Origin of the sequence: Enterobacter sp. 302C9 (genome assembly GCF_034106085.1) — a bacterium.
GTDB classification, from domain to species: domain Bacteria; phylum Pseudomonadota; class Gammaproteobacteria; order Enterobacterales; family Enterobacteriaceae; genus Enterobacter; species Enterobacter asburiae_B.
The window spans coordinates 1-113,996 of sequence record NZ_JAWNBW010000006.1 but is presented as its reverse complement, the minus strand read 5'-3'; the positions used below and the strand labels follow the sequence as shown (position 1 = coordinate 113,996).

The following is a 113,996-nucleotide window of genomic DNA, read 5'->3' as shown; positions in this document are numbered from 1 at the left end:
GATGTAGACCTTTGCGCCCTGTGCCGCCAGCTCCTGCGCCGTGGCAAGACCAATGCCGGTGCTGCCGCCGGTGACCAGTGCGATTTTTCCTGAGAGAGTCGTGTTCATGTCATTTACCTTTTGTTGGGTTTGCGTTGGACAAACTTTAGCCCTTGCGGCATTAGTGAAAAACGGGCAAAAATGAAAATGACTATTCACAAACAGAAATAATCCGAGGTCATCATGGACCAGCTCATGGCGATGCGCGCCTTTACGCGGGTCGTGGAGTCCGGCAGTTTTACCCGCGCGGCGGACTCGCTGAATATGCCGATCGCCACGCTGAGCAAGCTGGTTAAATCGCTAGAGTCGCACCTGGAGATACGCCTTCTGCACCGCACCACTCGCCGGGTGGTCGCGACGCCTGAAGGGATGGAATACTATGAAAAAGCGCTCAGGGTGCTGATTGATATCGAAGATATCGACACCTCGTTTCGCGTTTCCCGCGCGACGCCAAAAGGGCATTTGCGGGTTGACGTGGGCGGCTCCACCGCCCGGGACGTGCTCATCCCCCTGCTGCCGGACTTTATGCGGCGCTACCCGGAGATCCGCATCGACCTAGGCGTGGCCGACCGGCCGGTCGATCTCATCAGCGGTAACGTAGACTGCGTGATCCGCGGCGGGCCGCTGGACGATTCAACTCTCATCGCCCGTCATCTCGGTAACGCCGAAATGGTCACCTGCGCGACGCCGGGTTACCTGAAAAATCACGGCGTCCCGGCCTATCCGCAGGAGCTGCGCAACGGCCACAAGCTGATTAGCTATCTCTCGCCCGTCACCGGACGGCCCTTTCCGTTTCGCTTCCGGCAGAACGGCGAGGCGCTGGAAATCACCATTCCGCACTATCTTGGCGTCAATGAAAGTAATGCCCATCTGGCGGCTGCCGCGGCGGGGCTGGGGATCGTTCAAACCTTTGAGTATTCGGCAAAGGCGTATTTGCAGGCGGGAACGCTGGCGGCGATCCTGGGCGACTGGCGCCCTGCCGCCTATCCGTTTCATGTGGTTTACCCGCAGAACCGGCATTTGACGCACAGGCTGAAGGTTTTTATCGCCTGGCTGGCGGAGGTATTCCCCGCCGCGCTGAAGGGGTAGCCGGGCGCGAACCCGGCTGGGGCTTAGTTAAGCTTATAGTCCAGCGTAATCTCAGCTTTCAGGAGCTGCGAGACCGGACAGCCCGCTTTTGCTTTCTGAATAATGCCGTCGAACTGCTGCGGGGCGATGCCGGGAACGGTCACCTTGCTTTTCAGGGCAACCTTAGTGATGGCAAAGCCGCCGTCGGTTTTATCCAGAGAGACGTCCGCGGTGGTATCAATGGAATCGGCGGTATAGCCCGCTTCGCCGAGCATCAGCGACAGCGCCATCGAGAAGCAGGCCGCATGTGCCGCGCCAATCAGCTCTTCGGGGTTGGTCCCCTTTTCGCCCTCAAAGCGGGTATTGAAACCATAAGGCTGCTGATTGAGAACGCCGCTCTCGGTGGAAACCGTTCCTTTTCCGCGCTTAATGTCGCCAGACCAGTGTGCCGAACCGTGCTTATGAATAGTCATTCTTGCTCTCCTTTTGGCTTACAAAGGGTTAAGTATAGACTACGCATCTGACCCACCCTGGAACACAGACAATTCCAGGACTTTCACCTGCTGTACCGACAAAAAGGATAATGATATGGCGCTAAAAATCAGGATGGCCGTTGCCGTCACCACGCTGGCTCTGTCGCTCTCTTCACTGGCGAAAACGCCGGAGAACTTTATCTATACCAGCTCGGGCGATCTCGACGCGGCGTTCCCGCTTGTTGCGCGAAGCGATATCGGCGGCGTGCAGATCGTTTACAACTGGCGCCTGCTGGAACCCGAGAAGGACAGCTATGACTTCTCGCGGATTGAACAGGATCTGGCGCGCGTTAAGGCCGCCGGAAAAAAACTCTTTATTCAAATCCAGGATCGTTTCTTTGAGCCGGACGCCCGCTACGTGCCGGACTATCTCATGCGCGACACACAATACGGTGGCGGGATTGCGCCGCAGTTCGATAACCCCGGCGAAGGCAAGCCGGTCGGTTCAGGATGGGTGGCGCGTCAGTGGGATCCTTCCGTGCGCCAGCGCTACCAGGCACTGCTGGCCGCCCTCGCGAAACGCTTTGATGGCAAGGTGTATGGGGTAAACCTGCCCGAAACCGCCATTGATCTCGACGAAAAAAATCCGCCCGCCGGATTTACCTGCGACAGCTATTTCGCGGGTGAAATGGAAAACCTGGCCTTTGCGCGAAAGGCTTTTCAGAAATCTCACGTGGTGCAGTACGTGAACTTCTGGCCGTGCGAATGGGATAATGACCACAACTACATGGGGCGTCTGTTTGCGTATGCCAGCGCTAACAATATCGGCCTGGGTGGGCCGGACATTGTTCCCAACCGCAAGGCCCACATGAAGAACGCCTATCCCTTCTTCCATAAAAATAAACAGACGCTGCCGCTCATCGCCATGGCGGTTCAGGAGCCGACCCTGACCTATAAGGATCCTCAGACCGGAAAACCGTTCACCAAAGCGGAATTTGTCCGCTTCGGCGAAAGTTATCTCGGTGCCGATATTATTTTCTGGAGCACGACGTCTCCCTGGCTAAAGGCGAAGTAATCCTTTCTTATGCCAGGTAGCGCGACAGTTCGTCAAGGAACACGCGCAGCGCGGCAGGCTGGTATTCCCGGGACTGATAAATGCCATGGATGGCAAGCGGTTTCGGCTCAAGCGCCTCCAGTACCGGCACCAGCAATCCCTGGTCCAGCGCGGCAGACGCTTCGCGCTCCGGCAGCATGGCGATACCGCAGTGCTTAATCGCTGCGTCCATCAACAGCGAAGAGATGCTGGCGCTCAGGTTGCCGCTGACGGCCACGCTCAGGCTTTCCCCTTCCGGCGTCAGAAAGTGCCAGGACTGCCCGGCAAAAAAGCTGTAGTGCAGACAGTTGTGCTGCGCTAATTCTTCAGGGCTGACGGGGATACCGTGCTGTGCCAGGTACTCCGGCGAGGCGCAAAGCACCGAGCGACACTCCCCCAGCCGGCGGGCAATCATGCCGGGTTCGGGGTTGTCGGTAATGCGCACGGCGACATCAATGCGCTCTCCCACCAGGCTGACCGGGTGGTTATTCACGTCCAGCTCGATGCGCAGCTGCGGGTAGCGCGAGAGCAGCTCAGGCAGGACCGGCGCAATCAGGTGCATGGCGGTAAAATGGGCGCAGGCCACCCGCAGCGTGCCGGACGGCAGATCTTTCTCCGACTGGCCCTCGATTTCCTGCGAAATCTGCGAGAGCGTCCGCGTTTTTTGCAGCACCTTTTCCCCTGCCGCGGTCAGCGTCAGCTTGCGCGTGGAGCGGTTTACCAGGCGCGTTCCCGCCCACTTCTCCATTTGTTCAAGGTAGCGGCTCACCATCGGTCGGGAAATGCCCAACGCGCGGGCCGCCGCGCTCAAACTGCCCAGCTCGCATATCCGGTTGTAAACCTGAGCGGCGATAACGCGATCCATATAAGCTCCATTTGCTCGATTTATGAAACTAAGCATGTCTTGTTTCAGGAATTCTGGCAAATGAGAATATCCGTACAATAGACACATTCCTGAACAACAGAGACAACAGCATGAAATTCACTCACCTTGCCCTGCTTTCCACCCTTTTCACTTCTGCGGTTTTTGCCGCGCCGTTAACCATTGATACCTATAACCCGCAGGAAAAAGGCATTTTCCCGGTCTCCTCCACGCTGGTTTCCGGCCCGAAAGAGGCGGTGCTGTTTGACGCGCAGTTCAGCGTGAAGGATGGCGAAGCGCTGGTAGAGAAAATTCGCCGCAGCGGTAAAACCCTGAACAAGATTGTGATCACCTCCGGCGATCCGGATTTCTATTTTGGCCTGCAGCCGCTGGTCAAAGCCTTCCCGAATGCCAAAGTGGTGGCCACGCAGCATGTGGTTGACCATATTAAAGCCACCAAAGACGCCAAGCTCGCCTTCTGGGGCCCGCAGATGAAGGACGGCGCGCCAACGGAGCTGGTCGTCCCGCAGGTGCTTGCCTCCACCACGTTCATGGTTGACGGGGAAAAGGTCGATATCGAGCAGCCAGACAGCTACGCGGCCTATGTGTGGATCCCGTCAGCAAAAACGATCCTCGGCGGCACCGGGGTAGCCTGGGGTATTCACGTCTGGACAGCAGACACCCAGACGCCGGAAAGCCGCAAGCAGTGGCAGGAAACGCTGGAGAATATGGCCGCGCACAAACCTGAGCGCGTGATCCCGGGCCACTATCTGGGCACCCCACCAGCGGGCACTGGCGCGATTGAGTTTACCCGCGACTATCTGCAGCGCTTTGAAAAGGCTTTAGCCGCACATAAAGATTCCGCAGGCGTTATCAGCACCCTGAAAAAACAGTATCCGGGCCTGGCGGATGAAAGCTCGCTGGAATTAAGCTCCAAAGTGAATACTGGCGAAATGAAGTGGTAATTTAAAAACGGCTCCTGCTATATTTCCGCGATAGCAGGAGCTCCACCAAAATATCCCCGCCGTTACCCGTCGATATAGCCACACCCTTTAAAAGCTCATAAAAGCATGCACTTATGTCATTTTTATTTCTAAGATGAATCTGAACCACAACCGGGAAAATATTTGCCATTCTATTTATGAATTAAATTTTTTGCGAGCCGTACCATTAAACAGACAACGACACGGAGGCAGCATGTTTACTTATTACCCGGCTAATACCGCAGCAGCACAACCTGAACTCGTTAACGCGATTGCGCAGGGTCTTCACGCCGAGCACGGTGCTGTGACTGAAGATGACATTTTGATGGAACTGACCAAATGGGTGGAATCCACGGATAATGACATCCTCAGTGACATCTACCAGCAGACCATTAACTACGTCGTTAGCGGGCAAAACGCACCCTTGTAAAAACCTGCTAAGCTGGATCTGCAACCTAAGGGGTTACATTTCGTTTGCGTAAGCAAACTGGTCCTTAAAACTATCAACAGGATTGAGGAGTTAACATGAAATCGAACCGTCAGGCACGCCATATTCTGGGACTGAATTACAAGCTTTCAAATCAGCGTAAAGTGGTGATTGAAGGCGACCACGAAACGCAGGTCACTCACGCCACCGGCAGAAAACGCCACGCCGGCAAGTAAGTTCCAGACTGAGATCCAGAACACCATCGGTAATCCCGATGGTGTTTTTGTTTATGTGTTGCGGTAATTAATATTTAGCTCCTTTATAATACCGCCTGACCGCACCCCATCGCACAGGCCAGAAAGATGACAAACAGCAGTGTCAGGGACGGATCTTCATAAAAAGAGTGAGTGACATGGACAACAAACTGAAAAAACATCGTTCCTTATACATCCCATACGCCGGACCGGTTTTACTCGAATTCCCCCTGCTCAACAAAGGCAGCGCCTTCAGCATGGAAGAGCGCAGCAGCTTTAATCTGCTGGGTTTACTGCCCGAAGTGGTTGAAACCATTGAAGAACAGGCGGAGCGCGCGTGGATCCAGTATCAGGGTTTCAAAACCGAAATCGACAAGCACATCTACCTGCGCAACATTCAGGACACCAATGAAACCCTCTTCTATCGCCTGGTGCAGAACCATCTCGAAGAGATGATGCCGGTGATCTACACCCCTACGGTGGGTGCGGCCTGCGAGCGTTTCTCAGAGATCTACCGTCGTTCACGCGGGGTATTCATCTCCTATCAGAACCGTCACAACATGGACGATATTCTGCAGAACGTGCCAAACCACAATATCAAAGTGATTGTGGTGACCGACGGCGAACGTATTCTCGGCCTCGGCGACCAGGGCATTGGCGGGATGGGGATCCCAATCGGTAAACTCTCTCTCTACACCGCCTGCGGCGGCATCAGCCCGGCGTATACCCTGCCGGTGGTGCTGGACGTCGGGACCAATAACCAGCAGTTGCTCAACGATCCGCTCTATATGGGCTGGCGCCATCCGCGCATTACCGACGACGAGTACTATCAGTTTGTCGACGATTTCATTCAGGCCGTGAAGCACCGCTGGCCGGACGTTCTGCTGCAGTTTGAAGACTTCGCGCAGAAAAACGCGATGCCGCTGCTGAACCGCTATCGCGATGAGATCTGCTCCTTTAACGACGACATCCAGGGTACCGCGGCCGTGACCGTGGGTACGCTTATCGCTGCCAGCCGCGCAGCCGGCAGCCAGCTGAGCTACCAGAAAATCGTCTTCCTGGGCGCAGGCTCTGCGGGCTGTGGTATCGCCGAGCAGATCATCGCCCAGACGCAGCGCGAAGGCTTAAGCGAAGAGCTGGCCCGCTCCCGCGTCTTTATGGTTGACCGTTTCGGCCTGCTGACCGACGCTATGCCGAACCTGCTGCCGTTCCAGAACAAGCTGGTGCAGAAGCGCGATAACCTGAAAAACTGGGATACCGACAACGAAGTCCTTTCCCTGCTGGACGTGGTGCGCAACGTGAAGCCGGATATTCTGATCGGCGTTTCCGGGCAAACCGGTCTCTTCACCGAAGAGATCATTCGCGAGATGCACAAGCACTGCGAGCGCCCTATCGTGATGCCGCTTTCCAACCCGACCTCCCGCGTGGAAGCCACCCCGCAGGACATCATCGCCTGGACCGAAGGTAACGCGCTGGTCGCGACCGGCAGCCCGTTCGACCCGGTGGTGTGGAAGGATAAAACCTATCCGATCGCCCAGTGCAACAACTCTTACATCTTCCCGGGCATTGGGCTGGGCGTGATCGCCTCCGGCGCGTCCCGCATTACCGATGAGATGCTGATGTCGGCGAGCGAAACCCTCGCGGGCTACTCGCCGCTGGTCAACAACGGTGAAGGGCTGGTGCTGCCGGAGCTGAAAGACATTCACAAGGTGTCGCGCGCTATCGCGTTTGCGGTAGGTAAAATGGCGCAGCAGCAGGGCGTGGCGGTGAAAACCTCTGCCGACGCGCTGCAGCAGGCCATCGACGACAACTTCTGGAAACCTGAATACCGCAGCTATCGTCGTACCTCGATTTAATCCGCTCCGACCGGTCCCTCTCCCTTCGGGAGAGGGACTTTCAATAAATTCATTAACCAGTAGCGATTCAGATTCTCGAAGCGAAATGATTAACTTGCAGCCACGCCCTGGTCCGGCTGTAAATCGCCGAGGCGTTTCCTGCAGGCCGGGGCGAGGCGCAGGGATGCGCCGAGAGGGCGGGCTTTACAGGGATGTTACCTCCGCCCATCCCCGATAAGCCGGAAGGAATAAGCCGAGGGCACCGCGAAGCGGCGATTTACCGCCGGGAGCCCGGGTCGCCAGGGTGGTGGCGACTGAGCCACCCTGGCACGTTCACAGGTCATGTCGTTACAGAGTAGCAAGGAACATAAAGTGAACGGAATGACCACGACAGCCGTATGTTCCCCTCACCCTAACCCTCTCCCAAAGGGAGAGGGAATTAGATTCGCCCCCCACTAGCCAAACTCCTTTTCCCCCGCTACACTCCCTTCATCCATTAACCTACTGAATATATAAGGAGGCCAATTATGCTGTACTGTGAAATTTTCAATGTTTCACATACATTTGGTGATCGCACCAGCTCAAGCGTTATCGGTATCGTGCTGCGATAACTTCTGCTTGAGCGAAGACACCAACCCCTGAAATCCCTTCTCTCGGGCTTACTGAGTTATCGTCAGCGATGTTTGACGAGGCATAAACATGCCTGTAACTCTTGGGTAAGCAACAATGAGCACTTTACTCACTGCACAATCTTTACGCGTTGATACGGCGTTTGGCACGCTCTTCGACTCACTCTCCTTTACGCTGAAAAAAGGCGACCGCATTGGCCTGCTGGGCGACAACGGCTGCGGCAAAAGCACGCTGCTGAAGGTGCTGGACGGCACTGACTCCCCCGCCGCCGGAACGGTAGCGCTGGCCGGGCACTGCCTGATGGCGCGCGTGGAACAACATCTTCCGGACGCCATTTTCCCGCTGACCATGCTGGATGCCGTACTCGCACAGCTGCCTTTAGCCGAGCGCGATAGCCTGCGCTGGAAAGCCGAAACGCTGCTGGCAGGCATGGGCTTCACGCCGCAGGATATGGCGCTGCAATCCGCCACGCTGAGCGGCGGGCAGCACACGCGCCTGCTGCTGGCGCGAGCCCTGATTCACGAGCCGGATCTGCTCCTGCTCGATGAACCCAGCAACCACCTTGATTTGCCGACCATGCTCTGGCTGGAACACTTTCTGCAGAACTGGTCAGGCAGCTTCGTGCTGGTCTCGCACGACCGACAGCTGCTGGATGCCGTCACTAACGGCAGCTGGATCCTGCGCGATAAAACGCTGCACTACTTCGCCCTTCCCTGCACGGCCGCCCGCAAGGCGCTTGAAGCAAAGGATGAAAGCGACGCGCAGCGCCACAAGGCGGAGCAAAAGGAGATCGACCGCGTGACCGCCAGCGCGAAGCGGCTGGCGACCTGGGGCAAGGTTTACGACAACGAAGATCTTGCCCGCAAAGCCAAACAGATGGAAAAACAGGTCGAACGGCTGAAGGAGAGCCAGACGGCGCTCACGGCAGGCAGCCCGTGGACGTTAACCCTGCGCGGCGACGCGCTGCGGGCCGACCGTTTGCTGGAAATGGAGAATCTCGACGTGCCTCCTGCACCTGGCCTGCCGGCGTTATTCAGCATCGAAATGGCGCGGCTAAAAAGCGGCGATCGCGTGGCGATTGTCGGTCGTAACGGCTGCGGCAAATCGTCGCTGATGAGGCTTATCTGGCAACAGTTTGCCGATGAGTCCGCAGACAGCGGGTTGAAAATCCATCCGCGCGTGTCGCCAGGCTATTACGACCAGACGCTTCACCAGCTTGCGGACAACGCCACGCTGCTCGACGCGCTGGAGCCTTTCGCGCCGGATCCGCAGAACCGCAAAATGGCGCTGATAAGCGCGGGTTTCCCGTGGGCGCGTCACGGGCAAACGGTCAGCACGCTCAGCGGCGGCGAGCGCTCGCGCCTGCTGTTCGTTGGCCTGACGCTTGCCCGCTACAGCCTGCTGATGCTGGATGAGCCGACCAACCACCTCGACATGGAAGGCAAAGAGGCGCTGGCGCAAACCCTTCAGCAGTTTGAAGGCGGCGTTCTGCTGGTCAGCCACGACCGTCAGTTAATTAGCCAAAGCTGCAACCGTTTCTGGCTGATTGAAGAGGGAAAGCTGAGCGAGTGGCACGATGCAGAAGCGGTGTTTGAGCGCCTGCGTGAAAGCGCGGGGCTGGCGACATCCACCGCGCCCGCCATCGACGCGGCGAGGGTTCAACCCTCGCCGTATGACGATCTGCTCGAACGGCTGGTCGCGCTGGAAACGCTGCTGGAAGACGATCTGGCGCGTAAGCCGAAGCATCAAAAGCCGCAGCTGCAGGCGCAATGGCGTAAAGAGATTGAGGAGATAGAGGCACAGCTGTAAGTCTGCGCCCGGCGAGTCTCTCGTCGGGCCAGTATTTTCCCCCTAAATTATTAGAGGAACGCCGTATTCTTATTCTGAAAATGGATTAAATAATGACATTATGTTGCCGTTGCCTTGCATTACAGCGCCAAACCACTAATCCTTGAGGGGTATTACACCTGCTATGCAGATACTCATCATGAACAAGGAGATACACATGAAGGCTGCTGTTGTCACTCAGGATCATCAGGTCAATATCACCGAAAAAACCTTACGCCCGCTAAAGCACGGGGAGGCCCTGCTGAAGATGGAATGCTGTGGCGTATGCCATACCGATCTCCACGTGAAGAACGGTGATTTTGGCGATAAAACCGGGGTTATCCTGGGCCACGAAGGGATTGGTATCGTAAAAGAAGTCGGCCCCGGCGTGAAGTCGCTGAAAGTCGGCGACCGCGCAAGCGTGGCCTGGTTTTTTGAAGGCTGTGGCCACTGCGAATACTGTAATACCGGCAACGAAACCCTGTGCCGCGACGTGAAAAATGCCGGTTACTCCGTTGACGGCGGCATGGCGGAAGAGTGCATCGTCACCGCGGATTACGCGGTAAAAGTGCCGGACGGTCTGGAATCCGCTGCGGCCAGCAGCATCACCTGTGCCGGCGTTACTACCTACAAAGCGGTGAAGGTGTCCGAAATCAAACCAGGCCAGTGGATTGCGATTTACGGTCTGGGCGGGCTGGGCAACCTTGCGCTGCAGTACGCCAAAAACGTCTTTAACGCCAAAGTCATCGCTCTCGACGTTAACGATGAACAGCTGAAGCTGGCGGCCAGCATGGGCGCAGATTTAACCATCAACTCACGCAGCGAAGACGCCGCGAAAATTGTGCAGGAGAAAACCGGCGGCGCGCATGCCGCAGTCGTTACTGCCGTCGCAAAAGCGGCCTTTAACTCCGCCGTTGACGCCGTGCGTGCCGGTGGCCGCGTGGTCGCCGTTGGCCTGCCGCCGGAAGCGATGAGCCTCGACATTCCGCGTCTGGTGCTGGACGGCATCCAGGTGGTGGGTTCCCTGGTCGGCACCCGTCAGGATCTGCAGGAAGCCTTCCAGTTCGCCGCTGAAGGTAAGGTGGTGCCGAAAGTCACGATGCGTCCAATCGAGGACATCAACGCCATCTTTAAAGAGATGGAACAGGGCCAGATCCGCGGCCGTATGGTGATCGACCTACGTTCATAATCGTTCATCTTTCATTACCGCTCCTCGCTGGGGCGGTTTTTTTATAGCCATTTTCCGGCAATCCTTATCTTAATTCCTTTGTTCCCTTGTTTTCCCCCGCGCCCGATGATGAATCCGACGCTAACAAGAAGATAACAAAGGAATTCACCATGCAAACCCCATTTCGTCTGCCGCTGCTGACGGCGCTGATTCTGGCGACAACCGCAGCCTGGGCCGCAGATGCGCCCGTCAAAGGCGGCACGCTGATTTATCTGGAGCAACAGGCGCACACCAATCTCTATCCGCCTGCCGGTGGCTTTTACCCGAACGGCGGCATTCTGAATCAAATCACCGACAAACTGACGTGGCAGAACCCAAAAACGCTGCAGGTGGAACCCTGGGTGGCCGAAAGCTGGACCACCAACGCCGATAAAACCGAATACACCTTTAAGCTTCGTCCCGGCATCACCTTCTCCGACGGCACGCCGCTGGACGCCAACGCCGTGGCGAAAAACTTTGATACCTACGGTTTAGGCAATAAGGCGCAGCGCCTGCCGGTGTCAGAAGTGATCAATAACTACGATCGCAGCGAAGTCATCGACCCGCTGACCGTGAAGTTCTACTTCAAAAAACCGTCGCCGGGGTTCCTGCAGGGCACCGCCACCATTGGCTCGGGTCTGGTCTCGCTCAGCACGCTGAAGCGCAACTTCGAAGAGCTGGGAGATGCCCGCCACATCATTGGTTCCGGCCCGTTTGTGGTGAAGGACGAGAAGCTGGGTCGTGAAGTGACGCTCGAAGCGCGCAAAGACTACCAGTGGGGGCCGAAAAATCTGGCGCAGCAGGGGCCAGCCAATCTCGACGGCATCAAGTTTATCGTGACCCAGGAAGACAGCGTGCGCGTGGGCGCCCTGCTGGCCGGTCAGGCCGACTTTATTCGCCAGGTACAGGCGTATGACGAAAAGCAGGCGACCGATCAGGGCTATAAGATCTACGCCGCCCCGACGCGCGGGGTGAACGACAGCATCAGCTTCCGCCCGGATAACCCGCTGGTTTCCGATATTCGCGTTCGCCAGGCGCTGCTGCATGCCACCAATGCAAAACAGGTGGTCGAGACCCTCTTCTCGGCCAACTATCCGCAGGCGAAATCCGTGATTGCCGGTTCCGCCGCAGGCTTTGTCGATCTCAGCGACAAATTGACCTTTGACCCGGCAAAAGCCAACCAGCTGCTGGACGACGCGGGCTGGAAAGCAGGCGGCGACGGGATCCGCGCCAAAGACGGCCAACGTCTGGCGCTGACGGTGTATGAATCCCTGCCGCAGCCGCAAAACAAAGAGGTGCTGCAGCTGGTTGCCCAGCAGTGGCGCCAGGTGGGCGTGGCGCTGAGCGTCAAAGCCGGAGACGCAGGCAGCCGCACGCTGGATAACCTTGACCCGCTGAAAACCCCGTTAACCGTCTCCGAAGTGGGCCGCGCCGATCCGGACGTGGTGAAAAGCATGTTCTACCCGGCTAACCGCGACGCGCTGCTGCAAAAAGGCGGATCCAGCGACAAGGTCAAAAACTTCCGTGACGACAGGCTGAATGCGCTGCTGGTGAACATTTCGGCTGAGGTCGACCCGCAAAAACGCCTGCAGCTGACGGGAGACGCCCAGCGCTACCTGCTGGATAACGCCTACGTCATTCCGATTTTCGAGGAGCCGCAGGTCTTCGCCGGTGCGCCGTGGCTGAAAGGCGTCAATTTTGAAGCGGTAGGCCGCCCGTCGTTCTACGGCGCGTGGATTGAGAAACACTGAGGAGCTGACGATGCGCCACGCACTTCTTCAACGCTTTGGGCACGGGCTGCTGGTACTGTGGGCCGCCTTTACCCTCTCGTTCGTGTTGCTCCAGGTGCTGCCGGGCGACGCGGTGCTGATTAAATTTCAGAACCCGGACCTGGGCTTAAGCCCGGCGCAAATCGAGGAGATGCGCGTGGCCTACGGCGCGGACAGCCCGCTGTGGCAACAATACGGCCACACGCTGCTGGCAATGCTGCGCGGGGATTTCGGCTATTCGCTACAGGCAGGCGTGCCGGTCAGCGAGCTGATTGCCAGCAATCTGCCGGATACCCTGAGCCTCGCCCTGCCCGCGTTTGTACTCGCGGTCCTGCTGGCCTTTGCGCTGGCCTTTGCATCCCGTCTCCCGGGTCTGCGCTGGCTGAGCAATACCCTTCAGTCTCTGCCGGTCCTGTTTATCTCCTTACCCACGTTCTGGCTGGGGATTGCCCTCATCCAGCTTTTTTCTTTTCAGCTGCGGCTGATCCCGGTGATTAACCCGACGCCGCTGCAGGGGCTGATCCTGCCGATTGTGACCGTCGCGATCCCGATTTCCGCCCCGCTGGCGCAAATTCTGATGCGCAGTCTGGACCAGGTGGCGACGCAGCCGTTTGTCGCCGTCGCCCGTGCCAAAGGGCTGAGTGAAACCGCCGTCCTGTGGCGTCACGTGGCCGGCAACGCCCTGCTGCCGGTCCTGAACATTGCCGGGCTGCTGCTGGGCGAGCTGATTGCCGGGGCGCTGATCACCGAAACCGTTTTTGGCCGCAGCGGGCTCGGACAGCTGACCCAGCAGGCGGTGAATAACCAGGATATCGCCGTACTTCAGGCGGTAGTGATGATTTCCGCCCTCGGTTTTGTCCTGATCAATCTGCTGGTGGATCTGCTGATGCCGCTGCTGGATCCCCGTCTGCAAACCGTTACCGGAGGTGCATCATGAGTCTGGTCGATTACGCGGCGGCCGCGCGAAAACGCGTTCCTGCCTGGCAGGGAGTGGAATGGCAACCGGGACTGTGGCTGGCATGGGGGGTGATTATTCTCGCCGCTTTTGCCGCCGTAGCGCCCGGCCTGTTAACCCACTACAGCCCGATTGAGGGCATCGCCGGGGCACAGCGCCTGGCACCGCAGGCGGGACACTGGCTCGGCACCGATCAGCTTGGCCGCGATGTTTACACGCGTATCGTATATGGCGCCTCCCATTCCCTGAGCGCGGCGCTGGCCGCCGTGACGATGGGGCTGGTGGTCGGCACCGGCTTAGGGGTGATCGCCGGGGCGTTCGCCGGGCGCGTCGAGTCTCTGCTGATGCGCTTCGTCGACGTGTTGCTCTCCATCCCGTCTCTGCTGCTCTCGCTGACGGTGATTATTCTGCTCGGATTTGGCACCGTTAACGCCGCGATTGCCGTCGGCGTTGCCTCCATTGCCAGCTTCGCCCGCCTCGCGCGCGGTGAAGTCGTGCGTATCCGGCATACGGATTACGTCGAGGCGGCGTTTGGCAGCGGCGGGACGTTTTTCGCCGTGCTGTGGCGACACATCCTGCCCAACGCGTTAACCGCCGTCCTCGCCTTTGCCACGCTGCAGTTTGGTCAGGCCATCCTGGCGCTCTCCACGCTGAGCTTTCTCGGCTACGGCACCCCGCCGCCGGTGCCGGAATGGGGCTTACTGATTGCCGAAGGCCGTAACTATCTCTCTACCGCCTGGTGGCTCACCACCTTCCCCGGCGTCGTCGTCATCGCCGTGGTGCTGGCCACCAACCGTATCAGCCAACAGTTCAGCGGAGGTCGCTAATGACCGTTCTCTCAGTGGAAAATTTGACGATTAGCTACCGTACCGCGCGCCAGTGGCGAGAGGTGGTGCATAACGTCAGCTTCACGCTCGGACGAGGGGAAATGCTGGCGTTCGTCGGCGAATCCGGATCCGGCAAGACGACCACGGCGCAGGCGATCATTGGCCTGCTGGCCGATAACGCCCGGCGCGATGCGGGAAAAATATCGCTCAACGGCGAGGAGATTAGCCGATGGTCCGCGAAGCGTCTCGACACCCTTCGCGGCGCGAGAATTAGCCTGGTGCCTCAGGATCCGGGCAATTCGCTCAACCCGGTGAAAACCATCGGGGCGCAGGTCGGAGAGATCGTTCAGCTCCACCAGAAGGTGACCCGCGCCGAGCGCGACGAGCAGGTGCTCGCCCTGCTGACAAAGGTCGGCCTGAGCCACCCCGAACAGCGCATGACGCAGTATCCCCATCAGCTCTCCGGCGGGATGAAACAGCGCGTGCTGATTGCCATCGCGATAGCGCTGCGCCCGGACGTGATCGTTGCCGATGAGCCCACCAGCGCGCTGGATGTGACGGTGCAAAAACGTATTCTCGATCTGCTGGATATCCTGCGCCGGGAGTCGGGTACCGCCGTTCTGTTTGTCACCCACGATCTGGCGCTGGCCGCACAGCGCGCGGACAGGCTGCTGGTGTTTCGCGATGGCGAGGTTCAGGAACAGGGGAACACCGGCGATATCGTCCGCACGCCGCAGCACGCCTATACCCGCCAGCTGTTGAGCGATCTCCAGGGACAGCGCCTGACCATCGCCCCGGTGGCCGGTCGGCCGCTCGCGTCCCCGGCCATTCGCGCCCGCGCCATCAGCAAGCAATTCTCCCTGGGCAAAGGTCATCAGCTTCAGGCGCTGGATCGGGTAACGTTTGACGTCAGGCGCGGCAGCACGCATGCGCTGGTCGGTGAATCCGGCTCCGGGAAAACCACCCTCGCCCGTATTTTGCTGGGTTTTGAACAGGCCGACAGCGGACAGGTCATCATTGATGATATTGATGCCACCGCGCTCAGCCGCGAGGCCCGCCGTCAGCTGCGCCAGAAGATCCAGTTCGTCTACCAGAACCCGTTTGCCTCTCTCGACCCGCGACAGACGCTGTTCGAGATCATCGAGGAGCCCCTGAAGAACTTTTCTCGACTCAGTAAGGCGCAGCGAAAGCTCCGGGTGGAGACGGTGGCGCAGCGGGTTGCCCTGCCCGTCGAATTCCTGACCCGCACCGCCCGGGAGCTTTCAGGCGGACAGCGCCAGCGCGTTGCCATTGCCCGGGCGCTGATCCTGGAGCCGACCATTCTGGTGCTGGACGAAGCCACCTCCGCGCTGGACGTCACCGTGCAGGCGCAGATCCTGGCTCTGCTTCAGCAGCTGCAGCAGCAGCTGGGATTGACCTACCTCTTTATCACGCACGATCTGTCAACCGTCCGCCGGATCGCCCACAGCGTCACGGTGCTGCGCGGCGGTCAGGTGGTCGAACAGGGCGACGTCGGAACCTTATTCGCGTCGCCGCAGAACGACTATACCCGCGAGCTGATTGACGCCATTCCCCATTTTTCACCCGCTACGGAGGAGTTCGCATGACGCGAAAACGCCTGGGATTTTTCACCCGCCTGCTTGACGACGCTGCGCCGAAGGAGCGCTATCGTCTGGCAACTGAACAGATCCGCCACGCCGAACGCCACGGTTTTGACAGCGCCTGGATTGCCCAGCACCACTTCCACGAAAGTGAAGGCGGCCTGCCGTCGCCGCTGCTGTTTCTGGCGCACGTAGCCGCGCATACCGAAACCATCCGGCTGGGCACGGCCATCATCACCCTGCCGATGGAAAACCCGCTGCGCGTCGCGGAAGATGCCGCCGTGCTCGATTTACTCGCCGATGGTCGTCTTGAGGTCGGTTTTGGTTCGGGCGGCACACCGACCTCATTTCTGCCGTTCGGCCTGACGTTCGAGGAGCGCGGCGCGGCCTTTGCTGACCATTTGCATGTGATCCAAAGCGCCTGGCGCGGGGATTCGCTTACCCATCCGGATAACCACCTTTACCCGCCTGCGCCACAGCTGGCCGACCGTATCTGGATTGCCACCTTCTCTGTTGACGGAGCCGTTCGCGCCGCCCGGGCCGGACACGGTTTAATGCTCTCCCGCACGCAGCCGCGCCCGGCAGACCGGCTGGATTTAACGCTCGACGAGATCCAGAACCCGATTGTGGATGCCTACCTTGAGGCGCTGCCTGCGGGCATCGCACCGCGCATTCTGGCCTCCCGTACGGCGTTCGTCGCCGACAGCGACGACTATGCGCTCAGGGTCGCGACGCCGGGCCTCACGAAACAGGCCCAGCAGCATCGCGCTGCCGGGCACGTGGTTAAAGGTGACAACGTCACTGATTATCGCCGCCAGTTTGACGCGCATATTGGTTCGCCCGACACGGTGCTGCATTCGCTGAATGCTGATTCCATTCTCAGGCGCGCCACGGATATCTCATTCCAGGTCCATTCGGTCGAACCCTCGCATCGCGACACGCTGCGGTCCATCGAACTGATCGCCGAACGTATTGCCCCCCACATCTTTTGAGGAGACACCTATGTCGTTAAGTCAGGACATTCTCGCCGAGCTGGCGGAAATTAAACCCGGTTCCCCTCTGGCAGAGGCGCGCGCCACGCGTGATGCCGCCACGCGCCACGCGCAGGGCAGCTACGAAATCCTGTTTAGCCAGCAGGATGCTGATTTTGCACTCGACGAGCGCTTCGCCGTGGCGGCAAAAGTCGCCAGGTGGCACAGCGCGGAGGCGCTGGCAGCACACTATGCGGGGTTTGGCCTGGCCGACCCCACCTCAGAACGCCTGACCCCGGCGCTGAATTTCGCGCGGCTGCTGACGTTCTCCCCCGTCGAAGCGACGCCCGCAGCGTTAAAGGCGCTGACCCAGGCGGGATGGAGCAAGGAAGGCATTGTTACCCTGGCGCAGCTTATTGCGTTTGTGAGCTTCCAGAGCCGACTCATCACCGGGCTGCGGCTGCTGAATGACAGGCCCGTCGCCAAAAGCGATGCGCCGGTGGCGGCAGGCATCTGGCACACGACCGCAACAACGGTCACCGGAAAGGCGGCCCCCGTCGCGTTCACCCAGCAGGAGCTGGGATGGGAACCGTGGATAGCGGCCAAACCGCTGGCGGATTTCAGTGACGATGAGGTTGCCATTCTGGCGAAATTTGGCCATACCGATTCCGATTACTTCCGCCTGCTCGGGCGCAACCTGCCGGTGCTGGAACAGCGCACGTTAACGGATAAAGGCATTTTTTATACCTCGGGGGGATTGCCGCGCGCCGAGCGCGAGCTGGCCGCAACGGTCGCCAGTAAAATCAACGGCTGCATTTACTGCGCATCTGTCCATGCGCGTAAAGCCAGCCAGCTGTCAAAGGATGACGCGGCGGTAGAAGCCCTGCTGGCCGTGCGGCCGGGGCGGTCCCTGAGCGAGGGGCAATCCGCACGCTGGCAGGCGGAAATCGATTTTGCGGCGGCGCTGTCGGTCACGCCGCCTGCCGCCACGCCGCTGCACCTTGCCGCGCTGGAAAAAGAGGGGCTGGATACCTTAGCGCAGCTCGATCTGGTGCAATCCGCCGCGTTCTTCGCCTGGGCCAACCGCCTGATGCTAACCCTGGGTGAGCCCTGGCTTGCCTGAAGCCTGTCAGGCTAGCGCGCGAGCGTTAGCCTGAGCCCGTCTGGCCCGCAGGTGGCCGTAGATCAGCAGTGCACTCATGGCCGAGAAAGAAAGTATTGCCGCCGGCAGCGTGACGTAACGCCAGCTAAAGCCGAGGACGATCGTCATCCCGCCAAAGTACGCGCCAATCGCACTGCCGAGATTAAACGCCATCTGTCCCCCTGCCGCCCCCAGCATCTCACCGCCCTTCGCATTTTGCAGAAGCAGAATTTGTAGCGGCGCAGAGAGCGCGAACAGCCCGGCACAGCAGATAAAGCCCATGATCAGCGAGGCCGTTTTCAGTTCACCAAAGGCGAAAAGCAGCAGCAGCGAGGCGACAATCACCATGTCGGTGGTGGCCGCAATGCGCAGCGGGCTAAAACGCCCCGAGAGCTTACCGCTCAACAGATTGCCCAACACCATGCCAAGCCCCATCAGCATCATGATGGCCGTCATCATCCCTTCTGAATAACCGGAGACGTTGACCATAAAAGGCTTAACGAAGCTGAACCACGCGAACACCCCGGCGTTGCCAAACATGGTGGCGGCAAAGATCAGCCAGGGTTCTGGTTTTTTCAGAAAGTGGAACTGCTCGGTTAATTTGATTTCTGATGTGTCGCGGATGTCCGGCACCCAGAGCAGAACCGAAAGGATCACCAGCGCATCGAACACGGCAATCAGAAAAAAGGTATAACGCCAGCTGAACTGGTGCCCGAGCCAGGTCCCCAGCGGAACGCCCATCAGGTTGGCCACGGTCATACCGGCGATCATCCCAGCCACCGCGACCGTCACCTTACCCGGAGGCGCAATTTTAGACAGGATAATCGCCCCGACGCCAAAAATAGCCCCGTGCGGAAAGCCGGAAATCAGCCGCCCCACCGCCAGCCAGAAATAGGACGTGGAAAACGTGAACAGGGCATTGCCGACAGCGGACATCGCCACCAGAAACAGCAGCGTGGTCTTTAACGAAAACTTGCCTGAGAACAGCGCCACAATCGGGGCGCCAATCACCACGCCGAACGCATAAAACGAGATCATATTCCCGGCGGAGGGAATCGAAATACCGGTGTCATGTGCCAGCTCGGTTAACACGCCCATAATGCCAAATTCGGCCATTCCCAGGCCAAATGTGCCAAGCGCCAACGAAAAAATTGTCTTTTTCATACTTCAACCACTGGTTAATCACACGCGACGGACATTATTGAATAATCTTGTATGGTGAGCCAGTTCAAATCCGTTGGCTGGCAGGTTAATCCATTAATTCAGGTGGATTACACTTCATAGTGCGGCCTCGCTTTTTTCCGCGCCGGACAATCTGAGGATGACCATCATGGGAAGCAAAAAGAAAACCAGTGTCGCTGTTGATGTCGTAAAGAATGCTCCGTTAAAGACCAAAGAGTACGAACAAGAGCTACGTCGCCTCCACGTTGAACTGGTTAAGCTCCAGCAGTGGGTCGTCGCCAAAGGGCTAAAAGTGTGTATTGTTTTTGAAGGACGCGACGGAGCGGGTAAAGGCGGCACCATTAAAGCGATCACCGAACGCGTCAGCCCTCGCGTGTTTCGCGTTGTTGCCCTCCCTGCACCCACCGAGAAAGAGAAAACCCAGCTCTATTTTCAGCGTTATGTTCCCCATCTGCCTGCCGCCGGGGAGATCGTCATTTTCGACCGCAGCTGGTACAACCGCGCGGGTGTCGAGCGGGTAATGGGATTCTGCACCCCCGAGCAGGTTGAGAAGTTTCTTGATGGTGCGCCGGTGATGGAAAAAGCGATGGTGGATGCCGGGATTATCCTGCTGAAATACTGGCTGGAGGTCACGCCTAAAGAGCAGGAGCGCCGCCTGCGCGACCGTATTAACGATGGTCGTAAAATCTGGAAGCTATCGCCGATGGATATTAAATCCTTTAACCTGTGGGACGAGTATACCCTCGCGCGCGACGCCATGTTTGAAGCGACAGATACCGCCTGGGCGCCGTGGTTTGTAGCGCGTTCAGAAGATAAAAAACGCGTGCGCCTGAATATTATTTCGCACCTGCTCACCCAAATTCCCTATAAAGAAATTCACGTCGAAAAGGTGGATTTACCGAAACGTAAAATCGGCAAAGTCAAACCCACAAAATATCCGTTCCGGTATGTGGAGGAGCGGTTCTGAAATTACTGGATTACGCCTCGCAGAATGTAGATTACCAGGGGATACGGTATTGTTTTTTGTTGGCTGCGGTTGATAATGACCGCACCAACAAAGGAGATACTGATGACATACCCAGCAGAGCACACCCCCACCCAACGCATAAAATCGGCAAAACCGTCGAGCAACACCGCACCAGACTCCGCTGACCCGCGTCAGCCATCAGAAGCGGATCGTTCATTTATTCGCTCTATGAATGAGTTTGTCGAAAAAAATGGAACCATTACTGATGATGAGTTTTTCAGGGTGCTTTAATGCTGAGACAATTTAATGTTTTCCGAAATACATCTGCGGCCACCCGGGATAAGCTTCCCTATTATATGCTCATTCAGGATGATTGTTATGATGATCTTGCCACGCGCGTCATTGTGCCGCTCGCGAGAAATAATAAATTACCGTTATGGCAGAGCCATCTGGCTCCAGGCGTAAATATCGATTTTGAAACATTTCTGATTTATTCTCCAATGATAACCAGCCTTAACAATAACAAAATAAATCCTAAAGACTTTGTTTGTAACTTACGCAACGCACGTCATGACGTTATAGCGGCAGTTGATCGTTTATTGACTAATACATGACGCCAGCCGGTCAGGCATTTGCCCTGTCTGCGCAAACTCAGCGCCGCCGGGCAAAGCCGACGGCGCAGGTCTTACTTCATTCCTTCCGTGCTTTCCCGTTTCGCTTCCAGTCGTTCCACTTCACGATACCAGCGCGGGTGGTGTTTCTGCGCCCAGCGGCGGCTCACCTTCCCTTCAATCATCCCTTTAATCGATCCCTTTACCCAGAACGCCATATACATATGGATCAGGATGGCGTGGATCAGAATGATGGCCGAGGTGGCGTGGATCAGCAGCGCGTAGCGAATCACCTGAATCGGAAAATAGTGCGCAAAATACGGACGCCAGATAATCACGCCGGTCACCAGCAGCACAAAAATCATGCTCATGATGGTCCAGAACATCATCTTCTGCCCGGCGTTGTATTTTCCCACCTTCGCGACCTTATGCTCGTTGCCCTTCAGGACTTCGACGATCCCTTTCACCCACGGGATATCCTGCTTGTCCGGGATGTTGTGGTGGACAAAGCGCACGAACATAAACATCAGCACCACGAAAATCAGCACGCCAAAGAACGGATGCAGAATGCGCCCCATCTGCGGCGTGCCGAAGGTTTCGGTCAGCCACTGCAGCGTCGGGAAGAAGAACGAAATCCCCGATACCGCCACCAGGAAGAAGCAAATCACGACCGTCCAGTGACAGGCGCGGTCAACAAACTTCGTGCGCACGATCGTTTTCGACTTACTCATGATGCTCCTCCTCGTCCTCATCCACCTCTTTGTTTGGCCCGATCCCGATGTAGTGATAAATCAGCCCGGCAAAGGTGGCGATAAAGCCCGCCGCCGAGAGCGGCTTAAGCGCCCCTTTCCACAGGTTGATGGAGGTATCGATCGCCGGATCCTTCGGCAGGTTGTGGTACAGCTCCGGCTGGTCGTTATGGTGCAGCACATACATCACGTGCGTACCGCCCACGCCCTGCGGGTTATAAATGCCCGCATTCTCGTAGCCGCGCGCTTTCAGCTTGTCCACGCGTTGTTGCGCCACGTCCAGCATCTCTTTTTTGGTGCCGAAGTGGATCGCCCCGGTCGGACAGGTTTTCACGCACGCAGGCTCCTGCCCGACGCTGACGCGGTCCACGCACAGGGTGCATTTATATACCCGGTTATCCTCTTTATTGAGGCGCGGGATATTAAACGGACAGCCCGCGATGCAGTATCCGCAGCCGATACAGTTGTCCTGCTGGAAGTCGACGATCCCGTTGGCGTACTGGATAATCGCGCCGGCAGACGGGCACGCCTTCAGGCAGCCCGGATCTTCACAGTGCATACAGCCGTCTTTACGGATGAGCCATTCCAGCCTGCCGTTCTGCTCGGTTTCGCTAAAGCGCATCACCGTCCAGGATTTGGCGCTCAGATCCGCCGGATTGTCGTAGACCCCCACGCAGTGCCCCACCTCGTCGCGGATATCGTTCCACTCCGAGCAGGCCACCTGGCAGGCCTTACAGCCCACGCAGGAGGAGACGTCGATAAGCTTGGCGACCTCTGCCTTGTAGTCCCGCGCGCGGGGCGCGGGGGTAATCGGGTTGGTCGCGGAGCGTTTGATAACGTCTTGTGTTTCCATCGCCATTTAATCGCTCCTTACGCTTTCTCGATGTTGACCAGAAACGCCTTGTACTCCGGCGTTTGCGAGTTGGAATCGCCGACGTTTGGCGTCAGGGTATTGGCGATGTAGCCTTTCTGCGCCACGCCCTCAAAGCCCCAGTGCAGTGGGATCCCGACGGTTTCCACCTGCTGGCCGTGCACGTTCAGGCATTGAAGACGACGGGTCACCACCGCCACCGCGCGAATAAAGCCGCGCTTACTGCTTACCTTCACGCGGTCGCCGTTGGCGATGCCTTTCGCCTTCGCCAGCGTCTCGCTGATCTCCACAAACTGTTCCGGCTGCGCGATGGCGTTAAGCCGCGCGTGCTTGGTCCAGGTGTGGAAATGCTCGGTCAGGCGATAGGTCGTCCCTACGTACGGGAACTTGTCCTTTTTGCCTAAGCGCAGGACGTCGTCTTCGTAGATACGCACCACCGGGCTGGAGACCACGTTCGGATGCAGCGGGTTGGTGCCGAGCGGCGTTTCCATCGGCTCGTAGTGTTCCGGGAACGGCCCTTCCGCCAGCTTGTTGAGGGCAAACAGGCGTCCCAGCCCTTCCGGCTGCATGATGAATGGCCCGGTGTTGCTGCCCGGCGCGGCGGTGTTGTAGTCCGGGATATCGTTCCCTGCCCACTTCGCCCCGTTCCACTGGATCAGCATGCGTTTCGGATCCCACGGCTTGCCGTTTAAGTCTGCAGACGCGCGGTTGTACAGCACGCGACGGTTCAGCGGCCACGCCCATGCCCAGCCCAGCGTATTGCCCAGCCCGGACGGGTCGGCGTTGTCGCGGTTGGCCATCTGGTTGCCCTGCTCCGTCCAGCTGCCGGTGTAGATCCAGCAGGACGACGCCGTCGTGCCGTCATCACGCAGCAGCGCGAAGCTGTTCAGCAGCTGGCCTTTCTTCGCCACCAGGTTGCCGCTGGCGTCATAGAGATCCGCCAGCGCCACGCCGTTGTTCTCTTTGGCGACTTCCTCTGACTCAGGATGGTCAGGCTGCTTGTAGCTCCAGCCCATCTTCAGCAGCGGCTCAGCGCCCTTGCCGCCTTCGGTGCGGTACATTTCGCGCAGGCGATGGTAAATCCCGGCCAGGATTTCGCCGTCGTTACGCGCTTCGCCCGGCGCATCCTGGCCTTTCCAGTGCCACTGCAGCCAGCGGCCGGAGTTGGCAATCGAACCGTCCTCTTCCGCAAAGCAGGTGGACGGCAGGCGGAACACTTCTGTCTGAATCGACGCCGGATCGACATCGTTCGATTCCCCGTGGTTCTGCCAGAAGGTGGACGTTTCGGTCACCAGCGGATCGATAACCACCATGTACTTCAGCTTGCTCAGGCTGCGAACGACTTTGTTCTTGTCCGGGAAGGAGGCCACCGGGTTAAAGCCCTGGCAGATATAGCCCGTGACGTCGCCCTTATCCATCATGTTGAAGTACTTGATGACGTCGTACGCCTGGTCCCACTTCGGCAGCCACTCAAAGCCCCAGTCGTTCTCCTTCTGCGCCGCGTCGCCGTAGAAGGATTTCATCAGGCTGACGTAGAACTTCGGATAGTTGCTCCAGTAGTTCACCTGGTCCGGCAGCGTCGCTTTCGGCGTATTGGCCTCAAGATACGTTTGCAGGTCGGCCTGCTTTTCCGACGGCAGCGTCAGGTAGCCCGGCAGGCTGGTGGAGAGCAGACCGAGGTCGGTCAGCCCCTGAATGTTGGAGTGACCGCGCAGCGCGTTTACGCCGCCTCCCGCCATGCCCATGTTGCCGAGCAGCAGCTGGATCATCGCCATGGTGCGGATGTTCTGCGCGCCAACGGTGTGCTGCGTCCAGCCCAGCGCGTACAGGAACGTGGTGGTTCTGTCGGCGGCGCTGGTGGAGGCCAGTACTTCACACACCTTCAGGAAGTCCGCTTTCGGCGTGCCGCAGATGTTTTCCACCACCTCCGGCGTATAGCGGGAAACGTGCTGTTTCAGCAGGTTCCACACGCAGCGCGGGTGCGCCAGGGTTTCATCACGCAGCGCGTAGCCGTTTTCATCGAACTGATAGTTCCAGGACGTTTTATCGTACTGGCGTTTTTCGGCGTCATAGCCGCTAAACAGCCCGTCATCGAAGGCAAAATCATCCCGCACCAGCAGGTTCGCGTTGGTGTAGTGCTTAACGTATTCCGCGTTAATTTTGTTGTTTTCGATCAGGTACAGCAGCACGCCGGACAGGAACGTAATGTCCGTACCGGAGCGGATTGGCGCATAGATATCGGCCACCGATGCCGTACGCGTAAAGCGCGGATCGACGACGATAAGCGTCGCATCGTTGTTGTTTTTCGCTTCCATCGCCCAGCGGAACCCCACCGGATGGGCTTCCGCGGCGTTACCGCCCATCACCACCACGACGTTAGCGTTTTTGATATCAACCCAGTGGTTGGTCATCGCACCGCGACCAAATGTTGGAGCAAGACTTGCTACCGTTGGTCCGTGTCAGACGCGCGCCTGGTTGTCTACCGCCAGCATGCCGAGAGAACGCACAAATTTTTGCGTCAGCATGCCGGTTTCATTACTCGCCGCAGAGGCGCACAGCATCCCGGTGGAAAGCCAGCGGTTAACCGTTACGCCCTGGGCGTTCTTTTCAATAAAGTTGGCGTCGCGGTCGGCTTTCATTAATTTGGCAATACGGGAGAAGGCCTCATCCCAGGAGATACGCTGCCACTTGTCGGAACCCGGCGCGCGGTATTCCGGGTAGCGCAGGCGGTTTTCGCTGTGAACGTAGTCCAGCAGCCCCGCCCCTTTCGGGCAAAGCGCTCCGCGGCTCACCGGATGATCCGGATCCCCTTCAATATGGTAAATCGCTTCTCTGGCGTTCTTCGCGCCATCGCCCAGGCTATACATTAAAAGCCCACAACCTACGGAGCAGTATGTGCAGGTGTTACGGATCTCTTTTGCGCGCAGCAGCTTATAGTTGCGTGCCTGAGCCAGCGCCATTTTGGGAGCAAATCCCAGCATGGCTGCCGTTGTTCCGGCCATACCGCCCGCGCAGATTTTAAAAAATTGTCTGCGGCTGACGTCCATTGTTGTCCTCGTTTTCATATAAGACTTCGCGCCGCAAACTAACAGCAAAGCCCCTGTTTTTTTTGCGTCAAATCAAGGTCATCTGCCTTCACCCCCTTAATAGTCACCCCGGAACCTTTAAATACTCCTTTTTGATTAACGGTTTAAGAGAATAATTGGCGACAGCGTCAGGATGAATGCGATACATTTTTCCTCTGATTTTTATTGCAATGGCGAAGTAATGGACAGAAAGAGAGCAACGCTTATTGGGCTGGCGGCAATACTGCTATGGAGCACCATGGTAGGCCTTATTCGCAGCGTGAGTGAGGGACTGGGCCCGGTAGGCGGTGCGGCGATGATCTACACGCTGAGCGGATTACTGTGTCTGGTGACGGTAGGATTTCCTGATATCAGGCGGTTTTCACCCCGCTATCTTATTGCCGGCAGCGTTTTATTTGTCAGCTACGAAATATGCCTGGCGCTGTCGCTGGGCTATGCCGCAACGCGATCGCAGGCTATTGAAGTGGGCATGGTCAATTACCTTTGGCCGAGCCTGACTATTGTGTTTGCTATCTTGTTCAACGGGCAGAAATCGACCCTGTGGGTGATCCCCGGCTTAGCCATCTCATTGCTGGGCGTATGCTGGGTATTGGGCGGTGAACAGGGTTTACATCTCGATGAAATAACCCGCAACATCGTTTCCAGCCCGCTGAGCTACGCGCTGGCGTTTGCCGGGGCATTTATCTGGGCCGCCTACTGCACGGTCACCAGCAAATTTGCGAAAGGACAAAACGGCATTACCCTGTTTGTTTTGCTGACCGCGCTGAGCCTGTGGGTGAAATATTTCCTGAGCGATCAGCCCGAGATGGTGTTCACGCTTCCGGTGGTCGTGAAACTCGTCATGTGCGGTATCGCGCTTGGGTTTGGATACGCCGCATGGAATATTGGCATCCTTCACGGTAACGTCACGGTACTCGCTGCCGTATCCTATTTTACCCCTGTCCTCTCCGCCGCGCTTGCCGCCGCAGTGCTGAGTTCGCCCCTCTCATTCTCGTTCTGGCAAGGCGCGCTGATGGTCTGCGCCGGGTCGTTGCTCTGCTGGTACGCAACAAGAAAATAATGCTTCTCTAACGGCCGGGCGAATTTTAGCCCGGCAACATAATTAACATAAATTTAAAGTGTGATCGCTCCTCGGAATATTTATCATAATTATCGCATTTCCGTTTAAATTCGGTTTATATTTACCGTCTTCTGTAAACGGCCGAAAAGATAATTGACACAAACTGACAACACCATGAAATTAATTAACTGCGAATATTAACGTCATGGATAGCATTAAATGCAATAATTCATTTCTGACGTGTTCATGGCAATATTCGCAATATACGTCGTGATTTACCCCTAACCTACTGTTCTTAAGTCAAAACAATAATAATAACCCCCTCAAAGCATCGACAATACCGAAATCTAACGCAATAGACTAAAACACGCAGAAATTATAGCGATAGCAATAGTCCCGCAGAATACACAATTATCAATCGTATGAAATTCGGTCGCATTGTTTGAATAATCGCCTTTTTGCACGATCGAGATCACACTAATTGAAATTATCTCTAATATTTTGAAACTTATTATTGAAATAAGACTACGAGATTTTTAAAAATAGCATGCCATTGACGAACAGCCTCGTTTAGAAATCGTTTACAGTGGTTCAGGAAATACTCAAAAAAAATTATAAGGAACATTTAAGATGAAACTTAAATTAGTTGCAGTGGCAGTCACTTCCATGCTGGCAGCAGGCGTTGTTAACGCTGCCGAAATTTACAACAAAGACGGTAACAAGCTGGATCTGTACGGTAAAGTAACAGGTCTGCACTATTTCTCTGATGACGCTGGCGCAGATGGCGATAAAACCTACATGCGTATCGGCTTCAAGGGCGAAACCCAGGTTAACGACCAGCTGTCCGGCTACGGCCAGTGGGAATACCAGATTCAGGGTAACAAAGACGAAGGCGACAACCAGTCCTGGACCCGTGTGGCGTTTGCCGGTCTGAAGTTTGCTGAAGCAGGCTCCTTTGATTACGGTCGTAACTACGGCGTAATTTACGACGTGACCTCCTGGACCGACGTTCTGCCAGAATTCGGCGGCGACACCTACGGTGCCGACAACTTCCTGCAGTCTCGTGCAAACGGCGTTGCGACCTACCGTAACCAGGACTTCTTTGGTCTGGTTGACGGCCTGAACTTTGCTCTGCAGTATCAGGGCAAAAACGGCAGCGTAAGCGGTGAAAACACCAGCGGTCGCAGCCTGCTGAACCAGAACGGCGACGGTTACGGCGCGTCCCTGACTTACGATCTGGGTGAAGGCTTCAGCGTGGGTGGCGCAATGTCCTCTTCACGTCGTACCGCTGACCAGAATGCGGCTGGCGTATACGGTGAAGGCGACCGCGCTGAAGTGTACAGCGGTGGTGTGAAATACGACGCGAACAACATTTACCTTGCTGCACAGTATTCTCAGACCTATAACGCAACCCGCTTCGGTACCTCTAACGGTAATCGCAGCGACATCTACGGTTTTGCAAACAAGGCGCAAAACTTCGAAGTTGTGGCTCAGTATCAGTTCGACTTTGGCCTGCGCCCATCCATTGCTTACCTGCAGTCTAAAGGTAAAGACATCGAGAACTTCGGCGACCAGGATCTGGTTAAATACATCGATGTTGGCACGACCTACTATTTTAACAAAAACATGTCCACCTACGTGGATTACAAAATCAACCTGCTCGACGACAACCAGTTCACTCGCCAGGCAGGCATCGGTACCGACAACATCGTTGCGCTGGGTCTGACCTACCAGTTCTAAATCTTGTCTGTACAAAAGCCAGCTGAATAAGCTGGCTTTTTTTTATCCGTCACTTTTACCCGGCTGACGGCTCCCCGCTCGCCGCCCGACGCAGCCAGTTTTGCAGCAGCTTACCGTCCTCGGTCATCTCCGAATCCGAACGCACGCAGAGGTGATAGTCGCGCCCGTCATCGATGGGTAAGTCAAATATCTTCACCAGCTCGCCGCTCTCAAGATAAGGCGCGATCAGCGGCTCGCGCATCAGCGCGCAGCCCAGCCCGGCCTGCACGCCCGCCAGCGTTAACAGCCCGTCTTCAAACAGGGGGCCGCTGCGTCGAAGAGGACGTTTTACCCCCTGCAGCAGAAACCACTGCGGCCACGTGGTGCGCTCCTCATCATGCAGCAGCGGCATTTGCAGCAGTTGCTCAGGCGTGTCGATATGGCCATGAATGCGCAAAAACGCGCGGCTGCACACCGGCACCATCTGTCCGGAAATCAGCTTTTCGCTCTGATAGCCCGCCCACTGGCCGTTACCAAAACGAATCGACATATCCGACGCATCGCTCAGATAGTTACGATGGTTGGCATACACTACGTTGATCTCGGTCTGCGGATTGGCACGCATAAAATCAGGCAGACGCGGGATAAACCACCCCATGCCAAAAAGCGGGATCAGGCTGATGGTGACCTGACGCGTTTGCGCCTGCCCGGCCAGATGCTCCGTTGCCTGGCGCAGCACGTTAAACGCCGCACGGATCGAACGGTAATATTCCCGTCCGTGCTGGCTCAGCACCAGCCTGCGCCCCTGACGCGCCGTCAGCGGCATTTGCAGATACCCTTCGAGCACCTTGAGCTGATGGCTGACCGCCGACGGTGAGATATCCAGCTCCTGCGCGGCCAGCGTGACGCTGCCCAGCCGGGCGATGGCCTCAAAGGCACGGACAGCCCGAAGCGGCGGATCGTTTGCCAGGCGACTGTCTGCATACGCAGGCAAACCCGCCGATTGTTCTGTTTTATTCATATGTTGATTTCTTTAGGCTTTTCACCAGAGAGCGCGATTACATTATCTTTATATAAATCATTAAGATAAAACAATAGCGGTTTATCATAAGAAATAATATATGTGTATTTTACAATTAAATTCATTTATCGGATGGTAGCCGCAGAAAGAAGACTTTGCGGGAACAGACGTTGGATACACTCATACAACAACTGATCAACGGTGTGATGCTGGGCAGCATTTACGCGCTGATCGCGCTGGGCTATACCATGGTGTATGGCATCTTGCGCATTATTAACTTTGCTCACGGCGATATTCTGATGGTCGGTGCGCTCACCACCCTTTCCGCCATTAACGCCCTGAACGCCACCTTTCCTCACATGCCGCTGCTGTTGCAGCTTGGCGTTGCCCTGGCGATTGCCATGGCCGTTTGCGCCCTGCTGGCAATGGCCGTGGAGCGCTTTGCCTACCGTCGACTGCGCAACGCCCCGCGCCTGGCACCGCTTATCTCGGGTATCGGTGTTTCGGTCCTGCTGCAAACCGTGGCGATGATTATCTGGACGCGCAATCCGCTGATGTTCCCGCAGATCCTGCCCATGGAACCGATCGCCGTGACGTCGGGAAGTGAAATGCATCCCCCTGCGATTGTGACCGTCACCGGCATTGTTACCGTGGCGCTGGCGCTTGCGGTGATGACGGGGCTATGGCTGCTGGTGGAATACACCCGCCTGGGGCGCGGCATGCGCGCCGTGGCGGAAAACCCACGCGTTGCCACGCTGATGGGGGTTAACCCCAATGCCATTATTACCCTGACGTTCGCCATTGGCGGCGTGTTCGCCGCGCTGGCAGGCGTCATGATGGCCAGCAACTACGGCAACGCCAGCTTCTCGATGGGCTTTTTGCCCGGGATAAAAGCCTTTACCGCCGCCGTGCTAGGGGGCATTGGCAACATTCGTGGCGCAATGATTGGCGGGATCCTGCTCGGCATTATCGAAGCGCTGGGCGCAGGTTACCTGGGTGAACTGACCCACGGCGTCTTCGGCAGCAACTATCAGGACGTTTTTGCCTTCATGGTTCTGATTCTGGTGCTGGTCTTCCGTCCGGCAGGCCTGCTGGGCGAGCGCGTAGCGCACAGGGCGTGAGGGAAACAATGACAACGCTTCAACTACAAACCCCGGCGGCGACGCGCAAATTCTGGTCAGGCATGAGCTTGTTCTGCCTCGCGCTGCTGGTTGCGCCCGTGGTGGCCACGCAGCTTGGCGGCAACTACTGGGTGCGCGTTATCGACTTCGCCCTGCTCTACATCATGCTGGCGCTGGGGCTTAACATTGTGGTGGGCTATACCGGCCTGCTGGATATGGGGTTTATCGCCTTTTACGCGGTCGGCGCCTACCTCGCAGCACTGATGGCCTCGCCACACCTGCTTGAGGTTTTCCCGATCCTCAATGTCTGGTTCCCGGACGGGCTGCACACCTCATATCTGCTGATTATTCCGCTGGCGGCGCTCGTCGCTGCGGTCTGCGGCATTTTACTGGGTGCTCCCACGCTGAAGCTGCGCGGGGACTACCTGGCGATAGTGACCCTCGGCTTTGGCGAAATCATCCGCATCCTGATGCGCAACCTCGACCGTCCGGTGAACATCACCAACGGTGCAAAGGGCATTACCGGGGTGGATACGCTGAATCTGTTCGGCCTGAAGTTCAGCGGCGTATACCACTGGTTTGGTTTCAAAGTGCCCGCCCTGTGGCTGTGGTACTACCTGCTGATGCTGGTGATTGTGGCGATTATTTTTGTCTGCCTGCGCCTGCAGCATTCCCGTATTGGCCGCGCCTGGCACGCCATCCGTGAAGATGAGGATGTGGCCCGCGCGATGGGCATCAACGTGCGTAACTATAAGCTGCTGGCCTTTGCGATGGGTGCCTCTTTTGGCGGCGTGGCGGGTGCCCTGTTCGGCGCGTTCCAGGGCTTTGTCTCCCCGGAATCCTTCACGTTACAGGAATCCATTGCCGTACTGGCGATGGTGGTGCTGGGCGGGATGGGACACATTCCGGGCGTGATCCTCGGCGCGATACTGCTTACCGCCCTGCCGGAACTGTTGCGCAGTCAGGCAGCTCCGGTTCAGCAGGCGCTGTTCGGTACGGTACTGATTGACCCGGAAGTGCTGCGTCAGCTGTTCTACGGCCTGGCGCTGGTGCTGGTCATGCTGGTGCGTCCTGCCGGGATCTGGCCGGTACGCCACAAGGAGGTGAATACATGAGTCTGTTAACCGTACGCAACATGTCCAAACGCTTCGGCGGGCTTACCGCCGTGGATGACGTTTCGATCGCCGTGAACAAGGGCGAGATCTACGGCCTGATTGGTCCTAACGGGGCGGGAAAAACCACCTGTTTTAACCTGATCACCGGGCTTTATCCGGCGGACAGCGGTGAATTTTCCATTGCAGATAAGCCCTATTTCCCAAAGCACATTGAGAAAGTCACCGCCGCCGGGATCGCGCGCACCTTCCAGAACGTGCGCCTCTTTAACGACATGTCGGTGCTGGAAAACGTGATGGTGGGCCGCCACGTGCGCACCCGCAACGGCCTGTGGGCCGCGCTGTGCCGTCACAAACGCGCTCGCGAAGAAGAGAAACAGACCCGGGAGCTGGCCTGGCACTGGCTGGAGTACACCGGCATTGCGAAGTTCGCCCACTACCGCGCCTGCGATCTGGCGTATGGCCATCAGCGACGTCTGGAGATTGCCCGCGCGCTGGCAACGGATCCGCTGCTGCTGGCGCTGGACGAACCCGCCGCCGGGATGAACGCTGCTGAAAAAGTGGCGCTCGGCGAGCTGCTTATCCGCCTTCGCGATGACGGCAAAACCCTGCTGATGATTGAACATGACGTCAAGCTGGTGATGGGCATCTGCGATCGCCTGACGGTGCTTGATTACGGCAAAACGCTCGCCAGCGGCACGCCGGAGAGCGTGCGTCGCGACCCGGCGGTGATCGCCGCCTGGCTTGGAGGCAACGCCCATGTCTGAATTACTGAAGGTGGAACGTCTGGACGTGCATTACGGCGGCATTCAGGCCGTACGCGATGTCTCTTTTACCCTGCGCGAGGGCGAACAGGCTACGCTGATCGGCGCTAACGGCGCGGGGAAAAGCTCCACCGTGCGCGCCATTACCGGGCTGGAAAGCTTTAGCGGCCGTATTGAATTCAACGGTAAAGCGGTGCGTAAGCACAGGCCCGAAACCCTGCTCCGTGACGGTCTGGTGATGGTCCCGGAAGGCCGGGGGATCTTCTCCCGAATGACGGTGCTGGAAAACCTGCAGATGGGCGCCTGGCTCAGGCGTGACACTGTCACCGTTAAGCGTGAGATGAACGAGACCTTCGAGCGCTTCCCGCGCCTGGGAGAACGCCAGCATCAGCTCGCTGGCCTGCTGTCCGGCGGTGAGCAACAGCTGCTGGCCCTTAACCGCGCCCTGCTCAGCCGCCCGCGCCTGCTGATCCTCGACGAACCCTCGATGGGCCTCGCCCCGAAGATGGTAGAAAACATTTTTGCCGTCATTGCCGGCCTGCGCGAGCGCGGCGTTGCCCTGCTGCTCATCGAACAAAACGCCCGTCTCGCGCTGGAGGTGACCGACAGCGCGTGGGTGATGGACAGCGGCAGCATTGTTCATCATGGCGAATCGAAAGCGCTGCTCAATGACGACCAGATTGCACAGATTTATTTGGGCGAAATGCCCGTTTAACAACACCAGCCAACATCAGGGAAATACAATGAAAACAGTAAAAATCAGTGCGCTTAGCGCCGCTATCCTCCTCGGCAGCTTTGCCTCGACGGCCGCGTGGGCAGCCGACGGTGAAACCGTGGTTATCGGCCTGGCAGGCCCGCTCACCGGCCCGTCTGCCCGTATCGGTAAGGATCTGGAGAACGGCGCGCAGCTGGCCATTGACGACATTAACAAGCAGCACCCGACCATCGGTGGCAAAGCGGTGACCTTCAAACTGCAGTCCGAAGACGATCAGTCCGACCCGCGCACCGCCGTGGCCGTGGCGCAGCGTCTGGTGGATAGCGGCGTGGCGGGCGTTGTCGGTCACTGGAACACCGGTACCAGCATTCCTGCCGCACGTATCTATCACGATGCGGGCATCGCACAGGTGGCACCGGTCGCGACCGGTCACGCCTATACCAGGCAGGGTTTTGATACCAGCTTCCGCGTGATGGGCCACGACGACGACGGCGGTCAGTTTGCCGGTCAGTACGCGGTCAATACGCTGAAAGCCAAACGCATTGCGGTGATCGACGACCGTACCGCCTTTGGTCAGGGACTGGCGGACCAGTTCATTAAATCCCTTGAAGCGCAGGGCGTGAAGGTTGTCGATCGTCAGTACGTGGATGACAAAACGGTGGACTTCAGCGCCGTGCTGACCGCCATCCGGAGTAAAAACGCCGATCTGATCTTCTTCGGCGGCGTCGACAGCCAGGCCGCACCGCTGGCGCGTCGTATCAAACAGCTGGGCATGAACGCCACCCTGATGGGCGCAGGCGGATTTGTCAGCCAGACCTTCCTGCAGCTGGCGCAGAAAGAAGGCGAAGGCGTGGTGGCGCTGGAGCCGGGTCTGCCCGTTGACCAGATGCCGGGTGGAAAGGCATTCGAACAGGCCTATCAGTCCCGCTACCACACCCATATCGAACTGCACGCCCCGTTCGCCTATGACGCCACCCGCGTGCTGGTTGCGGCGATGGAAAAAGCAGACTCCGTTGAGCCGTCCGACTATCTGCCCGCCCTGCGCGCCATCAGCTACTCCGGCGTCACCGGCCAGATCGCGTTTGATAAAGAAGGTAACCTGAAATCGCCGTCGTTCACCGTTTACAAAGTTGTCGACGGCAAATGGCAGCCGCAGACCGTGCTGGGTGGCGCAAAAGCGAAGTAACGCAGCGAGGGCAATGTGATGAGTGATAATAACGAGCTGGGCATTCTCGCCCGCCGCAAAATTGAAGCAGAAATTATTAAGCCAATTTATGAAATCCTGGTGCGCGAGATAGGGAAATCCCGCGCCCAGGCGGTCATTGGCGAGGCCATTGAGCAGGCCGCGATTGACGCTGGCAAAGCGTTTGCCAGGAAAGAACCCAACGGCGCGGACGTCAAGAGCTTCATCGCCCTGCAGTATCTGTGGGAGAAAGATAACGCCCTGGACGTGAAGGTGATCGACGCCGACGACCAGCAGTACAACTACAACGTAACCCGCTGTCGCTACGCGGAGATGTATCACGAAATGGGGCTGGGCGAGATTGGTCATCTGCTCTCCTGCGCGCGCGATGAAAAATTCATCGTTGGCTATGCGCCTGACGTGAAGCTGACCCGCACGACCACCATCATGCAGGGCGGTTCGTGCTGTGATTTCCGCTACCGCAGCAGTAAGGACAAAACATGATCCGCGTCAACGCCGAACGGCTGTGGTCAACGCTAGAGATGATGGCGCAGATCGGCGGCACGCCCGCCGGCGGCGTGACCCGCCTGGCGCTGAGCGAGGAAGACCGGATTGCCCGTAACCTGCTGCGCGACTGGGCGCTGGACGCGGGTTTCACCTGCGAGGTCGACAGCATGGGCAATATGTTTATCCGTCGCGCGGGGAAAAACCCGCAGCTTGCCCCGGTCATGACGGGTTCACATTTGGATACCCAGCCGCTGGGCGGTAACTACGACGGTGTTTACGGCGTGCTGGCCGGGCTGGAGCTACTGCGCACCCTTAACGATCATAACGTTGAGACCGAGCGTGACGTTGTGCTGGTGAACTGGACTAACGAAGAAGGCGCGCGCTTTGCGCCAGCTATGCTCTCTTCAGGGGTCTGGACGGGACAGTTTAGCGAAGCGTACGCCCATGCCCGCGCGGATAACGATGGCATCACCGTGGGCGAAGCGCTGGATAGCATTGGCTACCGGGGTGAAACCCCTGCCCGCGCGTTTCAGGTTCACGCCTGCTACGAACTGCACATCGAACAGGGCCCGATCCTGGAAGATGAAGCCATTGATATCGGGTTAGTCCGCGCGGCAATGGGCCAGCGCTGGTTTACCCTGACGCTGGACGGATTCGCCGCCCACGCGGGCACGACGCCGATGCACAGCCGCCGCGACGCGCTGACCGCCTTCGCAGAGCTGGCGCTGAAGGTGGAAGAGATTGGCTACCGGCATGCGCCGGACGGACGCGCGACGATCGGTATGGCGAAGGTTACGCCAAACTCGCGCAACGTCGTGCCGTCTCGCGTGGAATGCAGCGTTGAGTTTCGCCATCCTATGCAGCAGGCGCTGGAAGCCATGGAAGCTGCGCTGCATAAGGTGGCTGAAAGCCTCAGCCTGCGCGGCGTCGCGGCTGCCGTTGAGCGTATTTTCGACTACGCGCCCATCGCGTTTGACGCCGAATGCCTGGCGCGTTCGGAGAAGGCCGTGGCGGAACTGGGCTATTCGTCGAAACCGATGGTCTCCGGTGCGGGACATGACGCCTGCTATGTCAGCAAAATGGCGCCCGCCAGCATGATCTTTATCCCCTGCGTGAAAGGCATCAGCCATAACGAAGCGGAAAGGATCCTGCCAGAGTGGGCGGAGAAAGGGGCGAACGTGTTATTGCATAGCGTCCTGTCCGCGTCCCTTGAGAGATAGAACGGTGCGAAAGCAGAGGACCTCTGCTTTCGCCAGAATCTACACGGCAACGCGTCGGCTGATTTCGACAACCCGATCGCTGGGAAGGTGATAGTGGTTGATGACGTGCGTGCAGTTGCGCTTCATGAACGCAAAGATGTGCCGTTGCCAGGCCGCCATCCCTGCCTCACCCTCGCCTGCCACAATGGTTTCATGCCCGACATACCAGGTGGCGTCATCCGTGGCGAAAAGCGCGTTAATCTCGCTGACACCCTGCAGCAAACGCGGGATGTCCGGATGTTCCATAAAGCCATACTGGGCCACGCCGTGCCAGTAGCCCGGCGCGCGCTGCTCTACCCTGATGCGTTGTTCTTCCCCCACGTAGGGCACATTCAGAATATCAATGGTAAGCGACAACACATCCTGCTGGAGCGCCCGGTTTCGCGCGACGTGCCAGCGCATGACCGGCGGGATATTGTTCTGCGTACGGGTCAAAAAGACGGCGGAGCCCGCCACTCTGGGCACCGTTTTTTGCTGAAGCTGGGCAAAGAACGCATCCACGCTGACGCCCTTCTCGCCCACCGATGCGGATACCGCCTTAATGCCGCGGTGCCAGATCAGCATCACCGTACAAATAGCGGCGGCCATCAGCAGCGGAATATAGCCGCCCTCCAGGACCTTAATCAGATTGGCAAACAAGAAGGTGGCATCAATCACCAGAAAACAGAGGGCAATCACCGCGCTGCTGGCGAGGCTCCAGCGCCACACTTCGCGCATTGCCACAAACAGCAGCCCCGTGGTCATCAGCATGGTTAACGACACGGCAATGCCGTACGCGGCGGCGAGCTTATCGGAGGATTTAAAGAACACCACCAGCCCGATGGTCACCCCCATCAGCAGCCAGTTGATTATCCCGATATAAATCTGGCCGTAGCTTTCCGCCGCCGTCTGCTTGATGCGCAATCGGGGTAACCAGCCAAGCTGTATGGCCTGGCGCGTCATGGAAAAAGCGCCGGTAATAATCGCCTGACTGGCGATGATCGTCGCCAGCGCGGCAAGAATGATGAGCGGAACCTGCAGCACCGGCGGACAGAGCGTATAGAAAAGGTTTTGTTTGCTGTCGGCACCGGCCAGAATCAGCGCTGACTGGCCGGCATAGTTGAGCAGCAGCGAAGGAAAGACGATGCCGTACCAGGCAAGCCAGATGGGCTTTTTGCCAAAATGCCCCATGTCTGCATACAGGGCCTCGGCCCCCGTCACGCAGAGAAAAACGCCGCCCAGGACCAGGAAACTGGTGTACCCGTTCGAAAACAAAAACGCGATGCCGTACGCAGGGTTGAGGGCCAGCAATACCGAGGGGTGTTGTACGATCCCCCGCACGCCCAGGGCAGCAATCGCCAAAAACCAAACCGCCATGACCGGGCCAAATATTTTCCCTATTCGCGCAGTGCCAAAAGGCTGAAGAAGAAACAGCCCCAGCAGAACCGCCACCGTCAGGGGTAATATGTACGGCTGAGATTCAGGAATGACCATCTCCAGCCCTTCAAGGGCAGAAAGCACGGAGATAGCCGGGGTTATCGCGCCGTCACCGTAAATTAAAGCGGCGCCGATAAGGGCGGAAAAAATAACCCAGCGCCCGCCTTTGCCTTTCTCCACCAGAAGCGACATTAAGGCCATGATGCCTCCCTCGCCATGATTATCAATTCGCATGGCGAAGGCGGCATATTTTATGGACGTTACCAGGATGAGTGTCCAGGTAATCAGGGAGAGCAGGCCCAGTATGACGCCGGGCGTAGGGTCATGCTCAGAGAGCGACAGCACCGTGCGGAAGGTATAAAGCGGGCTGGTGCCGATATCACCAAAAACTACGCCCAGCGCGCCCCCTGCAAGCAGGGTTAACCGGGAGAGCGGTTGGGACGGTTCACTGCTGTGGCGAGGGCTCATATTTTCCAGCAAGAGTCAGATAATCCTTTAAAAAACATAGCCCATCTGCCCCACCCGTGCCAACCGCGCGCCCTGTATTACTGCGGCTTGACCCTCGCCAGGCTGAACCAGATCCCCACTGCCAGCAACAGCAGCATTCCGCCCGCGCTGCCCAGCGCCACGCTGTGCGAGGTGATAAACGCGCTTTTCGCCGCCTCAATCACCGACTCCGCCAGCGTCGGGGTCAGATCCTGCGCCACCTTCATCGCCTCACCAATGGATGACGAGGCTTTATCTGCGAGCGAGGCGTTCAGCCCCTGCGGCAGGTCAATCGACGCCGAGAAGCTGCGGGTCAACAGCAGACCAAAGATGGCGATCCCCAGCCCGGCGCCCAGTTCATAGGACATGGTTTCAATGGCCCCCGCGGCGGCGGCTTTCTCTTTCGGCGCAGCGGCCATAATCGCCGAGGTCGAGGCCAGCAGCGCGCTGGCGGCGCTAAAGCCGAGCAGAACCATCAGGGCAGAAGCCAGCAGCTGCTGCGTGCTGAAATCAAGCATGGACAGGCCGCTAAAGCTGACGGCGCTGAGCCCCATTCCGCCAGCCGCGACGATGCGTAGCCCTAATCGCCCCACCAGCACGCCCGCGATCGGACCGCTAAACCCGCTCGCCACCATCAGCGGCAGCATGAACATTCCCGCTTCAAACGGCGTAAAGCCATGAACAAACTGCAGCTCCTGGGCCATCAGCAGCTCAAACCCGACCAGGGCAATCATGGCGGTCATCGCCATCACCACGCCGCTCAAAATGATGCGATGGCAGAACAGACGCATGTCGATCATCGGCACGCGGGCGCGGAGCTGAATACGCACGAAGATAAACAGCAGCACCGAGCCGGTAACCAGCGCGGACGCGACCACCCACGGCGACAGTGCGCCTTTGAGGGCTGTTTTTGCGCTGTAGACCAGCAGCAAAATCGCCACAATCAGCATAATGGCATGGCTGATATTCAGCGGCTGCTCCGGGCGTCCCTGCTGAGGAGGCACAAAACGCGCCGCCAGCGAAACCACCACCAGCACGATCGGTACGTTGATTAAAAACACCGAGCCCCAGTAGAAATGCTCGAGCAGCATACCGCCAATCAGCGGGCCAAACGCCGCGCCACCGGACCCCACCGCGGCCCAGACGCCGAGCGCAATATTACGATCCCGCGCGTTGATAAACAGCGTGCGGATCCCAGCCAGCGTAGCCGGAATAATCATCGCCGCGCCGATTGCCAGCGAGGCGCGCGCCGCAATCAGCCACCCTGCTGACGGGGCAAACGCTGCCGCCAGCGACGACAGGCCAAACAGCGTGCTGCCAATCATGAGCAGTCGTTTAAAGCCAATGCGGTCACCCAGGGCGCCCATCGGCAGCACCATTCCCGCCATCACCAGCGAGTAAATATCGATGATCCACAGCAATTCATTGCCGCTGGCGCCCAGCGTCATGCTCAATGTCGGCGCCGCCACGTGCAGCACCGTCGCGTCGATCGCCACCGGGATATACACCAGCACGATAATCACTAACGCTAACCACTGACGAAACATAAATTTCCTTTTCTTTTAAAACATGGACACATGTCCAGGATGCGATCCTACGTAAAGTTGAACACATGTCCAGCTTTTTGTTACACTCGTTTCATTCCCATTGAGAGTGAGTAAACATGCGATATCTGAGCAAGGATGAACGGCGGGAAGCCATCTTACAGGCCGCCATGCGCGTGGCGCTGGCTGAAGGACTGGCGGCAATGACGGTACGCCGTATTGCCGCCGAAGCCGGAGTCGCCACCGGCCAGGTGCATCATCATTTTACGTCCGGCGGCGAGCTAAAATCGCTGGCCTTCGTACGGCTAATTCGAGAGCTGCTGGATGCGGATGTCGCGGGTAAACAGGCCGGCTGGCGGGAGCAGCTTCATGCCATGCTCGGTAGCGATGACGGGAGGTTTGAGCCCTATATTCGCCTGTGGCGTGAAGCGCAGATCCTCGCCAGCCGCGATGCCGACATCAAAGGCGCCTATGTGATGACCATGGAGATGTGGCACCAGGAAACGGTGGCGCTTATCAAAGCGGGAACGGAGGCCGGGGCATTAAATCCGGGCGATCGGGCGGAAAATATTGCCTGGCGCTTGATTGGTCTGGTGTGCGGTCTTGACGGAATGTATATCTTAAACATGCCCGAAATGGACGAAGCCGCCTTTAATAACCATCTTGATAAATTAATCACGCTCGAGTTGTTTAATACGCCGTCTAAGCAGTGATGTTGCCGGGTAGCGGCGACGCCTTACCCGGCCTGCGCATTATTTCCCGGCCTGAGGATGTGTATCAAAGCCCGCCATTACCGCCGTCAGCTCCGCCAGTGAAAATCCGTGTTTTGCATCGTCAACGCCCAGCCCAAAGCGTTCCTGCATCAGCTGGTAAAGCGCCTCAGCATCCGGCAAATGGATCTGCTCTTCTACGTGACCGTTCTGCCAGTGGGTAAAGTTGAAGTTGGTTAGCGTCAGCTTGCCGCCGTCCGGCAGATGGCGACACATCAACAGATGATGACGGAAATGCGACTGCGGCCAGTGCGCCGACCAGAAATTCCCCATCACGTAATCGCTGAAATACTGCGTCGTCAGGTCAAACTGGTACATCGACTGCCAGTGCTCGTGGTGACGGAACTGCAGCACCCAGTCGTTCCCCTCGCTCAGCAGACGATACAGCCCGTGCGGCGTCTCCTGTTCTTCATTAGCGAGCAGTCGAATCGGCGCCGTCAGCGTCTGGCCGCCAAACCCCACATCGGCAATCCAGCGCTCACCGTTAAGCTCAACCAGCAGCAGACGGTGCGTGCGCGGAGGCATTTGCGGCGGATTCGCTAATACCACGCGCCCCAGCACGCTACGCACCGTAAACCCGACTTCACGCAATACGCGCTCGAACAGGCCGTTTTGCTCAAAGCAGTACCCTCCTCGATGTGCGGTGACCAGCTTGTCGACCAGACACCGATCGTCAAGCTGGATTTCGCGCGGTAGAACAACATCAATATTCTCAAAAGGGATCGCACAGTTGTGATGTAAATGCAGCGCGCGCAGGGTATCGATATCCACCCGCGTCGGTTGCACCCAGCCGATGCGGGCAAAATAGGCGGTCAGAAATGGGGACATGCATCAGTTTCCTTTGATTGAGATGTTCTGTTTATAAACTAATTTTACGCACCCACTTTGATTTACGTGCTTTTTCGTCATACTCATCGATATAGATGAGGAGATACTATGAGCCACTTTCGCCCCGTAGAATTACGTCATGCCAGCCGTCTGCTGAACCACGGCCCAACTGTGCTTATCACCAGTCGGGATGAAAGCCTCGACAGACGCAACGTGATGGCCGCCGCATGGTCAATGCCCGTTGAGTTTGAACCGCCGCGCATCGCAATAGTCGTGGATAAAAGTACCTGGTCACGCGAGCTGATTGAGCGCAGCGGGAAGTTTGGCATCGTTATCCCCGGCGTGGCGGCCGCCAACTGGACATACGCGGTCGGTAGCGTCAGCGGGCGCGATGAGGACAAATTTAACTGCTACGGGATCCCGGTCGTGAACGGTCCTGAACTTGGCCTGCCGGTGATTGAGGAAAAATGTCTGGCGTGGATGGAGTGTCGGTTATTACCCGTGACCTCAGCGGCAGAAAAATACGATACCCTGTTTGGTGAAGTGGTTTCAGCGGCAGCCGATGAACGCGCGTTTATCGCCGGGCGCTGGCAGTTTGACGGGGATAAGCTGAATACGCTGCATCATCTTGGTGCCGGGACGTTTGTCGCGAGCGGGAAGATGGTGAAGGCGCTGGATTGATTTACTTAATCATATCTTACTGAATTATAGTAAATTTCTATGGCATTTTATGTTTACCATTGCGTTTTAAAACGGAGGATATTTCCGGAGTTGCTGCATTAGCACTCTCGCGTTAAGGAAATATCAATGACATGGAATAAAGATGGCGCAATCTCGTATGCCAAATCACACGCCCAACCGAAGAGTACGGGTTATTGTGCTCACTACGTCACCGAAGCGATCAGAACGGGTGGAAGATTAAAAATCCCCAATACGCGTCTGGCAAAAGACATGGGGCGAACATTGGTCAATGCTGGATTCCGCCTGGTATACGCGATCAACCTCATGCCGGTGACATAGCCGTTATCCAGAATATTGCGGGCCACGATAGCGGGCACGTTTGCATATACGATGGTCAGCAGTGGATTAGCGATTTTGTACAACGCTCTCTGTATCCAGGACCGGCCTACCGAAACATACAGCCTCATTACGAACTGTTCAGGCATGACTAATGAAAACACTCTTCTATTTACTTTTCGCCCTGTCTCCGTTCGCTGTCGCAGATAACATTTATGCACCGGGCCAGGCGGCGCTTAAATTCAATCAATGGTATATCGCGCAGTTAGATCAGAACAAACCGCCCGTACTCAATCCGGACATTATGAATAATTACGTTGCCGCAGAGACTATCGCAGCAATTAAAGAAATGTACTCTGGCGACAGTAACGAAAAAGACATGCCAGATGCGGATATGTTTATCAAATCACAGGACTGGGATGAAGACTGGGATCAGATAACCGTCTTACATTCTGATTTTGATGCCGTTTGCACAAACGTCTATATCGCGTTTGGGAAGAAACAAGATCACGTTGTAGCAGATTGTCTCGTTCAGGAAAAAGGCGTATGGAAAGTTCGCTCGGCCACGCTGATTAAGTAACAACGTAATATGAAAGGAAACGCCCTCTGTCGCAGAGGAAAAAGCACATGGTAGCCCAACGACTACCATGTGCAGTTAATTAACTCTTCGCACGTCGTGAAATAATCTCATCCGCAACATTCCGCGGGGCTTCCGCAAAATGATGGAACTCCATCGTATACGTCGCGCGTCCCTGGGACATCGAGCGCAATGTCGTGGCATAACCAAACATCTCTGCCAGCGGCACGTCAGCGCGAATAATCTGGCTTCCGTACTGCTCTGCCATCCCCTGCACCATGCCGCGGCGGGAGGAGAGATCGCCCATAATGTTACCGGCGTACTCTTCCGGCGTTTCCACCTCCACGTGCATGATCGGCTCGAGAATCACCGGATCCGCCCTGCGGGCGCCCTCTTTGAAGCCGAGGATCGCCGCCATGCGGAACGCCATCTCAGACGAGTCGACGTCGTGATACGAGCCAAACGTCAGCGTCGCTTTGACATCAACGACCGGATAGCCCGCCAGCACGCCGCTGTTCATCGCTTCCCGCAGCCCTTTCTCAACAGACGGGATATACTCGCGCGGCACCACGCCGCCCTTGGTGGCATCTTCAAATTTAAAGCCACTCCCGGGCTCCAGCGGCTCCAGGCTCAGCACCACATGGCCGTACTGCCCTTTACCGCCGGACTGACGAACAAATTTACCTTCGATATCCTTCACCGTTTTACGCAGGGTTTCACGGTAGGTTACCTGTGGGCGGCCAATGTTCGCCTCAACGCCAAACTCACGCTTCATGCGGTCGACGATGATCTCAAGGTGTAGCTCACCCATCCCGGAGATAATGGTCTGGCCGGACTCTTCGTCAGTATGCAGGCGGAAAGACGGATCTTCCGCCGCCAGACGCTGCAGCGCGATCCCCATTTTCTCCTGATCGCCTTTGGTTTTCGGCTCGATCGCCAGCGAGATAACCGGGTCCGGGAACTCCATGCGTTCAAGCGTGATCACGGCATTCGGATCGGTGAGCGTGTCGCCGGTAGTCACATCCTTCAGCCCAACGCAGGCCGCAATGTCTCCGGCGCGCAGTTCGTCCACCTCGTGGCGATCGTTGGCATGCATCAGCACGATACGCCCGATGCGCTCTTTCTTCTCTTTCACCGGGTTGTACACCGCGTCGCCTTTGCGCAGCACGCCAGAGTACACGCGGATAAAGGTCAGTTGCCCAACGTACGGGTCACTCATCAGCTTGAACGCCAGGGCCGAGAACGGCTCATCATCGCTTGGATGACGCTCCGCGTGCTGCCCTTTTTCATCCACGCCATCAATGGCAGGCACGTCCAGCGGCGATGGCATGAGCTCAATGACCGCATCGAGCATGCGCTGCACGCCTTTATTTTTGAACGCGCTGCCGCACAGCATCGGCTGAATTTCACCCGAGATGGTGCGAATACGCAGCCCTTTGATAATTTCCGCTTCCGTCAGGTCGCCGGTTTCCAGGTATTTGTCCATCAGCTCGTCGCTGGCTTCCGCCGCCGCAGAGACCATTTTTTCCCGCCATTCCTGGGCGGTACTGACCAAATCGTCCGGCACGGGCGCATAGGTAAACACCATGCCCTGCGTCGCGTCGTCCCACAGAATGGTGCGCATCTTGATGAGATCCACCACGCCGGTGAAATGATCTTCTGCACCCACCGGGATGACAATCGGCACCGGATTGGCCTTCAGGCGCTCCTGCATCATCCGTACGACGCGGAAGAAATCGGCACCCGGACGGTCCATTTTGTTGACGAAGGCCAGACGCGGAACGTGATATTTATTGGCCTGACGCCAGACGGTTTCCGACTGCGGCTGCACGCCGCCCACGGAGTCATACACCATCACGGCGCCGTCGAGCACGCGCATGGAACGTTCCACCTCAATGGTGAAATCCACGTGCCCCGGGGTGTCAATGATGTTGATCCGGTGCGGCTCATAGCCTCTGTCCATACCCGGCCAGAAGCAGCTGACGGCCGCGGAGGTAATCGTGATCCCGCGCTCTTGCTCCTGCGCCATCCAGTCAGTGGTTGCCGCGCCATCGTGTACTTCACCCAGCTTGTGGCTCATCCCGGTGTAAAACAGGATGCGCTCAGTGGTGGTGGTTTTACCGGCATCGATATGCGCGGAGATACCGATGTTGCGATAACGTTCGAGAGGGATGGGTCGGGGCATGATATTTCCTTAGTCACTATGACTTGTCTGTGACGACCAGGATGGTCGTGCATTCGTTCGTTTGCTATAATAGTCCTATTGTACGAGTATTATCGAACTATTTTTTAACGGTTGACCTATTGTTGATATAGCTCAATCTGACGCCAAACGCAGGAAAACGATGATCCCAAACCACCCTGAAACTGAACAAATACTGCTGGAAAATGTGCTGTTTGCCCTCGGCAACCCGCTCCGGCTTGCGATCATTCGCCGTCTGGCCGATGGTAGCGAACTCAGCTGTAACGCGCTGCGCCCGGAGGATGTAGTGAAATCGACAATGACCCACCACTGGCGCGTACTGCGCGACAGCGGCGTTATCTGGCAGCGCCCGCAGGGGCGGGAGAACATGATTTCGTTGCGAAGAGAGGATCTGGATGCCCGTTTTCCAGGGCTGATGGAGATACTTTTACAAGCTAAATCATAAGGATATACCTATTATCCCCTGAAAAATGCCCCGTAAAGATGTAAGGGGCATAATGTCAGCAGAGGGGTTTATCTTACGTGCATACGATATTCAATCATTCCACTTTTCTTCGCAATCCAGTCGTACAATCGTTGCCCGCGATAGTTGGCTTCATGCGTATGCCAGTAAAGGTGACTGGCATGATGTTTTCTGGCTTCTCTCTGAACATATTCTATTAACTGTTTGCCAATGTGTTTGCCCCTTACGGCTTCGCAGACGTATAAATCTTCGAGGTAGCAGTAATCGCTCTCAGCCCATGTCGAACGGTGAAAAAGATAATGCGCAAAACCTACTACGTCTCCATTACATCGTGCCACCACGCAGAATAGCGGCTCAACGGGGCTGAAAAATCGTTGCCAGGTTCGTTCAGTAATGGTCCCGGACAGATCGACGTTGTAAAACGCCTGATATTTTCCCCATAGCGGCATCCAGCTTTCAAAATCACGTTCTTTAACTGCCTCAATTATCACGCTCGTATTATTCATATTGCCTCTTTGCTCACCCGTTTATTCGTTTCAGGAAGAGTGTATTCGCTGAATGGCACGTTTTGCCCCGCCAATTCTCGCCATCAAGGCAGACCAATTTTTCATCCTGCTGCGTGCACTATTGCTTTAGAATCAAGAGATACAGAGGGAAAGTGGACAACGTAATGTTTAAGCACGCGCAGCTAGAAACGGTTAAGACATGGATTTCCGACCCCGCTAACGGATCGCTACCGCTTCATGAAAGGATCCAGAGAGCAATACGGACGCTGATTCTGGAAGGAGTGCTATCTCACGGTAAGGCCCTTCCTGCTTCACGCGCGCTGGCGACGTCTCTCGGCGTTTCCCGGGACACCATTGAAGCGGCCTACTCCAGCCTGCATGCCGAAGGTTTTATTGAGAGACAAACAGGCAGAGGGAGCTTCGTCTCTTCCAGCGCGCGTTTTTTAAAACCCCGTCCTCGACAGCATCAGCCAACCGCTGAGATACGAAAAGCAAAACTCAGCGTCCGGGGAAAGACCGTTTATGAAAGCGGCGGGATCCGCGAGTTTTCTTCACCTCGCCCCCTTGCGCCCGGCATTCCTGAAACCCGCATGTTTCCCCTTCCGATCTGGGAGCGTCTTCAGCGACAGGTACTGAAGGAGTTTCAGCACCAGGCGTTAGAGCAAAGTCCACCCCAGGGTATAGAGCGCCTGCGACGGGCAATTGCGGAATATGTCAATCTTGAGCGCGGAACGCGTGCGAGGGCAGAACAGGTTATCGTTCTGACAAGTTCTCAACAGGCGCTTGCACTCTGTTCCCACGTGCTGATGGACGCCGGGGATGGCATTGTCATTGAAGATCCCTCCTATCAAGGGGCACACAAAGCGTTCAACGCTGCAGGGCTTCTCTGTATTCCGGTTCCTCTTGATGAAAAAGGCATCTCGGTTGACGGGCTTAATTCTCTGACCGAGCCTGCCAGGGCGATCTACCTTACGCCTTCTCATCAGTACCCCACCGGGGTGACGCTCTCTCTTGACCGACGACTGGCAGTTGTTAAATGGGCAAACCGTTACGGAGCCTGGATTATTGAGGATGACTATGACAGCGAGTTTCACTACGAAGGTAAGCCTATGGCCAGTCTTCAGGGGCTTGATACGTATAACCGGACAATTTATATCGGCACGTTCACTAAGTCTCTGTTCCCTGGGCTGCGAATTGCCTACATGATCGTTCCCTCAGAATTGACAGAGCCCTTTACCATGGCGAGGACATTAATGGATGGTCACACCGCCTCAATAACCCAGCTGACGCTGGCTAAATTTCTGGAGGGAGGCCATTTTGGCGCCTATGTTCGTAAGATGCGGAGTATTTATGTTGCTCGTCGCGACACGCTGGCAAGCATGATGGACGAATATCTCTCCGAATATGTTACCTGTGAAACGCCTGCGGGGGGAATGCAAATGCCTTGTCACCTGAAGCACGGCATATCCGAGAAAGAAATAGCCACCGCCGCCCGACGCGCGGGTGTTGATATACTTGGTCTTACCAATTTATATGCAGGTCCCCCCGCGTCCACCGGTTTTTTGATGGGATTTGCTGCTTACACGGAAAGGGAAATAGAAGACGCTGTAAAAAAACTGGCCGCAATTTTCCGTCATGTTTGATGCCGTCGACCAGTCAGCGGCGAATACTCATTCCGGGCGAGCAAGGCTATAAACAGGGATCCGCCGGGTTGTTTTGGTGAGCGTATCAAACACCTCGGCGTCGGACGTCGCGATCCTCATCCCCGTTTTGCGTAATCTCTGCACATCGGCCGCGATGCGCTGAATGCCAAACCAGAAAAGCCCGTCGAGTGCCGTCACCGACAGCCCGTTTTCCAGCGCCAGCCTGAGGCGTTCCTTCGGGGCTTTAACCTGCTGGGCAATTTGCCGGTAAGGCAGTTCATTGCATCCTTTCGCGTCACTGCGCTGGATACGCGTTTTCAGCTGATAGGTAAATTCGTCAGGTATTCCGTCGAGATCCCTTTTCAGGCTATAGACGCAGCCAAAGCGCTTGCCGTTAAACAGAACATTTTTCTGACTGAGCTGAAGCTCTTTTCTGACAACGTCTATCAGCTGGGGCGCACGGGTAAGGAGCAGCCTGAAGGGCAGCTCGAAGCTGGTGACGTAATCCACATTAAGCAACGCGAGGCGCAGCCGCTCCTCTGCACCGGACTGTTGCTCACGACACTCCTCCATCACCTCTGCCCACTGGCGCGTCAGGCGCTCCGGCTCGGCGGCTTCGGTAAGGAGATATTTTTCAATCTGATAATCAACTCTTCCGGTCATCGTGTGGTATCCCGTCGCTGTGGGTGCGGTAATTCTATACAGCGCGGTGAGTTTTATAAAGGACTGAACCGCAGCGGCACCCTGAAAATGTCGTTGCGATTCAGCATCCTGACGTTTCGGATCAGTGCGCCATTATCCAGCCCATCAGCAGCGTGGCGAAAATCACCGTCGACGCGCCGCCGATGCGGGTGGCGATCTGCGCGAACGGCATCAGCGACATCCGGTTAGACGCGGACAAAATGGCCACGTCCCCCGTTCCGCCCAGCCCGCTGTGGCAGCAGGTCACAATGGCCGCTTCCACAGGATACATATTCAGACGCGACGCGATAAAGTAGCCGCTCAGCGCCATCGCAATCACAACCGAACCGCATACCACCACGTATCCCACCGAGAAGACCGACACCACGCTTTCAAGCGGCACGTATAACATCCCGAGGCCGATCATCAGCGGCCAGACCAGCGCAGCCGAGACGAATTTATAGCAACTGTGCGCGCCCTGCTCCATTGAGGCCGGGATAACCCTGAAGTATTTACACAGGACGGCAATCAGGATCATCAGCACCGGGCCGGGAATGTGTACCAGTTTTTCAAACAATCCGCCGACGATGAAAAACGCGCACACCATCAGCAATCCACCCCCCATCAGATGAAAATCCGTCTGCTGCGTGCTTTGCGCCCCGGCAAAAAGGCTGGCGTCGTCTTTACTCCGCGTAAGCATGCCATTTCCCGAAAGCGCAGGGCGTTTCGCGCCGAGACGCGCCAGCGAGCCCGCACAAATAATGGCGAAGATATTCCCGACGACCGCAGCGGGTGCCAGCTGCGCAACGTAGACGTCCGGCGTCTGCCCCAGTATTGCCGAATAGGCCAGGGACAGCGGCAAAATCCCCTCGCCAATCCCGCCGCCGATGATGGGCACAATGATGAAGAAGAAGGTGTGGTAAGGCGTATAACCAAACAGTGAGCCCACAATGAGGCCGCTCAGCACGGCCATGCATGTTCCGGCCACCAGAGGAACAAACATGCGCATCATCCCCTGGATCAGCAGCACCCGGTTCATCCCCAGAATGCTGCCGACCACCAGGCAGGCGATGACGAAATAGAGCAGATTCGCCTCTTTCATCAGCAGATGCACGGTATCAAGGGTATGTTTCCCGAATACGCCAAAATAGACCAGCACGGAGGGGACCATCAGGCACAGGATCGCCGGGCCGCCGATATCTTTCAGCACCGGGATTTGACGCCCTACTTTGGCAAACGCGAAGCCGAGGGTCATGATGACCGCGAGTCCACCAATCATATTTTTTGGCAGCAGCCCTGCCCAGGCGGACGTCGCCACAATCGCGGCAATCCCGACGAACAGCATCAACGGGACCGTGCCCACCTCGGTATTGTTGAGCCCAAAGGCAAAACGCGAGGTCGACAGTTCAGAAGTCGGTACAGGATTATCTTTCATATAATCACCTGAATTTGTGTTCGGATAAACAGAGAAAGGAATAACTGAAACTATTCCTGATACGAATAAAAGTTTTTAAATATAAATAAAGACTTAGATGGCCTTTTCTAAAATCAGGCTCAACATGAAATTAGCACGGGCCTGCCGGGAGAAATGTGAACAATTCGGCTCTTTGCTTTTAAATAACTTAATTCAGCATTAAGTAACTAAAGTTATTTATGGCGACCATTGTCGCTTTCTTGCGTCTTATCAATATTTGATGAAAGCATTAGTTATCCAACTAAAGCAATCTTTTTGAAATTAATAAAAGCAGAGAGAGTGTGACCCTTGTCACTCCTGCCCTGCTTTCTAAGCGCTAGATTAGCGCTGCAATAAAACACATAAAATACCCTACAGGAAATACTATGCCTTCATTACTATTACAGTCACTGTTTCCGCTCGTCTTTATAATGTTACTTGGATGGCTAAGTGGAAAGCTGGGATATTCCCGGCGTGAAGATGCAAACGTTATGGCAACCGTGGTGATTCGTTTCGCCCTTCCTTTCCATCTTTTTATAGGCGCATTGCATACCGACCCGAATAAAATTAAGAACCTGACCTTTATGGCCGTTTTAGTTGTCGGTTTAATGGGGTCGTATTTACTGACGCTATTTATTTCACGCTGCGTTTTTCGCCACGATATCAAAACCAGCGCCATTCAGTCTCTGGTTTGCGCCTTTCCCGATATGGCCTACTTTGGCGCACCGGTCCTGGCGGTCTTGATTGGGCCGGAAGGATTTATCGGCGTGCTGATTGGCAATATTATTACCAGCGTTATCATGATCCCTCTGACTATCGTCCTGATTCGTATGGGTGATAAAAACGGTCAAGATGGCCTGGAGGCGCTGCACCCGGGCGCGATGATCGTACAAAACCTCATCAAGGCGGCGCGCAATCCTATCGTCTGGATCCCGGTCTCCGGCGTATTGCTCAGTCTGGCAGGCGTGCAAATTCCTTCTATTCTCAGCATGCCTATTGAGATGGTTGGAAAGGTTTCAGGCGGGCTGTCCCTGTTTGCCCTCGGCCTGTTGTTTTACGGTGAACGTCCAAAACTGAACGTGCAGACGTTTACCAACATCAGTATTAAAAACCTTATTCAGCCGGCAATGATGGCCGCCGCGGGGATCGCCTTTGGCCTGAGCCATACCTTACTGCAGCAGGTCGTCATTATTGGCGCAACGCCTTCCGCGATTGCCGCGGGGATGTTTGCCTTACGCAGCGATACCTATATTGATACCGCATCCTCTTCCATATTAATTGGCACTGCCGTCGGGGTCGTGACCGAAGGCATTATGATCTATTTTATTTCTTAATCTGCTTTATATAAAAAATTCAGGAGTTAACCATGTCCCGGAAAGAAGTTCTGTACACCCCCTATAACGGGGCCGTATTGCTGGAAAACCCGCTGTTAAATAAAGGGCTCGCATTTATTAAAGAAGAGCGTGACAATTTTAATCTGCATGGGTTATTGCCGCACAACGTTGAAACCATTGAAGAACAAACCGAGCGCGCCTGGGTGCAGTTCTGCCATTTTAAAAGCGATATTTCGCGTCATGTTTACCTGCGAAATATTCAGGACACCAATGAAACGCTCTTTTATAACCTCCTGCGTTCGCATCTCAAAGAGACGTTACCGATTATCTATACCCCGACGGTCGGTGAAGCCTGCGAGCATTTCTCCACGATTTATCGACGCGCGCGCGGCCTGTTTATTTCATGGCCGAATCGCCATCGTATTGATGAAATGCTGCAAAGCTTTTCGCGCAACGACGTTCGCGTGATTGTGGTGACGGACGGGGAACGTATTTTAGGGCTTGGCGATCAGGGCATCGGCGGAATGGGTATCCCAATTGGCAAGCTGTCGCTGTATACCGCCTGCGGCGGGATCCATCCGGCCTCTACCCTGCCGATAATGCTGGATGTCGGCACCAATAATCAGCAACACCTCGACGACCCGATGTACATGGGCTGGCGCCACCCGCGCATCAGCGACGACCAGTACGCTGAGTTTATGGATATGTTTGTCAGCACCGTTAAAGCGCGCTGGCCCAATGTGCTCCTGCAATTTGAGGACTTTGCGCAGAAAAACGCCACCAGGCTGCTTCAGCGCTACCGCGACCAGCTGTGCTGCTTCAATGATGATATCCAGGGCACGGCCGCCGTCACCGCCGGTACGCTGATGGCGGCGGCCCATGCTGCGGGCACGCGCATTCGCGACCAGCGCGTGGTCTTCCTGGGCAGCGGCTCTGCCGGATGCGGAATAGCTGAAAAAATTGTGGCGCTGATGGTGGATGACGGCCTGACCGAGCCGGAAGCGCGCAGCCGGATCTTTATGGTCGATCGCTTCGGCCTGCTGACCGACGACATGACCAACCTGCTCGATTTCCAGAAAAACCTGCTTACCGCGCGCGACGCCGTATGCAGCTGGCAGGTTGACGCGAAGAACATTTCCCTGCTGGACGTGGTGAAAAACGCGCATCCCACGGTGATGATCGGCGTTTCGGGCCAGCCGGGGCTGTTCAGCGAAGAGATTGTCAAAGAGATGCATCGCCACTGTCCGCGCCCGATCATCATGCCGCTCTCGAACCCGACCTCACGGGCGGAAGCCCAGCCGCAGGATCTTATCGCCTGGACCCAGGGGGCGGCACTGGTGGCCACCGGCAGCCCGTTCGCCCCGGTATTCTGGGAGAATGAACACTACGAGATCGCCCAGTGTAACAACGCCTATATTTTCCCGGGCCTGGGGCTGGGCGTGCTGGCCTGCAACGCGCGCCGGGTGACGGAAGAGATGCTGATGGCAGCAAGCCGCAGCCTGGCCGCGCAGTCACCGCTGGTCACCACGGAAAAAGGCGGATTGCTGCCGCCGGTAGATCAGATTGAAACGGTTTCACGCCAGATTGCCGTCGCCGTCGCCCGGGCCGCGATTGAACAGGGCGTGGCTCCGGCGATAGATGATGAGACGCTGATGGCGCGTATTGAGAAGACCTGGTGGCAGGCGGACTATGCGCCATACCGCAGGTCTGCGCTGTAAGCCTCGATCCTGCCCTCACTGCACGGTGAGGGCAGAATCGCTGCCTCAGTGCTGGACGCCCGACCGGTCAGAAAGATCGGCGGCAGACAGGATGTCAGCCCTTGGTGCCACGCTCTTGCGGCGGGCATACCGGTCAGGCTGACCTTCAGGACGCGTTTTGAAGCGCCGGTGCAGCCACATATACTGTTCTGGCGCCATCCGTACCGCCTGTTCAATCGCCCTGTTCATCTGCGTCGCAACAGATTCTTTATCGCCCCCCTGCAGCGCCTCGCTGATATCCTCCAGAATAATCAGTTCGTAGCCGGTACCGTCCGCCCGGCGGCGCGGCACAAAGGGAATGACGGCAGGCTTAGCGCTTTTGACCAGCATATAGCTTCCAGCGGTCGTGGCGGCATCCGCAACCGCAAAGAACGGCACAAAGACGCTATTGGTTTTGCCATAGTCATGGTCCGGGGCGTACCACAAAATTTCATTCTGCTTCAGCGAGCGGATCATGCCCTTTAAATCATGACGATCGAGCATGGTTTTATTGGAGCGCAGGCGCCCGCGCGTCTGAAGCCAGTCCAGCAGCGCGTTATTATTCGGACGATACACCCCAATGCCGGGGTTGAGCATGCCAAAGATCCGCGCGCCCAGCTCAAGGGTGAGAAAATGCATGCCAACGAGCACCACGCCATTGCCCTTTGCCCGCGCCTTTTCCATGTGCTCATAACCCGTCACGGTAAAGCATTTCTTCACCCGCCACGCAGGCCAGAACCATGCCATCCCGGTTTCGATTACCCCCATTCCTACCGATTCAAAATTACGCTGCAGCAGTGACTCTCGCTCCGCCTTTTTCATCTCCGGAAAACAGAGTTCCAGGTTGCGGCGGGCAATCTCAACGCGGCGCGGAAGCAGGCGCATCGCCAGCCGTCCAAGGCCGTGGCCGATTCGGAACAGCAGCGGATAAGGGAGCAGCATGATGAGCCACAGCGCGGCGATGCCAGCCCAGCTTAGCCAGTAACGAGGGTGAAGAAAGGCGAGTGAAAAACGGGGTAATTTTGTCATGAGAAAATTATCCTTTAGCGTGTCTGTCCTTAACTGATTCTGTTTGAGATCTTTCCTAAGGATTGATGGGCTGTCAGCCAGAAACGTAAAGTGTAACGGATAAGATAAAACGCATTTTTATCGATTTTTGCGAAAAAGCGGGAAGACGAGGCGGGGAAAAACCGGGGAGAAGAGTTCCCCCCGGCAATTGCGCTTACATTGAATAGCCTGGCTTTTTGATTAATTCGTCCAGCTTCGGTCCTATTTCGGTATCCCAGACCTGCGCTTTCCAGTCCTCCTGGTTCACCTGATTCAACGCAACGGACACCGAGCTGTCTTTGCTGTTGAAATGGCGAATAATGACCTCAGCAATATCCTCGGCCAGTGCGGTTTTTTGTTCGTCGTTCATATCGCGGGGAAAACATTTGATATCTACGTGTGGCATATGCAGGCTTCCAGTTGTGAGTCAGGGCTCCACGTTACCAGATAATACCGTTGGCCTTTAACACCTTGTGCAGTTCCGGCAGCTGACATACGGTATCTGCGATGGCCGTCAGTTTCGGCGTATTGGCCGCAAACCAGTCATGGCGTGGCCCCCAGGTTCGCGCCACCGCGATATAAACATCCAGCAGCGTCAGCCGTTCACCCAGCGCAAACGGGGCGGCCTTGAGCTGAGTTTCGAACCACAAATAGAGAGATTTCCGGTATTCGATGCAGTTTTTCTGCAGCTGTTCAGGCGCATCCGGTGCCCAGCGTTCGGGATAGTCCGCATACGTAAACGTGGGATAGACGTTGGCCACAAACCAGATCAGCAAGCGCTGAAACTGCTGGCGTTCGGCCTGCCCCACGGGCGGCGCGAGATCGGGACATCTGTCGAGCACCATCAGGGCAATCGCCGCCGTTTCGGTCATGATGGCGCCATTTTCCAGCTCCAGCGTGGGTACCTGACACAGCGGGTTGAGCTTTTGCAGCAGCTCACGCTGCGGGCCGGGCTGGTCAAACCCGTCCACGTTGATAAATTGATAGGGGATATCGGCCAGGGTTAGCATCACTTCACCGATCGCCGAGCCCCAGCCGGGTACGCCATAGAGTTTAATCATGTTGCCTCCGCAGGGATGAAAACCCTAAGTGTATACCCGTCATACTTCAAGTTGCAGGTGCGTTGGCTGCACTCACTCACCCCAGTCACGTACTTGTGTACGCTCCCGGGGATTCGTTCCCTTGCCGCCTTCCTGCAACTCGAATTATTTTGGGTATAGAGCACCATTAGTAGGTTATCCCAGGCGGGTTGACCTCCGACTGCGCCACCGCTTCGCCCTGCTCGCCCCAGCGCGCCAGCACCTTCTGGTAATCTCCGCGCTTAATCGCGCCGTCCAGCGCGGCCTGCAGCGCGTACACCAGCTCATTGCCCTTTTTGGTGGTGGTCGCGACATAGGCTTTTTTCGGCCCTAAACCGACCACGCGGGTTTTGCCCGTGAGCGCAGCCTTATAGGCCGATACCGACTGCGGGCCGAAGAACACGTCAGCCCTGCCGGACTGAATATAGAGATTGCCCGAGGCATCGTCGTGGAGATAGACCGGCAGCGCAGGCGCCCTTCCCGCCTTTTTGTTCTCTTCGTTCCAGCCCAGCAGAATGCGCTCCTGATTCGTACCGGAGCCGACGATCACCTTTTTCCCGGCCAGATCTTCCGCGCTTTTGATTGACTGGATCTCGCTGGTGGATTTCACCGAAAACGCCAGCGAATCGACGCGGTAGGTCGCAAAATCAAATTTCTCTTTACGCTGTTCGGTCACCGCAATGTTCACCAGCGCCACGTCGTAGCGCCCGGAGGCGATCCCGAGCGGCCAGTCTTCCCACGCCGTCGGCACCAGCTTCAGCTTTAGCCCCAGGCTGCCCGCCAGCAGGCGGGCGATATCCGGGTCGCTGCCGATGCGCGTGCGGTTATCGCTGGCCAGCAGCGCCAGCGGCGGAGAATTCAGCGCCGAAACGGCGACCGTCAGCGTACCCGGCTCAACGAATTTGTAATTGGCGGGGATCTTCGCCACGGCCTGCCTATCCACCGTCACCGGCAGCGGCTGCTCGTTGGCTTTCAAATCAATGCTGGCGTGGCTCGCCGTTGTGAAGACCAGCCCCGCCAGAAGTCCATATTTCATTGGCACTCCTTACAAGACTTTGGAGAGAAACTGGCGCGTTCGCGCATGTGACGGACGGTTTAATACCTCGTCACTGCTTCCCTGCTCGACAATTTTTCCGTCGACCATAAACACCACCTGATCCGCCACTTCCCGGGCAAAGCCGATCTCGTGGGTCACTACCACCAGCGTGGTGCCGGACCGGGCCAGCTTTTTGATCACGTCTAACACTTCCCCCACCAGCTCCGGATCGAGCGCCGAGGTGGGCTCATCAAACAGCATCACGCGGGGACGCAGCGCCAGCGCGCGGGCAATGGCAATACGCTGCTGCTGCCCGCCGGAGAGATGACGAGACCAGGCATCGGCTTTGTCCCGCAGCCCGACCACGTCCAGCAGGCTGTATGCCCTTTCCACCGCCTCTTTTTTGCTGAGCTTTTTATGCGCGATGGGTGCCTCAATCAGGTTTTCCAGCACCGTGAGGTGCGGAAACAAATTGAAGTTCTGAAACACGTAGCCCACGTTGACGCGCTGCTTGAGGATCTCCTTCTCCTTCAGCTCATACAGCCTGTCGCCCTCACGGCGATAGCCGATGTAGTCTCCGTCGATCTGAATAAAACCTTCATCGACGCGCTCCAGGTGATTAATGGTGCGCAGCAGCGTCGATTTACCGGAGCCGGACGGCCCGAGGATCACCGTCACGGACCCGGGCGGGATCTCAAGCGAAACGTTATCGAGCGCCTTATGGCGACCGAAATACTTGCTGACGCCGGTAATCGAAATATGTCCTTCAGGAGAGGCTTGCATGGACGGGCTCCTGTGCTGGCGTGGTGGTGACAGAACGGGTGCGACGAGCGGCACGGTTCTGGTTAACGGCAGAGCGGCGTTCGCTGCGGGCAAGCGCGCGCTCGACGCCATACTGGATAGCGGACAGGACGGTGGTGATCGCCAGGTACCAGGCGGCACCGACCATCAGCAGCGGGATCACTTCCTGCGTGCGGTTGTAGATCATCTGGATGGTATAGAACAGCTCCGGCATCGCCAGGACGTATACCATCGCCGTACCCTTGGCGAGGCTGATGATTTCATTGAATCCCGACGGCAGGATGGTGCGCAGCGCCTGCGGCAAAATGATGCGCACCGTGCGGCGCCAGGCCGGCAGACCGAGCGCGGCGGCGGCCTCATACTGGCCGTGATCGACCCCGAGGAATCCGCCGCGAACGATCTCGGCGGTATAGGCGCTTTGCACCAGGGTGAGCCCCACCACGGCGGTAGAAAACTGACCCAGCACGTTGATGGTTTCAAAGCTGCCCCAGGTGATGCCGGTGAACGGCACGCCGAGCGAAAGCGTGTCGTAGAGATAGGAGAAGTTGTAGAGAATGATCAGCACCACGATCAGCGGCAGCGACCGAAACAGCCAGATGTAGGCCCACGCCAGGCTGCTCAGCAGCCAGGATGAAGAGAGTCTCGCCAGCGCCAGCATGCCCCCAAGCACCACGCTCAGCGCGGTGCCGATCAGCGTCAGCAGCAGGGTCTGCCCGACACCTTCGAGGATCACCGGGTCAAAGAACCAGCGGGCAAACACCGTCCACTCCCAGCGCGGGTTAAAGGCCACGGACTGAATCACGACCGCCAGGACAAACAGCGCCACCGCGGCGCCGACGGCCCGCAGCGGATAACGCGCCGGGACCACCTTAATGGTTTCAACGTTGCTCATCGTCGTTCCTCATGCGGTTTTACTGAACGCTTCGCGTACCAGCGTTTTGGTGAAGCGCAGCCGACCGTCAAACGGCGGCTGGCTGTACTCTTCCGGATCGCGGTTCAGATCGAACTGCGCCTGATAGCCCTGGCTGAGATAGAGCCGTACCGCTTCCGGCTGGCGAAATCCGGTTGTCAGGTATATTTGGCTGTACCCTGCCAGCACCGCCCTGCGCTCAAGCTCCTGCACCACGCGCCCGGCAAGCCCCTGCTGACGCAGGGTTTTGTCCGTCCAGATGCGTTTGATTTCTGCGGTGCGTTCGTCGAAAGGTTTGTACGCGCCGGTGGCGATAATCTTCCCGTCGCGCTCCAGTACGATAAACAGCCCCTGCGGCGCTAAATACCACTCTGTAAGCTCAACTTCCGCGTCTTTGGAGAAGTAGTCTCCGTAGCGGGCGGCATATTCACCGAAAAGCCCTTCGATAATGGGCTGAAGCTCGGCGTCTTCCGGTGAAACATCACGAAATCGTTCGCTCATCACGCCTCCTTAATCGCCCAGGCCAGCCGGGTTCACTTCTGACTGAGGAATACGCTCAACGCCTTCCCCCCAGCGGTTCAGCACTTTGTCGTAGTCGCCGTTTTTGATCACGCCGTTCAGCGCGGTTTGCACCGGCTCAACCAGCCCGCTGCCTTTCTTCAGCGTAACCGCAATGTGCGCCGCCTTCGGCCAGCCGCCGTCGACGCTACCCACCAGTTTGGTTTTCCCGTTCAGCGCCGCTTTCCAGGCGCCAATCACGTTCGGGCCAAAGTAGGCATCCGCGCGTCCGGACTGCAGGGCCAGCGTTTGTGCCGCATCGTCTTTGGTGTAGATCGGGGTAAAGGGCTTCAGACCTTTCTTGAGGTTTTCGGCATTCCAGGCCAGCAGGATGGCCTCCTGGTTGGTGCCGGAGCCGACGATAATCCGCAGCCCGGCGATGTCTTCCGCCTTCTGCAGCGACTTGATCGGGCTGGTTGATTTCACGTAGAACCCGAGGGAATCTTTGCGGTAGGTGGCGAAATCAAACTTCTCTTTACGCTCTTTGGTGACGGTGATGTTGCTGATGGCCGCGTCATATTTTCCGGAAGCCACGCCCAGCGGCCAGTCTTCCCAGGAGGTTGGCACCACGTTTAGCTCCAGCCCGAGGCTGTCAGCGACCAGACGGGCGACGTCAACCTCGCTTCCCAGCAGCGTTTTGTTGTCGTCGGAAAACACCGTCAGCGGCGGTTGATTGAGGCCCGCCACCGCCACGGTAAATTTCCCCGGCACGGCAAAGCGATAGTCTTTCGGCAGCTGTGCCACCGCCTCGCTGTTTTTGACGGTATTAACCGGCGTTTTATTGGCCTCGATGCTGACGCCGGTGCCGTTAATATTCACATTCTCTGCCCAGACGGCAGGGGTAAAGGCCAGCGCGAGCGCCAGAATAAGCGTTGTTTTCTGCATAGCGGGGTTCTCTTTTATTGTTGTGTGTATTGGTTTTTAGGTTCGTCTAAGCCGAGGCTTTCGCGCAGCGTGGTGCCCGGGTAGTCGGTACGGAACAGGCCGCGCGCCTGTAAAACAGGCACCACCTGGTCAACAAAGCGCGGGAAGGTGTCCGGCGTACCGCCCTGAATGATGAAGCCGTCTGCGGCATAGCCTTCAAACCAGGCCTGCAGACCGTCGGCCACCTCTTCCGGCGTACCGGAAAAGCGCGGTCGCGGCGAGGCGGCTTCCAGCGCCACCTGACGCAGGGTTAAGCTGCGCTCGCGGGCGTTACGCTTGATTTCATCGGTGGTGCTGCGGAAGCTGTTTTTGCCTAAGTCGCCGATATCCGGGAACGGCTCGTCGAGCGGGTACTGGCTGAAATCGTGATGTTCGAAATAGCGTCCGAGGTAGTTGAGAGCATCGTTAATCGACACCAGCGCCGCCGTGGTTTGATACTGGTTTTCCACGTCATCGGCGTCTTTACCCACAATCACGCTGACGCCCTGGAAAATATGTAAATCTGACGCGCGGCGTCCGTTACTTTCCAGCTGCTGCTTCACGTCGCGATAAAACGCTTTTGCCTCATCGAGGGTCTCGTGATGGGTAAAAATGGCGTCGGCATGTTTCGCCGCCAGCTTTTTCCCGTCGTCCGACGCGCCCGCCTGAAAGACAATCGGCCGCCCCTGCGGCGTTCGACCAATATTCAGAGGACCGGCGACCTGGAAGAAATCACCGTGGTGGTCCAGGGTATGCAATTTTGCCGGGTCAAAAAACTGACCGCTCTCTTTGTTGCGCACAAAGGCGTCGCCTTCCCAGGAATCCCACAGCCCTTTCACCACGTCGAGATATTCATCCGCAATGCGATACCGCAGCGCGTGCTCGGGATGTTTTTCACGGGAAAAGTTCTTCGCTGACCCTTCCAGCGGCGAAGTCACCACGTTCCAGCCCGCGCGACCGTTGCTGAGGTGGTCGAGGCTGGCGAACTGGCGCGCCGTGGTGAAGGGCTCGCTGTAGGAGGTGGATAAGGTTCCCACCAGCCCCAGGCGCGAGGTGATGCTGGCGAGAGCGGATAACACCGTCAGCGGTTCAAAGCGATTTAAAAAATGCGGGATCGATTTCTCGTTGATATAGAGACCGTCGGCAACGAATAAAAAATCGAGTTTGCCCTCCTCCGCCTTTAACGCCGTCGCTTTGACGAAATCAAAATTGATGCTTGCATCGGCGACGGCCTCAGGGTGACGCCAGGCGGACATATTTCCGGATGCACCATGCAAAATGGTCCCGAGCCGCAGTTGACGATGTGCAGACATATTCACCTCTTAAGAATTAAACGTGTTGCAGGGCTTTTTCCGCAAGCTGTGCAAAATAGCGGGCAGCGGGCTCAATTAGGGCTTCATCCGGATTGAAGGCCGGATGGTGTAAACCGTACGGGCTGTTGCTGCCGATGCTGACAAACGCCCCCGGGATCTGCTGCAGATAGACCGCGAAATCTTCCCCACCCATATGCAGCTCGGCGTGCCGGGTTTCGTAGCCTGCTTCTCTGGCGACCGAGGTGGCGAAATCGGCCCAGCGCTCGTCGTTCACCAGCGCGGTGGGCCCGGCATACCAGGTGATATCAATCTGCGCGCTAAAGGCGCTGGCAAACCCGGCGGCGATTTCGCCCACGCGGGCTTTCACGTTCTGCTGCACTTCCGTGCGGTGGGTGCGCAGCGTGCCTTCCAGCTCGACGCTTTCCGGCAGCACGTTCCAGGTGTTACCGCCTGCAATGCGCGTCACGCTCAGCACCACCGAATCCAGCGTATTGACGTTGCGGCTGGCGACGCTTTGCAGCGCCGTCACCAGCTGGCTCGCCAGCACGATGGCGTCGTTGCCTTCGTGCGGACGTGCGGCGTGCGCGCCCTTACCGGTAATGCGGACCACAAAGCGATCGACGTTGGCATAAAACGGCCCGCCGCGGGTAGCGAACTCACCGACCGGCAGGCCGGGTTCGTTGTGCATGCCGAAGATGGCGCTGACGTCGCGCAGGGCGCCGGCCCGCACCATGCTCTTCGCACCGCCAAAGTTCTCTTCGGCAGGCTGAAACAGGATCCGCACCCGGCCGTTAAGCGAGGCTTCCCGCTCTTTCAGCTTTAACGCGGCGCCGAGGATCACGCTGGTGTGGATATCGTGTCCGCAGGCATGCATTACGCCTGCACGCTGTGAGCTAAACGGCACGCCGCTGCGCTCTTCAATCGGCAGGGCGTCGATATCCGCGCGCAGCGCAATCAGTTTGTTGCCCGAGCCGATTTCCGCCACCAGCCCGGTCGACAGGTCGTAAGGCTGCGGGGTGATCCCGGCATTCGTCAGCCACTGGCGCAGGCGCGTTGTGGTCTCCACTTCCTGGCCGGAAAGCTCCGGGTTCTGGTGCAGCTCGCGACGCCAGGCAATCAGCTGTTCGCCAAAGCTCATACGGTGACCTCCTTGTTAAGACGCGCCTCGGCAAGCAGGCGCAGCGACGCGACGCGCGTTGCCCCCTCCGCTACCGGCGTGTCGATGATAAATTCGTCAATGCCCCACTTTTCATGCAGGGCGTTAAGCTGTTCGAGCACCGACTCAGCCGTACCCGCCAGCAGCGACTGCGCCCGACGTGCAATGCGCACCGGCTCGCTGCCCGCCTGGCGCGCAAAGGCGTAGGCCTGCTCTTCGCTGGCCACGGTGACACGCTGGCCGTTTGCCAGCTCAACGCCCCACACTTCGACCTTCTGCGCCAGGGCTTCCGCTTCGGCCTGCGTCGGCGCAACAATCGCCTGTACCGCCACAATCACGTCCCGCGCGCTGTGCTTACGCCAGGTCGAAACCACCTCGCGCAGCAGGTCCGGGTCACCGTTCAGATGCGCGGCAAAGACAAAGTGCCAGCCGAGCCCGGCGGCCAGCAGCGCGCTATCGATACTCGCGCCCAGCAGGAAACCCTCAGCAGGCAGCGGCGGCAGCGGCGTGGCGCGAACGGCCTCTTCATGAGACTGATGCTCAGGACGGATCCAGCGATCGAGCTGGGCCAGCTGTTCGGCGAAGCTGCCCTTTTCCTCTTGATTCAGACCCTGCTGCAGCGCGCGGGTTGAGAGCGGCAGCCCGCCGGGGGCTTTTCCGACGCCGAGATCCACGCGGCCGGGCGCCAGCGCGGCCAGCACGTTGAAATTCTCGGCGACTTTATAAGGGCTGTAGTGCTGAAGCATCACGCCGCCGGATCCGACGCGGATGCGCGTGGTTTGCCCGAGGATCCAGGCAATCAGCAGCTCCGGCGAGGGGCTGGCAAGGTGGGGAGTGTTGTGGTGTTCGGCAATCCAGAAGCGGTGATAGCCCAGATTTTCTGCCTGCTGCGCCAGCGCCAGCGTACTCGCCAGTGCATCGGCAGCCGTTTCGTTTTCAGCGATGGGGCTTTTATCCAGAATGCTGATTCGCCATGACATGTTGCGTTCTCGTTTGACTTAACATGTCGACATTATTAAAGGCGCATTTCACCACTGAGAAACAATTAATTTACATTTAGTTTGCCGGAAATCAGATATATAAAACCATGCTAAGAATAAGACTTTAAGTCGGCAATCAGCGTTTTCCCCTGCCCGCGCCGGGTAATGCGGACGAAGCGAATATGTCCATACTGCGGGTTTTGCAGATCGGCTTCATAACGCGTGCGGTTGTTACGCCAGGTTTTCATCGTCCAGATGAGAATGGACTCTCTGCTGAAGAACGCGCGCCGGAAACTCTCTTTGTTCCCGGTGCCGGGCCAGAGCTCGCGCTTATGCCAGGCGCGTTTGACTGCCCTGGTGACCGCCTGCCAGAGGGTGCGGGCAAAGCCATAATCCACCCACACCACAACGTCGACATTACGCCATTTCACCGGCCGCGTGCGGTTATAGTTGCCGTCAAGCACCCAGTCTGGCGAAGCCTGTAGCGCCTGCTCCAGCTTTTCCTGAAACACATCGTCCGGCGTTCCCTGCCAGTCAGGTCGCCAGTAGAGTCTGTCCATCTCGATATAGGGAATAGCCAGTTCGGTCGCAATCTGCTTCGCCAGCGTGCTTTTTCCGCTCCCGCTGGTCCCGATGACGTTAATTTTCACCTCAGCCTCACTGTGTTATCGAAAACTGACCAAATGATAGCGTTTTCATCCTGTTAACGAAACGCTATTTCAGCATGGCAATTTTTCCAGAGAGACGATCTCCCTCTTTCAGTTTGGGTTATGTCATTTATTTGCAGCGACTCCAGAATATGCCCCTGAAAATATTTTCATTTTTATTACATTCGAGAACATTAGCAGATTAAAAATAATGAACAATGGGTATTTCAGGCAGTCATAATTTCAGAGAGAATATGCAGCAGAGCGTTATATAAAAATAAACACATTAGTCTTGCCGGAGCATTTTCCGGGCATTTTTTATTCTTGCACATCATCATGGAGTTACTCATGAGGCGTAACAGTCCCGTTACACAAAACGAGTATTTACTTAACGATGGTTCGACGTTAATGTCGACCACCGATACCAAAAGCCATATTACCTATGCTAATTCCGCTTTTATTGAAGCCAGCGGATATAAAGAAGAACATCTTCTGGGTGAGCCGCATAACCTCATCCGCCATCCCGACATGCCTGCCGAAGCGTTTGGCGACATGTGGTATACCCTGCAGCAGGGTGAGACCTGGACGGGGCTGGTGAAGAACCGTCGTCATAATGGCGACCACTACTGGGTGCGGGCTAACGTGACGCCGGTCTGGCAGGGTGGATCCCTGACGGGCTATATTTCCGTGCGAAATATACCCGCACGGGAAGAGATTGCGGCCAGTGAAAAACTGTATGCAAAAGTGCGTAATAACGAATTAAAACATTACCGCTTTTATAAAGGGTTACTGGTTCGGCGCGGTTTATTTTCGTTTATGTCGCTCTTTAAATGTCTTAGCACCAGTAAACGCATCCATCTGGGTATTGCGACGACGGCGTTACTCTCCTGCCTGGCGGTGTATTTATTCCCTGATAAACTTGTGCAGTCGGGAAGTCTGGCGCTGCTGTTTATTGCCCTGACCTATTATCTTCATGCGCAGATCGCCCGTCCGGTAAAATCTATTGTGCAACAGATGCAGCGCGTGGTTTCAGGACGTAAAACGGACTATTACCATTTTGACAGGATCGACGACATCGGGCTGATGATGCGTCTGGTAAATCAATCAGGCTTGAACCTCAATTCGCTGGTTGACGACGTCGGGGCGCAAATCAGCGGGATTGGCACCATCAGCCAGCAGGTCGCGAAAGAAGGTGCGGCGCTGCAGACGCGTTCAGAAGAGACCGCAGACTTCCTGCAGCAAACCGCGTCGGCGGTGGAAGAGATCGCCAGCGCGGTGGAGCAGACGGCAGAAACCGCGAAAGAAGCCACGGAGATGGCGGATCGCACCCGCGACAGCGCCCACCGCGGTGAAGCGATGATGAAAGAGACCATCGGTATGATGCAATCCGTGTCGCAGGATAACAGCCAGATCGTCGATATTATCAGCGTTATCGATCGTATCGCCTTCCAGACCAACATTCTTGCGCTGAATGCGGCCGTGGAAGCGGCGCGTGCAGGTGAAGCCGGGCGCGGTTTTGCCGTAGTGGCGGCCGAGGTGCGCAACCTTGCGCAGCACTCCGCGACGGCGGCGAAAGAGATCAAAGCGCTGATTGAGAAAAACGTCGCCAGCGTCAACGCAGGCGTGGAGAAGGTAGAACAAACCGAAACGCAGCTGACGGTTATGATCGACAACGTGCTGCGGGTCTCCTCCCTGATTAAGGAGATCGGCCACGCCACGCAGGAGCAAACCCAGGCGCTGACGCTCATCAACGCCTCTATCTCCCGTATCGGCGCAATGACCCACAACAATACGGGGATGGTGGATAACGTCACTCACGCGGCGAATCACCTGACGCAGCGCACCACGCGCCTGCAGCAGGCGATTGCCGTTTTTGGCGGTTAGCCGTTCGGATACTGCTCGTCGGTGACTTTTTCCAGCCATGCAACCGGGCTGCCGTTAACGGATTCGGCGATGGCAATATGCGTCATCGCCGTTTGCGCGCTTGCGCCGTGCCAGTGCTTTACGCCGGGTGGGATCCAGGCGATATCGCCCTGATTCAATATTTCCGCCGCTTTGCCCCACTCCTGTAACCAGCCGCGACCCTGCGTCACAATCAGCGTTTGCCCAAGGGGATGCGTATGCCACGCGGTGCGCGCGCCCGGCTCAAAGGTCACGGTTGCCCCGCCGACGCTGGCAGGTTCGCTCGCCTGAAATGGTGCGTCAATGCGGACGGTGCCGGTGAACCAGGCTTCCGGTCCTTTTGCTGAAGGTAATGATCCGCTGCGGATAATTTTCATCTTATGCTCCTCGTTTACTGTTGCGTTAACAGTAGCGCAAAGCAATCCGGAGCATTAGTGTGCATAATCAGATAGGAAATATGATTGAAATTCATAAATAGAGGCAATCGCGATGCTAAAAGATAATTTCAACGACCTGCTCTCTTTTATGGTGGTCGCCCGCGAGCGCAGCTTTACGCGCGCGGCGGCGCAGCTGGGCGTCTCGCAATCGGCGCTGAGTCATGCCATGCGCAAGCTTGAAGCGCGGCTCGACGTTCGCCTTTTAACCCGCACAACCCGCAGCGTTGTTCCCACCCAGGCGGGTGAGCAGCTCTTTACGCGCTTAAGCCCGCATTTGATGGAGATTGAGCAGGAGCTCACGGCGCTTCGCAGCGCACGCAACAAACCCGCAGGTTCTGTTCGCATCGTCGCCGGCGAGCATGCGATGGACGCCGTGCTCTGGCCGGTACTGAAGGCGTTTATGGTGCAGTATCCTGAGATTAACGTCGAAGTGACGGTAGATAACGGCCTGACGGATATCGTGGATGGCCGTTTCGACGCGGGAGTACGCCTGGGTGAACAGGTGGCAAAAGATATGATTGCGGTACGGATAGCGCCGGATATGCGCATGGCCGTGGTCGGTTCCAGGGATTATCTGGCTCGCTTTGGCGTGCCGCAGACGCCGGAGCAGCTTGCTGAACACCGCTGCATCAACATGCGCCTGCCCACGCGCGGCGGACTGTATCACTGGGAATTTGAACGCGACGGGCGCGAGCTTCGCGTTCGGGTTGAGGGGCAGCTTACGCTGAGCAGCCTGTCGCAGCGCATCGACGCCGCTGAGAATGGCCTCGGATTAGCCTACGTGCCGGAGGCGTCGGTTCTGGGGGCGCTTAATCACGGACGGCTCGTCAGGGTCCTTGAATCGTGGTGCCCTACTTTCGAGGGGTATCACCTTTATTATCCGAGCCGTCGCCAGCACACTACCGCTTTCAGGTTACTGTTAGATGCTCTCCAGCAGTCAAAATCTTGACCACCTGGTAATAATTAAGAAAATCTGATGATTAAATAATCAACCCGCCAAATGTTTTGTCTAAAAACTCATCACGATTCAGCGTGTTGTGATCGCCGTCTGCTCTGACCACACGATTTCCTTCGACGTGCATCACTTTCGGCACGGTTATATTTTGCGTCGCTTATGAATTGCAGGTAGGATGCCTCGCCATGTTTCGCCTTATCCATACGCAGAATGACTGGGAAGGCGACATGTGTTTGCGCAGAAGCAATCGTTTGTATTGCGCTCTGCCAGGCAGGACTATCACGATAATGGTTCAGACAGGCAAACAGGTAACTCAATGAAAACAAGCAATAAAAGCGCAGCCGATCATCATGCTGCTAAACGTCGCTGGTTGAACTCCCACGAAGAGGGCTACCACAAAGCGATGGGCAACCGTCAGGTTCAAATGATCGCCATCGGCGGCGCTATCGGAACGGGGCTGTTTTTAGGTGCGGGTGCGCGTCTGCAAATGGCTGGCCCGGCTCTCGCCCTGGTCTATCTGGTGTGCGGGATCTTCTCTTTCTTCATTCTTCGTGCGCTGGGCGAACTGGTACTGCATCGCCCTTCCAGCGGAAGCTTCGTCTCTTACGCCCGTGAATTCCTCGGTGAAAAAGCGGCCTACGTTGCGGGCTGGATGTACTTCGTCAACTGGGCGATGACCGGTATTGTCGATATCACCGCCGTTGCGCTGTATATGCACTACTGGGGCGCGTTTGGCGATGTGCCGCAGTGGGTCTTTGCGCTTGGCGCGCTGGCGATTGTCGGCACCATGAACATGATCGGCGTGAAGTGGTTCGCGGAGATGGAGTTCTGGTTTGCGCTGGTAAAAGTGCTGGCCATCGTGGTGTTCCTGGTCGTGGGTACCGTCTTCCTCGGCAGCGGCAAGCCGCTGGACGGCAATGCCACCGGCTTCCATCTGATAACCGATAACGGCGGATTCTTCCCGCACGGCCTGCTGCCTGCGCTGGTCCTGGTTCAGGGCGTGGTGTTCGCCTTCGCCTCTATCGAACTGGTGGGCACCGCAGCAGGTGAATGTAAAGATCCGCAGACCATGGTGCCAAAAGCCATTAACAGCGTGATCTGGCGTATCGGTCTGTTCTACGTCGGTTCCGTGGTGCTGCTGGTTCTGCTGCTCCCGTGGACTGCCTATCAGGCAGGTCAGAGTCCGTTTGTGACCTTCTTCTCTAAGCTGGGCGTGCCTTACGTTGGCAGCATCATGAACATCGTGGTCCTGACCGCGGCGCTCTCCAGCCTGAACTCCGGTCTTTACTCTACCGGTCGTATCCTGCGCTCCATGTCGATGGGCGGTTCTGCGCCGAAGTTCATGTCGAAGATGAGCAAGCAGCAGGTTCCCTATGCGGGGATTCTGGCAACGCTGGTGGTTTACGTTTTTGGCGTGTTCCTGAACTATCTGGTGCCGTCCCGCGTATTTGAGATCGTTCTGAACGTGGCTGCACTGGGGATTATCGCCTCCTGGGCCTTCATCGTGGTCTGCCAGATGCGTCTGCGCAAAGCGATCAAAGAAGGCAAAGCGGCTGATGTGAGCTTCAAGATGCCGGGCGCACCGGTGACCTCCTGGCTCACCCTGCTGTTCCTGTTCAGCGTGCTGGTGCTGATGGCGTTTGACTACCCGAACGGTACTTACACCATTGCGACCATTCCGCTGCTGGCGGTACTGCTGATTGCCGGCTGGTTTGGCGTGCGTAAGCGCGTTCACGAGATCCACAGCACCGCGCCGGTTCATCACGACGATGAAAAACACGACGCACCGCTGGTGGAAGAAACCTCGCGTTAAGCGTCCGTAAGCATCAAAAAGGGAAGGCAAATGCCTTCCCTTTTTTATTTACAGCGCGATACGAATGACGTCGTCAGGCTGGGTGGCTTCCTGCTGGCGAGTCGATTTTTGTTTCACCGTCACGTACAGGGTTTTGCCATCCGCAGAGAGCGCCAGGCTGTTCGGGTAGACCGGCGTGTCGAAGGTTTTTGTGACCTTATACGTTTTCGCGTCAATCACGCTCACCTTACCGGCTTCACGGTGCGTCACATAGGCTTCATTGCGGGCCGGGTTAAACAGGACCGCCAGTGACTCCGGCGCGGCGATTTTCTCGATCACGCTGCCGTCTTTCAGGTTCACCACCAGCACTTCCGGCTGTTTTGAATCGGTCAGGAACGCGCGCTGGCCGGCGGTATCGAGGCTGAGGTTCAGGTAGAAGTGCTCTTTACCGTCATCCTGCACCTTTTTGCGGCTCAGGATTTTATTGGTGGCCGTATCAATGGTTACCAGTTCGCCGTCCGCATTCGTGGTGTACAGACGTTTTGCCTGCGCATCCAGCGCCAGACCGGTGCTGTACGTACCGGTATTGGCAATGGTCTCTTTCAGCTTCAGCGTGGCGCCATCCACCACCCAAATCACGCTTTCTTTGCCGACACCGGTGATGTAAATCGTGTTGCTCGCGTCATCCGCCACCAGCTGGCGCGGCTGCAGCGGTTTGACGGTTTCACTGCGCTGGCGATTATCGAGCACCAGACGCCCTTTCACGTCGCCCGTTTTCGCATCGATGGCCGTCACCGCGCCGTTGATGGTGTTGCCAAACCACAGGGTTTGCGTCGCGCCGTCGAGCGTGGCGCCAAAGGGTTTGAGATCGCTATGAATCGCCTGCGTCACGTCCAGCGTGACCGGGTCAAGGCGATAGATAACTCCGCCCTTATCGGTTTTGCGGCTTTGCGAGGTCGCCACCCACAGCGCATTCTCCTGCTGGCTGACCGCCATTTCATACGCCCCTTTGCCCACCGCTTTACGCAGCACCTCTTCGGCGGCATGCACCTGGAACGTCCCGGCAAGCAGTAAAGTGGCAGACAGCAGTGACAGGCTCAGACGCGGCGAGCACAGATGACGTAAAGACATAACAATTCCTTTTCTGAAAAGAGGGGTTGGGCTGACATCACTTCCGGCAGGCAACGTCATGGCATTGCCTTTTGATAATGAGAATAGTAATCATTAATGAACTGAATGTGGAGTTTTTCTTTCGCGTCTCGCCTTTCATTAACGCAATGTGCGGTTATAGTTTTCAAAACATTTACAAAACCTTTAACATGTATGGACATGTTCCATTTGGTTCGTTTATACACCACAACCGGTTTTATTCATGAAAATCATTTCTGCCCGTAAGGCTTCTCTCCCGCTGCTGCTGGTTCCCGGTATTTTCGCGCCGCTAACTGCAATGAGCGCGGAGGAACAGACCATGATCGTCAGCGCCACGCCGCAAACCGTATCGGAACTGGATACCCCGGCCGCGGTCAGCGTCGTCAATGGCGATGACATGCGCCACGCCGCGCCGCGCATCAACCTGTCTGAATCTCTTGGCAGCGTCCCGGGACTGCAAATTCAGAACCGCCAGAACTATGCCCAGGATCTCCAGCTTTCAATGCGTGGGTATGGTGCCCGCTCAACGTTTGGCGTGCGCGGTATCCGTATGTATGTCGACGGTATCCCTGCCACTATGCCGGACGGACAGGGCCAGACCTCTAACATCGATCTCTCCAGCGTGGAGAGCGTTGAAGTGCTGCGCGGCCCCTTCTCTGCCCTTTACGGCAACGCCTCCGGCGGCGTGATTAACATCAACACCCAGACCGGGCAGCAGCCGCCGACCATTGAAGCCAGCAGCTATTACGGCAGCTACGGTACCTGGCGCTACGGCATGAAAGCCACCGGCGCGATGGGTGACGGCACCCACGCGGGCGATGTGGATTACACCGTTTCCACCACCCGCTTCACCACCAAAGGCTACCGCGACCACAGCGGCGCGCGCAAAAACCTCGCTAACGCCAAACTGGGCGTGCGCATTGACGACGTCAGCAAGCTGACGCTGATTTTCAACAGCGTGGACATGAAGGCCAACGATCCGGGCGGGCTGAGCTATCAGGAGTGGCAGAACAATCCGCGTCAGTCTCCGCGCGGCGATCAGTACAACACCCGCAAGACCATCAAGCAGACCCAGGCCGGCCTGCGCTACGATCGTCAGCTCAGCACCCAGGACGATCTCAGCGTGATGATGTACGCCGGCGAGCGTGAAATGACGCAGTACCAGTCGATTCCGTATCAGCCGCAGCTGAAAGCCTCCCACTCCGGCGGCGTGATCGATATGCAGCGACACTATCAGGGCGTGGATACCCGCTGGACGCACCGCGGCGAGCTGCTGGTGCCGGTAACATTTACCACCGGCCTGAACTACGAAAACCTGAGCGAAGATCGTCGCGGATACGAGAACTTCGTGATGAACAACGGCGTGCCGGATTACGGCGTGAAGGGTGACAAGCGTCGAAACGAACGTAACCTGATGTGGAACGTTGACCCTTACCTGCAAACCAGCTGGCAGCTGACGCAGAAACTGTCGGTGGATGCGGGAGTGCGCTACAGCTCGGTCTGGTTTGATTCCAACGACCATTACGTTACGCCGGGCAACGGCGATGACAGCGGTGACGCGAGCTATCACAAGTGGCTCCCGGCCGGTTCCGTGAAGTATGCGGTGACGGACGCATGGAACCTCTACGCTGCCGCAGGGCGTGGATTCGAAACGCCAACCATCAACGAACTGTCCTATCGCGCCGATAACCAGGGCGGCCTGAACATCGGCCTGCAGCCGTCCACCAACAACACGTATGAAGTGGGCAGCAAAACCCGCATCGGCAATGGCCTGCTGACCGCGGCGCTGTTCCGCACCGATACGGATGATGAGATCGTGGTGGATGCCAGCTCTGGCGGGCGTACCAGCTATAAAAATGCCGGTAAAACCCGTCGTCAGGGGGTGGAAGTCTCCCTCGACCAGCAGTTTGCCGAGAACTGGAAGCTGAAGATGGCATGGACTTACCTTGATGCCACCTACCGGACTAACGTCTGCAGCGACGCAGACTGTAACGGTAACCGGATGCCGGGCATTGCCCGCAACATGGGTTACGCCTCGTTTGGCTGGCAGCCGGAGGAAGGCTGGTACGCGGGTTCAGACGTGCGCTACATGAGCGATATCATGGCCGACGACGAGAATACGGCGAAAGCGCCGTCGTATACGGTGGTCGGGCTGAACACCGGGTATAAATTCAACTACGGCAGCTGGGGCATGGACGTCTTTGGCCGCGTCGATAACCTGTTCGATAAAGAGTACGCGGGCTCGGTTATTGTCAACGAGTCTAACGGTCGTTATTACGAGCCTGCACCAGGCCGTAACTACGGGGTCGGGCTGTCGGTCTCTTATCGCTTCGAGTAAGCGATAAGAAAAGATTATTTAATTAATGAAATAACGCTCCTGATGGCAATAAACCATCAGGAGTTATTCACCAGATAAATAATTAGGGGCGAAATATAGTCGCTCTGCTAAATAATCTCTTAGTTAAAATATTGTCGCTGTAAAAGCAAATTCGCTTCATCAATCACCTTATCAATCGCCTTCTGGCAGGCAACAACATCTCTTCGCTCCAGGGCGGAAAGCAGTTCGTCATAGTGATATGTCGAGGCTTTGATGTCGTTAAGCTCCTGATGCAGATAGTTCATACAGGGCCCGATGCGCACCCACAGCTGCTCAATTAATGCATTAAGCGTAGGCATTTCCGCATACTGATAAAGCGTAAACCGGAAGACGCGATTCGCATGCAATGCCTGCTGGACGTTCCCGTTGCGCATGGCCTCATGAAAGGCATCCGACAATTTGCGCAACGCCTCCAGTTTGCTATCAGACATATTCTGACAGGCCGCGGCGACCGCCATCGGCTCAAGCTGCTTGCGGATAGCGTTAATCTCGTTATAGCGCTCCAGCGTGACCTCCGGAACCAGAAATGCCTGCGCCGGCGTGGCGTGTAACGCCCCTGATGACACCAGACGCAACAGCGCCTCGCGAACAGGGGTAATACTGGTTCCTAATTTATCGGCAATCTCTTTCGTAATCAGTCGTGCCCCAGGTTTGAGTGAGCCTGTAATTAACGCTCCTTTCAAACTGTGTTCAACTTGCATGGTAAGACTGACCCTTTGGGCTTTTTCTAAGTGGTCCAAATCAAGCATGTTCAATTCCTGTAGCTAAAACTTAATGCTATTTTTAAACGCCAGTTTTAATAAAACGACGCTGGTCCGATATATCCTGTATCGTCATGCCTGGTGGTGGGAAGTACGTAAAAACATCAAAAAAGCAAAGTTTGTTTTTTTTATTGGTTCCGGGCCCATCCGGGATGCGGGCGCGAAATGCCATGTCCATTAATTAAAGACAATATATCGTATCTTCACAAATAAATATGGCGGGAAACCCCGCCATAATGCTGTTTATTTATTGTCACCCGCGACGCGAATCACGACTTTGCCGAAGTTACGCCCTTCGAGCAGGCCAATCAGCGCCTCGGGCGCGTTCTCCAGTCCGTCCGTTATCTGTTCGCGATAGTGAATTTTGCCCTCCTGCACCCAGCGCCCCATCGCTTCCTGGAACTCCTTAATGCGGTGACCGTAATCCTGGCCGATGATAAAGCCCTGCATACGAATGCGTTTCTTCAGGATGGTCGCCATCAGGAGCGGCAGGCGATCCGGCCCCTCGGGCAGGCCCGTCGCATTGTAGCCGCTCACCAGGCCGCACACCGGCACGCGCGCGGAGGTATTCAGTAACGGCAGCACGGCGTCAAATACTTTCCCGCCGACGTTTTCATAATAGACGTCAATCCCGTTCGGGCAGGCGCGTTTCAGCTGTTCGGCAAAGTCGGCCGCGTGGTGATCCAGACACAGGTCAAACCCGAGGACCTCAACGGCATGGCGGCATTTTTCAGCCCCACCGGCGACCCCGACCACCCGGCAACCTTTGATTTTACCGATCTGCCCGACGGTCGCGCCAACCGGGCCTGTCGCCGCGGCGACCACCAGCGTTTCGCCCGCTTTTGGCTGCCCGATATCCAGCAATCCCATATAGGCGGTAAAGCCCGGCATGCCCAGAATACCCAGTGACCAGGAAGGATGAGACGGATTTTCGCCCAGCTTCACCAGGCCGCTGCCGTCTGAGAGTTCATATTCCTGCCAGCCGCTGTAGCCCAGCACCCACTCCCCGGCTTTGAAGTCGGGATGATTTGACTGCTCAACGCGGCTGACCGTTCCCCCCACCATCACCGCGCCCAGCTCAACCGGTGGTGAATAGGATGGCGCATCGCTCATGCGCCCCCGCATGTAAGGGTCCAGCGACAGCCAGACGGTGCGCAGCAAAAGCTGTCCCTCAGCCGGGGCGGGAACAGGCTGCGTTTCGAGACGAAAATTTTCCGCCACCGGCGCACCCTGAGGACGGGAGGCCAGTACCCAGCGGCGATTTTGCGAAACAGGTTGATTCATCGGGATCTCCTTCTGGTACAAATGTCATTACAGCCTGGCTCACGATCGGCGTTATCGCATTAGCATTACGAGGCAGACTGGTTAAGCCGTACAACCAGATAGATGCAGGTTTCATTCGTTTCGTTGATGAACCGGCAGTCATTTGGCGGCCCCAGCTCGAGACAGTCTCCGGCGTGCATTTCGTGGCGCGTATCGCCCTCCTGGAACACCAGCTCGCCGGACTGAAGCCAGATAAGCTGACGTGCCAGCGCGTAAGAAGATGCAGGCATCGGAACATCGCTGCCCGCGGGCAGTTCAACCTGAACAAGGTCGATGGGCAGATCGGTGCGGGGAGAAACGTGGCGGCGGAGGTAGTGCGTCTGAGGGTCGCGCCAGACGGGCTGGTTTGCAAGGCGCAGCAGCTTGCCTTCCTGCATTTCGGCCCGGGCAATGAGCGTGGACATGCTGATGCCAAACGCGCCGGACAGACGGGCCAGCAAGGTAGCTGTCGGGCTACTGTCTCCGCGCTCTATCTTGTGGATCATCGCGCGCGAGACCCCGGCCCGGTCAGCAAGCTCGCTCAGGGACCATCCGCGAGACTCGCGTTCAAGGCGAATTCTTGCGCTAATCCGTTGATTCATTGTGTCTGTTATGGTGTTCATGACGTCATACTATAGTGTATGAACGGCATTTCAATGGGCTTTTGATAACAAAAAAATATGGCTTATGCCGTAGCGATCGGGCGATACGATTGTGTAATATCGTAGGAATAACGTAATACTATAGTAAACAATACACAGAGGGTTAATCATGATCGTTCGTCATGCCTGCAAGGAAGACTGCGCTGCGATAGGCGAAATCTACAACCACGCGGTGCTGCATACTGCCGCGATCTGGAACGATAAAACCGTCGATACCGATAACCGAATCGCCTGGTTTGAGGCGCGCACGCTCGCGGGTTACCCGGTTCTGGTGAGTGAGGAAGACGGCGTTATCACCGGTTACGCCTCTTTTGGCGACTGGCGCGCCTTCGACGGTTTCCGTCATACGGTTGAACATTCGGTCTACGTCCACCCGGACCATCAGGGAAAAGGCATTGGCCGCACGCTAATGATCGCGCTGATAAACGAGGCCCGCGCCATCGGCAAACACGTGATGGTGGCCGGTATTGAAGCGCAAAACCATGCTTCGATTCACCTCCACGAAACGCTTGGTTTTGTCACCACGGGGCAGATGCCGCAGGTGGGAACCAAGTTTGGCCGCTGGCTGGACTTAACCTTTATGCAGCTGCAGCTGGACGAGCGCAGCGATCCGGACGCCATCCCATGAATCAATCCCTGACCCTGGCGTTTCTGGTGGCGGCGGGAATTGGTCTGGTGGTGCAAAACACCTTAATGGTGCGCATCACCCAGTCCTCCTCCACGATCCTTATCGCGATGCTGCTGAACTCCCTGGTCGGCATTGTGCTGTTTGTCAGCATTCTGCTGCTGAAACAGGGCGCAGCCGGATTCAGCGAGCTGGCCGCAACGGTGCGCTGGTGGACGCTTATCCCGGGGCTGCTGGGGTCATTTTTCGTGTTTGCCAGCATCAGCGGGTATCAGAACGTTGGCGCGGCCACGACTATCGCCGTGCTGGTGGCAAGCCAGCTGATTGGCGGGCTGGTGATGGACGTGCTGAGGAGCAACGGCATTCCGCTGCGCGCCCTGATTGGCCCGGTGTGCGGCGCGGTGATGCTGGTCGTCGGGGCCTGGCTGGTGGCGCGACGCCAGTTTTGATCGTTACAGTATGGTGCCGCCTTTGGTCAGCTGTTCCTCACGCGCGTCCAACTCCTCTTTATGCTGCTTACCGTGGTGCGAAATCGCGGTACGCAGACGCTGCTGCTGGGTGTAGCGTTCTTCACGGCTGAGATCTGCATCATCACTTAATTCGATCAGCAGTTCATTCATATGGGTGATGACGCTCTCTTCAATGGCGGCATCGACACGGGCGGTAACTTCATTTAAATGTGACATTGTCACTCCTTGTGAATCGCCGGGTGGCGGCTGCGCCTTGCCCGGCCTACAGGGGAACCGTAGGCCCGGTAAGCGCAGCGCCACCGGGCAACATATTAGTTCAGCTTCGCCTTAGAGAAATCGCTGCCCATCAGGCTCACGCTGTATCCGGTGACGTTGCTGCGGGTCGCATAGAACGTTTTCCCGTTTGCCAGTGCGATCCACGGCGCCTGCTGGTAGAAAATCTCCTGCGCCTGGCCGTAGAGTTTCGCGCGCTCCGCCGGGCTGCTGGTCAGCTTCGCTTTTTGCACCAGATCATCATAACTCTTATCACACCAGCGCGCGGCGTTTGATCCGGTTTTAATGCTGTTGCAGCCCAGCAGCACGTCGGCAAAGTTGTCCGGGTCGCCGTTATCGGACATCCAGCCAAACAGCGCGGAGTCATGTTCGCCTTTACGCATTCCGGAGAGATATTCGCCCCACTCGTAAGAGACAATTTTGGCCTTCACGCCGACTTTCGCCCAGTCGCTCTGGATCATCTCCGCGATACGACGAGAGTTCGGGTTGTACGGACGCTGAACCGGCATTGACCACAGCGTGACTTCCGCCCCCTTCTCCAGCCCCGCCTGCTTCAGCAGCGCTTTCGCTTTTTCAGGATCGTAGCTGTAGTCCTTCAGGTCTTTATTAAAGCCCAGCATATTTGGCGGGATCGGCGATTTTGCCACCGTACCGGACCCCATAAAGACCGCATTGACGATAGCCTTCTTGTCGGTCGCGTAGTTAAGCGCCTGGCGCACCAGCACGTTATCAAACGGTTTTTTCTCGGTGTTAAACGCCAGATAGCCGACGTTCAGCGCATCGACCGAGTGCAGCGTAAGGTCTTTGTTGTTCTTGATGGCGTCAAACTGAACCGGGGACGGTGCAGGAATAATCTGGCACTCGTTGGTCTGCAGCTTCGCCAGACGGGTTTCCACGTTCGGCGTGATGGAGAAGATGAGATGCTTCGTCGGCACCTCGCCTTCCCAGTAGTTCGGGTTAGCGACGTAGCGAATCAGCGAATCCACCTTGTACTGCTGCAGGACATAAGGCCCGGTGCCAATCGGCCAGGTGTCCACGTTTTCAGGCGTGCCTTTTTTCAGCATCGCGTCGGCGTATTCGGCGGAAAGAATCGAGGCGAAATCCATCCCCCAGTCGGCCAGAAACGCGGCGTTAGGCTCGCTGAGGGTGAACTGAACGTGATAGTCGTCGACCTTTTTCACGTCCTGAATCAGCTTATCGAGCCCGACGTCGTTAAAGTATTCGTAGTTGCCCTGCGACACGTTGTGATAAGGGTGTTTAGGGTCTTTCTGACGCAGAACCGAGAAAATAACGTCATCGGCGTTAAAATCGCGCGTCGGTTTGAAGTATTTATTGCTGTTGAACTTCACCCCTTTGCGCAGGGCAAAGGTATAGGTCTTGCCGTCAGGCGAAATCGTCCAGGACTCCGCCAGCGACGGGACCGGGGTGTTTTTCACCGGGTCAAAGTTGATCAGGCGATTGTACAGTACCTGAGAGCTGGCCACAAAAGACGGGCCAGAGCTGGCGATTTGCGGGTTGAAGGACTCGGGGGACGCTTCAGAACAGTAAATAAGGGTGTCGTTGTTTGCCGCCGATGCGGCACCGGCTGGTAACAGCGCGCTCAGCGCAAGGGCGAGCAGTGTTTTCCCTGTAGACATGGTTATAACCCTGACAGTTTTATTATATAAGACAGTAATAACAGCACAGGCGATATGACCTGGCAAATAACGAAACACTATCAGGTTATTCTAAAGCCGCGTTTTTTGCTGTTTTAACAGCCAGCGCCCGAAAAGGTGATTTGCCTTAAGGGCCATTATTCGTCAAGCACAACCGTCACTTTCTATGCCGCAAGAAATCGGTCCTTTTAGCGTCTCTTCCCCCGTTTGGTTGCTTCCTCGTTTCGTTAAAGTAACGGTGTGAAGAAGTATATGGGATCAAATCGTGGCAAAAACTCTTTTACGCAGCGGTAACCTGGATGACTTTCAGGCCGTGGGCGGCGGCGGACAAGCCGTTTTTGAATCAGCGTTACAAATCCGGGAAGCGCTCCGGTTGCGCAAACAACAGGCCATCGTCGACTGTCTGGCTATTCCTCAGGTCAACGACAGCGGTGACCGCGTGGACTGGTATTCCCCTGTTGAAGGGAGCGTAACCAGCTGGAAAGCGGCCGATGAAGATGACCGTTATCGCGCCCTGCGCTATCTGGAAAACACGCTAGCCAGCGTTGAGTCGTTAAGCAAGAAATGCCTCCAGTCCCCCAAAACCGCACAGCAGCTTTTTGGGTCTCTGCTGTCAAAGGCGTTTCAGTTCCCGGGTGAAAACTTCCTCTTCCTGGTGGACGGAAAGCCAGTCATCAGCTTCTGGGGGTTTGTAAACCTGAACGAAAATGCGCGCGACGATGTCCTCGACTGCCTGCGTGAATCGCTGGTCCCTGAGCCCGCCCCCGTTGTGATTGAAGATCCTGAACCCGAGCCCGAGCCAGAGCCAGAACCGGTGGTGGCCTTTGAACACGCCGACGAGCCGCTGATCGCCCCTTCCACGGTGGTGCGTATCACGCCGGAAGATCTGTATGAGCCTGAGCCGGCCCCGGCCGTTGCGCAACCCGTTCAGGAACCGGCTGTGCCGATCGTCGCGAAAAAGCGCCGCGTTCCCCTGTGGACGCTGCCGGTTGCCGTCGCGATCGTTGCCGCCATTGCCGCACCGCTGCTGTGGCCAAAACAGTCGCCTTCCGCTGAGCCCGCCCCGGTGCCCGCACCCCAGCCCGTAGAGATTGCGCCAAAGCCGATCAAAGCGGTTGAGCCGCTGGCCATGAAATTACCGCTGCATCAGGCAGAGGTCCTGGCAAGCAAAGAAAAAGAGCCTGCTCTGGCGCCTGCGCCACAGCCTGCCCCGGTGGTGATTGTCGCCATCCCGAAAGATGCCATGGTGATGGAAGCGAACCAGGTGAAAGCGGGATCGACGCGTTTCCTGAACGGCACCTGGCGTGCGGTTCTGGACGTGAAAGATCCGGTCACCGGCAAGCCGCCGTCAATGCGCTATCAGATCCAGAACAATAAGGGCTTCGCCCGGGTTGTCCATGGCGACAACGTTGTCTGCCGCGCGGAAGTGTTCTCCGGCCTGCACAGCAACGGCGAGCTGATGATTAAAAGTCGCGGTACTGCCCGCTGCACCGACGGCTCCCGCTACCCGATGCCGGAGGTTGCCTGTAAAGCAGGCGCCAGCGATATCGCAGAATGTCGCGCCCGTTATGATGCCAATACCGTCGTTCCCCTGACGTTCAAGAAAGCAGGTGCCTGATCCTATGCTGGTTAATCTTTGCGACTATAAACAAAGCGTCACGCTTATTGCCAACAGCGGCGTGCAGTTCCTTGATTTCGGTCTGACGCCGCAGGACACCGCCAGCAACGGGCGCTTCGTACGTAAAACCGCGAACGGCCCGCTGCTGCGGCTCGATTTCGACCTGGTTAACGGGCGCTATACCGTGCCGGGAACGAACGGTGGTCAGCCTGAAGTGGTTAAACCGGAAACCACCATCCCGCTGCATCAGTCCCTGGCGGTGCTGGACGGCGTCTGGCTTCCGGTTCCGTTCCTGCGCTTCAACCCGCCGCGAACCTTTGTTGAGGGGCCGGATAACTGGGCCCGCGTTCAGGTGCGCAGGCTGGATACACCCGATACGGCAGGCAATACGCACCGCGTCACGCTCGCCCTTGACAGCCAGATTGCAGAACACGCCACGTCCGCCCTGTCCCCGGTTGAAAACGATATTCTGAACGGGACCCGATTCGCGCTGGCCTGGCGAGACAATGAGGTAGAAAGTTTCCTCGACCAGACCTGGATTGACGGCTGGCTGCGCGAGGCCTTTACCCAGTATGCCGACGGCGTTGAAAACCGCTCAGAACGCGATCTCCAGCAGGCGATGCGCGGGTTTGAATATCAGGCCCACTGGCTTAACCTGCTGACCATGCTCGGTGAACAGCTCACCGTGCCGGAAGTGAAATTTGTTACCCATACGCTCAGCACGCCTGCCATTCCGGTCGACCTGATCCTCGACGTGGGCAATACCCACACCTGCGGCGTCATTATCGAAGACCACGGCGACGCGAACGATGGCCTGCGCCAGACCGCCGAGCTGCAGGTACGCTCATTAAGCGAGCCGCAGTTCCTGAATGCGCCGCTGTTCACCAGCCGTCTTGAGTTTTCGGAAGCGCGTTTTGGCAAGCAGCACTTCTCGGTTGAAAGCGGTCGCGAAGATGCCTTTGTCTGGCCGTCGATTGTTCGCGTGGGCGATGAAGCCCGCAAGCTGGCGATGCAGCGTCTGGGGACCGAAGGCAACAGCGGCATCTCCAGCCCGCGTCGCTACCTGTGGGATGAAACGCCGGTCGTGCAGGACTGGCGCTTTAGCCAGATGAACAGCAAAACCCAGCGTGAGCCGCTTGCCACCGCGTTTCCGCTGATGAATCTGATGAACGATGACGGCGAACCGCTCTTCACGCTGCCGCAGGACGAGCGGCTGCCGGTCTTCTCGCCGCAGTACAGCCGCAGTACGCTGATGACGCACATGCTGTGCGAGCTGCTGGCGCAGGCGCTGGGGCAGATCAACAGCGTCGCCACGCGCCTGCGTCTGGGCTTCCCGGCATCGCCGCGCCAGCTGCGCACCCTGATCCTGACCCTGCCCTCGGCCATGCCAAAGCAGGAGCGCGAGATTTTCCGTCGCCGCATGTTTGAAGCCATCGCCATCGTCTGGAAAGCGATGGGCTGGCACCCGCAGGATGAGGATTTTGTCACCCGCAAACAGCAGGATAAAAGCGTGGTGCCGGTTCCTGAAATCCAGATGGAGTGGGATGAAGCCAGCTGCGGTCAGCTGGTCTGGCTGTATAACGAAGCGATCTCCCGCTTTGGCGGTCAGACCGAAGCCTTCTTCGCCTCCCTGGCCCGCCCGGACCGTGAGCCTGAGCCGGGTAACCAGCCGGGCCGCGCGCTGCGCGTTGCCTCCATCGACATCGGCGGCGGCACAACGGATATGGCGATCACCCATTATCAGCTGGATGACGGTTCCGGCAATAACGTCAAAATCACCCCGCAGCTGCTGTTCCGTGAAGGCTTTAAGGTCGCGGGCGACGATACGCTTCTGGACGTGATTCAGCGCTACGTGTTGCCTGCCCTGCAAACGCAGCTGCAGAAATCCGGTATCGCGGACGCCTCGCTGCTGATGGCGTCACTCTTCGGCGACTCCGGGCGTATTGACACCCAGGCCGTACTCCGCCAGCAAACGACGCTTCAGCTGTTTATGCCGATTGGCCACGCTATTCTTGCCGCGTGGGAATCGAGCGACGTTGACGATCCGCTGGCCGGTCTGCATGCCACCTTTGGCGATCTCCTGCCGCAGAAACCGACCCGCAACGTAATGAATTATCTGCAGCAGGCGATCGACCATGCCCTGCCTGCGGGTTCAGACGCGTTTGACCTGTTCGCCGTGCCGCTGCACGTGAATTTCCGCGAGATGCAGGATGCGATGCTGGCCGGGCAGTTTACGCTGGCCTCGCCGCTCCACGCGGTGTGCGAGGCGATATCCCATTACAGCTGCGATATTCTGCTGATCACCGGACGCCCCGGCTGCCTGCCGGGCGTTCAGGCGCTCATTCGTCATCTGCAGCCGGTGCCGGTAAACCGCATCGTCTGGCTGGATAAATACCAGGTGCACGAGTGGTATCCGTTCAGCCAGCAGGGGCGCATTGGCAACCCGAAATCAACGGCCGCGGTGGGAGCCATGCTCTGCAGCCTGGCGCTCGACCTGCGTCTGCCGCGCTTCAACTTTAAAGCCGCGGACATTGGCGCGTATTCAACCGTGCGGTATCTCGGCGTGCTGGATAACACCGTCAATACCCTGCGCGAGGAAAACGTCTGGTATCAGGATATCGATCTTGATAAGCCGGGCGCGAAGCTCGACGCGCGTCTGCACTTCCCGCTGCGCGGTAACGTTACCCTCGGCTTCCGCCAGCTGGCGAACGCGCGCTGGCCCGCCACGCCGCTCTACACGCTCAGCATCAACTCGGCTGAACTGGCGAAAGCCATTGCCGGTGACGGCGTGCTGAACGTGCGGCTGAAGCTCTGCGGCGGCAGCAAGCAGGAAGGTCCTGAGGCCTTCGAGCTGAGCGATGCCTGGCTGCAGGACGGCACGCCGGTTGCCCCTGACGCATTAACCTTCAAACTGAATACCTTGGCCGATCGCCGACACAGCGGTAGCCACTACTGGATCGACAGCGGGAGCGTATACCTGAAATGACAGTGACGACGACCACCACTCAGGCCTTAATCGGGTGGATTAATGAGACGCGCCTGAACGCCCCTGTGCTGGATAACGATGCCGACGCCCTGCTTGCTCGCATCAACGCGGCGCAGGCGCGGGAGCAGGCCATTGAACGCGCCATGACCCGCCAGAGCAGTATTGGGCTTTACGGTCATTCACAGAGCGCGAAAGCCCATCTGCTGTTATCCCTGTGCGGCAGCGGTAATGGACGCCTGAACGTGACGCCGGGCCAGCGCACCTTTGACTATTTTTCGCATATCAATCCGGGACATGCCCTGACCAACATGGCCGTCCGCTTCACGCCGGAAAGCCCGGAGGTGGCGGATGAGGCGTTCCCGCTGCGTCTGAGCCTGGTCACCGAGGCCGAGCTGGTACAGCTGTTTATTGCCCGCACGACGCTGCATCCGCAGATGCGCGCGGTGGATAAGGCGGTCATTGAGACACGTCTGGAGAAATGGCGCGGGCTGCGCCAGCCGCAGGGCGTGCCCGGCATAACGGCTCAGGAAGTGGGTGCGATAGCCCGCTTCTGGCAAAGCACCGTACCCGCCGCTAAGCAGCAAATCGATGATGCCCTGTGGCATGAGTTCGCCCGGCTGGTGCCTTCTCTCGATCTCAGCACGCGGGCCAGCGTCTGGTCGCTGCTGTGGGGCGAGCAACAGGAGTTGACCCAGCAGTGGTTAAAACTGGCCCATGTGCTGCACCAGACCAGCCATGCCGGCGAGCTTGCTGCCCCGCTTAGCCTGCTGGTGGACAGCTTTGGCCTGCCGGGTGAAGGGTTCCTGACGCACGACGGCACGTTAGATCTTCAGGACGCGCAGGAGACGCTGCTTCATCCGCTAAATAGCGGTGAAATGCTTAACGCCATCAGCATCCCCGTCGACGTGCTGGCCTTCCTGACCCGCGAGCTGGTGCTGCCGGTTGAGAACGGCGCGCTGGATAACGTCGATATTATTGATATTCCTGTTTTTGAAGATAACCGTGCCGACCCGCTACGCCAGGCGAAGTCCCAGTGGCTGCTCGAGCATTATCGTCAACAGCTTCAGCCGGATGTGCTGGTGATTTGTAATGCGACGGCGCAGCACGAGCAGACGGCCAAAAAAGCAAAAGTGCTGATGAACTGGGTCAAGGAGACGCAGCCTGCTGAAGAATCTGCCCTGCCGGGGCTGGTATGGGCGATTACCCCTCACGACGCCCGCTTTACCACCCGACAGAATCTCGATGAAGCCGTACAGCATCTGCTCGGAAAGCCGGGTTTACGCTGGGGCACGCTGCAGGCGCTGGACAGCCACAGCATGCAGCGCGTCATCGAATGGCTGTCTCAGGCCACGTTACCCGCCCAGCGACAGAAGCGTCTCGGCACGCTGAAAGGCTTGCTGCGACAGGAGCTCTCATCGCTGATGCAAAGCTATCTGGCGCCGCTGGTTGAAGATCCGGGGAAAAGACGCGCTCAGGCCGAAAGCATGGTGCGCACGCTGCAAAGCAGCGCCGCCCGCCACGGCGAACTGCTTGAAGGCCTGCTGCCGCCGCTGAAAGCCTTTGAAACGCTGCTCGCCGTTCAGCAGCCGCGCGAGGAGCAGGTGAACGGGCTGTTTACGGACACTATTGACCTGTTTGCCGAGAATACCCAGGAAAGCACCGGCCTGTTCCAGACAAAAGACAAAGCGCGCCTGGCGCACAGAGTCTGGATAAATCATCTGCGTCAGTGGAGCCGCAACGAGGCCACGGCCGCGCGCCTCGGGCTGGATCCTTCGGTATTACAGCAAATCGCGGATGTGCTGGTGGTCACCAGCTACCGGCTTAATCTGCCACAACAGCTTCAGCGCATTGTCGAAGCGGATAAAAGCAGCGCGGCACAGCTGCATGCCGTGATGGGCAATTTCATTGGCTGGCTGGGTTATGACCAGACGCCCGTGGCTACACGTCCGGCAAGCCGCATCCGCAAGGGGCAGGCAATCTTCGTCACGCCAGTGGTCAGCAGCGCGGAGCCTCGATTGACGCGCCTGGGGGAACAGCCTGTGCATGCGGCCACCGCATACGTTTACGACTGGCTGGTCGCCCTCTATAGCCGCGCGATAGAGAACATTGATTACCAGCATCCGCATGATGTTCAGCCTGACGCACGTCAGGCACTACGGGCTTTGATAAAGTAGCCGCCTTTGTTGCCGGGTGGCGCTGCGCTTACCCGGCCTACATTTCGCAACGATGATAAATTGCACAATAATCACATCGTCATACACCCGGCTAACGTCTGTGCCAGCGCAGACGGATTCTCCCACGACATCGAATGCCCCGCCGCAGGGATAATTTTTACCTCAACGCCCTTTTGCTTCAGATTGTCCACATCGTCATCCGGCAGAGACAGCTCGCCGAAAATCAACGTTACCGGGCAAGGAAGTGACAGGAACTGCGCTTCCCATTCGGGCTCTATGCCCGCCACCAGGCTCGATGCGCCCCGCCAGACGGCATACGGCGCATTACTCTGCAGACACCCTGCCCACGCCGTTTTTTCCGCACTGAGCATGGCGTCATAGCCCTGCGTCAGAAACTGCTGCTCGGTTTGCGCTGCAATAGACCGGCTGAACATCCCCCCACCCGAATGAAAATTGGGCTCTGACACCATCAGCCCCTTCACGCGCGTTGCAAGCAGCCCCGCCGTTTCGATAGCAATGCTGCCGCCCATACTGTGGCCGTATAACCAGAAGGCATCCAGCTTAAGGTGGTCAATCAGCTCCGCCACAACGTGGGCCTGGTCGGTGGTTTTATAGCTGTAGCGTTCAGGCTTGTCGCTGTAGCCGCTGCCGGGCAAATCGATGAGAATCGCTCTGCGCGCGCCAAACAGCGGGTCATGAACGACACGGGGATATTCATAGGAAGAGGCGCAGCCCAGCCCGTGAATGAACACCACGGGATCGCCGGTGCCGGGCAGGTCATGCCAGCGCACGGTACAGCCGGCCTGCTGCGAGTAAAAACTGTTCATAAGCACTCCTTTTACGATGCACTGTGTATTTATACAGTTACCGTATCTGGAATGCCATATTCATCTTTTAAAAATGGAAGCGTGCTTCAGAAAAGCGAGACCAGCAGCGCAACGGGAAAGCTCATTGGCCAGGTTGACCCCACCAGAAAAGCGCTGAGCAGGCGGATACGTTTGCGGTCTTTAGAGAGGAACCAGGTAATTAATGCCCAGATGGAAGCCATGATTGCGTAAAAAACCAACATCTTTTGATACAACGTCATTCTGTATACCAGAGCCGAAAAAATAACCGCACGCAATATGCGTCATATGTTGATACAGATCAAGTTTTTTCGTTACAGAATAACCACTTAAAGATTATGGATAATAACAACTGAGTATCTTGCGTAACACTCATGGCGGGCGCGGGGAACGCCTGGCCGCGCATGCGACCAGGCATGGCGGGCTTAGTGTTTGATCATGATATGCCGCACGACCGTATAATCCTCAAGCCCGTAGACCGACATATCTTTGCCGTAGCCGGATAATTTCATGCCGCCGTGCGGCATTTCGCTCACCAGCATAAAATGGGTATTCACCCAGGTGCAGCCGTACTGCAGGCGCGCGCTCAGGCGATGGGCGCGGCCCACGTCTTTGGTCCAGACCGATGACGCCAGGCCATACTGCGAATCGTTCGCCCAGGCCAGCACCTGCGCCTCGTCGTCAAATTCGGTGACGCTCACCACCGGGCCAAACACCTCGCGCTGAACGATAGCGTCGTCCTGCTTTGCCCCCGCCAGCAGGGTTGGCTGGAAGTAGTAGCCCGCCCCCTCTTTTTTGCTCCCGCCGGTGACAACGCGGATATGACCGAGCGCTTTCGCCTCATCGACCGCCTGACAGACGCGTGAAAGATGGGCGGCCGAGCTGAGCGGGCCCAGTTCGGTCGAGGCATCCTCCGGCGCACCCATATTAAGGCTGGCGACCGCTGCGCCCAGCTTTTCCACCAGCGCGGCATAAATGCCCTTCTGGGCATAAATCCGGCAGGCCGCCGTACAGTCCTGTCCGGCATTGTAGAAACCAAACGTCCGCACCCCTTCGACAACCGCATCCAGGTCGGCATCATCAAAGACGATAACCGGCGCTTTACCGCCCAGCTCCATGTGGGTGCGTTTAATGGAGGACGCGGTATGGCCGATGATATGTTCCCCGGTAGCAATCGAACCGGTCAGCGAGACCATACGGACCTTTTCATGCCCGGTAAGCGGGTCACCGACCGTTTTACCCCGGCCAAACAGGACGTTCAGAACGCCTGCCGGGAAGATATCTTTTGCCAGCTCCCCCAGCTTCAGCGCGGTCAGGGGCGTGATCTCTGAGGGCTTAATCACCACGCAGTTCCCAGCCGCCAGCGCGGGTGCCAGCTTCCAGGCCGCCATCATCAGCGGATAGTTCCAGGGGGCAATAGAGGCAACCACGCCCACCGGATCGCGGCGGATCATCGACGTGTGGCCGTCAAGGTACTCCCCGGCGGCCAGCCCGTTCAAACAGCGGGCGGCCCCGGCAAAGAAACGGAAAACGTCGACCACCGCCGGAATTTCATCTCCCAGAGCACAGTGCAGCGGCTTGCCGCAGTTGAGGGATTCGAGCCGGGCAAAGTCCTCCCCATGCGCTTCAATCGCATCCGCCAGCTTCAGCAGGCACTCGGCACGGGTTTTCGGCGTGGTTTGCCCCCACTCACCAAAAGCACGGTCGGCCGCCTGAACCGCCGCGTCGACCTGAGCCGCTGACGCCTCGGCAATCTCCAGCAGGAGTTCTCCAGTGGCCGGGTTATAGACCGGCTGTTTTTCTCCCTCTCCGGTTACCAGTTTTCCCTCTATCAGCAGTTGTGTTTGCATAGCATTTTCCTGTTGAATTCACTGTTATTTCCCGCTGCCGGCGATGTTCTCGCCGTCGCGGGTTAGCCACCAGGCTCCCAGAATGGGGATAGTTGTCACCAGCATCACCAGCAGTGCTACAACGTTGGTGACCGGCACGTCGCGCGGACGACCGAGCTGATTGAGCAACCACAGCGGTAACGTGCGCTCGTGTCCCGCCGTAAACGTTGTGACGATTATCTCGTCAAACGACAGGGCAAACGCCAGCATTCCCCCGGCCAGCAGCGCGGAACCCAGATTAGGCAGCACCACATAGCGGAAGGTTTGCCATCCGTCGGCCCCGAGATCCATCGACGCTTCCACCAGGCTCCAGGAGGTGCGTCTGAACCGGGCAATCACGTTGTTAAACACCACCACCACGCAAAAGGTGGCGTGTCCCACCACGATGGTGAAAAAACCCGGCTCAAGGTCAATCGTTTTGAATGCCGTCAGCAGCGCCAGACCGGTGATGATCCCCGGTAACGCAATCGGCAACAGCAGCAACAGCGAGATCGCATTCTTGCCAAAAAACTCGCTTCGCCACAGCGCCGCTGCAGCAAGCGTGCCAAGCACAAGGGCAATCGCGGTGGAGAGCGCGGCAATCTGAAGTGACAACGTCACGGATTCAATAATATCGCCGCGCCCCGCCGCCACGCTGAACCACTTCAGCGTCAGCCCCTGCGGCGGAAAGCTGAAGGCCGCGTCTTCGGTATTAAAGGCATAGGTCGCGATAATCAGCAGCGGGAAGTGCAGGAAGATAACGCCTCCCCACGCTGCCACTTTCAGGAACAGCGGTGCGCGTTCAGAGTGCATCGAATGCTCCCAGACGTTTCACGAACGCCAGATAGAGTGAAATCAGCACGATGGGCACCAGCGTGAACGCGGCGGCCATGGGCATATTGCCAATGGCACCCTGCTGCGAGTAGACCATATTACCGATGAAGTAGCCCGGCGGCCCCACCAGCTGTGGAACGATGAAATCCCCCAGCGTCAGGGAAAAGGTGAATATTGAGCCCGCGGCAATACCCGGGATCGCCAGCGGCAGAACGACGTAGCGAAAGGTCTGACGAGGGCGCGCGCCGAGGTCGGCTGAGGCCTGCAGTAGCGAGGCAGGCAGGCGTTCCAGCGCCGCCTGGACCGGCAGGATCATAAACGGCAGCCAGATGTAGACGAAGACCAGAAACCGTCCCAGCCCGGAGGTGGACAAGGTGTTGCCGCCAATTGCCGGGAGCGTAAGGAGTGAGGTCAGGATCGGCTCCAGCCCCATATGGTTGAGAAACCACTGCGCCACCCCATCCTTCGCCAGCAGCAGCGTCCAGGCGTAGGCTTTGACGATGTAGCTCGCCCACATTGGCAGCATCACGGCGATATAGAAAAACGCTTTCCACTTGCCGCGGGTGTATCGCGCCATGTACCAGGCCATCGGGAATGCCAGGATGGCGCTGGCTATCGTCACCGCAATCGCCATGGTTAACGTGCGCAGGATGATGTCGTAGTTTGCCGGGTTGAAAAGCGCCTGAATGTTCGCCAGGGTCAGATCCGGCGTGACGGCCATGGTGAAATCGTCAAAGGTGTAAAAACCTTGCCACAGCAGGGTCAGAAGCGATCCTAAATAGACGATGCCAAACCACATGAGCGGCGCGAGCAGAAGCAGGAACAGGCCGAGCGACGGTTTACGCCAGAACAGCGCCGTCATGCGGCTTAAGCGGCCGTGCGAGGCGGGAGGATGCGCAACGCTCATAGCCATTTCACCTCTCCTCGTGCAGGCGAATCATCGCCTCGCGTGACCACGACGCCATCACCGCCTGCCCCGGCGCAATGCCGCTCAGCGACGAGGTTTCACTGAGATTGGCCTGGCTCACCAGCAGTTTGGCGCCATCGGCGAGCTTCAGCTCCAGACGCGTGGCCGCTCCCTGATACTGGACGGCCTGCACGATGCCCTGAACCTGAACCTCTCCCACCTCATTAAGGCGAATATGTTCCGGGCGCAGGGAATAGCTACCTTCCATGCCGCATATTTTCTGCGCAAGGCCCGCATCAAAGACGTTGGACGTGCCGACAAAACCGGCGACAAACGGCGTGCGCGGACGCATGTAGAGATCGCGCGGGGTATCCACCTGCTCGATGCGCCCGTTATTGAACACCGCCACCCGGTCTGACATGGAAAGGGCCTCGCCCTGATCGTGGGTGACAAAAATAAAGGTGATGCCGATTTCCTGCTGAAGCTTCTTCAGCTCGAACTGCATCTGTTCACGCAGTTTGAGATCGAGCGCACCTAAGGGCTCATCCAGCAGCAGGACGCGCGGCTCATTGACCAGCGCCCGGGCGATGGCGACACGCTGTCGCTGGCCGCCGGAAAGTTGCGAAGGTTTGCGGGCAACGGCAAAGCTCAGGCCCACTTTTTCCAGGGCATCACGGGCCTGCGCATGGCGTTTTTTCTTGTCGATGCCTTTGACCATCAGCCCGTAGGCAACATTGTCGAGAATCGACATATGCGGGAACAGCGCGTAGTCCTGAAAGACGGTGTTCACATCCCGCTCCCAGGGAGGCAGTTCGCTCGCCTCTTTGCCGAAGATAGAAATCGTGCCGCCTGACAGCTGTTCAAAACCCGCTATCAGACGCAGGCAGGTGGTTTTGCCGGAGCCCGAAGGCCCCAGCATGGAGAAAAATTCTCCGTCACGAATAGCAATGGTGACCCCATCCACCGCCCGTACGTCGCCGTACAGACGGGAAACGTTGTTAAACTCTACCGCGTACGTCATGTTCTGCTCCCGGGCAATTAACGACCGCCCATGATGGCGATGTAATCCTGCGTCCAGCGGCTGTAAGGGACAAATTTGCCGCCTTCTGCGATGGGGGTTTTCCAGAACATGATTTTGTCGAACTCGTTATAACCGTTTGTTTCGCAGCCTTTATCACCCAGCAGCGTGCTGGCCTTACACCCTTCTGCAACCACGGGCAGGGAGCCAAACCAGGCCGCCAGATCGCCCTGCACTTTCGGCGTCAGCGACCAGTTCATCCATTTGTAGGCGCACATCGGGTGTTTTGCCTGCGCGTGCAGCATGGTGGTATCCGCCCAGCCGGTCACCCCCTCTTTCGGGAAGACGGTGGCAACGGGCTGGTTCTCAGCCTTCAGGGCATTCGCCTGATACGGCCAGGCGCTGGAGGCCACAACGCCTTCATTTTTGAAGTCGCTCATCTGGACGGTGGTGTCATGCCAGTAGCGGTGGATCAGCGCGTGCTGGTCGCGAAGCACCTTGAGCACGGCGGCATACTGTTTTTCGGTGAGCTGGTACGGGTCTTTGATACCCAGCTGCGGCTGAGTGGCTTTGACGAACAGCGCGGCATCGGCGATATAAATCGGGCCGTCATACGCCTGCACGCGTCCCTGATTGCTTTTACCGTCCGGCAGATCCTGTTTGGTAAAGACCACGCTCCAGCTGTCCGGCGGCGTCGGGAAGGTTTTGGTGTTGTACATCAGCAGGTTTGGCCCCCACTGATACGGCGTGCCGTAGACTTTCCCGCCGACGTTAAACCATTCCCCTTTTACAATCCGCGCGTCGAGCGTTTTCCAGTTGGGGATGAGGTCGGGGTTAATGGGCTGAACGCGTTTACCCATGATCAGGCGCAGGGAGGCGTCACCCGAGGCGGTGACCAGGTCATAGCCCCCTTTCGCCATCAGGCTGACCATTTCATCCGACGTGGCCGCCGTTTTGACGTTGACCGCACACCCGGTCTCTTTTTCAAACTGGGTGACCCAGTCATAATTTTTATCCGTCTGTCCGCGTTCGATGTATCCCGGCCAGGCGATAATATCCAGCCGACCTTCCCCGTCGCCGATGGCCTTTGGTGGTTCTGCGGCTTGCGCTGTCATGATAGTCATGCCGAGCGCGCACAGGCTGCTGCGGGCAAAATGTTTGCTCATAAGAGTTACTCCTGTCGCAATGAAATTTAGCGGCAGCCGTGCCGTAAAAATATCTCCCTTATTAAACGTAGACCGCGCAAATGCGCCGCACCGTACGGCTTCAGGAAATTTCATCAAGGTGTGACCGAGGGCGCATTCCCCGTTAACTGGATTATAGACAAGGAGTTAGCCGCGAGAGACGGTATGCAGATTTCCTATGACAGGGCACCGCGAAATATTCGCAGCGCCGTCATCAGGATAAGAATTGATTATTTAAATAACGGAGAAAAGTTTATTCCAGCATCGTGCTAATTAATTTTCCTAACTGAATGACCGCCTGCTCTTCTCGCTCTCCCCAGGCCCAGGAGGTATTAAACCGGAAGAACGGTGTCCACGCGTCGGAGGTGGAAAACATCTTTCCGGGCGCAATGCTGATGTGGTGCGTTAAGGCTTTTTCGCTCAGCAGACCCGCATCCAGCTGCGCCGGAAGCTCCAGCCATAAAAAGTAGCCGCTGTCGTTATGGTGAATTTTGACGCCGGCAGGCATATGGCGCAAAAGAGACTGCCAGGCCTGCTGTTTTCGCTCGGCGAGGGTACGCCGCAGGCGGCGCAGATGGGCGTCGTAGCGTTTCGTCGCCAGATAATCCACCAGCGCCAGCTGCACGGGTGAGCTGGTTGAGAGCGTGCTCATCAGCTGCAGCTGCTGAATGCGTCTCGCGTGTTTTCCTGCCGCAACCCAGCCGATGCGAAAACCGGCCACCAGGCATTTTGAAAAGGACGAGCAGTGAAGCGTCATGTCCTGGCGATCCCATGCTTTCGCCGGGAGCGGCTTTTCGCGGCCAAAATAGAGTTCGCTGTAGACATCGTCTTCAATCAGGGGGACGTTGTGCTGCGTTAACAGCGCGACAAGCTGCGCTTTTTTCTCCGCGCTCAGCGTGAAGCCAAGCGGGTTCTGACTGTTGGTCATGATCCAGCAGGCTTTAACCGGGTACTCCTTCAGCGCCTGTTCAAGGGCATTCAGATCAATCCCCTCGCGGACATCCGTCGCAATCGACAACGCTTTGAGCTTCAGGCGTTCCAGCGCCTGCAGCGCGCCGTAGAAACACGGGTTTTCGACTATCACCCAGTCGCCCGGCTCGGTTACCGCCTGCAGGCTGAGATTGAGCGCTTCAAGCGCGCCTGCGGTGATCACAATCTCTTCCGGGGAGATGTTCATCCCCTGCTGCGCGTAGCGACGGGCAATGGCGTGGCGGAGATCGACGTTACCCGGCGGCAGGTTCTCAATCACGCTCATCGCCGTCGCGGTTTTGCTGACGTTCGCCAGCGAGCGGTTGAGCTGCTGCAGCGGGAAAAGTCGGGGATCGGGAAACGCGGAGGCAAAAGGAACAACGGACGGGTCGCGGCTGGCCTGTAAGACGTCGAAGATGTAGGTATTAATATCCACCACTTCGTCACGCATCACCTGGGCAGGTGGAGCAGGCTGATGTGCGGTCGGGCGCGAGGCAACGTAATAGCCCGACTGCGGTCTGGCGACAATGCGCCCCTGACTTTCCAGCATCTGATACGCGTGGCCAACGGTCATAAAACTCATGCCGCTGCTCGCCACCTGCTCTCGCAGCGAAGGCAGCTTATCGCCCGGCAGCCATACGCCAAGCTCAATCTGCGAGATAATTTGTTGCGCCAGACGCTGGTATTTTTTCATCAAATTCTCCTTGTGACCGACAGTGTATATCAGCAGGAGAAAAAGAGAAGATTTAGCTAACTGTTATAGTTCGTGAAACGAATTACTTACGGTACTCGGTAACGTGGCTTTGCGCCTGACGCGCGGCGGCCAGGTGATCGAGCGTAATCATCGACGATTTGCAAAAGATGCATTTCGCGCCGAGTGGGTTTTTCTCAGACATATCAAAGACTGAGGTACGGTACTGCGAGCCATGACAGCATGGGCAGCGGAAATGAATATAAGAAGTCATAGGATTCTCCTGTAAACGTAAAAACGTAAATTACTAATGGGCCGATTGGGCAATAATGGTTTTAAACAAAACGAATCGGAAAGTAGATAAAGACCCAAGAGAGGCTGCGGAGAGGCACAACGTGATGAGAACTGCTTTATAAAACTACGTCAGATATTTATTTGGACTCAAAACCAGAGGGCCATTAACGCACGGCGCAGACGACAAGGCAAGCAGTTTTATGCGTAAAATTCATAAAAATACGGTTTTTATTCCTCACGCGAGGTATATCAGATGTCTAAAGCATGAGCTTTAAGCCAACTGTTATGGTTAAAAATCACTTTTCTGCGTCTGATAGTCCGAACTTTGCCCCTATACCATAACAGCACACCGTTTGACATTGAGGCTGTGCATGTTTGGTTTAGATGCTTTTCACCTTGCACGGATACAGTTTGCCTTTACCGTATCCTTTCACATTATTTTCCCGGCGATCACCATCGGCCTGGCAAGCTATCTTGCCGTACTCGAAGGGCTGTGGCTGAAAACCAAAAATCCGGTCTGGCGCTCGCTGTACCATTTCTGGTCGAAGATTTTTGCCGTCAACTTTGGCATGGGCGTGGTCTCCGGGCTGGTGATGGCCTACCAGTTCGGCACCAACTGGAGCGGATTTTCACAGTTTGCGGGCAGCATTACCGGCCCGCTGCTGACCTATGAAGTGCTGACCGCCTTCTTCCTCGAAGCCGGATTCCTCGGCGTGATGCTGTTCGGCTGGAACAAAGTCGGGCCGGGTCTGCACTTCTTCGCCACCTGCATGGTGGCGCTGGGCACCATTATCTCCACCTTCTGGATCCTCTCGTCGAACAGCTGGATGCAGACCCCGCAGGGCTATGAGATCGTCAACGGTCAGGTGGTACCGGTGGACTGGTTCGCCGTGGTGTTTAACCCCTCCTTCCCTTACCGCCTGCTGCATATGTCGATAGCCGCATTCCTGAGCAGCGCCCTGTTTGTGGGCGCATCCGCGGCATGGCATCTGCTGCGCGGGAATAATACCCCTGCCATCCGGGCGATGTTTTCGATGGCGCTGTGGATGACGCTGATTGTCGCCCCCATCCAGGCCATGGTTGGCGATATGCACGGGTTGAACACCTTAAAGCACCAGCCCGCCAAGATTGCCGCCATTGAAGGCCACTGGGAAAATCCGCCGGGTGAGCCTACCCCACTGCTGCTGTTTGGCTGGCCGGATATGGAGCAGGAGCGCACCCGTTTTGGGCTGGAGATCCCGGCGCTGGGGAGTCTTATCCTGACGCACAGCCTGGATAAACAGGTTCCGGCCCTCAAAGAGTTCCCGAAGGAAGACCGTCCGAATTCCACCATCGTGTTCTGGTCATTCCGCATCATGGCGGGCCTGGGCATGCTGATGCTGTTGCTCGGGGTGATGGCTCTCTGGTTGCGCTACAAAAAACGCGTGTATTCGTCGCGCCCCTTCCTGTGGTTTGCGCTGCTGATGGGGCCAACCGGGCTGATTGCCATCCTGGCCGGGTGGATCACCACCGAAGTGGGCCGCCAGCCGTGGGTGGTCTACGGACTCCAGCGTACAAAGGATGCGGTATCAGCCCACGGTGACCTGCATATGAGCGTGAGCCTGCTGGCCTTCTTCGTCGTCTATACCTCGGTATTCGGCGTGGGTTACAGCTATATGGTGCGCCTCATCCGAAAAGGCCCGCAGCCGCATGAAACTTTCGCCACCGAGTCCGACGGACGTCCGGCGCGCCCGCTTTCTGCCGTCACAACTGAACATAAGGAGCAGCCATAATGGGTATCGATCTTTCCATTATCTGGTTTGTGATCATCGTCTTCGCCACGCTGATGTATATCGTGATGGACGGTTTTGATCTGGGGATTGGCATTCTGTTCCCGGCCACGCAGAACGCCGACGATCGCGACGTGATGGTCAACAGCGTCGCGCCGGTGTGGGACGGAAATGAAACCTGGCTGGTGCTTGGCGGTGCCGCCCTGTTCGGCGCATTCCCGCTGGCCTATGCGGTGATCGTTGATGCCCTCACCATTCCGCTGACGTTAATGCTGATCGGGCTTATTTTCCGCGGGGTGGCATTTGAGTTTCGCTTTAAAGCCACGCCTGCCCACCGCCCCTTCTGGGATAAGGCGTTTATTGGCGGTTCAATTCTGGCAACGTTCACCCAGGGCGTGACGGTAGGCGCCGTCATTAACGGCTTTACCGTCACCGGCCGGGCCTATACCGGCGGCCCCTTTGACTGGTTTACCGCGTTTAACCTGTTTTGCGGCGCGGGGCTGGTGGTGGCTTATGCGCTGTTAGGCTCTACCTGGCTGGTGATGAAAAGCGAAAACGCGCTGCAGGAGCGGATGCGTGAGGTGTCGAAAACGCTGTTAATCGTGCTGCTGGCGTTTATTGCGGCGATCAGCCTCTGGACGCCGCTGGCGCAACCGGCCATCGCTGCGCGCTGGTTTACGCTGCCGAATCTGTTTTATCTGCTGCCGGTCCCTGCTTTGGTGGTGATTTTTAGCCTGTACCAGTGGCGCTGCCTGAATAATCCCGCCAGCCATAGCCGTCCGTTTATTCTGACGCTGGGGCTGATATTCCTCGGCTTTAGCGGGCTTGGGATCAGCATCTGGCCGCATATTATTCCACCTTCGATCACCCTGTGGCAGGCTGCCGCCCCGACGCAAAGCCAGGGCTTTATGCTGGTGGGCGCGCTGTTGATCATTCCCGTTATTCTGGTCTACACCTTCTGGAGCTACTACGTGTTTCGCGGCAAAGTTCAGCATGGGGAGGGTTATCACTGATGCAACAACCGGTCTGGAAAAGATTGCTGTGGCTGGCCATTATCTGGGGCGGCAGCGTACTGGCGCTGGCTGCTGGCAGTATGCTCTTCCGCATGCTGATGACGGCGGCAGGATTTAAATCGCATTAATGTTATTCCGGGCAACCGCTGCGTTGCCCGGTACTTCTCCCCGCACTTTCAGATAAACCCCATTAACGCACGGCAGAGTATCGTTACACTGGAAAAAGATTCACAGTATTTATAGTTTGAGAAGAAAAATGAAAAAGCTCATTGCGTTAAGCGTTATTAGTCTTGTCCTTTCCGGGTGCGTTAATCCGGGCAAAGCCTCCGTACAGCCGGAGCAACTTAAAAACCATCGCTTTGTGCTGGAAAATGTCAACGGTAAGGCCGTGAAGACCGCGACAACGCAACCTGAGATCGGTTTTAGCGCGCTGCCAGATATCAGCCTGGTGAATAACATCAGCGTTTCTGGTCAGATGTGTAACCGCTTCAACGGACAGGGGAAATTGTCCGAAGGCGAGCTGAAGGTTAAAACGCTGGCCATGACGCGTAAGCTCTGTACTGAGCCGCAGCTGAATGAGCTGGATCAGACCATCGGCGACATGCTGCGCAAAGGGGCGCAGGTCGACCTGACTGAGGACCAGTTAACGCTGGCGACAGCCGATAAAACGCTGATGTTTAAGCGTGCAGAATAATCAGTAGTTACCGCAGCTTCCAACGGCAAGCGACTGTTCGCTACAGCGTTTGCCGTTTGGCAAGGCGCACATCCCAATAGCAGAACCATCAAGCTGGCGGGCGACAGACAGCGAACCGCCAATCATCGCGCAGTTGGCCTGACCTGAACTGGACATTGCCGCTTTCATTCCCGGCGCCACGTGGGCTGCCGTTGCCTGCTGGACTGGCTCACTGCTACATGCCGACAACAATAACGCGGCACACCCTACCCAAAATGCTGAGCGCATGCTCTCTCCCCCATGAATAATGCGAAACCTATGCATAATAGGCATCACATCCCTTGTCGTCGAGAGTGGAAGTGCGTATTTATGCGCTCCGGAAACAATTTCTCGCAATTTTTTCGCCAAAAGTTTGATCTACCCATTGATGGCAGGAATACCAAGGACACAAAAGCGAAAATCGTAAAATCCCTCGTTTGCTAGAATACACAGATAATATTCAGGGTTTGTTGCCGTAATACAGACCCCTATTTTTTTGCGCAATGTAAGGGTGTTGTCCTATGCAAACTATTGACGGTAATGGTGCAGTTGCCTCAGTCGCGTTTCGCACCAGTGAAGTTATCGCCATCTACCCGATTACGCCAAGTTCTACCATGGCCGAGCAGGCGGACGCATGGGCGGGTAACGGGTTAAAAAACGTCTGGGGCGATGTCCCGAGAGTGGTTGAGATGCAGTCTGAAGCCGGTGCGATTGCCACGGTTCACGGCGCGCTTCAGACCGGCGCGCTTTCCACGTCGTTTACCTCTTCTCAGGGATTGCTATTAATGATCCCTACGCTTTACAAACTCGCCGGTCAGCTGACCCCCTTCGTTCTGCACGTTGCCGCGCGTACCGTTGCCACCCACGCGCTCTCTATCTTTGGCGACCACTCCGACGTGATGGCCGTGCGCCAGACCGGCTGCGCGATGCTATGCGCCAGCAGCGTTCAGGAAGCGCAGGACTTTGCCTTAATTTCGCATATCGCCACGCTTAAAAGCCGCGTGCCGTTTATTCACTTCTTTGATGGTTTCCGCACCTCTCACGAAATCAACAAAATCGTCCCGCTGGCTGACGATACTATCCTCAATCTGCTGCCGCAGGCGGAAATCGACGCGCATCGCGGACGGGCACTTAATCCTGAACACCCGGTTATTCGCGGGACATCGGCGAACCCGGATACCTATTTCCAGTCCCGCGAGGCCACGAACCCCTGGTACAACGCGGTTTACGACCATGTTGAACAGGCAATGAATGACTTTGCCGCCGCGACCGGCCGTGAGTACAAACCCTTTGAGTACTACGGCCATCCGCAGGCGGAACGGGTGATCGTGCTGATGGGGTCAGCCATTGGGACCTGTGAAGAGGTGGTTGACGAGCTGCTGACGCGCGGCGAAAAGGTCGGCGTGCTTAAGGTGCGTCTCTATCGTCCGTTCTCGGCTAAACATCTGCTTTCGGCTCTGCCTGAAAGCGCCCGCGCTGTGGCGGTGCTCGACCGTACCAAAGAGCCGGGCGCGCAGGCGGAACCCCTCTATCTGGATGTGATGACCGCCCTGGCAGAAGCCTTTAATCAGGGCGAACGTGAAACGCTGCCGCGCGTGATTGGGGGTCGCTATGGCTTGTCCTCCAAGGAGTTTGGGCCGGACTGCGTGCTGGCGGTATTCAACGAGTTAAGCGAGGCAAAACCTAAGCCGCGCTTTACCGTCGGCATTTATGATGATGTGACGAATCTTTCCCTGTCGTTGCCGGAAAACACCCTGCCCTCGACCGCCAAACTTGAGGCGCTGTTCTATGGTCTGGGCAGCGACGGCAGCGTCTCCGCGACCAAAAACAACATCAAAATTATCGGCAACTCAACGCCGTGGTACGCCCAGGGGTACTTCGTCTACGACTCCAAAAAAGCAGGCGGCCTGACCGTTTCCCACCTGCGCGTGAGCGAACAGCCCATCCGCTCCGCGTATCTTATCTCTCAGGCCGATTTTGTTGGCTGCCACCAGCTGCAGTTTATCGATAAATACCAGATGGCCGAGCGCCTGAAGCCCGGCGGTATTTTCCTCCTCAATACGCCGTACAGCGCGGACGAAGTCTGGGGGCGCCTGCCGCAGGAAGTTCAGGCGGTGCTGAACCAGAAAAAAGCCCGTTTCTATGTGGTCAACGCCGCAAAAATTGCCCGCGAATGTGGCCTGGCTGCGCGTATTAATACCGTTATGCAGATGGCCTTCTTCCATCTGACCAATATTCTCCCGGGCGACAGCGCGCTGGTGGAACTGCAGGGTGCGATTGCCAAAAGCTACAGCAGCAAGGGCCAGGAGCTGGTCGAACGAAACTGGCAGGCGCTGGCGCTGGCACGCGAATCGCTGTTTGAGGTACCGCTGCAGCCGGTGAATGCCGCAAGCCCGAACCGCCCTCCGGTGGTGTCCGATGCGGCGCCCGATTTCGTGAAGACCGTGACGGCGGCGATGCTGGCCGGCCTGGGCGATGCCCTTCCCGTCTCCGCGCTACCGCCGGATGGCACCTGGCCGATGGGCACCACGCGCTGGGAAAAACGTAACATTGCCGAAGCGATCCCCATCTGGAAAGAAGAGCTGTGTACCCAGTGCAACCACTGCGTTGCGGCCTGCCCGCACTCTGCTATTCGTGCCAAAGTGGTTTCACCGGAAGAGATGGAAGCCGCGCCTGCCAGCCTGCATTCGCTGGATGTGAAATCTCGCGATATGCGCGGACAGAAGTACGTTCTGCAGGTCGCGCCGGAAGATTGCACCGGCTGTAACCTGTGCGTCGAGGTCTGTCCGGCGAAAGACAGGCAGGATCCGGAGATCAAAGCCATCAATATGATGTCGCGTCTGGAGCACGTCGAAGAGGAGAAGGTCAATTATGACTTCTTCCTGAATCTGTCGGAAATCGATCGCAGCAAACTGGAACGTATTGATATTCGTACGTCACAGCTGATTACGCCGCTGTTTGAGTACTCCGGGGCCTGCTCCGGCTGCGGTGAAACGCCGTATATCAAGCTGCTTACCCAGCTGTACGGTGACCGGATGCTGATTGCCAACGCAACCGGCTGTTCATCCATCTACGGGGGCAATTTGCCTTCTACGCCGTACACCACCGACGCGAATGGGCGCGGTCCGGCGTGGGCAAACTCGCTATTCGAGGACAACGCCGAATTCGGCCTGGGCTTCCGCCTGACCGTCGACCAGCACCGCGCGCGCGTGATGCGCCTGCTGGAGCAGTTTGCCGGGCAGATCCCCGCTCAGCTCAATGACGCGCTTCATGCGGACGCGACGCCAGAAGAACGTCGTGAGCAGGTTGCTGAGCTGCGCCGCGCGCTGCAGGGCGTTGCGGGGGCTGAACAGCTGCTGACCGACGCTGACGCTCTGGTCGAAAAATCAATCTGGCTGATTGGCGGTGACGGCTGGGCTTACGATATCGGCTTTGGCGGGCTGGATCACGTGTTGAGCCTGACCGAAAACGTCAACATCCTGGTTCTGGATACGCAGTGTTATTCCAATACCGGCGGCCAGGCGTCGAAAGCGACGCCGTTAGGCGCGGTAACGAAATTCGGCGAACACGGTAAACGCAAGGCGCGCAAAGATCTCGGCGTGAGCATGATGATGTACGGTCACGTTTACGTCGCGCAAATCTCGCTGGGTGCCCAGCTTAACCAGACGGTGAAAGCGATTCAGGAAGCGGAAGCGTATCCTGGCCCGTCGCTGATCATTGCCTACAGCCCTTGCGAAGAGCATGGCTACGATCTGGCCCTCAGCCACGACCAGATGCGCCAGCTGACCGCGACCGGCTTCTGGCCGCTGTACCGGTTCGACCCGCGTCGTGCAGACGAGGGTAAATTACCGCTGGCGCTGGATTCGCGTCCGCCGTCGGATGCCCTGGCCGAGACGTTAATGCAGGAACAGCGATTCCGTCGCCTTAACGCCCAGCAGCCGGAAGTGGCCGAACAGCTCTGGAAAGATGCCGCTGCTGACCTGCAAAAACGCTATGACTTCCTGGCGCAGATGGCGGGTAAAGCCGAAAAACCAACCAGCGACTAGTTCCCCTGCCCGGCTTATCCGGGCATTTTTTTGCCATAAAAAAAGCCCGGCGTATTCACACCGGGCGAATCCAGATAATCATTGAATATCTATTTAGTTTCCTTAATAGCATTCATGTTAATTATGGATGAATCATCTTACAGGCATATAACGCCGGCCAGATTACCTTAATTAACGCCTGATTAATAATTTCAATTTAATATACTTACTTTTAAATCATTCATCAAACCGATGATCATTTCCGCCGATTTATTCGGTTTAGATTTTACTTAGTTCGTAACAATTATATTTTATTACTCTTACACGGGAGTGATTTAGCATGAGACAACTTTCTCATTCTGAAAGTTCAACAGGTAATTAAATAAAAACAACTGCAAAGGAATATCACAATGCAAAGAAAAGTACTGGCTCTGATGATTCCGGCTCTGTTAATAGCTGGTTCTGCTCAAGCAGCAGAAATTTATAATAAAGACGGTAACAAATTAGATCTGTACGGAAAAGTAGATGGTCTGCACTACTTTTCCGATAACAAAGGTGCTGACGGCGATCAAACCTATATGCGTCTGGGTTTCAAGGGTGAAACGCAGATCAACAACACGATGACCGGCTATGCGCAGTGGGAATACAACATTCAGGCCAATAACACGGAAGGGTCTGATAATCAGTCCTGGACGCGTCTGGCCTTCGCCGGTGTAAAAGTGGGTGACTACGGCTCCTTCGATTACGGTCGTAACTACGGTGTCCTGTACGACGTGGAAGGCTGGACCGATATGCTGCCTGAGTTCGGTGGCGACTCCTACACCAAAGCCGACAACTTCATGACCGGCCGCGCAAACGGCGTGGCAACCTACCGTAACACCGACTTCTACGGTCTGGTGCAGGGCCTGAACTTTGCGCTGCAGTATCAGGGCAAAAATGAAGACGCCAGCAACAACCAGGAAGGTACCAACAACGGTCGCGACACGCGTCACGAGAACGGTGACGGCTTCGGTATCTCCACAACCTATGACTTCGGCATGGGGATTACTGCGGGTGCCGCGTATACCTCTTCTGACCGCACCAACGAGCAGGTCATGAATACCACAGCAGGTGGAGACAAGGCGGATGCATGGACGGCGGGCCTGAAGTATGACGCCAATAACATCTACCTGGCGGCGATGTATTCTGAGACCCGCAATATGACCCCTTATGGTGATAATACCGACGCCGTGGCGAACAAAACCCAGAACTTCGAAGTGACCGCGCAGTACCAGTTCGACTTCGGCCTGCGTCCGTCCGTTTCCTACCTGCAGTCGAAAGGTAAGGATCTGGGCAACGGCCAGGGCGACCAAGATCTGGTTAAATACGCTGACGTAGGGGTCACCTATTACTTCAACAAAAACATGTCCACCTACGTTGATTACAAAATCAACCTGCTGGATGAAGACGACAACTTCTACAAAGACAACGGCATCAGCACCGATGATGTTGTAGCGTTAGGTCTGGTTTACCAGTTCTGATTGTCAGAGCCCGCATAATCATGCGGGCTCGCTTGTTTTTTGAAGTCCGTCACATAAGACAGTTTAAGAAAGGGGTTGGTTGAGGGAAAGTTGAAAGTAAGCTGGTTAAACTGCGGTGATAGCCCTTTCGTCACTAAGGATAACAGCGTTGTTTGGTCGTGTATCCCTTGCCTTACTTACCCTTTTAGCATTGCTGTGGATGGCGTTAATTTTTGATTTTGGTGATATCGTCGGGCATCTCGGCGCGCTATTAAACCATCTGGATGGCAGTTAACTATTGTCCCTGGAAATAAAAAGCCACCAGCGTTGCCGGTGGCGGGTAAACGCGTAAGTCGCGTTATTTTTTCACAGGTTGAGGCTTTTTATCACCTGATTCAGGGGCCTCACGCGGATCGTCTTTTTCAACACAGAGCATAGTTTCTCCTGTTTCAGTTACCCACTGCCTACTATAGCCGGAGGAGTAAAAGAGTGGCCAGGCGGCAATCATGCCTGATCTTCCCCTTTCTCGCGAAAAGAGAGATAACCTAATACCCCACTATCCCCATCCATGGGATGGTTAACGCCGTCCATCACCTTCACCTCTGGAAAATCAAAAGGTGAAACGTTTTCAAAACAGGCGACATTAACGCCATATTCGTTTGGGTTAGAACGCCGCTGATGGAACGTGTAGATCCCGCATACCGAGCAGAAGAAATGCCGTGCCGTTCCCGTGTTAAAGCGGTACTCGGTGAGCTTATCTTCACCTTTGGTTACCTTAATGCCTGACAGCGGCGCAGAGACGACGACCGCGCCCCGCATGCGACAAAAGGAACAGCTGCAGCGCCGCGCGGTATTCAGACCATCAGTGAGCTCAACGGTGAACGCTACCGCGCCGCAATGGCACTTCGCATTACGTCTTTCAGCCATGGGCTATACCCCTTTTCTCACCAGCTCGGCGGCTTTCACGAAAACCTCATCTTCTACGCCATCGCCTTTTTGCCTGCCGAGCCTGACCAGTTCATCGACAATACTGTTGCGGTGGATCGGTTTTTGCGCTGAAACCAGCCCAATAACGGCGGCCCCGATCGCCAGCCCCACTAATCCGGTTTGTTCATCTTTGTTCATCATGCTTACGCTCCTGATCCAACCAACAAGCTTAGCAGGATTTTTAAAAACGCGGCGTCAAACCGTATTTTGGCGTTTTGATGTTTGCAGCCCAAATCTTGATATCGTTTTGCAGGAGGATCGTGAAATCGGATTTTAAATGCGTCACCATGCCATTGACGCTGTCCGCATCAACCACTGAAAAATGTTCAATTCTGTTCTGTCCTACCTGAACGCAATAATATTTGGCGGGCAGTACTTTGCCATTCACATTTAGCGGCAGGTTATTCTCACCGCAACGGCCTTCAGTAATATATGAAACCAGTAAATTAGCGGATTTTCTCCCGGGCTGGGAGACGCTCACCATGACAGGGAAACCTTCCGATGTCTGCGTCATATCATAAAGGACCGCATTTTTTATATACCAGGTATTATATTCCCGCTCCTGAAAAGCAGACCAGGAAGGCGCAGAAAAGAGCACCAGCACTGCCAGGATAAGAGATTCTATTTTCATGGGATGTTGTCGTCCGTGTTGTTGCACGTATTATTCAGATTGTGCAAAAAACAGCAACCACTTAAGAATAGTCCTACTACTATTGGCAATGACGGAGGAATAAATTAAAGATATGCCTTACCGTCAGCAGTCCCAGCCAACGCTCATAAAAGAGAATAAGAAGAAAAATGGTAAACGGCCGCCATCATGGCGATGCTGACGACGACGCTGATGAAAAAGTAGCTTTTGAAGGGCTGCTTTTGGGTTTTATGGCGAAAGAGTTGTTGGCCCACAATGGCGCCAGGCCAGCCACCTGTCACGCCAAATATCAGCAACGTCGCTTCCGGAACCCTGCGCATCCCCTTTCGCGCCGCCATTTTATCGGCGCCATACATGACCAACGTCATCACGTTGATCGCCAGAAACCACGTGACCAGAGGATGGGTAGTAAGAAGGCTGCCGATCGCAGCGATAATCAGGAGTAAATAACAAAAGCGATTAAGGGTCATAGCACGAGTCACGGAGTGTTTAGCGGTTTTGGATGACGCATTATACGCTAACTGACGAAAATCTCAGAATGAGACAGCTATTCTAAATGCAAACTGCGCCCCGGCCTTTACTAGTTAATATTTAAACTGCGGTAATAAGTAAGCATTACTTCATTATGCTATGGCCGCTAGCATTTTTTTCTTAAAAAATTAACCTGAAGCAACTTACGTCGAAAACACAGCGTAAGCGCATTGTTTTAACAAAACAATAATCATTGCATCCATCAATCTTAAGAGGATGCGACAATTTTGATTAAAGTCAAATTAAACGTTAGGCAGCTAATATTCCAAATCACCCATTTGCTTAAGAATCCCAAAGAGAATGTTGAAAACAATTAATTTGACCATCCGGTCAATACATAACAAAATATTACCGTGGTTAAAACAATAATGGTCTGCATTTTTGGGGGATGATGTCCCCCCTTTTTATTTCCTCAGAAACAACCGAATAAACATTATTCCACCCTGACCTTAACTTTTGGCTTCGACAAGAGAACTTTGACCAGTTCCTTGAAAGGAAGAGGTTTGTAAAAGAAAAAACCCTGTAAAAACCGGATATGATTGCGTGTGAGGTAATCGAGCTGCTCTTCTGTTTCAACGCCTTCCGCCACGATGCTAATTGAGAGTTTTTTGGCCAACTCCAGTACCGAATCAAGGATTAGGGTTGAGTCCTCATTCGCGTTAACCCTGGCAACAAAGCTCTGGTCGATTTTAATGTAATCAATATGCAGATCCTGCAGATAGGACAGACCGGAATAACCCGTACCAAAGTCATCCAGCGCAATGGCAAATCCGTTGCTATGTAACTCATTCAATGTATTAACGAGATGTTCATCAATGTCGAGTGGTTCACGCTCCGTCACCTCAACGACGAGGTTAAGATCCTGTTGAGTGAAGCTGCGCTTGTAGTGGATACACTCTTCAACAAAGGTGGGCGCAACGATATGAGAAGCGCTGAAGTTAATCCCTACGTGAAAGCCTTCTGGCAGCAATGTCGCAATAGCATTCATGTGTATTGCAACCTGCCTCATTAAGCTTTGAGTCAAAGGAATAATTAAACCGGATTTCTCAGCAAGAGGAATGAAGGATGCGGGAGAAATAAATCCTGATTGAGGATGCTTCCATCTGGCCAGCACCTCCACACCCCGTAAGGTTCCCTCTTTGCCGCTCACAACGGGTTGGTAATACGGAATAATTTCATTTCTGTAAATGGCGATGCGCAGTGATTCTTCGGGTGAAACATCCTTAGAAATATAGCGTTGAAGAATATAAGCAGAGAGAGACGATATTATCAGCAGGAATAACACCACGCCTCCGGCTCGATTGAATAATCTCTTAAGACTAAAAAGAGGTGGAGAGTTGAATTGTACCGAGAAAGGATAATTAGAGGCTTTTACCATTAATACCTCTTTCTTCGTAGGGTCTGCCATCGTAACATCCCCTGTCAGACCTAAAAGGGTATTGCCTACTCTCAGGGAATATTCTACGCCATTTAATGGCATATCCAGCGCATCCCGGATATGGCTATCGCTGATGCTAACGATGATTCGGCTTCCGGCGTGAATTGTCTGGTATAAGAAAACCGGAAGACCGTTGACGGTACTGGCCGAAGGGACGAGGAGCAATGATGACTCAGGCAGCACTGAGCTGTTGACCAACAATACGCGGTTTCCCGGTAACGAGGAGCACCAGACCGCATCATTTTTCAGAATAACGATCGTTCTCAGGTGAGGCTGTAATGCCGCCTCGGTGCCCAGCCGATATTGCCCTTCAGCATCACACTCATTCTCGGCAAGTTGCTTTGCCATCTCAGTCGCATGACGAGCTTCTTTAAGAATAACATTCATGTTCCGCACGACGTAGTGCGCCTCTGCCAGGCTATCGGCCCGTGCAGAATACCAAACCTGTAAATTGATGATAAAAACGCCGAGCAAAAACATTGTCGTGGCTGCAGCTACGGGGATAGATGCATGGCGCATTTAGGGTTCTCGATTTAAGTGACGTAGCCGCTTCAACGATGCTGAAGTGATTGAATTGTCATCGTCTTAAGCATGGTTGATAACGTAATAAATACCATGACAGGCGTCAGAAAAGTTCTCGTAAACCAGGTTCAGGGGAAACAAAAGGCCGCCGAACGGCAGCCCTGGTGGATAAGTGTCTATTAATATCGCTTCATTGTATTGATCGGGGTTCTTTCTGACCAGTCTGGCCGCTCGCCGGCCATGATGGCACGCTGTTGCGTTGGCGTCACAGACTGGGTTATTTCAGGCATTGACTTGTATTCGGGTTGTTTAGGTGGGCTGAGAACCAGATCGGAGCTACAGCCTGACAGCAGGAAAATGGCCAGTAGAGATGAACTAAGCTTGAACACGTTAAACCCTTCCAATGGGATAATATTTAAAGAAAAAGCGTGGTGCTGAACATACATAGCCTAATCAAAATATATTCACAAGGTCAATGCGCGCAACCCTTTTTCCTGCCCCGGATTCGCAAATGCGAACATCAAGCCGACGACTTTTTATTGAGAATTGATACCAGATTCAACGTGACCGGAAACGCGCCACGAAAGCCATCCGGATGGCTAAAATAACGTTTGCTTATCAGCACAGTCCATGCCTTAATGATTTAGTTGGTTCGATGCAATACCGAATACAATATTTTACCACGCAGTCCTCATAACCAGGCGCTATCGCTGATATCCCCTCCTTTTGAGTCCATACGTTTTAGTCATTTCTTATCATTTAAAGAGTCTTTAAAGGAGTATTTATGTCTTCACGAATTCAAGGTCTGGTTAAGTGGTTTAATGAAGATAAAGGCTTTGGCTTTATCTCCCCCCTTGATGGCAGTAAAGATGTTCTTGTTCGTTTCTCTGCCCTGCAGGGAGAAAGCTTTAATACACTATTTGAAGGTCAGAAAGTCGAATTTGCGATTCTCAGCGGCGATAAAGGACCTGCTGCTGCAAATGTCATTCTTCTGGATAGATAACATTATCAATGGCCCGTGATTACCAACAAGGTTTTCTGAGTAAACGGGCCCTGGATTATATGACTGTTATTCATATCAACAGCCGACATATTTTCTTAACGAGTGCGCTAACTAATGTGATGAAGTGCAGAACTGGTGCACAAGTAATCTAAACTCAAAGCTAACTCATTTTTTCCACTACTTTGATTTATAATCGTTGAGTGGTTTTAAACAAAGCGTGGCAGTACGGGCAGACAAGTTGAGCGCCCTTTTGTACGCGATTAAAGCTATGCTCTGAATCTTTAGAGCAATTTGGGCATGGACATTTGACTAAATGATTTCGACGGGATTGTGTATTTTTACGTCCAGACATAGGCATCTCCTGATTTTACGGACTGCCACCATACACGTTAAAGCTAAAAAATGCTTGCTTTAGTTTTGGAAAGATCTCAAAAACACAGGGTGGTTTATGAAGAATGTAATCGTTTTTTTTCAATGGGAAACCTGGTAAAGTTGTCACAGTGCAACAAGCAACTACGTCCGTAAGACAAGAATATCCGGACGGTGAAGAAATACACCTTCAGATTATGTCTGCTGGTTTCCCATCTTTAACCGGAGATCGCAGCTTTCTTTATGTTGCCTCTGATACAGAACTCACCTCTCAGAAGATACTTGATGCTGCAAAAATCCATTTGTGAGCAGCATTTCCGGCTAAATCTCAGTACTTCATAAAAGGAAAGATAAAACCTCAGTAAAATCACCAGTATTTTCAGTGAGCGTTTTTAGGCTTTATCTATTGAATTAAAATAATAAAAATGCCTTACTATTAAAGCCTGCTAAATGCAGGCATTTTTTTATAAAACCTGCAAATACACCCTCTCATCTTTATTTAAATAACACTGACTAAAACTCGACACTTCTTTTCATTAAAATTTTGCACTTTGCAGGAACTAATGCAAAAGAAATGAGTCAAATGAAGACTCTTACCAGAAAAGATTATTTTATGACATCTTATATTGTAGTAACCACTGTTGCCGTTGTTATGGGGTTGATAACGTTGAGTCTGATTAAAGTTTGGATCAGCACGTCGAACAATCCTGACAATCAATAACCTTATCGCAATTCGTTATTTTTAATGATTTTTACTACAAGCGGCCTAAAGTTGAGCCACCTCCGTTTCTGGTAAATCTATGATAACCAGTGTGCCAAAACTGCCTGTTTCTACAGTATGGGGAGCGCCAGCTTTAGCGATATAGAGCTGTCCAGGCGTTACAGAGATTTTTTTACCCCTCACGCCCAGCTCCAGACGTCCATCAATGACAAGTAACCCCTCGTCATACTCATGAACCTCTTCAATCACTGAGCGTTCATCCATTCGTAAAACTTTGAGATTTGCAGTTCCAATGCGGCCCAATACATGAGAGTGCCAGGTCTCCGGTAAGGCAAGTGCTTCTGTTTTGAGGTCATAAAGCGACATAAAGTCATTCCTTTTGATGTTCATTTAACGCTCTTATGCCATATAAGTTCCCTGCGGTCATATAACAAATATGGAAAACTAACACGAGTAAGATGCTATATGAGATCCTGAAATCGCAGAGCACGCTGACAGCGTTGCAGCGCCAGATATAACCCCGCTGTAAAACGTGCTGGTATTCGTCGCCGGAATCCGTACCATACGCGGCATACAATGTTTGCCCCTGCTGGCTCCGAAGGTAGTACTAAATGCAACAGAATCAAGAAATTAACAAAAAAGAGCAATACAACCTGAATAAACTGCAAAAGCGACTGCGCCGTAACGTGGGCGAAGCCATTGCAGACTTCAACATGATTGAAGAAGGTGACCGTATCATGGTCTGCCTGTCAGGGGGTAAAGACAGCTATACCATGCTGGAGATCCTGCGTAATCTTCAGCAAAGCGCACCGGTGAAATTTTCCCTGGTGGCGGTCAACCTTGACCAGAAACAGCCGGGCTTCCCGGAGCACATTCTTCCGGAATACCTCGAGAAGCTGGGCGTTGAGTATAAAATCGTCGAAGAAAATACCTACGGCATTGTGAAAGAGAAAATCCCGGAGGGGAAAACCACCTGCTCACTCTGCTCTCGTCTGCGCCGCGGCATTCTGTATCGTACCGCGACGGAGCTGGGCGCGACCAAAATTGCGCTGGGCCATCACCGCGACGATATCCTGCAAACGCTGTTCCTCAATATGTTTTACGGCGGCAAGATGAAAGGCATGCCGCCTAAACTGATGAGCGATGACGGCAAGCACATTGTGATCCGCCCTCTCGCCTACTGCCGCGAAAAAGACATTGAGCGTTTTTCTCAGGCTAAAGGTTTCCCGATCATTCCATGTAACCTGTGCGGCTCTCAGCCGAACCTGCAGCGTCAGGTGATTGGAGACATGCTGCGCGACTGGGATAAGCGTTATCCAGGGCGTATCGAAACCATGTTCAGCGCGATGCAAAACGTTGTCCCTTCCCATCTCGCGGATGTGGAGCTGTTCGACTTTAAAGGCATCAACCACGAGTCAGAAGTTGTGAACGGCGGAGACCTGGCGTTTGATCGGGAAGATATTCCCATGCAGCCAGCGGGCTGGCAGCCGGAAGAAGATGACAATCAGTTTGAAGAGCTGCGTCTCAACGTGCTTGAAGTGAAGTAAGCGATTAGCGTCTCAGAAACACCTTCTGAGACGCTTCATTCTTCATTTCAGCAGACGTACGCGACAGGTTTTACCCTTAATTTTCCCGTTTTGCAGCTGCTTCCATGCCTTATGGGCAACCGCCTGGCGAACCGCTACGTAGACATGCGCCGGATGGACCGCAATCTTGCCGATATCCGCCCCGTCCAGACCCACATCCCCGGTCAGCGCCCCTAATACGTCACCTGGACGCATCTTGGCTTTTTTACCGCCATCAATGCACAGCGTCGCCATTTCAGCCTCCAGCGGCACAATGCTGGCGCTGGCCGGTGCATTCATCCAGTTCAGCTTAATCTGCAGCATCTCAGAGAGAATGTTGGCGCGCTGCGCCTCTTCCGGTGCGCAGAAGCTGATCGCCAGACCGCTGTTTCCCGCGCGCGCGGTACGACCAATACGGTGCACGTGCACTTCAGGATCCCACGCCAGCTCAAAGTTCACCACCAGCTCCAGGGATTTAATATCCAGACCGCGCGCAGCGACGTCGGTTGCGACAAGAACGCGGGCGCTGCCGTTAGCGAAGCGGACCAGCGTCTGATCGCGATCGCGCTGCTCCAGATCGCCATGCAGCGACAATGCGCTCTGGCCGGCGGCATTCAGGGCATCACAGACCGACTGACAGTCTTTTTTGGTATTACAGAACACCACGCAGGACGCAGGCTGATGCTGGCTCAGCAATTTCTGCAGGAGCGAAATTTTCCCCTGCTGCGAGGTTTCAAAGAACTGCTGCTCGATAGCGGGCAGCGCATCTACGCTGTCGATTTCAATGGTAAGCGGATTTTTCTGCACGCGCCCGCTGATGGCGGCGATGGCCTCCGGCCAGGTCGCGGAGAACAGCAGCGTCTGACGATCGGCCGGGGCGAAACGGATCACCTCGTCAATCGCATCGCTGAAGCCCATATCCAGCATCCTGTCTGCCTCATCCATCACCAGCGTTTGTAACGCATCCAGCGAGACGGTGCCTTTTTGCAGGTGATCCAGCAGGCGACCGGGCGTTGCGACAATAATGTGCGGCGCATGCTGGAGTGAATCACGCTGCGCGCCGAACGGCTGTCCGCCGCAGAGGGTTAAAATCTTGGTGTTGGGCAGGAAACGCGCCAGGCGACGCAGTTCACCCGCGACCTGGTCTGCCAGTTCGCGGGTTGGGCACAGCACCAGAGACTGGGTCTGAAAAAGCGCCGCATCGATGTGCTGCAACAGGCCAAGGCCAAATGCCGCCGTTTTCCCGCTGCCCGTTTTCGCCTGCACGCGCACGTCACGGCCCTCAAGGATGGCGGGCAACGCGGCCGCCTGAACAGGCGTCATCGTGAGGTAACCCAACTCGTTGAGGTTATCGAGCTGGGCGGCGGGCAGAACATTCAGGGTAGAAAAAGCGGTCACAGTAGTCTCTCGTGGTCATCTTTGCGGTCAGATGGCGCGTATCCTCGCAGATCTCGCGGTTCGATGCGACAATTTAATCGGTTCTTGATCTGGCGGCGGGTCGGGCATCGGCTGCGGACGCGGGATGGGATCGGGCATTGGCACCGGATCGGTGGGGACGGGATCGGATTGACGCGATTGTTGCAGTAGCAGAGCGTTCAGGATGCTCATCATTCCCTCCAGAATTTGCTGTCGTCCCTTTTAGGGTAGACGCTGAGAATCAGGAGGCAAAAAAAAGCCGACTATGAAGTCGGCGTCGTACGAATCAATTGTGCTATGCAGTAATTCAAAAAAGGAAGTAAGACAATATGGAGCGCAACGCCCATCGCTTGACGTTGCATTCACCTGCGGGAGTAATATTGCACCTTACGGGGTAGATGTTTATTGACTTCGCTCAATTAAAAGAGCGTTTTGATCCCGTTGAAAGCTGAAAAAAGCGTAAATTTACAGCCATTTACTACGATGCAACCACCATGCAACACCACCAATCAAAACAACTAACATCACGCAAAACGCGGTAAAGCCGTAGCGATAGGCGCCACCCGGAATTCCACCCAGATTCACGCCAAACAGCCCGGTAAGAAACGTGCTGGGTAAAAACACCATCGCCATCAGGGACATCGTATAGGTTCTTCTCGACAGCGACTCCTGCATCACCTGCGCGATTTCGTCCGCCATCACCGCCGTTCTGGCAATACAGGAATCAATCTCGTCCAGCCCGCGCCCCAGCCTGTCGGCAATATCCTGCATTCTGCGTCGCTGATCGTCATTCATCCAGGCGAGCCTTTCGCTGGCAAGACGCGCATACACGTCGCGCTGCGGCGTCATGTAGCGGCGCATCACAATCAACTGTTTACGCAATAAGGCCAGAAAACCGCGGGGCGGGATTTGCTGATCGAGCAGGTTATCTTCCAGGTCGATGATTTTGTCGTGCAGCTCTTCAATAAATTCACTCGCATGATCGGTAAGGGCGTCGCAGACGTCCACCAGCCAGCTGCCGCAGTCGACCGGCCCGGTGCCCTCTTTCAGATCGTTGACAATGTCATCCAGCGCCAGAACTTTTCGCTGGCGGGTCGACACAATGAGCCCGTCGTCCATGTAGACACGCATCGCAACCAGCTGATCCGGGCGTTCATCCGTGCTGCCGTTAATGCAGCGCAGGGTGATCAGCGTCCCGTCACCCATTCGACTTACGCGGGGCCGCAGGCTTTCACCCGCCAGCGCATCGCGCACGTTATTGGGCAATAGCGGCGTCGAGGCCAGCCAGTCAGCGCTGTCCGGGTGGGTGTAGTTCAGATGTAGCCAGCAGGGATGCGCACTATCGATCACATCATTATCTTCCAGCGGTCGCGCACCGCCGCGACCATCCAGCACCCACGCAAAAACTGCGTCTGGAACGTTAAGTTCAGATCCTTTAATGCTTTCCACAGCGCCTCCACCTTTTTAGCTCTTCGGTGTCAGTCTAGCTTTCATCAGGTGTTAAGCAACAACTATGTATCCCATCGCGCTGAAATCGCTCAGGAATTGTACATACCAGGCGGAGGCATGAAAAAAGCCTGGCATGCCAGGCTTTGAGGTGCTGTCAGAGAGAGTGCTCTGGCCGCTGGAGGAAGGATGGCGAACCGCCAGGTGATGAGGATAAGGATGACTGATCGAGCCTGAAATTACGCGTCCGGGTTTGCAGCTCAATCACCTGATTACGCAGTACATCAGACGAACCGTTGAGTTCCTCTGCCATTGCCACGTTACTTTGTGTGACCCGCTCCAGCTCCGATAGCGCCAGGGTAATCTGAGAAATGCCTTTCTCCTGCTCTGAGGTTGACGCGGAAATGTCGTCCATTAAGCGGCTGACATTTCCCGACCCCGTCACGATTTCATGCATGTTTTTCTCTGCCTGTGACACAACGCTGGCTCCCTGCGTGACGTTACTGCTGGTGACTTCAATCAGCGTTTTGATATTCTTCGCGGCCTCCGCGCTGCGGTGTGCCAGGTTTCTTACCTCTTCCGCGACGACAGAAAAACCCTTGCCATGATCGCCCGCCCTTGCCGCCTCCACGGCCGCGTTGAGCGCCAGGATATTTGTCTGGAACGCAATGCCGTCAATGAGCGAAATAATCTCCGTCATCTGCTGCGCGCATTCGGTAATGGACTGCATATTGCTGGCGACCTGCCCCATCAGCTCGCCGCCCTTACGCGCCTGTAACGTCGCCACATTTGCCTGCTCGCTCGCCAGGCGGGTGTTATCGGCATTGTTTTTGGTGCTCGCGGCCATTTGCTCCATGCTGGCTGCGGTTTGCACCAAAGACGCGGACTGCTGCTCGGTTTTCACCGATAGCTGAGCGCTACGTGCCGAAAGTTGATCCGATAAGGTCATGGCGGTTTGCGATGACGCCCTGATCTCACGCAACAGCGTCGCAATATTGCCGGAAAGGCTGTTAATGCCGGGGATGAGCCGGCCCGCGCAGTTATTGCCAAATTCTGGGATAGAGACGCCAAGGTTACCTGCGGTCACCTCCTCAATACTTCTCTTCACCGTATTGATCGGCGTCACAAGATACTTCGTCATATAGACCCAGAGCAAAAATAGCGCAACGAAATTGATGACATTAAGCGAAATAAAGAGAGACGTATTGCTGGAAAATAGAACAACGACACCTGCACTTACCAAAAAAAGAGAGAAAAGGAACCCGATAATAAAGGTCCTTACACTAATATTTCTTAGCATGATAATACCCACGTTTTATATTTTGGTCGGCACTTAGACTTATAGCATTGGCCCGGAAGTTTTTCATCGCAAACAACGCTTGTTTTTTGTTTCGCCGTTAGCATCCTGAGATTTACGTTAAGTCAGATAAAAAGAGCGTATTAGTGAAAATGTTTTGCTCAGCATGCTGTGATACTGGTCTCCAGCCATGTTAAGCGATAGTATCGCCCGCGGTGAGACGACACGATCGCCCTCATATTTAAGGAGCTTTGCTACTGTTATTCGTTCTTGTTTAGCAATGCTTAATATATTAACAAGAGAATATATT

The 113,996-nt window shown here is 56.2% G+C and carries 108 protein-coding genes and 3 pseudogenes (1 of these 111 running past the window's edge); 55 read left to right on the top strand and 56 right to left on the bottom strand.

The features are described 5' to 3' along the window. Positions 1-108, bottom strand: the 5' end (the start) of a protein-coding gene (locus UR289_RS13665) for an SDR family NAD(P)-dependent oxidoreductase (protein WP_058840956.1). The gene continues 642 nt to the left of window position 1, outside the view; 108 of the gene's 750 nt are visible here — the first part of the coding sequence; the start codon lies at positions 106-108; its stop codon lies off the left edge, out of view. Between the two features lie 114 nt (positions 109-222). On the opposite strand from UR289_RS13665, the gene UR289_RS13660 reads away from it, so the two are divergent. After that, positions 223-1,128 carry a LysR family transcriptional regulator gene (locus UR289_RS13660; RefSeq protein WP_214538435.1) on the top strand — a complete coding sequence of 302 codons (906 nt, stop codon included), beginning with the start codon at positions 223-225 and terminating at the stop codon, positions 1,126-1,128. A gap of 23 nt (positions 1,129-1,151) precedes the next feature. Here UR289_RS13660 and UR289_RS13655 read toward each other — a convergent pair whose 3' ends face one another. Beyond that, positions 1,152-1,580 (bottom strand): OsmC family protein, encoded by a 429-nt coding sequence (locus UR289_RS13655; protein ID WP_023311893.1) that lies wholly within the window; start codon positions 1,578-1,580, stop codon positions 1,152-1,154. Between the two features lie 115 nt (positions 1,581-1,695). Here UR289_RS13655 and UR289_RS13650 point away from each other — a divergent pair, with 115 nt between their 5' ends. Continuing rightward, entirely contained in the window at positions 1,696-2,655 is a 960-nt protein-coding gene (locus tag UR289_RS13650; RefSeq protein ID WP_033145626.1) for a hypothetical protein, read from the top strand. 7 nt (positions 2,656-2,662) lie between these two features. Here UR289_RS13650 and UR289_RS13645 read toward each other — a convergent pair whose 3' ends face one another. Beyond that, positions 2,663-3,538 carry a LysR family transcriptional regulator gene (locus UR289_RS13645; protein WP_033145627.1) on the bottom strand — a complete coding sequence of 292 codons (876 nt, stop codon included), beginning with the start codon at positions 3,536-3,538 and terminating at the stop codon, positions 2,663-2,665. A gap of 110 nt (positions 3,539-3,648) precedes the next feature. Between UR289_RS13645 and UR289_RS13640 the strand changes: the two genes are divergently transcribed. The 12 genes from UR289_RS13640 (at position 3,649) to UR289_RS13585 (ending at position 17,944) form a co-directional block, all read left to right on the top strand. Continuing rightward, positions 3,649-4,500 (top strand): Vmh family MBL fold metallo-hydrolase, encoded by an 852-nt coding sequence (locus UR289_RS13640; RefSeq protein WP_320710479.1) that lies wholly within the window; start codon positions 3,649-3,651, stop codon positions 4,498-4,500. A gap of 232 nt (positions 4,501-4,732) precedes the next feature. Beyond that, positions 4,733-4,948 (top strand): biofilm-dependent modulation protein, encoded by a 216-nt coding sequence (bdm, locus tag UR289_RS13635; RefSeq protein WP_013096534.1) that lies wholly within the window; start codon positions 4,733-4,735, stop codon positions 4,946-4,948. A gap of 95 nt (positions 4,949-5,043) precedes the next feature. Further along, positions 5,044-5,181 carry a stationary-phase-induced ribosome-associated protein gene (sra, locus tag UR289_RS13630; RefSeq protein ID WP_008501714.1) on the top strand — a complete coding sequence of 46 codons (138 nt, stop codon included), beginning with the start codon at positions 5,044-5,046 and terminating at the stop codon, positions 5,179-5,181. A 176-nt stretch (positions 5,182-5,357) separates the two neighbouring features. Continuing rightward, on the top strand, positions 5,358-7,055 hold the full coding sequence (locus UR289_RS13625) for an NAD-dependent malic enzyme (RefSeq protein WP_039262819.1): 1,698 nt from the start codon (positions 5,358-5,360) through the stop codon (positions 7,053-7,055). A gap of 705 nt (positions 7,056-7,760) precedes the next feature. Next, positions 7,761-9,473, top strand: coding sequence for an ABC-F family ATP-binding cassette domain-containing protein (locus UR289_RS13620; protein ID WP_320710475.1), 1,713 nt, complete (start codon positions 7,761-7,763; stop codon positions 9,471-9,473). 196 nt (positions 9,474-9,669) lie between these two features. After that, entirely contained in the window at positions 9,670-10,680 is a 1,011-nt protein-coding gene (adhP, locus tag UR289_RS13615; protein WP_039262822.1) for an alcohol dehydrogenase AdhP, read from the top strand. Between the two features lie 149 nt (positions 10,681-10,829). Further along, complete coding sequence (locus UR289_RS13610) at positions 10,830-12,449, top strand: TIGR04028 family ABC transporter substrate-binding protein (protein WP_320710473.1); 1,620 nt, start codon at positions 10,830-10,832, stop codon at positions 12,447-12,449. Positions 12,450-12,459: 10 nt separating this feature from the next. After that, on the top strand, positions 12,460-13,404 hold the full coding sequence (locus UR289_RS13605) for an ABC transporter permease (protein ID WP_157189230.1): 945 nt from the start codon (positions 12,460-12,462) through the stop codon (positions 13,402-13,404). Continuing rightward, positions 13,401-14,249, top strand: a complete 849-nt coding sequence (locus UR289_RS13600) for an ABC transporter permease (RefSeq protein WP_047060936.1) — start codon at positions 13,401-13,403, stop codon at positions 14,247-14,249. Before UR289_RS13605 ends, UR289_RS13600 begins: the two co-directional genes overlap by 4 nt. After that, on the top strand, positions 14,249-15,856 hold the full coding sequence (locus UR289_RS13595) for an ABC transporter ATP-binding protein (RefSeq protein WP_320710471.1): 1,608 nt from the start codon (positions 14,249-14,251) through the stop codon (positions 15,854-15,856). The genes UR289_RS13600 and UR289_RS13595 overlap by 1 nt, the downstream gene beginning before the upstream one ends. Further along, positions 15,853-16,842: a putative FMN-dependent luciferase-like monooxygenase gene (locus tag UR289_RS13590; RefSeq protein WP_048976760.1), complete on the top strand. Its 990-nt coding sequence runs from the start codon at positions 15,853-15,855 to the stop codon at positions 16,840-16,842. Before UR289_RS13595 ends, UR289_RS13590 begins: the two co-directional genes overlap by 4 nt. Positions 16,843-16,852: 10 nt before the next feature. Then, complete coding sequence (locus tag UR289_RS13585) at positions 16,853-17,944, top strand: alkylhydroperoxidase domain protein (RefSeq protein ID WP_320710468.1); 1,092 nt, start codon at positions 16,853-16,855, stop codon at positions 17,942-17,944. Positions 17,945-17,950: 6 nt separating this feature from the next. Here UR289_RS13585 and araJ read toward each other — a convergent pair whose 3' ends face one another. Then, positions 17,951-19,126, bottom strand: coding sequence for an MFS transporter AraJ (araJ, locus tag UR289_RS13580; protein ID WP_182383613.1), 1,176 nt, complete (start codon positions 19,124-19,126; stop codon positions 17,951-17,953). Positions 19,127-19,292: 166 nt separating this feature from the next. Here araJ and ppk2 point away from each other — a divergent pair, with 166 nt between their 5' ends. From ppk2 to UR289_RS13565, 3 genes are all read left to right on the top strand, one after another. Beyond that, positions 19,293-20,111 (top strand): polyphosphate kinase 2, encoded by an 819-nt coding sequence (gene ppk2 / locus UR289_RS13575; RefSeq protein ID WP_033145639.1) that lies wholly within the window; start codon positions 19,293-19,295, stop codon positions 20,109-20,111. A gap of 102 nt (positions 20,112-20,213) precedes the next feature. Further along, the gene (locus tag UR289_RS13570) at positions 20,214-20,402 is read left to right on the top strand and encodes a hypothetical protein (RefSeq protein ID WP_033145640.1); all 189 of its coding nucleotides are present in this window, start codon (positions 20,214-20,216) and stop codon (positions 20,400-20,402) included. After that, positions 20,402-20,725: a CcdB family protein gene (locus tag UR289_RS13565; RefSeq protein WP_033145641.1), complete on the top strand. Its 324-nt coding sequence runs from the start codon at positions 20,402-20,404 to the stop codon at positions 20,723-20,725. The genes UR289_RS13570 and UR289_RS13565 overlap by 1 nt, the downstream gene beginning before the upstream one ends. Positions 20,726-20,796: 71 nt before the next feature. On the opposite strand, the gene fdnI is transcribed toward UR289_RS13565, so the two are convergent. Genes fdnI through fdnG form a run of 3 tightly spaced genes read right to left on the bottom strand, consistent with a single transcriptional unit; the run spans position 20,797 to position 25,389 of the window. After that, entirely contained in the window at positions 20,797-21,453 is a 657-nt protein-coding gene (gene fdnI, locus UR289_RS13560) for a formate dehydrogenase-N subunit gamma (RefSeq protein WP_033145642.1), read from the bottom strand. After that, positions 21,446-22,330 carry a formate dehydrogenase subunit beta gene (fdxH, locus tag UR289_RS13555; RefSeq protein WP_094935002.1) on the bottom strand — a complete coding sequence of 295 codons (885 nt, stop codon included), beginning with the start codon at positions 22,328-22,330 and terminating at the stop codon, positions 21,446-21,448. The genes fdnI and fdxH overlap by 8 nt, the downstream gene beginning before the upstream one ends. 11 nt (positions 22,331-22,341) lie before the next feature. After that, entirely contained in the window at positions 22,342-25,389 is a 3,048-nt protein-coding gene (fdnG, locus tag UR289_RS13550; RefSeq protein WP_320710592.1) for a formate dehydrogenase-N subunit alpha, read from the bottom strand. Between the two features lie 220 nt (positions 25,390-25,609). Here fdnG and yddG point away from each other — a divergent pair, with 220 nt between their 5' ends. Next, positions 25,610-26,488 carry an aromatic amino acid DMT transporter YddG gene (gene yddG, locus UR289_RS13545; RefSeq protein ID WP_211438093.1) on the top strand — a complete coding sequence of 293 codons (879 nt, stop codon included), beginning with the start codon at positions 25,610-25,612 and terminating at the stop codon, positions 26,486-26,488. Between the two features lie 630 nt (positions 26,489-27,118). Further along, positions 27,119-28,228, top strand: coding sequence for a porin OmpC (locus UR289_RS13540; protein ID WP_033145646.1), 1,110 nt, complete (start codon positions 27,119-27,121; stop codon positions 28,226-28,228). 55 nt (positions 28,229-28,283) lie between these two features. Here the strand turns inward: UR289_RS13540 and UR289_RS13535 are convergent, their stop codons facing one another. Beyond that, a complete protein-coding gene (locus UR289_RS13535) occupies positions 28,284-29,228 on the bottom strand; it encodes a LysR substrate-binding domain-containing protein (RefSeq protein WP_232937897.1) in 945 nt (314 codons plus the stop codon). A gap of 170 nt (positions 29,229-29,398) precedes the next feature. Between UR289_RS13535 and UR289_RS13530 the strand changes: the two genes are divergently transcribed. From UR289_RS13530 to UR289_RS13500, 7 genes are read left to right on the top strand one after another with little or no spacing between them, the layout of a single operon-like run. After that, positions 29,399-30,349: a branched-chain amino acid ABC transporter permease gene (locus UR289_RS13530; RefSeq protein WP_094934999.1), complete on the top strand. Its 951-nt coding sequence runs from the start codon at positions 29,399-29,401 to the stop codon at positions 30,347-30,349. An 8-nt stretch (positions 30,350-30,357) separates the two neighbouring features. Further along, on the top strand, positions 30,358-31,464 hold the full coding sequence (locus UR289_RS13525; protein WP_087822643.1) for a branched-chain amino acid ABC transporter permease: 1,107 nt from the start codon (positions 30,358-30,360) through the stop codon (positions 31,462-31,464). Further along, positions 31,461-32,228, top strand: coding sequence for an ABC transporter ATP-binding protein (locus UR289_RS13520; RefSeq protein ID WP_320710461.1), 768 nt, complete (start codon positions 31,461-31,463; stop codon positions 32,226-32,228). Before UR289_RS13525 ends, UR289_RS13520 begins: the two co-directional genes overlap by 4 nt. Continuing rightward, the gene (locus UR289_RS13515; RefSeq protein WP_221702294.1) at positions 32,221-32,940 is read left to right on the top strand and encodes an ABC transporter ATP-binding protein; all 720 of its coding nucleotides are present in this window, start codon (positions 32,221-32,223) and stop codon (positions 32,938-32,940) included. Before UR289_RS13520 ends, UR289_RS13515 begins: the two co-directional genes overlap by 8 nt. Positions 32,941-32,968: 28 nt before the next feature. Continuing rightward, positions 32,969-34,126 carry a branched-chain amino acid ABC transporter substrate-binding protein gene (locus UR289_RS13510; protein WP_048977578.1) on the top strand — a complete coding sequence of 386 codons (1,158 nt, stop codon included), beginning with the start codon at positions 32,969-32,971 and terminating at the stop codon, positions 34,124-34,126. A gap of 18 nt (positions 34,127-34,144) precedes the next feature. After that, complete coding sequence (locus UR289_RS13505; RefSeq protein WP_210867165.1) at positions 34,145-34,627, top strand: L-2-amino-thiazoline-4-carboxylic acid hydrolase; 483 nt, start codon at positions 34,145-34,147, stop codon at positions 34,625-34,627. Beyond that, a complete protein-coding gene (locus tag UR289_RS13500; protein ID WP_221702293.1) occupies positions 34,624-35,850 on the top strand; it encodes a Zn-dependent hydrolase in 1,227 nt (408 codons plus the stop codon). The genes UR289_RS13505 and UR289_RS13500 overlap by 4 nt, the downstream gene beginning before the upstream one ends. Before the next feature lie 39 nt (positions 35,851-35,889). Here UR289_RS13500 and UR289_RS13495 read toward each other — a convergent pair whose 3' ends face one another. Further along, positions 35,890-37,773 (bottom strand): potassium transporter Kup, encoded by a 1,884-nt coding sequence (locus UR289_RS13495; RefSeq protein ID WP_087822862.1) that lies wholly within the window; start codon positions 37,771-37,773, stop codon positions 35,890-35,892. Positions 37,774-37,850: 77 nt separating this feature from the next. After that, positions 37,851-39,338: an MFS transporter gene (locus UR289_RS13490; RefSeq protein ID WP_320710458.1), complete on the bottom strand. Its 1,488-nt coding sequence runs from the start codon at positions 39,336-39,338 to the stop codon at positions 37,851-37,853. Between the two features lie 116 nt (positions 39,339-39,454). Between UR289_RS13490 and UR289_RS13485 the strand changes: the two genes are divergently transcribed. Beyond that, a complete protein-coding gene (locus UR289_RS13485; protein ID WP_045399983.1) occupies positions 39,455-40,048 on the top strand; it encodes a TetR family transcriptional regulator in 594 nt (197 codons plus the stop codon). A 39-nt stretch (positions 40,049-40,087) separates the two neighbouring features. Here the strand turns inward: UR289_RS13485 and nhoA are convergent, their stop codons facing one another. Next, positions 40,088-40,933: an N-hydroxyarylamine O-acetyltransferase gene (gene nhoA, locus UR289_RS13480; protein WP_047060954.1), complete on the bottom strand. Its 846-nt coding sequence runs from the start codon at positions 40,931-40,933 to the stop codon at positions 40,088-40,090. Between the two features lie 108 nt (positions 40,934-41,041). Between nhoA and UR289_RS13475 the strand changes: the two genes are divergently transcribed. The 3 genes from UR289_RS13475 to UR289_RS13465 all read left to right on the top strand — a co-directional run bounded on the left by UR289_RS13475 (position 41,042) and on the right by UR289_RS13465 (position 42,530). Further along, a complete protein-coding gene (locus tag UR289_RS13475; RefSeq protein WP_033145657.1) occupies positions 41,042-41,614 on the top strand; it encodes a flavin reductase family protein in 573 nt (190 codons plus the stop codon). Between the two features lie 126 nt (positions 41,615-41,740). Continuing rightward, positions 41,741-41,953, top strand: coding sequence for a hypothetical protein (locus UR289_RS13470; RefSeq protein ID WP_320710455.1), 213 nt, complete (start codon positions 41,741-41,743; stop codon positions 41,951-41,953). A 151-nt stretch (positions 41,954-42,104) separates the two neighbouring features. Next, complete coding sequence (locus UR289_RS13465; protein WP_320710454.1) at positions 42,105-42,530, top strand: DUF3828 domain-containing protein; 426 nt, start codon at positions 42,105-42,107, stop codon at positions 42,528-42,530. 79 nt (positions 42,531-42,609) lie between these two features. Here UR289_RS13465 and fusA read toward each other — a convergent pair whose 3' ends face one another. After that, positions 42,610-44,712 (bottom strand): elongation factor G, encoded by a 2,103-nt coding sequence (fusA, locus tag UR289_RS13460; RefSeq protein WP_087822648.1) that lies wholly within the window; start codon positions 44,710-44,712, stop codon positions 42,610-42,612. A gap of 160 nt (positions 44,713-44,872) precedes the next feature. Between fusA and UR289_RS13455 the strand changes: the two genes are divergently transcribed. After that, positions 44,873-45,175, top strand: a complete 303-nt coding sequence (locus UR289_RS13455; protein ID WP_033145659.1) for an ArsR/SmtB family transcription factor — start codon at positions 44,873-44,875, stop codon at positions 45,173-45,175. Between the two features lie 68 nt (positions 45,176-45,243). Here UR289_RS13455 and UR289_RS13450 read toward each other — a convergent pair whose 3' ends face one another. Next, positions 45,244-45,699, bottom strand: coding sequence for a GNAT family N-acetyltransferase (locus UR289_RS13450; protein WP_033145660.1), 456 nt, complete (start codon positions 45,697-45,699; stop codon positions 45,244-45,246). A gap of 164 nt (positions 45,700-45,863) precedes the next feature. Between UR289_RS13450 and UR289_RS13445 the strand changes: the two genes are divergently transcribed. Continuing rightward, the gene (locus UR289_RS13445; RefSeq protein WP_320710451.1) at positions 45,864-47,342 is read left to right on the top strand and encodes a PLP-dependent aminotransferase family protein; all 1,479 of its coding nucleotides are present in this window, start codon (positions 45,864-45,866) and stop codon (positions 47,340-47,342) included. A 27-nt stretch (positions 47,343-47,369) separates the two neighbouring features. On the opposite strand, the gene UR289_RS13440 is transcribed toward UR289_RS13445, so the two are convergent. Together UR289_RS13440 and UR289_RS13435 are read right to left on the bottom strand one after the other, a co-directional pair. Then, a complete protein-coding gene (locus UR289_RS13440) occupies positions 47,370-48,005 on the bottom strand; it encodes a helix-turn-helix domain-containing protein (RefSeq protein WP_320710449.1) in 636 nt (211 codons plus the stop codon). Between the two features lie 121 nt (positions 48,006-48,126). Then, positions 48,127-49,458, bottom strand: coding sequence for a 2-hydroxycarboxylate transporter family protein (locus tag UR289_RS13435; protein WP_033145663.1), 1,332 nt, complete (start codon positions 49,456-49,458; stop codon positions 48,127-48,129). A 404-nt stretch (positions 49,459-49,862) separates the two neighbouring features. On the opposite strand from UR289_RS13435, the gene UR289_RS13430 reads away from it, so the two are divergent. After that, positions 49,863-50,810, top strand: coding sequence for an AEC family transporter (locus tag UR289_RS13430; RefSeq protein WP_320710447.1), 948 nt, complete (start codon positions 49,863-49,865; stop codon positions 50,808-50,810). A 32-nt stretch (positions 50,811-50,842) separates the two neighbouring features. Next, positions 50,843-52,528, top strand: a complete 1,686-nt coding sequence (locus tag UR289_RS13425; protein ID WP_087822652.1) for an NAD-dependent malic enzyme — start codon at positions 50,843-50,845, stop codon at positions 52,526-52,528. Positions 52,529-52,573: 45 nt separating this feature from the next. Here the strand turns inward: UR289_RS13425 and UR289_RS13420 are convergent, their stop codons facing one another. The 11 genes and pseudogenes from UR289_RS13420 to UR289_RS13370 all read right to left on the bottom strand — a co-directional run bounded on the left by UR289_RS13420 (position 52,574) and on the right by UR289_RS13370 (position 62,979). Next, positions 52,574-53,575, bottom strand: coding sequence for a Kdo(2)-lipid IV(A) acyltransferase (locus UR289_RS13420; RefSeq protein ID WP_320710444.1), 1,002 nt, complete (start codon positions 53,573-53,575; stop codon positions 52,574-52,576). Positions 53,576-53,768: 193 nt separating this feature from the next. Then, complete coding sequence (gene pptA, locus UR289_RS13415; protein ID WP_320710441.1) at positions 53,769-53,999, bottom strand: tautomerase PptA; 231 nt, start codon at positions 53,997-53,999, stop codon at positions 53,769-53,771. A gap of 34 nt (positions 54,000-54,033) precedes the next feature. Beyond that, positions 54,034-54,654 carry a glutathione S-transferase family protein gene (locus UR289_RS13410; protein WP_320710439.1) on the bottom strand — a complete coding sequence of 207 codons (621 nt, stop codon included), beginning with the start codon at positions 54,652-54,654 and terminating at the stop codon, positions 54,034-54,036. Positions 54,655-54,820: 166 nt separating this feature from the next. After that, entirely contained in the window at positions 54,821-55,708 is an 888-nt protein-coding gene (locus UR289_RS13405; protein WP_023311966.1) for an ABC transporter substrate-binding protein, read from the bottom strand. Positions 55,709-55,717: 9 nt separating this feature from the next. After that, entirely contained in the window at positions 55,718-56,491 is a 774-nt protein-coding gene (locus UR289_RS13400) for an amino acid ABC transporter ATP-binding protein (protein WP_033145669.1), read from the bottom strand. Beyond that, positions 56,475-57,401: an amino acid ABC transporter permease gene (locus UR289_RS13395; protein WP_033145670.1), complete on the bottom strand. Its 927-nt coding sequence runs from the start codon at positions 57,399-57,401 to the stop codon at positions 56,475-56,477. The genes UR289_RS13400 and UR289_RS13395 overlap by 17 nt, the downstream gene beginning before the upstream one ends. A 9-nt stretch (positions 57,402-57,410) precedes the next feature. Then, positions 57,411-57,920, bottom strand: a complete 510-nt coding sequence (locus tag UR289_RS13390; protein WP_032656866.1) for a GNAT family N-acetyltransferase — start codon at positions 57,918-57,920, stop codon at positions 57,411-57,413. A 9-nt stretch (positions 57,921-57,929) separates the two neighbouring features. Further along, positions 57,930-60,193 (bottom strand): annotated as a pseudogene (locus UR289_RS13385) (NtaA/DmoA family FMN-dependent monooxygenase). Between the two features lie 16 nt (positions 60,194-60,209). Then, on the bottom strand, positions 60,210-61,331 hold the full coding sequence (locus UR289_RS13380) for an amidohydrolase (RefSeq protein WP_033145672.1): 1,122 nt from the start codon (positions 61,329-61,331) through the stop codon (positions 60,210-60,212). Further along, positions 61,328-62,329 (bottom strand): LLM class flavin-dependent oxidoreductase, encoded by a 1,002-nt coding sequence (locus UR289_RS13375; RefSeq protein WP_320710436.1) that lies wholly within the window; start codon positions 62,327-62,329, stop codon positions 61,328-61,330. The genes UR289_RS13380 and UR289_RS13375 overlap by 4 nt, the downstream gene beginning before the upstream one ends. 110 nt (positions 62,330-62,439) lie before the next feature. After that, positions 62,440-62,979 carry an AAA family ATPase gene (locus UR289_RS13370; protein ID WP_039262987.1) on the bottom strand — a complete coding sequence of 180 codons (540 nt, stop codon included), beginning with the start codon at positions 62,977-62,979 and terminating at the stop codon, positions 62,440-62,442. Between the two features lie 345 nt (positions 62,980-63,324). Between UR289_RS13370 and UR289_RS13365 the strand changes: the two genes are divergently transcribed. Further along, a complete protein-coding gene (locus UR289_RS13365; protein WP_039262861.1) occupies positions 63,325-64,860 on the top strand; it encodes a methyl-accepting chemotaxis protein in 1,536 nt (511 codons plus the stop codon). Here the strand turns inward: UR289_RS13365 and UR289_RS13360 are convergent. Beyond that, the gene (locus UR289_RS13360; RefSeq protein ID WP_023311976.1) at positions 64,857-65,255 is read right to left on the bottom strand and encodes a cupin domain-containing protein; all 399 of its coding nucleotides are present in this window, start codon (positions 65,253-65,255) and stop codon (positions 64,857-64,859) included. The two genes, UR289_RS13365 and UR289_RS13360, sit on opposite strands and share 4 nt — an antisense overlap. A gap of 112 nt (positions 65,256-65,367) precedes the next feature. Here UR289_RS13360 and UR289_RS13355 point away from each other — a divergent pair, with 112 nt between their 5' ends. Beyond that, positions 65,368-66,264 (top strand): LysR family transcriptional regulator, encoded by an 897-nt coding sequence (locus UR289_RS13355; protein ID WP_320710433.1) that lies wholly within the window; start codon positions 65,368-65,370, stop codon positions 66,262-66,264. 322 nt (positions 66,265-66,586) lie between these two features. Further along, on the top strand, positions 66,587-68,083 hold the full coding sequence (ansP, locus tag UR289_RS13350; protein WP_023311978.1) for an L-asparagine permease: 1,497 nt from the start codon (positions 66,587-66,589) through the stop codon (positions 68,081-68,083). Between the two features lie 48 nt (positions 68,084-68,131). Here ansP and UR289_RS13345 read toward each other — a convergent pair whose 3' ends face one another. After that, the gene (locus UR289_RS13345) at positions 68,132-69,193 is read right to left on the bottom strand and encodes a YncE family protein (RefSeq protein WP_039262863.1); all 1,062 of its coding nucleotides are present in this window, start codon (positions 69,191-69,193) and stop codon (positions 68,132-68,134) included. Positions 69,194-69,434: 241 nt separating this feature from the next. On the opposite strand from UR289_RS13345, the gene pqqU reads away from it, so the two are divergent. Beyond that, positions 69,435-71,549 carry a TonB-dependent receptor PqqU gene (gene pqqU, locus UR289_RS13340; protein WP_320710430.1) on the top strand — a complete coding sequence of 705 codons (2,115 nt, stop codon included), beginning with the start codon at positions 69,435-69,437 and terminating at the stop codon, positions 71,547-71,549. Positions 71,550-71,668: 119 nt separating this feature from the next. Here pqqU and UR289_RS13335 read toward each other — a convergent pair whose 3' ends face one another. The 3 genes from UR289_RS13335 to UR289_RS13325 all read right to left on the bottom strand — a co-directional run bounded on the left by UR289_RS13335 (position 71,669) and on the right by UR289_RS13325 (position 74,274). Then, the gene (locus tag UR289_RS13335; protein ID WP_023311981.1) at positions 71,669-72,337 is read right to left on the bottom strand and encodes a GntR family transcriptional regulator; all 669 of its coding nucleotides are present in this window, start codon (positions 72,335-72,337) and stop codon (positions 71,669-71,671) included. A 255-nt stretch (positions 72,338-72,592) separates the two neighbouring features. Then, a complete protein-coding gene (locus UR289_RS13330) occupies positions 72,593-73,633 on the bottom strand; it encodes an NADP-dependent oxidoreductase (protein ID WP_320710428.1) in 1,041 nt (346 codons plus the stop codon). A 65-nt stretch (positions 73,634-73,698) separates the two neighbouring features. Beyond that, positions 73,699-74,274 (bottom strand): helix-turn-helix domain-containing protein, encoded by a 576-nt coding sequence (locus UR289_RS13325; protein ID WP_023311983.1) that lies wholly within the window; start codon positions 74,272-74,274, stop codon positions 73,699-73,701. A gap of 148 nt (positions 74,275-74,422) precedes the next feature. Between UR289_RS13325 and UR289_RS13320 the strand changes: the two genes are divergently transcribed. Together UR289_RS13320 and UR289_RS13315 are read left to right on the top strand one after the other, a co-directional pair. Beyond that, complete coding sequence (locus UR289_RS13320) at positions 74,423-74,941, top strand: GNAT family N-acetyltransferase (RefSeq protein ID WP_033145680.1); 519 nt, start codon at positions 74,423-74,425, stop codon at positions 74,939-74,941. Further along, the gene (locus tag UR289_RS13315) at positions 74,938-75,387 is read left to right on the top strand and encodes a DMT family transporter (protein ID WP_033145681.1); all 450 of its coding nucleotides are present in this window, start codon (positions 74,938-74,940) and stop codon (positions 75,385-75,387) included. Before UR289_RS13320 ends, UR289_RS13315 begins: the two co-directional genes overlap by 4 nt. Positions 75,388-75,390: 3 nt before the next feature. Here UR289_RS13315 and UR289_RS13310 read toward each other — a convergent pair whose 3' ends face one another. Continuing rightward, complete coding sequence (locus UR289_RS13310; protein ID WP_033145682.1) at positions 75,391-75,624, bottom strand: YdcY family protein; 234 nt, start codon at positions 75,622-75,624, stop codon at positions 75,391-75,393. 95 nt (positions 75,625-75,719) lie between these two features. Continuing rightward, positions 75,720-77,318: an ABC transporter substrate-binding protein gene (locus UR289_RS13305; RefSeq protein WP_320710425.1), complete on the bottom strand. Its 1,599-nt coding sequence runs from the start codon at positions 77,316-77,318 to the stop codon at positions 75,720-75,722. Between the two features lie 283 nt (positions 77,319-77,601). Here UR289_RS13305 and UR289_RS13300 point away from each other — a divergent pair, with 283 nt between their 5' ends. Genes UR289_RS13300 through UR289_RS13290 form a run of 3 tightly spaced genes read left to right on the top strand, consistent with a single transcriptional unit; the run spans position 77,602 to position 84,114 of the window. Continuing rightward, complete coding sequence (locus tag UR289_RS13300; protein WP_320710423.1) at positions 77,602-78,954, top strand: SrfA family protein; 1,353 nt, start codon at positions 77,602-77,604, stop codon at positions 78,952-78,954. Between the two features lie 4 nt (positions 78,955-78,958). Next, complete coding sequence (locus tag UR289_RS13295; protein WP_320710421.1) at positions 78,959-81,940, top strand: virulence factor SrfB; 2,982 nt, start codon at positions 78,959-78,961, stop codon at positions 81,938-81,940. After that, positions 81,937-84,114 (top strand): virulence factor SrfC family protein, encoded by a 2,178-nt coding sequence (locus UR289_RS13290; protein ID WP_320710418.1) that lies wholly within the window; start codon positions 81,937-81,939, stop codon positions 84,112-84,114. Before UR289_RS13295 ends, UR289_RS13290 begins: the two co-directional genes overlap by 4 nt. A 71-nt stretch (positions 84,115-84,185) precedes the next feature. On the opposite strand, the gene UR289_RS13285 is transcribed toward UR289_RS13290, so the two are convergent. The 9 genes from UR289_RS13285 to UR289_RS13245 form a co-directional block, all read right to left on the bottom strand. Then, a complete protein-coding gene (locus tag UR289_RS13285; RefSeq protein WP_096151121.1) occupies positions 84,186-84,941 on the bottom strand; it encodes an alpha/beta fold hydrolase in 756 nt (251 codons plus the stop codon). Between the two features lie 86 nt (positions 84,942-85,027). Continuing rightward, positions 85,028-85,201 (bottom strand): GhoT/OrtT family toxin, encoded by a 174-nt coding sequence (locus tag UR289_RS13280; RefSeq protein ID WP_320710416.1) that lies wholly within the window; start codon positions 85,199-85,201, stop codon positions 85,028-85,030. Positions 85,202-85,384: 183 nt separating this feature from the next. After that, positions 85,385-86,809, bottom strand: a complete 1,425-nt coding sequence (patD, locus tag UR289_RS13275; protein ID WP_320710414.1) for an aminobutyraldehyde dehydrogenase — start codon at positions 86,807-86,809, stop codon at positions 85,385-85,387. Between the two features lie 24 nt (positions 86,810-86,833). Further along, positions 86,834-87,640, bottom strand: a complete 807-nt coding sequence (locus UR289_RS13270; RefSeq protein ID WP_029741505.1) for an ABC transporter permease — start codon at positions 87,638-87,640, stop codon at positions 86,834-86,836. Beyond that, on the bottom strand, positions 87,630-88,574 hold the full coding sequence (locus UR289_RS13265) for an ABC transporter permease (RefSeq protein WP_033145689.1): 945 nt from the start codon (positions 88,572-88,574) through the stop codon (positions 87,630-87,632). The genes UR289_RS13270 and UR289_RS13265 overlap by 11 nt, the downstream gene beginning before the upstream one ends. Position 88,575: 1 nt before the next feature. Then, entirely contained in the window at positions 88,576-89,589 is a 1,014-nt protein-coding gene (locus UR289_RS13260; RefSeq protein ID WP_320710411.1) for an ABC transporter ATP-binding protein, read from the bottom strand. Between the two features lie 17 nt (positions 89,590-89,606). After that, positions 89,607-90,752, bottom strand: coding sequence for a putative ABC transporter substrate-binding protein YdcS (ydcS, locus tag UR289_RS13255; protein WP_069302895.1), 1,146 nt, complete (start codon positions 90,750-90,752; stop codon positions 89,607-89,609). A gap of 271 nt (positions 90,753-91,023) precedes the next feature. Then, positions 91,024-92,433: a PLP-dependent aminotransferase family protein gene (locus tag UR289_RS13250; protein WP_033145692.1), complete on the bottom strand. Its 1,410-nt coding sequence runs from the start codon at positions 92,431-92,433 to the stop codon at positions 91,024-91,026. Between the two features lie 82 nt (positions 92,434-92,515). Next, positions 92,516-92,704 (bottom strand): hypothetical protein, encoded by a 189-nt coding sequence (locus tag UR289_RS13245; RefSeq protein ID WP_023335881.1) that lies wholly within the window; start codon positions 92,702-92,704, stop codon positions 92,516-92,518. 391 nt (positions 92,705-93,095) lie between these two features. Here UR289_RS13245 and UR289_RS13240 point away from each other — a divergent pair, with 391 nt between their 5' ends. The 4 genes from UR289_RS13240 to hslJ all read left to right on the top strand — a co-directional run bounded on the left by UR289_RS13240 (position 93,096) and on the right by hslJ (position 96,200). After that, positions 93,096-94,496: a cytochrome ubiquinol oxidase subunit I gene (locus UR289_RS13240; RefSeq protein WP_039262882.1), complete on the top strand. Its 1,401-nt coding sequence runs from the start codon at positions 93,096-93,098 to the stop codon at positions 94,494-94,496. Further along, positions 94,496-95,506: a cytochrome d ubiquinol oxidase subunit II gene (gene cydB, locus UR289_RS13235; protein WP_033145694.1), complete on the top strand. Its 1,011-nt coding sequence runs from the start codon at positions 94,496-94,498 to the stop codon at positions 95,504-95,506. The genes UR289_RS13240 and cydB overlap by 1 nt, the downstream gene beginning before the upstream one ends. Beyond that, entirely contained in the window at positions 95,506-95,634 is a 129-nt protein-coding gene (locus tag UR289_RS13230) for a DUF2474 domain-containing protein (protein ID WP_320710405.1), read from the top strand. Before cydB ends, UR289_RS13230 begins: the two co-directional genes overlap by 1 nt. Positions 95,635-95,762: 128 nt before the next feature. Further along, positions 95,763-96,200, top strand: coding sequence for a heat shock protein HslJ (gene hslJ, locus UR289_RS13225; RefSeq protein ID WP_320710404.1), 438 nt, complete (start codon positions 95,763-95,765; stop codon positions 96,198-96,200). On the opposite strand, the gene UR289_RS13220 is transcribed toward hslJ, so the two are convergent. Beyond that, on the bottom strand, positions 96,201-96,467 hold the full coding sequence (locus tag UR289_RS13220; RefSeq protein WP_023312003.1) for a DUF333 domain-containing protein: 267 nt from the start codon (positions 96,465-96,467) through the stop codon (positions 96,201-96,203). A 272-nt stretch (positions 96,468-96,739) separates the two neighbouring features. Between UR289_RS13220 and nifJ the strand changes: the two genes are divergently transcribed. The 3 genes from nifJ (at position 96,740) to UR289_RS13205 (ending at position 102,037) form a co-directional block, all read left to right on the top strand. Beyond that, complete coding sequence (nifJ, locus tag UR289_RS13215) at positions 96,740-100,264, top strand: pyruvate:ferredoxin (flavodoxin) oxidoreductase (protein WP_320710401.1); 3,525 nt, start codon at positions 96,740-96,742, stop codon at positions 100,262-100,264. 389 nt (positions 100,265-100,653) lie between these two features. Continuing rightward, complete coding sequence (gene ompC / locus UR289_RS13210; protein ID WP_196354305.1) at positions 100,654-101,763, top strand: porin OmpC; 1,110 nt, start codon at positions 100,654-100,656, stop codon at positions 101,761-101,763. 148 nt (positions 101,764-101,911) lie between these two features. Continuing rightward, positions 101,912-102,037: a hypothetical protein gene (locus tag UR289_RS13205; protein ID WP_255519867.1), complete on the top strand. Its 126-nt coding sequence runs from the start codon at positions 101,912-101,914 to the stop codon at positions 102,035-102,037. A gap of 63 nt (positions 102,038-102,100) precedes the next feature. On the opposite strand, the gene UR289_RS13200 is transcribed toward UR289_RS13205, so the two are convergent. The 6 genes from UR289_RS13200 to UR289_RS13175 form a co-directional block, all read right to left on the bottom strand. Continuing rightward, positions 102,101-102,178, bottom strand: coding sequence for a hypothetical protein (locus tag UR289_RS13200; RefSeq protein WP_223239581.1), 78 nt, complete (start codon positions 102,176-102,178; stop codon positions 102,101-102,103). Between the two features lie 68 nt (positions 102,179-102,246). Continuing rightward, complete coding sequence (locus tag UR289_RS13195) at positions 102,247-102,669, bottom strand: GFA family protein (protein WP_045888983.1); 423 nt, start codon at positions 102,667-102,669, stop codon at positions 102,247-102,249. Positions 102,670-102,672: 3 nt separating this feature from the next. Next, entirely contained in the window at positions 102,673-102,870 is a 198-nt protein-coding gene (locus tag UR289_RS13190) for a hypothetical protein (RefSeq protein ID WP_023616678.1), read from the bottom strand. 40 nt (positions 102,871-102,910) lie between these two features. Continuing rightward, entirely contained in the window at positions 102,911-103,360 is a 450-nt protein-coding gene (locus UR289_RS13185; protein ID WP_063439760.1) for a hypothetical protein, read from the bottom strand. Positions 103,361-103,503: 143 nt separating this feature from the next. Then, entirely contained in the window at positions 103,504-103,848 is a 345-nt protein-coding gene (locus tag UR289_RS13180) for a DUF1294 domain-containing protein (RefSeq protein WP_320710391.1), read from the bottom strand. 494 nt (positions 103,849-104,342) lie between these two features. Beyond that, on the bottom strand, positions 104,343-105,866 hold the full coding sequence (locus tag UR289_RS13175; RefSeq protein WP_320710388.1) for an EAL domain-containing protein: 1,524 nt from the start codon (positions 105,864-105,866) through the stop codon (positions 104,343-104,345). 787 nt (positions 105,867-106,653) lie between these two features. On the opposite strand from UR289_RS13175, the gene UR289_RS13170 reads away from it, so the two are divergent. Continuing rightward, on the top strand, positions 106,654-106,872 hold the full coding sequence (locus UR289_RS13170) for a cold shock domain-containing protein (RefSeq protein WP_032656808.1): 219 nt from the start codon (positions 106,654-106,656) through the stop codon (positions 106,870-106,872). A gap of 187 nt (positions 106,873-107,059) precedes the next feature. Here the strand turns inward: UR289_RS13170 and UR289_RS13165 are convergent, their stop codons facing one another. Continuing rightward, the gene (locus tag UR289_RS13165) at positions 107,060-107,224 is read right to left on the bottom strand and encodes a YnfU family zinc-binding protein (protein ID WP_216786936.1); all 165 of its coding nucleotides are present in this window, start codon (positions 107,222-107,224) and stop codon (positions 107,060-107,062) included. A gap of 96 nt (positions 107,225-107,320) precedes the next feature. On the opposite strand from UR289_RS13165, the pseudogene UR289_RS13160 reads away from it, so the two are divergent. Next, positions 107,321-107,549, top strand: a pseudogene (locus tag UR289_RS13160) (hypothetical protein). 266 nt (positions 107,550-107,815) lie between these two features. Next, positions 107,816-107,962 (top strand): YnaM/YnfT family protein, encoded by a 147-nt coding sequence (locus UR289_RS21885; RefSeq protein WP_350223650.1) that lies wholly within the window; start codon positions 107,816-107,818, stop codon positions 107,960-107,962. Positions 107,963-108,007: 45 nt separating this feature from the next. Here UR289_RS21885 and UR289_RS13155 read toward each other — a convergent pair whose 3' ends face one another. Further along, positions 108,008-108,328 carry a cupin domain-containing protein gene (locus tag UR289_RS13155; RefSeq protein ID WP_320710384.1) on the bottom strand — a complete coding sequence of 107 codons (321 nt, stop codon included), beginning with the start codon at positions 108,326-108,328 and terminating at the stop codon, positions 108,008-108,010. A 141-nt stretch (positions 108,329-108,469) separates the two neighbouring features. Between UR289_RS13155 and UR289_RS13150 the strand changes: the two are divergent. Next, positions 108,470-108,538, top strand: a pseudogene (locus tag UR289_RS13150) (hypothetical protein); the annotation flags it as partial. Positions 108,539-108,573: 35 nt separating this feature from the next. Continuing rightward, positions 108,574-109,509 (top strand): tRNA 2-thiocytidine(32) synthetase TtcA, encoded by a 936-nt coding sequence (ttcA, locus tag UR289_RS13145; protein ID WP_033145703.1) that lies wholly within the window; start codon positions 108,574-108,576, stop codon positions 109,507-109,509. Positions 109,510-109,551: 42 nt separating this feature from the next. On the opposite strand, the gene dbpA is transcribed toward ttcA, so the two are convergent. The 5 genes from dbpA to UR289_RS13120 all read right to left on the bottom strand — a co-directional run. After that, positions 109,552-110,925, bottom strand: a complete 1,374-nt coding sequence (dbpA, locus tag UR289_RS13140) for an ATP-dependent RNA helicase DbpA (protein WP_033145704.1) — start codon at positions 110,923-110,925, stop codon at positions 109,552-109,554. A 27-nt stretch (positions 110,926-110,952) separates the two neighbouring features. After that, a complete protein-coding gene (locus UR289_RS13135; RefSeq protein WP_305089335.1) occupies positions 110,953-111,126 on the bottom strand; it encodes a hypothetical protein in 174 nt (57 codons plus the stop codon). Positions 111,127-111,408: 282 nt separating this feature from the next. Next, the gene (gene zntB, locus UR289_RS13130; protein WP_033145705.1) at positions 111,409-112,392 is read right to left on the bottom strand and encodes a zinc transporter ZntB; all 984 of its coding nucleotides are present in this window, start codon (positions 112,390-112,392) and stop codon (positions 111,409-111,411) included. 154 nt (positions 112,393-112,546) lie between these two features. Further along, on the bottom strand, positions 112,547-113,689 hold the full coding sequence (locus UR289_RS13125) for a methyl-accepting chemotaxis protein (RefSeq protein ID WP_320710380.1): 1,143 nt from the start codon (positions 113,687-113,689) through the stop codon (positions 112,547-112,549). 117 nt (positions 113,690-113,806) lie between these two features. Then, the coding region (locus tag UR289_RS13120; RefSeq protein WP_320710379.1) for a hypothetical protein at positions 113,807-113,996 on the bottom strand (190 nt) is incomplete at its 5' end.

Bases quoted from the DNA above. Each gene is read 5' to 3' on its own strand.
- ydcS (WP_069302895.1), bottom strand. From the start codon at position 90,752: ATGAGCAAACATTTTGCCCGCAGCAGCCTGTGCGCGCTCGGCATGACT.
- UR289_RS13500 (WP_221702293.1), top strand. From the start codon at position 34,624: ATGATCCGCGTCAACGCCGAACGGCTGTGGTCAACGCTAGAGATGATG.
- fdxH (WP_094935002.1), bottom strand. From the start codon at position 22,330: ATGGCGATGGAAACACAAGACGTTATCAAACGCTCCGCGACCAACCCG.
- UR289_RS13600 (WP_047060936.1), top strand. From the start codon at position 13,401: ATGAGTCTGGTCGATTACGCGGCGGCCGCGCGAAAACGCGTTCCTGCC.
- UR289_RS13450 (WP_033145660.1), bottom strand. From the start codon at position 45,699: ATGAATAATACGAGCGTGATAATTGAGGCAGTTAAAGAACGTGATTTT.
- UR289_RS13490 (WP_320710458.1), bottom strand. From the start codon at position 39,338: ATGTTTCGTCAGTGGTTAGCGTTAGTGATTATCGTGCTGGTGTATATC.
- patD (WP_320710414.1), bottom strand. From the start codon at position 86,809: ATGCAAACACAACTGCTGATAGAGGGAAAACTGGTAACCGGAGAGGGA.
- UR289_RS13395 (WP_033145670.1), bottom strand. From the start codon at position 57,401: ATGAGCAACGTTGAAACCATTAAGGTGGTCCCGGCGCGTTATCCGCTG.
- UR289_RS13375 (WP_320710436.1), bottom strand. From the start codon at position 62,329: ATGTCATGGCGAATCAGCATTCTGGATAAAAGCCCCATCGCTGAAAAC.
- UR289_RS13435 (WP_033145663.1), bottom strand. From the start codon at position 49,458: ATGAAAGATAATCCTGTACCGACTTCTGAACTGTCGACCTCGCGTTTT.
- UR289_RS13510 (WP_048977578.1), top strand. From the start codon at position 32,969: ATGAAAACAGTAAAAATCAGTGCGCTTAGCGCCGCTATCCTCCTCGGC.
- hslJ (WP_320710404.1), top strand. From the start codon at position 95,763: ATGAAAAAGCTCATTGCGTTAAGCGTTATTAGTCTTGTCCTTTCCGGG.
- UR289_RS13355 (WP_320710433.1), top strand. From the start codon at position 65,368: ATGCTAAAAGATAATTTCAACGACCTGCTCTCTTTTATGGTGGTCGCC.
- sra (WP_008501714.1), top strand. From the start codon at position 5,044: ATGAAATCGAACCGTCAGGCACGCCATATTCTGGGACTGAATTACAAG.
- UR289_RS13655 (WP_023311893.1), bottom strand. From the start codon at position 1,580: ATGACTATTCATAAGCACGGTTCGGCACACTGGTCTGGCGACATTAAG.
- UR289_RS13185 (WP_063439760.1), bottom strand. From the start codon at position 103,360: ATGAAAATAGAATCTCTTATCCTGGCAGTGCTGGTGCTCTTTTCTGCG.
- nhoA (WP_047060954.1), bottom strand. From the start codon at position 40,933: ATGTCCCCATTTCTGACCGCCTATTTTGCCCGCATCGGCTGGGTGCAA.
- UR289_RS13295 (WP_320710421.1), top strand. From the start codon at position 78,959: ATGCTGGTTAATCTTTGCGACTATAAACAAAGCGTCACGCTTATTGCC.
- UR289_RS13280 (WP_320710416.1), bottom strand. From the start codon at position 85,201: ATGACGTTGTATCAAAAGATGTTGGTTTTTTACGCAATCATGGCTTCC.
- UR289_RS13220 (WP_023312003.1), bottom strand. From the start codon at position 96,467: ATGCGCTCAGCATTTTGGGTAGGGTGTGCCGCGTTATTGTTGTCGGCA.
- UR289_RS13170 (WP_032656808.1), top strand. From the start codon at position 106,654: ATGTCTTCACGAATTCAAGGTCTGGTTAAGTGGTTTAATGAAGATAAA.
- UR289_RS13590 (WP_048976760.1), top strand. From the start codon at position 15,853: ATGACGCGAAAACGCCTGGGATTTTTCACCCGCCTGCTTGACGACGCT.
- pqqU (WP_320710430.1), top strand. From the start codon at position 69,435: ATGAAAATCATTTCTGCCCGTAAGGCTTCTCTCCCGCTGCTGCTGGTT.
- UR289_RS13455 (WP_033145659.1), top strand. From the start codon at position 44,873: ATGATCCCAAACCACCCTGAAACTGAACAAATACTGCTGGAAAATGTG.
- UR289_RS13465 (WP_320710454.1), top strand. From the start codon at position 42,105: ATGAAAACACTCTTCTATTTACTTTTCGCCCTGTCTCCGTTCGCTGTC.
- UR289_RS13535 (WP_232937897.1), bottom strand. From the start codon at position 29,228: ATGAATAAAACAGAACAATCGGCGGGTTTGCCTGCGTATGCAGACAGT.
- UR289_RS13660 (WP_214538435.1), top strand. From the start codon at position 223: ATGGACCAGCTCATGGCGATGCGCGCCTTTACGCGGGTCGTGGAGTCC.
- ppk2 (WP_033145639.1), top strand. From the start codon at position 19,293: ATGGGAAGCAAAAAGAAAACCAGTGTCGCTGTTGATGTCGTAAAGAAT.
- ompC (WP_196354305.1), top strand. From the start codon at position 100,654: ATGCAAAGAAAAGTACTGGCTCTGATGATTCCGGCTCTGTTAATAGCT.
- UR289_RS13315 (WP_033145681.1), top strand. From the start codon at position 74,938: ATGAATCAATCCCTGACCCTGGCGTTTCTGGTGGCGGCGGGAATTGGT.
- UR289_RS13175 (WP_320710388.1), bottom strand. From the start codon at position 105,866: ATGCGCCATGCATCTATCCCCGTAGCTGCAGCCACGACAATGTTTTTG.
- UR289_RS13265 (WP_033145689.1), bottom strand. From the start codon at position 88,574: ATGGCTATGAGCGTTGCGCATCCTCCCGCCTCGCACGGCCGCTTAAGC.
- UR289_RS13305 (WP_320710425.1), bottom strand. From the start codon at position 77,318: ATGTCTACAGGGAAAACACTGCTCGCCCTTGCGCTGAGCGCGCTGTTA.
- UR289_RS13390 (WP_032656866.1), bottom strand. From the start codon at position 57,920: ATGAGCGAACGATTTCGTGATGTTTCACCGGAAGACGCCGAGCTTCAG.
- yddG (WP_211438093.1), top strand. From the start codon at position 25,610: ATGGACAGAAAGAGAGCAACGCTTATTGGGCTGGCGGCAATACTGCTA.
- UR289_RS13230 (WP_320710405.1), top strand. From the start codon at position 95,506: ATGCAACAACCGGTCTGGAAAAGATTGCTGTGGCTGGCCATTATCTGG.
- UR289_RS13155 (WP_320710384.1), bottom strand. From the start codon at position 108,328: ATGTCGCTTTATGACCTCAAAACAGAAGCACTTGCCTTACCGGAGACC.
- UR289_RS13475 (WP_033145657.1), top strand. From the start codon at position 41,042: ATGAGCCACTTTCGCCCCGTAGAATTACGTCATGCCAGCCGTCTGCTG.
- UR289_RS13325 (WP_023311983.1), bottom strand. From the start codon at position 74,274: ATGAACACCATAACAGACACAATGAATCAACGGATTAGCGCAAGAATT.
- UR289_RS13605 (WP_157189230.1), top strand. From the start codon at position 12,460: ATGCGCCACGCACTTCTTCAACGCTTTGGGCACGGGCTGCTGGTACTG.
- UR289_RS13625 (WP_039262819.1), top strand. From the start codon at position 5,358: ATGGACAACAAACTGAAAAAACATCGTTCCTTATACATCCCATACGCC.
- UR289_RS13285 (WP_096151121.1), bottom strand. From the start codon at position 84,941: ATGAACAGTTTTTACTCGCAGCAGGCCGGCTGTACCGTGCGCTGGCAT.
- UR289_RS13125 (WP_320710380.1), bottom strand. From the start codon at position 113,689: ATGCTAAGAAATATTAGTGTAAGGACCTTTATTATCGGGTTCCTTTTC.
- UR289_RS13345 (WP_039262863.1), bottom strand. From the start codon at position 69,193: ATGTCTTTACGTCATCTGTGCTCGCCGCGTCTGAGCCTGTCACTGCTG.
- ttcA (WP_033145703.1), top strand. From the start codon at position 108,574: ATGCAACAGAATCAAGAAATTAACAAAAAAGAGCAATACAACCTGAAT.
- UR289_RS13570 (WP_033145640.1), top strand. From the start codon at position 20,214: ATGACATACCCAGCAGAGCACACCCCCACCCAACGCATAAAATCGGCA.
- UR289_RS13585 (WP_320710468.1), top strand. From the start codon at position 16,853: ATGTCGTTAAGTCAGGACATTCTCGCCGAGCTGGCGGAAATTAAACCC.
- UR289_RS13190 (WP_023616678.1), bottom strand. From the start codon at position 102,870: ATGATGAACAAAGATGAACAAACCGGATTAGTGGGGCTGGCGATCGGG.
- UR289_RS13200 (WP_223239581.1), bottom strand. From the start codon at position 102,178: ATGCTCTGTGTTGAAAAAGACGATCCGCGTGAGGCCCCTGAATCAGGT.
- fdnI (WP_033145642.1), bottom strand. From the start codon at position 21,453: ATGAGTAAGTCGAAAACGATCGTGCGCACGAAGTTTGTTGACCGCGCC.
- UR289_RS13240 (WP_039262882.1), top strand. From the start codon at position 93,096: ATGTTTGGTTTAGATGCTTTTCACCTTGCACGGATACAGTTTGCCTTT.
- UR289_RS13485 (WP_045399983.1), top strand. From the start codon at position 39,455: ATGCGATATCTGAGCAAGGATGAACGGCGGGAAGCCATCTTACAGGCC.
- UR289_RS13640 (WP_320710479.1), top strand. From the start codon at position 3,649: ATGAAATTCACTCACCTTGCCCTGCTTTCCACCCTTTTCACTTCTGCG.
- UR289_RS13195 (WP_045888983.1), bottom strand. From the start codon at position 102,669: ATGGCTGAAAGACGTAATGCGAAGTGCCATTGCGGCGCGGTAGCGTTC.
- UR289_RS13525 (WP_087822643.1), top strand. From the start codon at position 30,358: ATGACAACGCTTCAACTACAAACCCCGGCGGCGACGCGCAAATTCTGG.
- UR289_RS13620 (WP_320710475.1), top strand. From the start codon at position 7,761: ATGAGCACTTTACTCACTGCACAATCTTTACGCGTTGATACGGCGTTT.
- UR289_RS13250 (WP_033145692.1), bottom strand. From the start codon at position 92,433: ATGAAAAAATACCAGCGTCTGGCGCAACAAATTATCTCGCAGATTGAG.
- UR289_RS13380 (WP_033145672.1), bottom strand. From the start codon at position 61,331: ATGAGCTTTGGCGAACAGCTGATTGCCTGGCGTCGCGAGCTGCACCAG.
- UR289_RS13540 (WP_033145646.1), top strand. From the start codon at position 27,119: ATGAAACTTAAATTAGTTGCAGTGGCAGTCACTTCCATGCTGGCAGCA.
- UR289_RS13420 (WP_320710444.1), bottom strand. From the start codon at position 53,575: ATGACAAAATTACCCCGTTTTTCACTCGCCTTTCTTCACCCTCGTTAC.
- cydB (WP_033145694.1), top strand. From the start codon at position 94,496: ATGGGTATCGATCTTTCCATTATCTGGTTTGTGATCATCGTCTTCGCC.
- nifJ (WP_320710401.1), top strand. From the start codon at position 96,740: ATGCAAACTATTGACGGTAATGGTGCAGTTGCCTCAGTCGCGTTTCGC.
- fusA (WP_087822648.1), bottom strand. From the start codon at position 44,712: ATGCCCCGACCCATCCCTCTCGAACGTTATCGCAACATCGGTATCTCC.
- UR289_RS13610 (WP_320710473.1), top strand. From the start codon at position 10,830: ATGCAAACCCCATTTCGTCTGCCGCTGCTGACGGCGCTGATTCTGGCG.
- UR289_RS13645 (WP_033145627.1), bottom strand. From the start codon at position 3,538: ATGGATCGCGTTATCGCCGCTCAGGTTTACAACCGGATATGCGAGCTG.
- UR289_RS13400 (WP_033145669.1), bottom strand. From the start codon at position 56,491: ATGCAAGCCTCTCCTGAAGGACATATTTCGATTACCGGCGTCAGCAAG.
- UR289_RS13445 (WP_320710451.1), top strand. From the start codon at position 45,864: ATGTTTAAGCACGCGCAGCTAGAAACGGTTAAGACATGGATTTCCGAC.
- UR289_RS13440 (WP_320710449.1), bottom strand. From the start codon at position 48,005: ATGACCGGAAGAGTTGATTATCAGATTGAAAAATATCTCCTTACCGAA.
- UR289_RS13360 (WP_023311976.1), bottom strand. From the start codon at position 65,255: ATGAAAATTATCCGCAGCGGATCATTACCTTCAGCAAAAGGACCGGAA.
- UR289_RS13180 (WP_320710391.1), bottom strand. From the start codon at position 103,848: ATGACCCTTAATCGCTTTTGTTATTTACTCCTGATTATCGCTGCGATC.
- UR289_RS13405 (WP_023311966.1), bottom strand. From the start codon at position 55,708: ATGAAATATGGACTTCTGGCGGGGCTGGTCTTCACAACGGCGAGCCAC.
- UR289_RS13410 (WP_320710439.1), bottom strand. From the start codon at position 54,654: ATGATTAAACTCTATGGCGTACCCGGCTGGGGCTCGGCGATCGGTGAA.
- UR289_RS13565 (WP_033145641.1), top strand. From the start codon at position 20,402: ATGCTGAGACAATTTAATGTTTTCCGAAATACATCTGCGGCCACCCGG.
- UR289_RS13505 (WP_210867165.1), top strand. From the start codon at position 34,145: ATGAGTGATAATAACGAGCTGGGCATTCTCGCCCGCCGCAAAATTGAA.
- UR289_RS13425 (WP_087822652.1), top strand. From the start codon at position 50,843: ATGTCCCGGAAAGAAGTTCTGTACACCCCCTATAACGGGGCCGTATTG.
- UR289_RS13650 (WP_033145626.1), top strand. From the start codon at position 1,696: ATGGCGCTAAAAATCAGGATGGCCGTTGCCGTCACCACGCTGGCTCTG.
- UR289_RS13260 (WP_320710411.1), bottom strand. From the start codon at position 89,589: ATGACGTACGCGGTAGAGTTTAACAACGTTTCCCGTCTGTACGGCGAC.
- UR289_RS13330 (WP_320710428.1), bottom strand. From the start codon at position 73,633: ATGAATCAACCTGTTTCGCAAAATCGCCGCTGGGTACTGGCCTCCCGT.
- UR289_RS13365 (WP_039262861.1), top strand. From the start codon at position 63,325: ATGAGGCGTAACAGTCCCGTTACACAAAACGAGTATTTACTTAACGAT.
- UR289_RS13270 (WP_029741505.1), bottom strand. From the start codon at position 87,640: ATGCACTCTGAACGCGCACCGCTGTTCCTGAAAGTGGCAGCGTGGGGA.
- UR289_RS13245 (WP_023335881.1), bottom strand. From the start codon at position 92,704: ATGACTTCTTATATTCATTTCCGCTGCCCATGCTGTCATGGCTCGCAG.
- UR289_RS13165 (WP_216786936.1), bottom strand. From the start codon at position 107,224: ATGTCTGGACGTAAAAATACACAATCCCGTCGAAATCATTTAGTCAAA.
- adhP (WP_039262822.1), top strand. From the start codon at position 9,670: ATGAAGGCTGCTGTTGTCACTCAGGATCATCAGGTCAATATCACCGAA.
- araJ (WP_182383613.1), bottom strand. From the start codon at position 19,126: ATGAAAAAGACAATTTTTTCGTTGGCGCTTGGCACATTTGGCCTGGGA.
- bdm (WP_013096534.1), top strand. From the start codon at position 4,733: ATGTTTACTTATTACCCGGCTAATACCGCAGCAGCACAACCTGAACTC.
- UR289_RS13290 (WP_320710418.1), top strand. From the start codon at position 81,937: ATGACAGTGACGACGACCACCACTCAGGCCTTAATCGGGTGGATTAAT.
- UR289_RS13335 (WP_023311981.1), bottom strand. From the start codon at position 72,337: ATGCTTGATTTGGACCACTTAGAAAAAGCCCAAAGGGTCAGTCTTACC.
- UR289_RS13595 (WP_320710471.1), top strand. From the start codon at position 14,249: ATGACCGTTCTCTCAGTGGAAAATTTGACGATTAGCTACCGTACCGCG.
- UR289_RS13515 (WP_221702294.1), top strand. From the start codon at position 32,221: ATGTCTGAATTACTGAAGGTGGAACGTCTGGACGTGCATTACGGCGGC.
- pptA (WP_320710441.1), bottom strand. From the start codon at position 53,999: ATGCCACACGTAGATATCAAATGTTTTCCCCGCGATATGAACGACGAA.
- UR289_RS13320 (WP_033145680.1), top strand. From the start codon at position 74,423: ATGATCGTTCGTCATGCCTGCAAGGAAGACTGCGCTGCGATAGGCGAA.
- UR289_RS21885 (WP_350223650.1), top strand. From the start codon at position 107,816: ATGAGTCAAATGAAGACTCTTACCAGAAAAGATTATTTTATGACATCT.
- UR289_RS13520 (WP_320710461.1), top strand. From the start codon at position 31,461: ATGAGTCTGTTAACCGTACGCAACATGTCCAAACGCTTCGGCGGGCTT.
- UR289_RS13430 (WP_320710447.1), top strand. From the start codon at position 49,863: ATGCCTTCATTACTATTACAGTCACTGTTTCCGCTCGTCTTTATAATG.
- UR289_RS13495 (WP_087822862.1), bottom strand. From the start codon at position 37,773: ATGAGCCCTCGCCACAGCAGTGAACCGTCCCAACCGCTCTCCCGGTTA.
- ansP (WP_023311978.1), top strand. From the start codon at position 66,587: ATGAAAACAAGCAATAAAAGCGCAGCCGATCATCATGCTGCTAAACGT.
- UR289_RS13470 (WP_320710455.1), top strand. From the start codon at position 41,741: ATGACATGGAATAAAGATGGCGCAATCTCGTATGCCAAATCACACGCC.
- UR289_RS13310 (WP_033145682.1), bottom strand. From the start codon at position 75,624: ATGTCACATTTAAATGAAGTTACCGCCCGTGTCGATGCCGCCATTGAA.